At 62.7% G+C, this 112,913-nt stretch carries 107 protein-coding genes and 1 pseudogene (2 of these 108 running past the window's edge); 58 read left to right on the forward strand and 50 right to left on the reverse strand.

Features of this window, described 5'->3' with window-relative positions:
- The 9 genes from GGR30_RS04875 to GGR30_RS04915 all read right to left on the reverse strand — a co-directional run.
- Window positions 1-1,138, reverse strand: partial view of a thiourocanate hydratase gene (locus GGR30_RS04875; RefSeq protein WP_183483115.1) — the 5' portion only. The gene continues 527 nt to the left of window position 1, outside the view; only the first 1,138 of its 1,665 coding nucleotides appear in the window; the start codon lies at window positions 1,136-1,138; its stop codon lies beyond the left edge, outside the window.
- A 12-nt stretch (window positions 1,139-1,150) separates the two neighbouring features.
- Window positions 1,151-2,239 carry a thiohydantoin desulfurase gene (locus GGR30_RS04880; protein ID WP_183483117.1) on the reverse strand — a complete coding sequence of 363 codons (1,089 nt, stop codon included), beginning with the start codon at window positions 2,237-2,239 and terminating at the stop codon, window positions 1,151-1,153.
- A 1-nt stretch (window position 2,240) separates the two neighbouring features.
- Complete coding sequence (locus GGR30_RS04885; protein WP_183483119.1) at window positions 2,241-3,494, reverse strand: Zn-dependent hydrolase; 1,254 nt, start codon at window positions 3,492-3,494, stop codon at window positions 2,241-2,243.
- On the reverse strand, window positions 3,491-4,870 hold the full coding sequence (locus tag GGR30_RS04890) for a dihydroorotase (protein WP_183483121.1): 1,380 nt from the start codon (window positions 4,868-4,870) through the stop codon (window positions 3,491-3,493). The genes GGR30_RS04885 and GGR30_RS04890 overlap by 4 nt, the downstream gene beginning before the upstream one ends.
- 10 nt (window positions 4,871-4,880) lie before the next feature.
- The gene (locus tag GGR30_RS04895) at window positions 4,881-5,621 is read right to left on the reverse strand and encodes an ABC transporter permease (RefSeq protein ID WP_183483123.1); all 741 of its coding nucleotides are present in this window, start codon (window positions 5,619-5,621) and stop codon (window positions 4,881-4,883) included.
- On the reverse strand, window positions 5,618-6,556 hold the full coding sequence (locus GGR30_RS04900) for an ABC transporter ATP-binding protein (protein WP_183483126.1): 939 nt from the start codon (window positions 6,554-6,556) through the stop codon (window positions 5,618-5,620). Before GGR30_RS04900 ends, GGR30_RS04895 begins: the two co-directional genes overlap by 4 nt.
- Entirely contained in the window at window positions 6,553-7,755 is a 1,203-nt protein-coding gene (locus GGR30_RS04905; protein WP_183483128.1) for an ABC transporter permease, read from the reverse strand. Before GGR30_RS04905 ends, GGR30_RS04900 begins: the two co-directional genes overlap by 4 nt.
- Before the next feature lie 225 nt (window positions 7,756-7,980).
- Window positions 7,981-8,898, reverse strand: a complete 918-nt coding sequence (gene osmF / locus GGR30_RS04910; protein WP_183483130.1) for a glycine betaine ABC transporter substrate-binding protein OsmF — start codon at window positions 8,896-8,898, stop codon at window positions 7,981-7,983.
- A 67-nt stretch (window positions 8,899-8,965) separates the two neighbouring features.
- Window positions 8,966-10,516: an aromatic amino acid ammonia-lyase gene (locus GGR30_RS04915; RefSeq protein WP_183483132.1), complete on the reverse strand. Its 1,551-nt coding sequence runs from the start codon at window positions 10,514-10,516 to the stop codon at window positions 8,966-8,968.
- Between the two features lie 135 nt (window positions 10,517-10,651).
- Here GGR30_RS04915 and GGR30_RS04920 point away from each other — a divergent pair, with 135 nt between their 5' ends.
- The 9 genes from GGR30_RS04920 to GGR30_RS04960 all read left to right on the forward strand — a co-directional run bounded on the left by GGR30_RS04920 (window position 10,652) and on the right by GGR30_RS04960 (window position 21,450).
- Entirely contained in the window at window positions 10,652-11,833 is a 1,182-nt protein-coding gene (locus tag GGR30_RS04920; protein ID WP_183483134.1) for a LysR family transcriptional regulator, read from the forward strand.
- Window positions 11,834-11,933: 100 nt separating this feature from the next.
- Window positions 11,934-12,392, forward strand: a complete 459-nt coding sequence (locus GGR30_RS04925) for a host attachment family protein (protein ID WP_183483136.1) — start codon at window positions 11,934-11,936, stop codon at window positions 12,390-12,392.
- A 237-nt stretch (window positions 12,393-12,629) separates the two neighbouring features.
- Window positions 12,630-13,415 (forward strand): DeoR/GlpR family DNA-binding transcription regulator, encoded by a 786-nt coding sequence (locus GGR30_RS04930; RefSeq protein ID WP_183483139.1) that lies wholly within the window; start codon window positions 12,630-12,632, stop codon window positions 13,413-13,415.
- Window positions 13,412-14,941, forward strand: coding sequence for a sugar ABC transporter ATP-binding protein (locus GGR30_RS04935; RefSeq protein WP_183483141.1), 1,530 nt, complete (start codon window positions 13,412-13,414; stop codon window positions 14,939-14,941). Before GGR30_RS04930 ends, GGR30_RS04935 begins: the two co-directional genes overlap by 4 nt.
- 33 nt (window positions 14,942-14,974) lie before the next feature.
- Window positions 14,975-15,958: an ABC transporter permease subunit gene (locus GGR30_RS04940; RefSeq protein WP_183483143.1), complete on the forward strand. Its 984-nt coding sequence runs from the start codon at window positions 14,975-14,977 to the stop codon at window positions 15,956-15,958.
- A gap of 45 nt (window positions 15,959-16,003) precedes the next feature.
- Window positions 16,004-16,954 (forward strand): ABC transporter substrate-binding protein, encoded by a 951-nt coding sequence (locus GGR30_RS04945; protein ID WP_183483145.1) that lies wholly within the window; start codon window positions 16,004-16,006, stop codon window positions 16,952-16,954.
- 185 nt (window positions 16,955-17,139) lie between these two features.
- Window positions 17,140-17,883, forward strand: coding sequence for an ABC transporter ATP-binding protein (locus GGR30_RS04950; RefSeq protein ID WP_183483148.1), 744 nt, complete (start codon window positions 17,140-17,142; stop codon window positions 17,881-17,883).
- A complete protein-coding gene (locus GGR30_RS04955; RefSeq protein ID WP_183483150.1) occupies window positions 17,877-20,240 on the forward strand; it encodes an ABC transporter permease in 2,364 nt (787 codons plus the stop codon). The genes GGR30_RS04950 and GGR30_RS04955 overlap by 7 nt, the downstream gene beginning before the upstream one ends.
- A gap of 4 nt (window positions 20,241-20,244) precedes the next feature.
- Window positions 20,245-21,450: an efflux RND transporter periplasmic adaptor subunit gene (locus GGR30_RS04960; RefSeq protein WP_183483152.1), complete on the forward strand. Its 1,206-nt coding sequence runs from the start codon at window positions 20,245-20,247 to the stop codon at window positions 21,448-21,450.
- Between the two features lie 7 nt (window positions 21,451-21,457).
- Here the strand turns inward: GGR30_RS04960 and GGR30_RS04965 are convergent, their stop codons facing one another.
- Complete coding sequence (locus GGR30_RS04965; protein ID WP_183483154.1) at window positions 21,458-22,321, reverse strand: MurR/RpiR family transcriptional regulator; 864 nt, start codon at window positions 22,319-22,321, stop codon at window positions 21,458-21,460.
- Window positions 22,322-22,605: 284 nt separating this feature from the next.
- On the opposite strand from GGR30_RS04965, the gene GGR30_RS04970 reads away from it, so the two are divergent.
- From GGR30_RS04970 to GGR30_RS04985, 4 genes are read left to right on the forward strand one after another with little or no spacing between them, the layout of a single operon-like run.
- The gene (locus GGR30_RS04970) at window positions 22,606-23,571 is read left to right on the forward strand and encodes a Bug family tripartite tricarboxylate transporter substrate binding protein (RefSeq protein ID WP_183483156.1); all 966 of its coding nucleotides are present in this window, start codon (window positions 22,606-22,608) and stop codon (window positions 23,569-23,571) included.
- Window positions 23,568-24,536, forward strand: a complete 969-nt coding sequence (locus GGR30_RS04975) for a BMP family protein (protein ID WP_183483158.1) — start codon at window positions 23,568-23,570, stop codon at window positions 24,534-24,536. Before GGR30_RS04970 ends, GGR30_RS04975 begins: the two co-directional genes overlap by 4 nt.
- Window positions 24,530-24,973 carry a tripartite tricarboxylate transporter TctB family protein gene (locus tag GGR30_RS04980; RefSeq protein WP_183483160.1) on the forward strand — a complete coding sequence of 148 codons (444 nt, stop codon included), beginning with the start codon at window positions 24,530-24,532 and terminating at the stop codon, window positions 24,971-24,973. The genes GGR30_RS04975 and GGR30_RS04980 overlap by 7 nt, the downstream gene beginning before the upstream one ends.
- A gap of 3 nt (window positions 24,974-24,976) precedes the next feature.
- The gene (locus GGR30_RS04985) at window positions 24,977-26,467 is read left to right on the forward strand and encodes a tripartite tricarboxylate transporter permease (protein ID WP_183483162.1); all 1,491 of its coding nucleotides are present in this window, start codon (window positions 24,977-24,979) and stop codon (window positions 26,465-26,467) included.
- 1 nt (window position 26,468) lies between these two features.
- Here the strand turns inward: GGR30_RS04985 and GGR30_RS04990 are convergent, their stop codons facing one another.
- Entirely contained in the window at window positions 26,469-27,803 is a 1,335-nt protein-coding gene (locus GGR30_RS04990; RefSeq protein ID WP_183483164.1) for a GAF domain-containing protein, read from the reverse strand.
- Window positions 27,800-28,276 carry a hypothetical protein gene (locus tag GGR30_RS04995; protein WP_183483166.1) on the reverse strand — a complete coding sequence of 159 codons (477 nt, stop codon included), beginning with the start codon at window positions 28,274-28,276 and terminating at the stop codon, window positions 27,800-27,802. The genes GGR30_RS04990 and GGR30_RS04995 overlap by 4 nt, the downstream gene beginning before the upstream one ends.
- A 177-nt stretch (window positions 28,277-28,453) precedes the next feature.
- On the opposite strand from GGR30_RS04995, the gene GGR30_RS05000 reads away from it, so the two are divergent.
- The 4 genes from GGR30_RS05000 to GGR30_RS05015 all read left to right on the forward strand — a co-directional run bounded on the left by GGR30_RS05000 (window position 28,454) and on the right by GGR30_RS05015 (window position 32,760).
- Window positions 28,454-29,161 carry a hemerythrin domain-containing protein gene (locus tag GGR30_RS05000; RefSeq protein WP_183483168.1) on the forward strand — a complete coding sequence of 236 codons (708 nt, stop codon included), beginning with the start codon at window positions 28,454-28,456 and terminating at the stop codon, window positions 29,159-29,161.
- Window positions 29,162-29,260: 99 nt separating this feature from the next.
- Window positions 29,261-29,854 carry a YceI family protein gene (locus GGR30_RS05005; protein WP_183483169.1) on the forward strand — a complete coding sequence of 198 codons (594 nt, stop codon included), beginning with the start codon at window positions 29,261-29,263 and terminating at the stop codon, window positions 29,852-29,854.
- A 205-nt stretch (window positions 29,855-30,059) separates the two neighbouring features.
- Complete coding sequence (locus GGR30_RS05010; protein WP_183483171.1) at window positions 30,060-31,202, forward strand: fumarylacetoacetate hydrolase family protein; 1,143 nt, start codon at window positions 30,060-30,062, stop codon at window positions 31,200-31,202.
- Window positions 31,203-31,239: 37 nt separating this feature from the next.
- Window positions 31,240-32,760: an aldehyde dehydrogenase (NADP(+)) gene (locus GGR30_RS05015; RefSeq protein WP_183483173.1), complete on the forward strand. Its 1,521-nt coding sequence runs from the start codon at window positions 31,240-31,242 to the stop codon at window positions 32,758-32,760.
- A gap of 20 nt (window positions 32,761-32,780) precedes the next feature.
- On the opposite strand, the gene GGR30_RS23650 is transcribed toward GGR30_RS05015, so the two are convergent.
- Window positions 32,781-33,860, reverse strand: coding sequence for a glycosyltransferase (locus tag GGR30_RS23650; RefSeq protein ID WP_183483175.1), 1,080 nt, complete (start codon window positions 33,858-33,860; stop codon window positions 32,781-32,783).
- 250 nt (window positions 33,861-34,110) lie between these two features.
- Between GGR30_RS23650 and GGR30_RS05025 the strand changes: the two genes are divergently transcribed.
- On the forward strand, window positions 34,111-34,845 hold the full coding sequence (locus GGR30_RS05025; RefSeq protein WP_183483177.1) for a Crp/Fnr family transcriptional regulator: 735 nt from the start codon (window positions 34,111-34,113) through the stop codon (window positions 34,843-34,845).
- A 100-nt stretch (window positions 34,846-34,945) separates the two neighbouring features.
- Here GGR30_RS05025 and GGR30_RS05030 read toward each other — a convergent pair whose 3' ends face one another.
- The 5 genes from GGR30_RS05030 to GGR30_RS05050 all read right to left on the reverse strand — a co-directional run bounded on the left by GGR30_RS05030 (window position 34,946) and on the right by GGR30_RS05050 (window position 38,905).
- Entirely contained in the window at window positions 34,946-35,224 is a 279-nt protein-coding gene (locus tag GGR30_RS05030) for an HPr family phosphocarrier protein (protein ID WP_183483178.1), read from the reverse strand.
- A gap of 8 nt (window positions 35,225-35,232) precedes the next feature.
- Window positions 35,233-35,634, reverse strand: coding sequence for a PTS sugar transporter subunit IIA (locus tag GGR30_RS05035; RefSeq protein ID WP_183483179.1), 402 nt, complete (start codon window positions 35,632-35,634; stop codon window positions 35,233-35,235).
- Between the two features lie 166 nt (window positions 35,635-35,800).
- On the reverse strand, window positions 35,801-36,295 hold the full coding sequence (locus GGR30_RS05040; protein WP_183483180.1) for an HPr kinase/phosphorylase: 495 nt from the start codon (window positions 36,293-36,295) through the stop codon (window positions 35,801-35,803).
- A complete protein-coding gene (locus tag GGR30_RS05045; protein WP_183483452.1) occupies window positions 36,292-37,998 on the reverse strand; it encodes a sensor histidine kinase in 1,707 nt (568 codons plus the stop codon). Before GGR30_RS05045 ends, GGR30_RS05040 begins: the two co-directional genes overlap by 4 nt.
- A 184-nt stretch (window positions 37,999-38,182) precedes the next feature.
- Window positions 38,183-38,905 (reverse strand): response regulator transcription factor, encoded by a 723-nt coding sequence (locus GGR30_RS05050; RefSeq protein WP_183483181.1) that lies wholly within the window; start codon window positions 38,903-38,905, stop codon window positions 38,183-38,185.
- Window positions 38,906-39,241: 336 nt separating this feature from the next.
- Between GGR30_RS05050 and GGR30_RS05055 the strand changes: the two genes are divergently transcribed.
- Complete coding sequence (locus GGR30_RS05055; protein WP_183483182.1) at window positions 39,242-40,849, forward strand: phosphoenolpyruvate carboxykinase; 1,608 nt, start codon at window positions 39,242-39,244, stop codon at window positions 40,847-40,849.
- Window positions 40,850-40,927: 78 nt separating this feature from the next.
- Here GGR30_RS05055 and GGR30_RS05060 read toward each other — a convergent pair whose 3' ends face one another.
- Entirely contained in the window at window positions 40,928-41,371 is a 444-nt protein-coding gene (locus GGR30_RS05060; protein ID WP_183483184.1) for a glyoxalase superfamily protein, read from the reverse strand.
- 256 nt (window positions 41,372-41,627) lie between these two features.
- Here GGR30_RS05060 and arfB point away from each other — a divergent pair, with 256 nt between their 5' ends.
- Both arfB and GGR30_RS05070 read left to right on the forward strand, forming a co-directional pair.
- A complete protein-coding gene (arfB, locus tag GGR30_RS05065; protein ID WP_183483186.1) occupies window positions 41,628-42,065 on the forward strand; it encodes an alternative ribosome rescue aminoacyl-tRNA hydrolase ArfB in 438 nt (145 codons plus the stop codon).
- 3 nt (window positions 42,066-42,068) lie between these two features.
- Window positions 42,069-42,701: an alpha-ketoglutarate-dependent dioxygenase AlkB family protein gene (locus GGR30_RS05070; RefSeq protein WP_183483188.1), complete on the forward strand. Its 633-nt coding sequence runs from the start codon at window positions 42,069-42,071 to the stop codon at window positions 42,699-42,701.
- A 72-nt stretch (window positions 42,702-42,773) separates the two neighbouring features.
- On the opposite strand, the gene coaA is transcribed toward GGR30_RS05070, so the two are convergent.
- Genes coaA through hisB form a run of 9 tightly spaced genes read right to left on the reverse strand, consistent with a single transcriptional unit; the run spans window position 42,774 to window position 48,158 of the window.
- A complete protein-coding gene (coaA, locus tag GGR30_RS05075; protein ID WP_183483190.1) occupies window positions 42,774-43,772 on the reverse strand; it encodes a type I pantothenate kinase in 999 nt (332 codons plus the stop codon).
- Complete coding sequence (locus GGR30_RS05080) at window positions 43,769-44,092, reverse strand: phosphoribosyl-ATP diphosphatase (RefSeq protein ID WP_183483192.1); 324 nt, start codon at window positions 44,090-44,092, stop codon at window positions 43,769-43,771. The genes coaA and GGR30_RS05080 overlap by 4 nt, the downstream gene beginning before the upstream one ends.
- Window positions 44,093-44,108: 16 nt before the next feature.
- Entirely contained in the window at window positions 44,109-44,891 is a 783-nt protein-coding gene (hisF, locus tag GGR30_RS05085; protein ID WP_183483194.1) for an imidazole glycerol phosphate synthase subunit HisF, read from the reverse strand.
- Window positions 44,888-45,622 carry a 1-(5-phosphoribosyl)-5-[(5-phosphoribosylamino)methylideneamino]imidazole-4-carboxamide isomerase gene (hisA, locus tag GGR30_RS05090; RefSeq protein WP_183483196.1) on the reverse strand — a complete coding sequence of 245 codons (735 nt, stop codon included), beginning with the start codon at window positions 45,620-45,622 and terminating at the stop codon, window positions 44,888-44,890. The genes hisF and hisA overlap by 4 nt, the downstream gene beginning before the upstream one ends.
- Before the next feature lie 20 nt (window positions 45,623-45,642).
- A complete protein-coding gene (locus GGR30_RS05095) occupies window positions 45,643-46,152 on the reverse strand; it encodes a hypothetical protein (RefSeq protein ID WP_183483198.1) in 510 nt (169 codons plus the stop codon).
- A 29-nt stretch (window positions 46,153-46,181) separates the two neighbouring features.
- Entirely contained in the window at window positions 46,182-46,367 is a 186-nt protein-coding gene (locus GGR30_RS05100) for a hypothetical protein (RefSeq protein ID WP_183483200.1), read from the reverse strand.
- Window positions 46,368-46,423: 56 nt separating this feature from the next.
- Window positions 46,424-47,074, reverse strand: coding sequence for an imidazole glycerol phosphate synthase subunit HisH (gene hisH, locus GGR30_RS05105; RefSeq protein WP_183483201.1), 651 nt, complete (start codon window positions 47,072-47,074; stop codon window positions 46,424-46,426).
- A 5-nt stretch (window positions 47,075-47,079) separates the two neighbouring features.
- Complete coding sequence (locus tag GGR30_RS05110) at window positions 47,080-47,538, reverse strand: DUF2628 domain-containing protein (RefSeq protein ID WP_183483203.1); 459 nt, start codon at window positions 47,536-47,538, stop codon at window positions 47,080-47,082.
- Between the two features lie 11 nt (window positions 47,539-47,549).
- Window positions 47,550-48,158 (reverse strand): imidazoleglycerol-phosphate dehydratase HisB, encoded by a 609-nt coding sequence (hisB, locus tag GGR30_RS05115; RefSeq protein WP_183483204.1) that lies wholly within the window; start codon window positions 48,156-48,158, stop codon window positions 47,550-47,552.
- Between the two features lie 232 nt (window positions 48,159-48,390).
- Between hisB and GGR30_RS05120 the strand changes: the two genes are divergently transcribed.
- The 5 genes from GGR30_RS05120 (at window position 48,391) to hslU (ending at window position 51,790) form a co-directional block, all read left to right on the forward strand.
- Window positions 48,391-48,885 carry a DMT family transporter gene (locus tag GGR30_RS05120; RefSeq protein WP_183483205.1) on the forward strand — a complete coding sequence of 165 codons (495 nt, stop codon included), beginning with the start codon at window positions 48,391-48,393 and terminating at the stop codon, window positions 48,883-48,885.
- A complete protein-coding gene (locus GGR30_RS05125) occupies window positions 48,882-49,322 on the forward strand; it encodes a DMT family transporter (protein WP_183483206.1) in 441 nt (146 codons plus the stop codon). The genes GGR30_RS05120 and GGR30_RS05125 overlap by 4 nt, the downstream gene beginning before the upstream one ends.
- Before the next feature lie 99 nt (window positions 49,323-49,421).
- Window positions 49,422-49,979, forward strand: a complete 558-nt coding sequence (hslV, locus tag GGR30_RS05130; RefSeq protein ID WP_024709125.1) for an ATP-dependent protease subunit HslV — start codon at window positions 49,422-49,424, stop codon at window positions 49,977-49,979.
- Window positions 49,969-50,469, forward strand: coding sequence for a GNAT family N-acetyltransferase (locus GGR30_RS05135; protein ID WP_183483207.1), 501 nt, complete (start codon window positions 49,969-49,971; stop codon window positions 50,467-50,469). Before hslV ends, GGR30_RS05135 begins: the two co-directional genes overlap by 11 nt.
- A gap of 13 nt (window positions 50,470-50,482) precedes the next feature.
- The gene (gene hslU / locus GGR30_RS05140) at window positions 50,483-51,790 is read left to right on the forward strand and encodes an ATP-dependent protease ATPase subunit HslU (RefSeq protein WP_183483208.1); all 1,308 of its coding nucleotides are present in this window, start codon (window positions 50,483-50,485) and stop codon (window positions 51,788-51,790) included.
- A gap of 189 nt (window positions 51,791-51,979) precedes the next feature.
- Here the strand turns inward: hslU and GGR30_RS05145 are convergent, their stop codons facing one another.
- The 5 genes from GGR30_RS05145 to GGR30_RS05165 all read right to left on the reverse strand — a co-directional run bounded on the left by GGR30_RS05145 (window position 51,980) and on the right by GGR30_RS05165 (window position 57,427).
- Window positions 51,980-52,123, reverse strand: a complete 144-nt coding sequence (locus GGR30_RS05145) for a DUF1127 domain-containing protein (protein ID WP_183483210.1) — start codon at window positions 52,121-52,123, stop codon at window positions 51,980-51,982.
- 243 nt (window positions 52,124-52,366) lie between these two features.
- The gene (locus GGR30_RS05150) at window positions 52,367-53,893 is read right to left on the reverse strand and encodes a tripartite tricarboxylate transporter permease (RefSeq protein WP_183483212.1); all 1,527 of its coding nucleotides are present in this window, start codon (window positions 53,891-53,893) and stop codon (window positions 52,367-52,369) included.
- Complete coding sequence (locus GGR30_RS05155; RefSeq protein ID WP_183483214.1) at window positions 53,893-54,372, reverse strand: tripartite tricarboxylate transporter TctB family protein; 480 nt, start codon at window positions 54,370-54,372, stop codon at window positions 53,893-53,895. Before GGR30_RS05155 ends, GGR30_RS05150 begins: the two co-directional genes overlap by 1 nt.
- 66 nt (window positions 54,373-54,438) lie before the next feature.
- Complete coding sequence (locus GGR30_RS05160; RefSeq protein ID WP_183483216.1) at window positions 54,439-55,416, reverse strand: Bug family tripartite tricarboxylate transporter substrate binding protein; 978 nt, start codon at window positions 55,414-55,416, stop codon at window positions 54,439-54,441.
- Window positions 55,417-55,819: 403 nt separating this feature from the next.
- Window positions 55,820-57,427, reverse strand: coding sequence for an IclR family transcriptional regulator domain-containing protein (locus GGR30_RS05165; protein WP_183483218.1), 1,608 nt, complete (start codon window positions 57,425-57,427; stop codon window positions 55,820-55,822).
- A gap of 200 nt (window positions 57,428-57,627) precedes the next feature.
- On the opposite strand from GGR30_RS05165, the gene GGR30_RS23525 reads away from it, so the two are divergent.
- From GGR30_RS23525 to GGR30_RS05175, 3 genes and pseudogenes are all read left to right on the forward strand, one after another.
- Window positions 57,628-57,753, forward strand: a complete 126-nt coding sequence (locus GGR30_RS23525; protein WP_281378103.1) for a hypothetical protein — start codon at window positions 57,628-57,630, stop codon at window positions 57,751-57,753.
- A 12-nt stretch (window positions 57,754-57,765) separates the two neighbouring features.
- Window positions 57,766-58,419: pseudogene (locus GGR30_RS05170) on the forward strand (aldolase/citrate lyase family protein); the annotation flags it as partial.
- 45 nt (window positions 58,420-58,464) lie between these two features.
- Window positions 58,465-59,352, forward strand: a complete 888-nt coding sequence (locus GGR30_RS05175; protein WP_183483221.1) for a 2-hydroxy-3-oxopropionate reductase — start codon at window positions 58,465-58,467, stop codon at window positions 59,350-59,352.
- Window positions 59,353-59,634: 282 nt separating this feature from the next.
- On the opposite strand, the gene GGR30_RS05180 is transcribed toward GGR30_RS05175, so the two are convergent.
- Complete coding sequence (locus tag GGR30_RS05180; RefSeq protein ID WP_183483223.1) at window positions 59,635-60,693, reverse strand: DUF2778 domain-containing protein; 1,059 nt, start codon at window positions 60,691-60,693, stop codon at window positions 59,635-59,637.
- Window positions 60,694-61,320: 627 nt separating this feature from the next.
- Between GGR30_RS05180 and GGR30_RS05185 the strand changes: the two genes are divergently transcribed.
- Complete coding sequence (locus GGR30_RS05185) at window positions 61,321-63,147, forward strand: SLC13 family permease (RefSeq protein ID WP_183483225.1); 1,827 nt, start codon at window positions 61,321-61,323, stop codon at window positions 63,145-63,147.
- A gap of 37 nt (window positions 63,148-63,184) precedes the next feature.
- Here the strand turns inward: GGR30_RS05185 and GGR30_RS05190 are convergent, their stop codons facing one another.
- The 6 genes from GGR30_RS05190 to GGR30_RS05215 all read right to left on the reverse strand — a co-directional run bounded on the left by GGR30_RS05190 (window position 63,185) and on the right by GGR30_RS05215 (window position 68,590).
- Window positions 63,185-63,559, reverse strand: coding sequence for a DUF2147 domain-containing protein (locus GGR30_RS05190; RefSeq protein WP_343066470.1), 375 nt, complete (start codon window positions 63,557-63,559; stop codon window positions 63,185-63,187).
- Between the two features lie 55 nt (window positions 63,560-63,614).
- On the reverse strand, window positions 63,615-64,472 hold the full coding sequence (nadC, locus tag GGR30_RS05195; protein ID WP_210287940.1) for a carboxylating nicotinate-nucleotide diphosphorylase: 858 nt from the start codon (window positions 64,470-64,472) through the stop codon (window positions 63,615-63,617).
- 1 nt (window position 64,473) lies between these two features.
- A complete protein-coding gene (locus tag GGR30_RS05200) occupies window positions 64,474-65,994 on the reverse strand; it encodes an L-aspartate oxidase (RefSeq protein ID WP_183483227.1) in 1,521 nt (506 codons plus the stop codon).
- Window positions 65,991-66,962 (reverse strand): quinolinate synthase NadA, encoded by a 972-nt coding sequence (gene nadA / locus GGR30_RS05205; RefSeq protein WP_183483229.1) that lies wholly within the window; start codon window positions 66,960-66,962, stop codon window positions 65,991-65,993. The genes GGR30_RS05200 and nadA overlap by 4 nt, the downstream gene beginning before the upstream one ends.
- Before the next feature lie 145 nt (window positions 66,963-67,107).
- Window positions 67,108-68,010, reverse strand: a complete 903-nt coding sequence (locus GGR30_RS05210; RefSeq protein ID WP_183483231.1) for an NrtR DNA-binding winged helix domain-containing protein — start codon at window positions 68,008-68,010, stop codon at window positions 67,108-67,110.
- 67 nt (window positions 68,011-68,077) lie between these two features.
- Window positions 68,078-68,590, reverse strand: a complete 513-nt coding sequence (locus tag GGR30_RS05215) for an NUDIX hydrolase (RefSeq protein ID WP_183483233.1) — start codon at window positions 68,588-68,590, stop codon at window positions 68,078-68,080.
- Window positions 68,591-69,042: 452 nt separating this feature from the next.
- On the opposite strand from GGR30_RS05215, the gene GGR30_RS05220 reads away from it, so the two are divergent.
- From GGR30_RS05220 to GGR30_RS23345, 5 genes are all read left to right on the forward strand, one after another.
- On the forward strand, window positions 69,043-70,638 hold the full coding sequence (locus GGR30_RS05220; protein ID WP_183483235.1) for an ABC transporter substrate-binding protein: 1,596 nt from the start codon (window positions 69,043-69,045) through the stop codon (window positions 70,636-70,638).
- Between the two features lie 66 nt (window positions 70,639-70,704).
- A complete protein-coding gene (locus GGR30_RS05225) occupies window positions 70,705-71,712 on the forward strand; it encodes an ABC transporter permease subunit (RefSeq protein WP_183483237.1) in 1,008 nt (335 codons plus the stop codon).
- Window positions 71,713-71,722: 10 nt separating this feature from the next.
- Window positions 71,723-72,631, forward strand: coding sequence for an ABC transporter permease subunit (locus tag GGR30_RS05230; RefSeq protein WP_183483239.1), 909 nt, complete (start codon window positions 71,723-71,725; stop codon window positions 72,629-72,631).
- Window positions 72,632-72,635: 4 nt separating this feature from the next.
- Complete coding sequence (locus tag GGR30_RS23340) at window positions 72,636-73,481, forward strand: ABC transporter ATP-binding protein (RefSeq protein ID WP_183483241.1); 846 nt, start codon at window positions 72,636-72,638, stop codon at window positions 73,479-73,481.
- Window positions 73,478-74,323, forward strand: a complete 846-nt coding sequence (locus GGR30_RS23345) for a dipeptide ABC transporter ATP-binding protein (RefSeq protein ID WP_183483243.1) — start codon at window positions 73,478-73,480, stop codon at window positions 74,321-74,323. Before GGR30_RS23340 ends, GGR30_RS23345 begins: the two co-directional genes overlap by 4 nt.
- Window positions 74,324-74,338: 15 nt before the next feature.
- On the opposite strand, the gene betA is transcribed toward GGR30_RS23345, so the two are convergent.
- From betA to betI, 4 genes are all read right to left on the reverse strand, one after another.
- Window positions 74,339-75,955, reverse strand: coding sequence for a choline dehydrogenase (gene betA / locus GGR30_RS05245; RefSeq protein WP_425488338.1), 1,617 nt, complete (start codon window positions 75,953-75,955; stop codon window positions 74,339-74,341).
- Window positions 75,956-76,334: 379 nt separating this feature from the next.
- Window positions 76,335-77,792, reverse strand: coding sequence for a betaine-aldehyde dehydrogenase (gene betB, locus GGR30_RS05250; protein ID WP_183483245.1), 1,458 nt, complete (start codon window positions 77,790-77,792; stop codon window positions 76,335-76,337).
- A gap of 48 nt (window positions 77,793-77,840) precedes the next feature.
- Entirely contained in the window at window positions 77,841-79,358 is a 1,518-nt protein-coding gene (betC, locus tag GGR30_RS05255; protein WP_183483247.1) for a choline-sulfatase, read from the reverse strand.
- Entirely contained in the window at window positions 79,355-79,945 is a 591-nt protein-coding gene (gene betI / locus GGR30_RS05260; RefSeq protein ID WP_281378104.1) for a transcriptional regulator BetI, read from the reverse strand. The genes betC and betI overlap by 4 nt, the downstream gene beginning before the upstream one ends.
- Window positions 79,946-80,138: 193 nt before the next feature.
- Between betI and choX the strand changes: the two genes are divergently transcribed.
- The 3 genes from choX to choV all read left to right on the forward strand — a co-directional run bounded on the left by choX (window position 80,139) and on the right by choV (window position 83,095).
- On the forward strand, window positions 80,139-81,077 hold the full coding sequence (gene choX / locus GGR30_RS05265) for a choline ABC transporter substrate-binding protein (protein ID WP_183483251.1): 939 nt from the start codon (window positions 80,139-80,141) through the stop codon (window positions 81,075-81,077).
- Window positions 81,078-81,225: 148 nt separating this feature from the next.
- A complete protein-coding gene (gene choW / locus GGR30_RS05270) occupies window positions 81,226-82,068 on the forward strand; it encodes a choline ABC transporter permease subunit (protein ID WP_183483253.1) in 843 nt (280 codons plus the stop codon).
- Window positions 82,061-83,095 (forward strand): choline ABC transporter ATP-binding protein, encoded by a 1,035-nt coding sequence (gene choV, locus GGR30_RS05275; protein WP_183483255.1) that lies wholly within the window; start codon window positions 82,061-82,063, stop codon window positions 83,093-83,095. The genes choW and choV overlap by 8 nt, the downstream gene beginning before the upstream one ends.
- 101 nt (window positions 83,096-83,196) lie before the next feature.
- Here the strand turns inward: choV and GGR30_RS05280 are convergent, their stop codons facing one another.
- The 6 genes from GGR30_RS05280 to GGR30_RS05305 form a co-directional block, all read right to left on the reverse strand.
- Complete coding sequence (locus tag GGR30_RS05280) at window positions 83,197-84,189, reverse strand: WavE lipopolysaccharide synthesis family protein (RefSeq protein ID WP_183483257.1); 993 nt, start codon at window positions 84,187-84,189, stop codon at window positions 83,197-83,199.
- A 164-nt stretch (window positions 84,190-84,353) separates the two neighbouring features.
- On the reverse strand, window positions 84,354-84,686 hold the full coding sequence (locus tag GGR30_RS05285) for a cupin domain-containing protein (protein ID WP_183483260.1): 333 nt from the start codon (window positions 84,684-84,686) through the stop codon (window positions 84,354-84,356).
- Complete coding sequence (locus GGR30_RS05290; protein ID WP_183483261.1) at window positions 84,683-85,423, reverse strand: glycosyltransferase family protein; 741 nt, start codon at window positions 85,421-85,423, stop codon at window positions 84,683-84,685. The genes GGR30_RS05285 and GGR30_RS05290 overlap by 4 nt, the downstream gene beginning before the upstream one ends.
- Window positions 85,420-86,070 (reverse strand): HAD family hydrolase, encoded by a 651-nt coding sequence (locus tag GGR30_RS05295; protein ID WP_183483263.1) that lies wholly within the window; start codon window positions 86,068-86,070, stop codon window positions 85,420-85,422. The genes GGR30_RS05290 and GGR30_RS05295 overlap by 4 nt, the downstream gene beginning before the upstream one ends.
- Window positions 86,070-86,699 (reverse strand): PI-PLC domain-containing protein, encoded by a 630-nt coding sequence (locus GGR30_RS05300; RefSeq protein ID WP_183483265.1) that lies wholly within the window; start codon window positions 86,697-86,699, stop codon window positions 86,070-86,072. The genes GGR30_RS05295 and GGR30_RS05300 overlap by 1 nt, the downstream gene beginning before the upstream one ends.
- Window positions 86,699-87,442, reverse strand: coding sequence for a sugar phosphate nucleotidyltransferase (locus GGR30_RS05305; protein WP_183483267.1), 744 nt, complete (start codon window positions 87,440-87,442; stop codon window positions 86,699-86,701). The genes GGR30_RS05300 and GGR30_RS05305 overlap by 1 nt, the downstream gene beginning before the upstream one ends.
- A gap of 318 nt (window positions 87,443-87,760) precedes the next feature.
- Between GGR30_RS05305 and GGR30_RS05310 the strand changes: the two genes are divergently transcribed.
- The 20 genes from GGR30_RS05310 to ahcY all read left to right on the forward strand — a co-directional run.
- Complete coding sequence (locus GGR30_RS05310; protein ID WP_183483269.1) at window positions 87,761-88,762, forward strand: Gfo/Idh/MocA family protein; 1,002 nt, start codon at window positions 87,761-87,763, stop codon at window positions 88,760-88,762.
- Window positions 88,763-88,765: 3 nt separating this feature from the next.
- Window positions 88,766-90,340 (forward strand): acyl CoA:acetate/3-ketoacid CoA transferase, encoded by a 1,575-nt coding sequence (locus GGR30_RS05315; protein WP_183483271.1) that lies wholly within the window; start codon window positions 88,766-88,768, stop codon window positions 90,338-90,340.
- Window positions 90,341-90,584: 244 nt separating this feature from the next.
- Window positions 90,585-91,352: an enoyl-CoA hydratase/isomerase family protein gene (locus GGR30_RS05320; RefSeq protein ID WP_183483273.1), complete on the forward strand. Its 768-nt coding sequence runs from the start codon at window positions 90,585-90,587 to the stop codon at window positions 91,350-91,352.
- 2 nt (window positions 91,353-91,354) lie between these two features.
- On the forward strand, window positions 91,355-92,872 hold the full coding sequence (locus GGR30_RS05325; RefSeq protein ID WP_183483275.1) for an aldehyde dehydrogenase family protein: 1,518 nt from the start codon (window positions 91,355-91,357) through the stop codon (window positions 92,870-92,872).
- 96 nt (window positions 92,873-92,968) lie between these two features.
- Window positions 92,969-94,225 carry an ABC transporter substrate-binding protein gene (locus GGR30_RS05330; RefSeq protein ID WP_183483277.1) on the forward strand — a complete coding sequence of 419 codons (1,257 nt, stop codon included), beginning with the start codon at window positions 92,969-92,971 and terminating at the stop codon, window positions 94,223-94,225.
- Between the two features lie 313 nt (window positions 94,226-94,538).
- Complete coding sequence (locus GGR30_RS05335) at window positions 94,539-95,441, forward strand: carbohydrate ABC transporter permease (RefSeq protein WP_183483279.1); 903 nt, start codon at window positions 94,539-94,541, stop codon at window positions 95,439-95,441.
- Window positions 95,438-96,319: a carbohydrate ABC transporter permease gene (locus GGR30_RS05340; RefSeq protein ID WP_183483281.1), complete on the forward strand. Its 882-nt coding sequence runs from the start codon at window positions 95,438-95,440 to the stop codon at window positions 96,317-96,319. Before GGR30_RS05335 ends, GGR30_RS05340 begins: the two co-directional genes overlap by 4 nt.
- A gap of 4 nt (window positions 96,320-96,323) precedes the next feature.
- Window positions 96,324-97,433, forward strand: coding sequence for an ABC transporter ATP-binding protein (locus GGR30_RS05345; RefSeq protein WP_183483283.1), 1,110 nt, complete (start codon window positions 96,324-96,326; stop codon window positions 97,431-97,433).
- A gap of 3 nt (window positions 97,434-97,436) precedes the next feature.
- On the forward strand, window positions 97,437-98,921 hold the full coding sequence (locus tag GGR30_RS05350; protein ID WP_183483285.1) for a GMC oxidoreductase: 1,485 nt from the start codon (window positions 97,437-97,439) through the stop codon (window positions 98,919-98,921).
- Window positions 98,918-99,679 carry a 3-ketoacyl-ACP reductase gene (locus GGR30_RS05355; protein WP_183483287.1) on the forward strand — a complete coding sequence of 254 codons (762 nt, stop codon included), beginning with the start codon at window positions 98,918-98,920 and terminating at the stop codon, window positions 99,677-99,679. The genes GGR30_RS05350 and GGR30_RS05355 overlap by 4 nt, the downstream gene beginning before the upstream one ends.
- A gap of 272 nt (window positions 99,680-99,951) precedes the next feature.
- Window positions 99,952-101,532 (forward strand): GMC family oxidoreductase, encoded by a 1,581-nt coding sequence (locus GGR30_RS05360; protein ID WP_183483289.1) that lies wholly within the window; start codon window positions 99,952-99,954, stop codon window positions 101,530-101,532.
- Window positions 101,533-101,823: 291 nt separating this feature from the next.
- On the forward strand, window positions 101,824-102,831 hold the full coding sequence (locus GGR30_RS05365) for a substrate-binding domain-containing protein (protein ID WP_183483291.1): 1,008 nt from the start codon (window positions 101,824-101,826) through the stop codon (window positions 102,829-102,831).
- 413 nt (window positions 102,832-103,244) lie between these two features.
- Window positions 103,245-104,558 carry an ABC transporter substrate-binding protein gene (locus tag GGR30_RS05370; RefSeq protein WP_183483293.1) on the forward strand — a complete coding sequence of 438 codons (1,314 nt, stop codon included), beginning with the start codon at window positions 103,245-103,247 and terminating at the stop codon, window positions 104,556-104,558.
- A gap of 202 nt (window positions 104,559-104,760) precedes the next feature.
- On the forward strand, window positions 104,761-105,633 hold the full coding sequence (locus GGR30_RS05375; protein ID WP_183483295.1) for a carbohydrate ABC transporter permease: 873 nt from the start codon (window positions 104,761-104,763) through the stop codon (window positions 105,631-105,633).
- Between the two features lie 2 nt (window positions 105,634-105,635).
- Window positions 105,636-106,466 carry a carbohydrate ABC transporter permease gene (locus tag GGR30_RS05380; protein WP_183483297.1) on the forward strand — a complete coding sequence of 277 codons (831 nt, stop codon included), beginning with the start codon at window positions 105,636-105,638 and terminating at the stop codon, window positions 106,464-106,466.
- Window positions 106,467-106,477: 11 nt separating this feature from the next.
- The gene (locus GGR30_RS05385) at window positions 106,478-107,479 is read left to right on the forward strand and encodes an ABC transporter ATP-binding protein (RefSeq protein WP_183483299.1); all 1,002 of its coding nucleotides are present in this window, start codon (window positions 106,478-106,480) and stop codon (window positions 107,477-107,479) included.
- 55 nt (window positions 107,480-107,534) lie between these two features.
- Window positions 107,535-109,016, forward strand: coding sequence for a mannitol dehydrogenase family protein (locus tag GGR30_RS05390; protein ID WP_183483301.1), 1,482 nt, complete (start codon window positions 107,535-107,537; stop codon window positions 109,014-109,016).
- A 164-nt stretch (window positions 109,017-109,180) separates the two neighbouring features.
- On the forward strand, window positions 109,181-110,764 hold the full coding sequence (locus GGR30_RS05395) for an FGGY-family carbohydrate kinase (RefSeq protein WP_183483302.1): 1,584 nt from the start codon (window positions 109,181-109,183) through the stop codon (window positions 110,762-110,764).
- Window positions 110,765-110,903: 139 nt separating this feature from the next.
- Window positions 110,904-111,896, forward strand: a complete 993-nt coding sequence (locus tag GGR30_RS05400) for a transferrin-binding protein-like solute binding protein (protein ID WP_183483303.1) — start codon at window positions 110,904-110,906, stop codon at window positions 111,894-111,896.
- A gap of 146 nt (window positions 111,897-112,042) precedes the next feature.
- Window positions 112,043-112,913: the 5' portion of an adenosylhomocysteinase gene (gene ahcY / locus GGR30_RS05405; RefSeq protein ID WP_183483304.1), read on the forward strand. Its footprint extends 530 nt past the window's final position; 871 of the gene's 1,401 nt are visible here — the first part of the coding sequence; the start codon lies at window positions 112,043-112,045; its stop codon lies beyond the right edge, outside the window.

A 112,913-nucleotide genomic window follows, 5' to 3' on the forward strand; every position in this document is an offset into this window, starting at 1 on the left:
TTTCGAGCACAAGATCATCGATGCGGGCGATATCGCTCGCCTCGCCCGAAAGCGCCATCCAGCGGAACGGGCCGATGGCTTCGGAGAAGAGCGGCCTGAGATAGGCCTCGGTGAAGATCGGAATGTCGAAGGCGTTGGCGACACCACCTTCGCGCGCCTGGGTGCGGATCAGATTGCCGTTGTCGAACACCTCCGCGCCATCGCCCTGAAACTTCAGCATGGCGCGAACATGATCGACGATCGAGGCGCGGCTTGCCGCCATCAACTGCGCCGGGCCTTCCTCGCGCAGGCGCTTCACTTCGGCCAGGCTCATGCCCTTCGGCACATAGCCATAGACGAGATCGTGGGCCGAGGTCTGATCGGTGACGATGTCGGGTGTGATGCCGCGACGCGCGATCTCCGGATAGATATCGGCGGCATTGCCGACGAGGCCGATGGATGTCGCCTTTTTTGCCGCCACCGCCTCGTCGATCATCGCCAGCGCGGCATCAAGGTTCGGCGCGATTTCGTCGAGGAAGCCGATTTCGTGGCGCTTTCGCGCCCGCTCGGCATCGATATCGACCACCAGAATGGCAGCCCCCGCCATGCGCCCCGCCAGCGGCTGAGCCCCGCCCATGCCGCCGAGCCCCGCCGTCAGGATGAAGCGGCCGGCCAGCGAACCGTCGAACCGCTTTTCGGCGATCCGCATGAAGATTTCGTAGGTGCCCTGAATGACGCCCTGCGAGCCGATATACTGCCAGGCGCCGGCCGTCAGCCCACCCCAGCAGATCAGGCCCTTGCGCTCAAGCTCGTAGAAAACTTCCGCCTTCGCCCACTGGCCAACGATATTGCAGTTCGCCATGATGACGAGCGGCGCTTTCGCATGGGTCTTCAGCAGACCGACGGGCTTGCCGGACTGGATGACAAGCGTCTGGTTCTCGTCCATTTCAAGAAGCGTCTTGACGATACGGGCGTGCGACGGCCAGTTGCGGGCGGCCTTGCCAAGTGCGGCATAGACCACGAGATTGTCCGGGTCCTCGCCGACGGAAAGCACGTTTTCCATCAACCTGAGCAGCGCTTCCTGTCGCCAGCCTTTTGCACGGACTTCAGGGCCGCCGGGGATCGGGAAATTCGGATGGCGCGGATTGTCTTTCGGCATTGTCCTGTCTCCTCAGGCGAGCGCGTAATCGGCGATCGAGATGCCGAGCGCCTTTTCCACCACCGGATAAACGGCCGGATCCTTGACGCTGGAAGACAGCGGAATGACCGACTTCGGCACGTGCAACACGAAGATCGTCATGCCCTCTTCGAGCTGGCCGACGCTCAAGGGTTCGCCGTCGGGGGACAACGTGGTGATGACATCGGGGAAGGTCGCGATCCGGTTTCCGCCGGCATCCTCGACCGCCATGTATTCGTTCATCACATGCAAAACCGTGGCCTTGTCGCCAGACCCCACCGTGACCGTACCGACATCGAAAGCCTCGTTGGTGTAGACGACGGCCTTCTTCGTTACCTTGCCCTCGGTCAGGATCGCGCCGTTGGTTGTCTTCACGATGGCGTCGATGATGGCAGAACCGCCCTTGCCTTCCGCCGCGATGATCGCTTCGCCAAGCGTCAGCGCCATCGAGATACCGCCAAGTGCAGCATGGGTCTTCACATAGGACGCCCTGAGCGGATTGCGGCAGGAGGCGATGAAGCCGCCGGACTGGTCGGCGGCTGTTCTGAGTACCGGCGAGATCTTCGCCGTCGCGCCCTTCACCACCAGTTCGATATAGCGGTTTTCGGCGCGGTTGCCGCCAACGGCCGTCTGGATCATCTGTTCGGGCGAACTCGCCATGCCGATCGCGCCCATGTCGCCGGTCGGATGCGCACGGATATCGCCGACGGCATCGACCACCTTGGTGCCGAGCACGGCCGATGGCAGCCAGCCGTTCAGCGTCGAGGATTTTCCGTTCTGGCCGACGATCAGACCGGCGAGTTTCTCACCGAGCGCGTCCTGCAGCAGCTGCGCCGCCTTGATATAGTCGATGCCCTGCATCTCCCACGGCGTGGTCGAGGCTGGCGCGCCGATCGCGGCAGCCGTTGCCACCCAATCATCATCGGAAAGCTCTTCCACCGAGACCAGCTCCGGCTTGCCGACATTGACGGCGGCATAGCCGAGCATGCGGCCGTGATCGGCCCAGCCGCCGCCGCCGGCGGCATAAACCGAGCCGCCCTTGACGGCGGGTTCCACATCTTTGGTCGTCAGGATACGGCCCATCTCATTGCTCCATCAGTTGTTTGTCGAGCCGCTTCACCGCTTCGAGCAGCACTTCCGCTCCGAGCGCGATATCGGCGTTTTCCGCCCATTCCTCGGGCGCGTGACTGCGACCGGAAAGGCAGGGAATGAAAACCATGCCGGCCTTGGCGATGCGCGCCATGAAGGCGGCATCGTGGCCGGCGCCAGAGGCCATGCGACGATGCGCGGCATCTGTCGCCGCGCAGGCGTCGTCGAGCGCATCCATCACCAGCGGGTCCATCGGCATGGCGGGATTGTCGGAAACGAGCCGCGGCGGGGCGATGGTGACGCCGTTGTCGCCGGCAATGCCTTCGAGGCAGGATTCCAGATTGGTCAGGAACTGGCCAAGGTCGTCGCGCTTTTCCGAGCGGATATCGAGCAGCATCCGCACCTTCGAGGGCACGACATTGGCGGCGTTCGGCCACATCTCGAATTCGCCGGTGGTCGCGGCAAAATGGCCGGGCGTCGCGGCAAGCTCGCCGGCAAGCGTCTCGACAGCGAGCACCACATGGGCGGCCGCGCCAAGCGCATCGGCCCGGCGGTCCATCGGCGTGGTGCCGGCATGGTCGGCCCGGCCCTCGACGATGATCTCGATGCGGGTGATACCGGCTATGGCGGTGACGACGCCGATGTCCAGCTTCTCGCCCTCCAGCACCGGCCCCTGCTCGATGTGCAGTTCGAGAAAGGCACGAATATCATCGCGGGCTTTCTGTTCGGCGCCGGGATTGCCGCCGACCTTCTCGATACCCTCGGCCAACGTCATGCCATTCGCTTCCCGCCCCAGCCATTCGGCCGGGCGAACGCCCGCCATGCCGCGCGAGCCGATGCAGGAAACGCCGAAGATCGAGACTTCCTCGGCGAGAAAGTCGGTGACCTCCAGATCATGGTCGAGTTCGATGCCGGCCTCGGCCAGCGCCCGGGCAACCTCCAGCGCCACGACGACGCCGGCAATGCCGTCAAAGCGGCCGCCATCGGGCACCGTATCGGAGTGCGAACCGAGCATGATCGTGCCGGCGCCGGGCTTCTTGCCCTTGCGTCCGCCGATCAGATTGCCCGCCGCGTCAATGCGGGTTTCCAGCCCTGCGGTGCGAAAAGCGTTTTCGAGATAGGCGCGACCTTCGAGAAAGAGCGGCGAGAAGGCGCGCCGCGTCCACGGCCGGTCCGGATCGGTGATCACGGCAAGCGCATCGATATCGGCGGCAATCCGTTCCGCGCTGACTGTGAGGTTGCGGCTCATCGGATCATCTCCCGAAGCGGCAGGCTTGCCTCGGGACGGACGAAGGCGCCGGTGCCGGGTTCGGCGACGGACTTGCCATCAAAGACCTGTTTTCCACGCAGGAAGGTCGCCGCCACCCTGTAGGGCAGGCGTATGCCATTATAGGGCGACCAGCCAACGACATTGTTGCCGCTTTCCGCCGCGTCATAGACGAAGTCACCCGGTTCCAGCACCGCGATATCGGCGTGCTTGCCGATTTCGAGCGCGCCTTTTACGTGGTCGATACGAAAATGCCTGGCCGGGTTTGCCGCCATCAGCCTTGCCGCCCAGAAAAGCGGCACGCCATGCTCGGTCGCGCCCTTGATGAAGAGCGGCATCATCACCTCGAGCCCCGGCACGCCCGACGCATTCGCCAGCATGTCGGGATTGGTCTTGCGGTCTTCCGACCAGCTCACGTGATCGGTGGAAACCAGCGTGACATTGCCGCAAGCCACATGCCGCCAGAGTTTTTCAACCTCGGCGCGCGGGCGCACCGGCGGGTTGATCTTGGCCTTGCCGCCGAGGCGTTTCACATCGTTTTCCTCGTCGAGGATCAGATAGTGGATGCAGCATTCGACCGTGGCGTTGAAACCCTGAGCCCGATAGCCGGCAGCGATCTCGTAGCCGCGGCCGAGCGAGCAGTGCACCACATGGGCCGGGCAGCCAGTTTGCGCGCCCGTCTCGTAGATCTGGTGCATGGCGAGCAGTTCGGTCAGCGGCGGGCGCGACAGGCCATGGGCGCGGTAATCGGTGATGCCCGAGGCCTTCACCTTCGCAATTGCCGCATTGACGAACTCGTCATCCTCGTTGTGAACGCCGGCGGCAAGGCCGGTCGGCGCGATCGCGGCAAAGCACTCTTCCAGAAGAGCGGCGGGGATACGGGGGAAGCGGGTCGGATGCGTGCCAAACGTGGAGAACTTGAAGGCCGCGACGCCCGCTTCCACCTGCTCGGCGATGCGTGCTGCCCCTTCCGTCGGGTCGACCGTGCCGTAAAGCGCGAAATCGACGCGAGCCTGAGGCGATGCGTGGGCGATTTTCCTGCGGACGGCTTCGGCCGAATTGACCACATTGCCTTCGTCATAGGGCATGTCGACAATCGTGGTGACGCCGCCGGCAGCGGCAGAGCGCGTCGACCAGATGAAATCCTCCTGGTCCTTCTGGCTCAAGGAATGAACCTGGGCATCAATCGCTCCCGGCAGGATCAGGGCCTTGCCCAGGTCGTGGCGCTCGCGTGCCTCGGGCATCGCGCCCTGGCCGATGGCTGCGATCAGCCCGTCGCGGACCGCCACATGGCCGCGCTTGACCACCCGATCGGAAAGCACCAGCGTGCCCTTCAGAACGAGATCGAAATCCGACATTTGATGTCTCCTAGTAGAAGCGGCCCGTGCGCCGCGCAGTTGCCCGCTCGAACATCACGAAGGCATCGTGAATGAGAAGCGCCAGAACGCCGACCACGAGGCCGCCTTGCAGAACGAAAGCGGTATTGTTCGACAACAGCCCGGCGATGATCACCTCGCCAAGCGTCTTGGCGGCGACCGTCGAGCCGATCGTTGCCGTTGCCAGCGAGATGACCACCGAAAGCCGGATACCGGCAAGAATGACGGGAAAGGCCAGCGGAAACTCGACCTGCATCAGGCGTTGCGTGCCGGTCATGCCGACGCCGCGCGCGGCCTCCGAGACATTGCCCGGCAAATTGGTCAGCCCAGTCAGCGCGTTCTCGAAGATCGGCAGAAGGCCGTAGAGAAACAGCGCAATCAGCGTCGGGATCGGGCCGAAGCCGAACATCGGCACGGCAAGCGCCAGCACCGCGACCGGCGGAAAGGTCTGGCCGATATTGGCGATCGAGCGCGACAACGGCAGGAATTCAACGCCGAAGGGACGGGTGACGATGATGGCAAGGCCGACAGAGAAGAGGGTCGCCGCAACTGTCGCCACGCCGACAATGGCGAGGTGGCTCAGCGTCAGCGACAGCAGGCTGGTCTGGGTGTAGATCGCCGGCGCGCCGTTCTGGGTGAACGGACGGAACACCGGCGCGAAGGCTTCCGGAAAGCTGATGAAGGCGATCAGCAGGACGAGAAGCGCCAGACGGATGAGGACCGACGCTCTCATGATGACGGCCCCGCGGCGCGGCGGATCAGGGCATCGCGGGTAACCCGGCCGATGACCTTGTCGTCCCGCTCGACCGGCAGCGCATCGCGACCCGACCAGAGTGCTGCGGCGAGCGCATCCTTGAGGCTTGCCGAAGCCGGGATCGCCTCGCCTTCTGCCGGGCCCTGCTCGACCAGGTTTTCGCAGGCCTCGAGCGAGAGCATGCGGAAGGCCTTGTCGCCGGTGCCGAGCAGTTCGTTGACGAAGGCGCTTGCCGGATCGGCGATGATTTCTGCGGCCGGCGCATATTGTTCAAGCCGTCCCTCATGCATGACCGCGATCTTGTGACCGAGGAGGATTGCCTCGTCCATGTCATGGGTGACGAGCACGACCGTGGTTGAGAATTTGCGCTGGATATCGATCAGGTCTTCCTGCGCCTTGGCGCGGATGATCGGGTCGAGCGCGCCGAAGGGCTCGTCCATCAACAGCAATGCGGGTTCGGCGGCAAGCGCGCGGGCCACGCCGATGCGCTGCTGCTGGCCGCCGGAAAGTTCGTGCGGCATGCGGTCGCGAAAGGCTTCGGGCTCCAGGTGGAACAGTTCCAGCAGTTCATCGACGCGGGCATCGCGCCGCTTCCTGTCCCAGCCGAGCAGTTTCGGCACCGTGGCGATGTTTTCCGCCACCGAGCGATGGGGAAACAGGCCGTGGCCCTGAATGGCATAGCCGATGCCGCGGCGCAGCTCATAGTCCGGCAGCTCGCGGTTGTCGCGTCCGTCGATGCGGATTACGCCGGAGGTCGGCTCCACCAGGCGGTTGATCATCCGCATCAGCGTGGTCTTGCCGGAACCGGACGTGCCGACAATCGCCGCCAACTCTCCGCGCTCGACCGTGAGCGAGACATTGTCGACGGCATTATAGTCGCCATAGACCTTGGTAATTCCCTCAATCTCGATCATGCCCGGCTCCCCTTTTTGGCCCTGGTCTGGCTGATTTCAACAAGCGCATCGAGAATGATGGCTGCGGCAAAGGCCATGCCGACGACCGGCAGCGCGCCGAGCAGCACGAGGTCGGTGGCCGTCTGGGCGATGCCCTGGAAAACGAATGTGCCGTATCCGCCGCCGCCGATCAGGCCGGCGATCACGGCAAGTCCGATATTCTGCACCAGTACGATGCGGATGCCGGTTAGGATGACGGGAAAGGCAAGCGGCAGCTCCACCTGGAAAAGCCGCTGCCGGCCGGTCATGCCCATGCCGCGGGCGGCTTCGCGCGCATCGCGCGGCACGCTGTCGAGGCCGGCGACCGTGTTGGAGACGACCGGCAGAAGCGAATAGGCAAACAGCGCGACGATGGCCGGGGCAAAGCCGATGCCGGCGATGCCGAGTTCGGCAGCGCCCGGCACATTGCGGCCGACCCAGGCAAGCGGCGCGATCAGCAGACCGAAGAGCGCGATCGACGGAATGGTCTGCAACACATTGAGGCTGTTCAGGATGGTGGCGCGCACCTTCGGCACGCGAAAGCAGAGAATGCCGATCGGAATGCCGGCAAGACATGCGGCCGCCAGCGAACCGAAGGCGAGTTCCACATGGGTGCGGCCCTCGCGCCAGAAGGCGTCGGCGCGGTTGTTGTATTCCTTCAGGATCGACAGGTCGTTCCACGCGCCCGACCAAAGCAGAAGCCCGATCGCCAAGGCCGCGACGATCAGGAACGCGATCCGCATCATCGGCGGCAGCGCCTTGCGCACAATGGCATCGGCCATGGCGATGGAAAAGGCGAACAGCAGGATCCAGAAGCTCGCGCCGGGCGAAACGCGAGCGTAGGGGTTGTCGTCCGGCATCAGGTAATAGCCGGCGCGGCCCACCATCAGCGCCAGAACGGCAATGGCGGCGATCGAAACAGTGAGCCTCAGGTTCACCGGCGTCCTGAACAGGATGACGGCGATGGCGGCGAGCATGACGACGACAAGGGCAATGGCCTGCCACAGCGGCATGGCCGACCAGACCATGACATTGTCGGCCGCGACGATGCGGTTCGCGCGGAAAAGCGCGAAGGGCTGGAGGAAGAGCGCGAAGAGCGCAATCGCCGCGACGATGACGCCGAGCTTGTCGAGCCTTGCGGCGGCCCGGCCTTCCTTTCGGTATTCGCTGATGGCTGACATGGCATGCCCTTCGGCTTGTCGGTCGGTTATCCCGCTTGCGGCGGGGGTGCGCGCCTTCGATCTCCCCCCTTGAGGGGGAGATTTCGCGAAAGCGACAGAGGGGGTATGGGCAAGAGCCGCATACGCCGCGCTCTTTGGTGAGGATTCACCCCTCTTAGCCCCTGTCGGGGCATCTCCCCCTCAAGGGGGAAGATTGTTTTTGCTGCATTGCCGCCGATTTCGGCCTTACTTCACGAACCCGTTCTTCGTCAGATAGTCCTTGGCAACGGCATCGGCCGGTTCACCGCCGACCTGGACGCGGCCGTTGAGGTCCTGCAGGGTTTCAAGCGTCAGACCCTCGAAGATCGGCTTCAGGATATCGGCAATCTGCGGGTATTCCTCGAGGCGGACCTCGCGGATGATCGGGGTCGGCAGGTAGACCGGCTGGACGCCCTTGTCGTCCGTCATCACCTTCAGGCCGGACGGCGCGATGCCGCCGTCGGTACCGTAGACCATGGCGGCATTGGCGCCCGAGGTCTGTTTGGCCGCAGCCGCGATCGTTGCCGCCGTGTCGCCGCCGGAAAGCTGGATCAGCTGGCCGGAGGTGAGATCGAAGCCATAGGCCTTTTCGAAGGCCGGAAGCGCTGCCGGCGAGGTGACGAATTCGGAGGATGCCGCAAGCTTCACCGTGCCGCCATCGGCGACGAAGGCGCCGAACTCGCTCATGGTCGAGAGATTGTTCGGGTCGGCAACATCCATGCGCAGGGCGATTGCCCAGGTGTTGTTGGCGTCCGCCGGCGTCAGCCATACGATCTTGTTGGCGTCGTAATCGAGCTTCTTGGCCTCTTCATAGCCGGCCTCCGGCTTGTTCCAGACCGGCAGGTCGGTCTTGTTGAAGAAGAAGGCGGCATTGCCGGTATATTCCGGGTAGATGTCGATCTGGCCTTGCGTGATCGCCTGACGGACAATCGGTGTGCCGCCGAGCTGGATCTTGTTTTCCGTCGGAATGTCATTGGCCTGCAGCGCCTGAATGATGATATTGCCGAGCACGCCGCCTTCCGTGTCGATCTTGGAGGAGACGACGACCGGATCGGCCGAAGCGGTTCCTGCGAAGGCGAAGGCCGAGATGGCAAGCGCGCCTGTCAAAGTCAAAAGTCGTTTCATGATCTGTCCCTCTCTTGGTCGGTCCCTTGGTCTGTCCCTGGGGAACCGTGCTTGATCGCCTGCGGCCTCAGGCCGTCTCAGGCGGTGCGAGTGCGAAAAAGTCATCGAGCAGGGCCAGCGGCGCCTGGTCGATCAGTCGGGTCATTGTCGCGTCCGAGCCGAGCTCCTCTTCAATCTGCTCGACCTCGCTCGAAAGCGGCCTGTCTTTCAGATAGAGCGCGGAATGCGATCTGACGATAGCATAGACCAGATTTGCGACGCCGCATGGCTCATCGCCGGAAATATCCATGGCCTGCGCCGCCAGAAGCGCCTCGAGGCCTGCCATGCGCCTCAGCGCCCGAACTTGTCGCTCGAAGCGTTCAACCACGAGCGGCAGGAAGGCGGCCTCGTCCTCGATCCCGCCGGCGACCACCAGCGACTGGGCCGAAATCGGCGCGGACAGCGACTGGGTGCGGATGAAGAGATCGCCCGCGAGCTTCAGGATCGGCCCGAAACCGGTGGCCACGGTACCGTGCGGCACGAGGTTGACCGGCAGGCCGCGCCGTCCCCCGTTTGCAAGGATGACGCAGCGGTTGAAGATGTTGCGCGCCACATGGGCCATGGCGATCTGGGCGGCCTGCATGTAGATCGTCACATCGAGCGGTAGCGAGCCGCCGGAGGTCAGCACTTCATTGCCGATGACCACCGGATTGTCGTCGGTACGTCCGGTCGCTGCCAATATGGTGTTGCCGGCAATCGTCAGGCTCTCGATCGTGGTACCGAAGACCTGCGGCATCATGCGGATCGACAATGGATCCTGGACATGGCTGGCGGACGTCCAGCACCAGTCATCAAAGGCGCGGCAAAGCCAGGTGCCGATATCGGCATGCGCATGGGTGCCGACCTCGACCACCGAACGCCAGGGCGCGATCGCGGCCCCCATAGCGCCGGCCGTCGCAAGCCCCGTTGCCAGAAGCACGCGCACGGCAAGGGCGGCCTTGTGCAGGGCGGATGCGGCGGAGGCATAGCCGATGGCATTGAGCGAGAAGGAAGCGAGCGCATCGCGCGGCTCCATCCGCAAGGGCTGAAGACCGGCAGCCGAAAAGGCCTCGGTCACCGGCATGCGGCGGCCCTGATAGACGGCATCGCCAACGCCGGTGAGCGCTGCCGAGACCTGACCCATCAGGCCGATATCGGCGCAACCGATCGAACCGGTACGGCGCACGACCGGGATGACATCCTGTTCGAGAAGCGCCTGAAACGCCTCCACCAGCGCCATGGAGCAGCCGACCCGGCCGGTCAGCGCGGTATTGATGCGGATCGCGATCGCGTTGCGGACGATCTCGACCGGAAAAGGCTCGCCGGTTCCGAAATGATGGGCGCGCACGAGGCCGAGGTTGAAATCTTCCAGCGCCTCGGCGGTCCACTCGGTGTCCTTCATCGCGCCGACGCCGGTATTGGCGCCGTAGATCGAGAGCCCGTCGGCAAGCCGATCCTTCACCACCTGATGCGCGCGCTCGACACGCTCGACCCCGGCCTGCGTGACGGCGGGAAGCGCGAGGCCGGCGCCGATCCGCGACAGGATGTCGAAATCCAGCGGCTGTCCTGAAAACATGATGTTCTTGTTCTTCGGGCTCATCGCGTTCCCCATTGATTGAGGGCAAGCCTATTGGATTATCGCGAAAGGCGGGATATCCCATATGATGAACGGGAGATGCTCCCGATTTATGCAATCTTTCTTTTGCATAAAATATAAGCACCACAGAATGGGGCGATGTCCGTGGATACGCTGACGATCACAAGCGTGCATGAGGTGCTGAAATGCGGCGGCCTGCGCCCCGCAGCGCGCGCATTGCATCGTCCGCCGGCCAGCATGGCAGCCGCCGTCGGTCGGATGGAGGACGAACTCGCCACGCCGCTGGTGCAGAAGGCCGGATCGCGCCTGTCGCTGACGCTTGAGGGACGGCGGCTGATGCCGGATATCGCGCTTGCGGCAGGCACGGCCCGTGCCCTTGGGGAGCTTGCGGCTGTCGACGCCGCGCGAAGGGCGAAGCTGTCGGTGAGCTTCCTCACGCTCTCCCGCTTCTCGCAGGTGGCGCGCTCGGGCAGCATCCGACGCGCCGCGCGCGAGATCGGCATCGGCCAGCCGCAGCTTTCCCGCCAGATTTCCGCCTTCGAGACGGACATGAACCGGACGCTCTTTGCCCGAAGCGCCGAGGGCATTGACCTGACGCCCGCCGGCCAGCAGGTGCTCGCGCTTGCCGAGACGCTCGAGGAAGTGTGGAAACGCCTGACCAAGAGCGCGGCCCGCCAATTCCGGCGCACGGTCTCCACCTGCCACCTGGGCTCGGTGATCCCGCTCGGCTACGAGAGCAACACGGCGCGCTCCCTCGCCCGGCTTTCCGCCCGCTGGCTCGAGCAGCGGCCCGGCGCGCCGCTGTTCATCTCGTCCACCACGGCGGATGAACTGATGCGCGGCCTGCAGGGCGGCACCTATGACGTGGCGCTGCTGGACACCGAGGCGATCCCGGACAATTTCGAGCGCCGAGCGATCTCGCGCTCGCGCCTTACCATCGTCGGCCCGCGCCGGCTGATCGAAACTAGCGGCGGGGACGTCGCCAATCTGGTTCTGACCCGCCCGGTCGCGGTGCCGAGCCTCAAGAGCGGGCTCAGGCAAAAGGCCGACGCGCTTTTCGCCGAGAAGCTGAGCGAGGCCGAACGAGCAGCCATGCGCATCGTTGAGGTCGATTCCCTGCCGATCATCGTCAACCTCGTCATCGAGCACGACTTTGTCGCCGTGCTGCCGGAGGCCGCCTTTCTTTCCATGGCCGCCCCGATCGGCAGCATTCCGCTTGCGGATCGTTTCAGCCTCACCCTCTCCCTGGTCTGGCCGCCGACAACGGCCGCCGCCCGCCAGGCAAGCCGCATCCTGGAGGTTTTGCCGGCGATCGACTGACGGGGGCGCGGCTTCGGATACCTTTTTGAGGAACATCAGGCCTGCCCGGAGGGTTTCTGCTTAAGGCAAATCTTCCCCGTCAACCAAGAGGAGGTCCATGATGAGCCTGTTCAAAGTTCCCCACAAATCCTGGGTCGTCGTCTGCGACGGTTCGCGGGCGCTGTTTCTGGAAAATGGCGGCAATGCCGAGATCCTGAATCTCAGGGTGGAAGAGCGCTTCGCCCACGACGACGCGCCCTCGCGCGATATAGGCACCGACAAGCCCGGCCGCTCCCATTCCTCGGTCGGCAGCGGTCGCAGCGCCATGGAGGAAACCGACTGGCATGAACAGGCGGAGCAGGAATTTGTCAAACGGGTGGCCGAGCGCCTCAACGCCCTCGTCTATGACAAGACGATCGAGGACTACGTCCTGATCGCCCCGCCGGCGGCAATCGGTGCAATCCGCCCCCATCTCAAGTCCGAGACAAGCGGGGCAATGCGCGAAGAAATCCAGAAGGAACTCGCCAACCAGTCGGTCGCCGATATCGAGAAGCACCTGACCAAATTGCGGGCCGCCTGAGCCCGGATCGGTAGTTGACGCGGGGCGGCGTTCGTCGCGCCCGGCCCGCGCAACTGCCGTCAGCGACCGAAGCTTCCGCGAAGATGCCAAAACGCCAGCTCTGGGTCGAAATGATTGATATCGATCATCTTTTGATCGCATGAAAACATTTTCTGGCAAAAAGTACGCACAAAATCTTGCATTTCTGAATCCAATGGTTCATTTTTTCTGAAACGAGATTCCGTACGGGAGGACGGAATGGCGGAGTTGCACCGGCACCAGAAAATCCTGGCCCTGCTTGCTGAGCACCCCTTTCTCTCGGTCACCGAACTGACCGATGCGACAGGCGTGTCCGCGGCAACTGTCCGGCGCGATATCGACAAGCTCGAAAAGGCCGGCTTCGGCCAGCGCGTGCATGGCGGCATCGCGGCTGAAAAAGGCCACCACGCCCGCCGTGCCGTCCCTCTTCCCTTCATGGAAAACCGCGACATCGCCGTGGCGCAGAAGCGCGCGATCGCCGCCGCCGCCTCGACGCTCGTGCGCGACGGGACCTCGATCATCATCCATGGCGGCTCGACCTGTTTTCACTTCGGCATGGCGATTGCCCGGCGCAATCTCAGGGTCTTCACCCATTCCATGCCGCTTGCCGCCTATCTCGCCGAATTCGGCGAATGCCAGCTAACCATTGGCGGCGGCGACCTGCATCGCGAGCCCGGCATCGTCTACGACCGGTTTTCCGATGAGCGCGCCTTCTATGCCTCGCAATTCTTCGTCGGCGCGCTCGGCATCGAGAGGCAGGGGCTGATGGAGACAAACCCGCTGCTGGTTCAGCTAACCCGCGACATGGCCGCCTTCGCTAACGAGATCATCGTGCTCGTCGACAGCCGAAAATTTGCCGAACGGACATCGACGCTGTCCCTGCCCTTTGCGCAGATCCGCAAGCTGGTGACCGATGACGGGCTTGCCGATGCCGATGCCCGCATGCTCGAGGAGGAAGGCGTCGACTATATCGTCGCCGCGCGAAAGGGAGAGACCGACGCATGACAGAGACCTCACGCCCGGTTCTGGAAATGGAAGGGATTTCAAAGACCTTCGGGTCAGTGAAGGCCCTTGAGGATGTTGCGATCACCGCCCATGGCGGCGAGGTGCACGCGCTGATGGGCGAAAACGGCGCCGGCAAATCGACCCTGATGAAGATCCTCTCCGGCGCCTATACGCCGGACAAGGGCGGCACCATCCTGGTCGGCGGCAAGTCTGTACCGGAAGGCAACCCGAAGGCGGCCAAGGCCATGGGCGTTGCCGTGATCTACCAGGAGCTGTCGCTCGCGCCCAATCTGACGGTCGCCGAAAACGTGTTCCTCGGCAATGAGCGCGCGCGCTCCGGCATCGTCAACCGCGCGGAGATGCGTTCGCGCACCGCGCCGCTGCTGAAGCGTCTCGGCGTCGACTTCTCGCCCTCGACAGTGGTCGGCAGCCTTTCGCTCGGGGAGCGCCAGCTTGTCGAGATCGCCCGCGCCATGTCCACCAATGCCCGGATCATCGTCATGGACGAGCCGACGACGTCGCTGTCGAGCCGCGAGACCGAACGCCTGTTCGAGGTGATCGCCGCGCTCAAGGCCGACGGCATTGCCATCATCTACATCTCGCACCGCATGGAGGAGGTCTATCGCCTTGCCGACCGCTGCTCGGTGCTGCGCGACGGCAAGTATATCGGCACGCTTGACCGTGACGAGCTGAGCGCCGAACGGCTGATCTCGATGATGGTCGGTCGCGAGCTCTCGACCTTCTACAAGAAGGAGCATGTCGAGCGCGACGAAAGCGCCGAAACCGTCCTCGAGGTGCGCAATATGAGCGCCGGCCGCAAGGTGCGCGATTGCTCCTTTTCCGTCCGGCGCGGCGAGGTGCTTGGCGTCTCCGGCCTTGTCGGCTCCGGCCGCACCGAACTTGCCCGGCTGATCTACGGCGCAGACAAGGCGACATCCGGCACGGTGATGCTCGAAGGCCGGGAAGTAACCCCGCAAAGCCCGAGCGCCGCGCTTGACGCCGGCATCGTCTATCTGACGGAAGACCGAAAGCAGCTCGGCCTGTTCCTCGACATGACGATTGCCGACAACATCAACATCTGCGTCATGGGCGAGGATTCGGGACCCGCCGGCACGCGCAATTTCAAGGCGGCGCGCAAGCGGGCGCGCACCGAGTTCGAGAAACTGTCGATCCGCGCGCCATCACCCTTCGTCAATGTCGGCTCGCTGTCGGGCGGCAACCAGCAGAAGGTGCTGCTCGGCCGCCTTCTGGAAGTGAAGCCCAAGGTGATCATTCTCGACGAGCCGACCCGCGGCGTCGATGTCGGCGCGAAATCCGAAATCTACCGGCTGATCGATGAACTGGCCCGCCAGGGCCTCGCTGTGGTGATGATCTCCAGCGAACTGCCGGAAATCATCAATGTCGCCGACCGCGTCATCGTGATGCGCGAGGGCGAGATCGCCGGCGAAGTGAAATCGTCGGACGGCGCGGCGATCGAACAGGAAGCAATCATGCGGCTTTCCACGGGAACCAAAGCCGCGGCATGACAACCGGCGCTTGAGAGCCGAGGGAGGAAATTCATGAGTGAAGCGCAGAAGGGGGCGGCAAACGGCCGGTCCTATCAGGTTGGTACACTGATCAAGACGCTCGGCATGTTGCCTGTGCTGATCCTGCTGGCGATCGGATTCCAGCTTCTGACCGGCAAGTTTCTGGGCGTCAACAATCTGTCGATCGTGATGCAGCAGGCCTCGATCAACATCGTGCTGGCCGCGGGCATGACCTTCGTCATCCTGACCGGCGGCATCGACCTGTCGGTCGGCTCCATCCTTGCGGCATCCGCCATGGCGGCGGTGATGTTCTCGCTCAATCCGGCGCTCGGCTGGATCGGCGTACCGGCGGGGCTGGCGCTCGGTCTCGTCTTCGGCCTTGCCAATGGCGCGCTGGTCGCCTTCCTGCGATTACCGCCCTTCATCGTCACGCTCGGGTCGCTGACGGCGGTGCGCGGCGTGGCCCGGCTGATGGGCAATGACACGACCGTGTTCAACGCGGACCTGCCATTCGCGGTGATCGGCAACGGCGCGATCCTCGGCGTGCCGATCCTCGCCATCATCGCCCTTCTGGTCATCCTGATTTCCTGGTTCGTGCTGCGCCGCACGGTGCTCGGCACCTGGATCTATGCCGTCGGCGGCAACCAGGAGGCTGCCCGGCTGACCGGCATCAAGGTGCCGCTCGTCCTCTTGTTCGTCTACGGCGTCTCCGGCCTGATGGCCGGGCTTGGCGGCGTCATGTCGGCGGCCAGGCTTTATGCGGCCAACGGCCTGCAACTCGGACAATCCTATGAGCTCGACGCAATCGCCGCCGTCATTCTGGGCGGTACCAGTTTCGTTGGCGGCGTCGGCTCGATCTGGGGCACGCTGATCGGTGCGCTGATCATCGCAGTCCTGTCGAACGGCCTGATCCTGACGGGGACGTCGGACATCTGGCAGTTCATCATCAAGGGCCTTGTCATTATCGCTGCCGTAACCCTCGACCGCTTCCGCGGCAAGGGTTCCGACAGGACGTAAAGCCCTTCATTCACGCATGAAACGCAAAAACGCGGAGGAGCAACCATGCATATTTCGAAGAAACTTCTTCTTGGCGCGGCAGCCGCTATCGCCATGACGGCGACCGGCGCGCAGGCGCAGGACAAGGAACTGAACAGTATCGGCATTTCCGTCGGCCTGCTCGGCAACCCGTTCTTCGTCGCCACGATCAAGGGTATCGAAGACCGCGCCCGCGACATCAATCCCGATGTCGAGATCACATCGGTCTCTGCCGATTACGACCTCAACAAACAGGTCAGCCAGATCGACAACTTCATCGCCAAGGGCGTCGACATCATCATGCTGAACGCCGTTGACGACACGGCGATCGCGCCTGCCGTCAACCGCGCCAAGAATGCCGGCATCACCATTGCCGCCTTCGACGTTTCCGCGCCGGGCGCCGACGTGACGGTGATGACCGACAATATCGCCGCCGGCCAGAAGGCCTGCCAGTACATCGTCGACGCCCTGAACGGCGAAGGCAATGTCGCCATCATCAAGGGCCCGTCCTCCTCCTCGCTCAACGACCGTTTCGACGGCTGCATGGAAGTGTTCGAGGCCAATGACGGCATCAATGTCGTTTCCAACGACCAGAACGGCCTGGCCGCGCGCGAGGGCGGCATGAACGTGATGCAGGGTCTGCTGACCCGCTTCTCCGATCTCGACGCGGTCTTCGGCGCCAACGACCCGATGGCGCTCGGCGCCCAGCTTGCCGCCAAACAGCTCGGCCGCACCGACATCATCATCACCGGTGTCGACGGCGCTCCGGATACGGAAAAGTCGCTGAAGGATCCGAACTCGCTGCTGAAGGCATCCGCGTCCCAGGACCCTTACGTCATGGCCGGCGAGGCGCTTGAGCTTGGCTACAAGTTCTATCAGGGCGAGGAAATCGAGGAGACCACCGTGCTGCTCGAGCCGGAACTGATCACGGCGGACAATATCGATGAGTATCAGGGCTGGACGGCTGTTCGCGACTGATCGGAAGCGATCTTGAACAATGAGCAAGGCGCGGCGGTTTCCCGTCGCGCCTTTTCGGTGCCCGCCCATCCCTTGATGCGCGTCAAGGTGGAGATTTCGCCCTGCCCTACACTGGACTTCGGCCGGTTTGCCGGTAAAGTCGCCGCGTGCAAAAAGCCGGCGGGGGCCGCACTGCGGGAGAGACCATGCAGGGCCAGGAAGCAGTCAGGAACGACGACAGAGAACGTGCGCCGATCTTTTCCGCGCGCGGCATATCGAAGGTCTATACAAGCGGCGAAGTCGAGGTCAAAGCGCTCGCCGGCGTCGACCTCGATCTCTTCGCCGGCGAGATGGTGGTGCTGCTCGGGCCGTCCGGCAGCGGCAAATCGACGCTTCTCAACATTGTCGGCGGGCTCGACCGGGCATCGTCCGGTACGGTCCGGTTCCGCGATGAAATGATTTCCGACTATCCGGAATGGAAGCTGACGCGCTATCGCCGCGCCCATGTCGGCTTCGTCTTCCAGTTCTACAATCTGATCCCGAGCCTGACGGCGCGCGAGAACGTGGCGCTGGTCGGGGCGATCTCGAAAAACCCGATGCCGCCGGAAGAGGCGCTGGAAATGGTCGGGCTGAAACAGCGGATGGACCATTTTCCGGCCCAGATGTCGGGCGGCGAGCAGCAGCGCGTCGCCATTGCCCGCGCGATCGCCAAGCGGCCGGAGGTGCTCTTCTGCGACGAGCCGACCGGCGCGCTCGATTCGAAGACCGGCATTCTCGTGCTCGAGGTGCTCTGCCGCATCAATGAGGAGCTCGGCGCCACCGTCGCCATCATCACCCACAATGCCGATATCCGCAGGATCGCCCACCGTGTCATCACCTTCCGCGACGGCAAGATCGAGGGCACGGAGATCAACCAGGAGCGCCTGAACCCGGCGGAGATCCAATGGTAGCGATCCTCGACCGCAAGCTTCTGCGCGACGTGCGGCGTCTCTGGGCGCAGCTTCTGGCGGTGGCGCTGGTGCTGGCCTGCGGCGTGGCGGTGCTGATCATGGCGGTCGGCGTCTACCGCTCGCTGATCGAGACCCGCGACACCTTCTACGACCGCTACGGCTTTGCCGACGTGTTCGCCAGCGTCACCCGCGCGCCCGACCGGCTGGCCGACGAGATCCGCACGATCGACGGGGTTCTGCGCGCCGATTTCCGGGTGGTCAAACCGGCCATTCTCGACATTGTCGGCATGGAGGCGCCCGCCGCCGCCACGGTGATTTCGACGCCCGACAGCGGCGAGCCGCTGTTGAACCGCGCCTATATCCGCGCCGGCCGGCTGCCCGACCCGAACCGTGTGGGCGAAGTCGCTGTGTCGGAGAACTTTGCCAAGGCGCATGGCTTTCAGTCGGGCGACCATTTCGAGGCGCTGATGGACGGCAAGAAGCGCCGGCTGACGATCACTGCAATCGTGCTCTCGCCCGAATATGTCTATGCCATCGGCCCCGGCGACATGGTGCCGGACAATTCGCGCTACGGCATTCTCTACATGCCGGAAAGCGTGCTCGACGGCATTTTCGACATGGACGGCGCGTTCAACGACGTGGCGCTGAAGCTTGGACGCAATGCCAATGAGGACGCGGTGATCGAACGCCTCGACCACCTGCTTTCCCCCTATGGCGGCGTCGGCGCCTATGGCCGCGACAGGCAGATTTCGAACGCCTTCGTCGATAGCGAACTGACACAGCTGAAGGCCATGGCGGGGGTCTTGCCGCCGATCTTCCTCGGCGTTGCCGCCTTCCTCGTCAACATGGTCCTGTCGCGTATGATCGCGCTGGAGCGCGAGCAGATCGGCCTGTTGAAGGCACTCGGTTTTTCAAGCGGCGCAATCGCCGCGCACTATATCAAGCTCACTCTGGTGATCGTCGTCATCGGCACGGCCATCGGCTTCGCGCTCGGCAGTTGGTGGGGCGTGGCGATGACCAGGCTCTACGTGCGCTTCTACACCTTTCCCTTCCTGGTGTTCGCCTGGAGCCCGGATGTCTATCTGCTCGCGGGAAGCGTTGCCGCGGCCGCCGCGCTGATCGGCGCGGCACGCGTGATCTACAGCGCCGCGAGCCTGCCGGCCGCCGTTGCCATGCGCCCGCCCGAACCGGTGCGCTATCGCCAGCTTTCCCTCGGCTTTCGCCTGCCGCGCCTTCTCTCCGAACTGACGGTGATGGCGCTGCGCAACATTACCCGCTTTCCCCTGCGCGCCACCATGACCGTGATCGGCATCGCCATGCCGGTGGCGCTTCTGACGGTCGGCTGGTCCACCTCCAATTCGATGGATGCAATGATCCGGGCGATCTTCTTTGATACCCAACGCCAGGATGCAACAGTCAGCTTCACCGATGCGCTGGCGCCGGAGGCGCTTGTCTCGCTCACCCGCCTGCCCGGGGTAATGCGCGCGGAAGGATTTCGCGCCGAACCGGTGATCCTGCGTAACGGCTATCGGGAGAAACATCTGTCGATCAGCAGCGCCTCGGATCTGGACGATCTTTCGCGCGTTGTCGATGCCGACGCCGTGCAGCTCTCGATCCCGCCCGAGGGGCTGATGATCAGCGAGCGGGTGGCCGAAACGCTCGGTCTTGCCACGGGCGACATGGCGGAGGTCGAGCTCGTGACCCGCAACCATCGTCTGGTGCGCGTGCCGGTCACTTCGGTGGTCCAGAGTTTCCTTGGCCTTGCCGTCTACATGGACGGCAAGGCCCTCGACCACATGATCGGAGACGGTGACCGCGTTTCGGGCGCCAACATCGCCGTCGATGAAACCCGGCTTGCATCGTTCTACGGCGCGGTGAAGGACACGCCGCGGATTGCCGGCGTGGCGCTCAACCGGCTGTCGCTGGAGAATTTCCGCAAGACCATGCGGGAGAACATCGACATCATGTCGACCATCTATATCTCGCTCGCCGCCGTCATCACCTTCGGCGTCGTCTACAATTCAGCGCGCATCCTTCTGTCCGAACGCGGCCGTGAACTGGCAAGCCTCAGGGTGCTTGGGTTCTCCCGCGCGGAGGTCTCGCAGGTGCTGCTGGTGGAAATCGCGGCGCTGATCACGCTCGCCCAGCCGATCGGCTGGTATCTCGGCTATTTCTTCGCCAAGCTGGTGATTTCGGGGTTCTCGAGCGACCTTTTCACCATTCCGTTCGTCGTCGATCTCGACAGCTATGCGCGCGCGTCGCTGGTGGTCGTCATCGCCGGCCTTTTGTCCGCGCTGGTCGTGCGCCGGCGGATCGACCGGTTCGATCTCGTCGAAGTGCTGAAAACGAGGGAGTAACCCAATGGGAAAGTGGATCAGGAGAGGCCTTCTCGCCATCGTGGTGCTCGCCGTGATCGGCGGATTCTATCTCGCCATGCGCGAAAAGCCGGTGGCCGTCGACGTGACGACGATCGCGTCCGGGCCGATGGAAGTCTCCATCCTGCAGGAGGGCAAGACGCGGGTGAAGGACATCTACACCATCCACACGCCGATTGCCGGGCAGATGCTGCGCACCCGCTTTGACGAGGGCGATGCGGTGAAGGCGGGGACAAGCGTCGTTGCCCGCATCCTGCCATCCCAGTCAGCCCTTCTCGATCCGCGCACGCGCGACGAATTGCGCGCCGCACAGGACGCGGCAAAGGTGGCGGTCGCGATCGCGGAAGCCGAGCGGCTGAAAGCCTCTGCCAGTCTCGAACAGGCCGAAGACCAGCTCAGGCGCTACCGCAATCTCAGCCAGCGCGACACGATCTCAGAGATGGAGTTGCAGCAGGCCGTCACCGCTGTCGAAGTCGCAAAGGCACAGCTCAATGCGGCGGAGGCCACCGTTTCGCTGCGCAAGGCCGAGCTCAAGGCCGCGGAGGCGCGCCTCTCGGAACCGCGCGCGGCGCTTCTGGCGGAAGAAGAGGATTGCTGCATCGACCTCACCGCGCCCGCCGACGGCGTCATCCTCGACATCTACGCCCGCAGCGCCCAGCCGGTCGCCATCGGCGCCAAGATTGCCGATATCGGCGATCCTCATAATCTGGAGGCGGTCGTCGATCTGCTCTCGACCGACGCGGTCCACATCCATGCGGGAACAACGGCCGAAATCGTCGATTGGGGCGGGGATCCGGTCGCAGCGACGGTGCGCCGGGTTGAGCCGGCGGCCTATGAAAAGGTCTCCGCGCTCGGCATTTCCGAACAGCGGGTCGATGCGATCCTGGATTTCGAAAGCATCCCGGAAGGGCTCGGCAACGCTTTTCGCGTCTATGCCCGTCTGGTGATCTGGCAGGCGGACGATGTCAAGCAGGTGCCGATTGCCGCGCTGTTCCGCTCAGGAAACGACTGGCAGGCCTTCGTGATCGACGGCGACAGGGCCGTGATCAACACCGTGGAGATCGGGCGGATGAATGATGAGGTCGCCGAGGTGACGAGCGGGCTTGAAGTCGGCGACCAGGTGGTGCTGCACCCAAGCGACACGATCTCGGACGGCTCCCCGATCACGCTCAGGCGCGTCGAGGCTCCGTAAGAAGCGCTTACTCGTACTGCATCAGTTTCTCGTTGACGTCATCGACCCGCCGCAGCCGTTCGCGGCCCGCGCGGCCGGCCTTCAGCGTGGCACGCACCACGATCTGGTGACAGAGCGCCAGAACGGCCGCATGATTGAATTGCGGCCCCTCGGAATGGGTGCGGCAGTGAAAGTGCCAATGCGCGGCGGGATGGCGGGCCATGCCCTCGTCGGAGATCAGCGCCAGTCTGGCGCCGGATTCGACAATGGAATCGAGCAATTGCCTTGTGCCGGCAATCCGGCGCCTGAGCGTAATGGCGATCACGAGATCGCCTTCCGCGATCCGGGCCACATGCTCTCCAAGCGTTTCGCCGCCTTGCGGAAACACCACCACGTCACTGACGATCTTGGTGAGCTGCCAGTACAGATAGTGGGCGAATGACTGGCTGATGCGCTGGCCGGCGATCCACACCTTGCGGCTTTCGACCACGGCGGCAGCAAGCCGGTCGAGGTCGTTCGCGTCGAGATTGGCGAAGGTCCAGTCGAGATTGTCCTTCTCCTCGCGCATGTCGAGGGCAAGGGCCGCGGCATTGGCCTCCGGCTCCGCATGGGCGAAGAAGGCGCGCGAGCCGGTCTGGCGCTCGTCGCGCACCGCCTTCTTCGCCTGGTCATAGCTCGAAAACCCAAGCCGGCGGATGAAACGCGAAACGGTTGCCTTGGAGACATCGCAGAGCCGCGCCAGTTCCTGCGCGTCATAGCTGCCAAGCTCGCCGGGAAAATCCAGCAGAAATTCGCCAAGCTTGCGCTCCGCCGGGCTCAATTGCGGCAAAACCCGCTGCACGCGGGTCAGGAAGGGGGCATCGTCGGCCGGGCTTTGAAATTCTGATTTCATATTTTCCCATTAAGGGCGGCCGACCCGAAAAGACAAGTCGCATATTTTCGAAATTCTGATTTCAGCCTGGACTTTGTGAATGGCAGGAAAAAAATGGCGCGCCAGCGGGCTTCTTTCAGTTTCGCTTGCCCAAAGAGAATTCAATTTGCCTAAATTATAACCAATATTGTCATATGCCTATTTTTTGCTTGCACGCTATATGAAACTGTAGTTTCTTTTTCTGGAACTTGAATTTCGTCAATGCATTCGCCCCGACCCAAGACAGCAGAAACTGGAGTTCTGACATGCCGGTCCGACCGCTGAAGTCCCTGATCCTCGCCGCTACTGCCCTCGCGACCCTCGCGCCCGCCGCCCTGGCCGCCGACTATCCCGAGCGTCCCGTGCGCATTCTTGTCTCGTTTCCGCCCGGCGGCTCCAGCGATCTCGTCGCCCGCCTCCTCGCCGAACATCTCGGCAAGGAACTCGGCCAGCAATTCGTCGTCGAAAACAAGCCGGGCGCTGCCGGCACCGTGGCCGCGACAGAATTGAAAAACGCCGACAATGACGGCTACACGGTGATGCTGTCCAATCTGACGCCGTTCAATGTCGCCCCAACGAGCTTCCCCGACACGCCTTATGATCCGATCGAGGACTTCACCCATATCGGCTATATCGGCGCCGTCCATCTCGGCATGTTCGTCTCGCCCGAGCTTGGGACGCCCGACATGGCCGCCTTTGTCGCAAAGGCCAAGGCCGAACCCGGCATGCTGGACTACGGCTCTTCCGGCGTCGGCTCCTGGGGCCATGTCGTGGCTGTTGCCTATGAAAACGAAGCAGGCGTCGAACTCTCGCACATTCCCTATAAGGGCTCCGGTCCCATGCGGCTTGATTTCCGCGCCGGCGTCATTCCGGTGATCTTCGACGCCGTGCCGCAGAACCTGCCTTCGGTTGCCGAGGGGACGGCTCTTCCGCTCGCCGTTTCCGCGCCCGAACGGCTCGAAACCCTGCCCGACACCCCGACCTTCATCGAGCTTGGCTATGACATCGTTGCGGAAAACTGGCTCGGCATCTCCGGTCCTGCCGGGGTCGATCCGGAGATCGTCGCAACGCTTCAGGAGGCTCTCGACACGGCGCTTGCCTCCGATGAGGTCGTCGCACAGTTTGACACATGGGGCATTGTCGGCGGCAAGATGACGAGCGATGAATTCACCGACTATGTCGCTGAAGGCGCTGCCGAATGGGCGCCGCTCGTGAACCAGGCCAACAAATGATGCGCGTCAGCCCGCTCGCCTCGGAGGCATCCAATCTGCCGCAGATTGCCGTCGTCGTCATCGGCGAGGCGGAAGACGCGGGCTTCAACGCCAGTGGTCTTGCCGGTGCGCGCCAGGCCACGCGCGCCGGAACAGCGCGGGTCAGCATTGTCGACGGGCTGACCTATGACACGCCGGAAATCCTCGAAAACCTTGACCGCATCCTGCCGGATTTCGACGGACTGGTTTTCGTCGGCGGGCAGGGAGACCGGGTCATGCCGGTTCTCGCGCTCGACTGGCCGGAAAAGTCCTTCGCCATCGTCCAGGGCCACGCCCACGGGCCAAACCTCGCAAGCTATGATGTTGCGCAGGAACATTCGGCCTATCTTGCCGGCTGCCTCGCTGCCCTAATGACGAGGACCGGCACGGTCGGCCATCTTTCCGGCCATCGCGTCCGCCCGGGGCTGAAGGGCCGCGCGGCCTTCGTCCATGGCGTGCGCGACACCGACCCCGCCGTCAAGGTTCTGACGTCGTTCTGCGGCTCGCAGGACAACAATGTCGTCACCCGCCGCTGGGCCGATGCCCAGATCGCTGCCGGAGCGGATGTCACCTTCACCATGCTGAACGGTGCCCGGCAGGGCGCAATCGATGCCTGCCGTGCCGCCGGCACGCTGCAGATCGGCAATGCGCTCGACTGGACCGCGCTCGCGCCCGATGTGTTCATTGCCTCGGCGCTGGCGCGGATCGATCTTGGCGTCGAGCGCGCCATCGCCGATGTGGCCTCCGGCAGGCTTCCCGAAAGCCCGGTTGCGCTTGGCCTTGGCGAAGGCGACTATGCCGCGCTGACGCTGAGGCCCGATGTTCCGGACGCGGTCGCCGCGCGCATCGCCGCTTCGGCAGGAGCCATTCGCTCCGGAGAAATCATCGTCGCCGAGAAGTTCGATGACGCCGAGTTCGAGCTGGAGAGGGAGAACGGGCAATGCTGAAACGGCTTACGGCCCAGGCGGGCACGCTTCTCGTCGGCGCGATCGCCCTTATCTTCATCGCCGGCTCGTTGACGGCGCTCGATCTCGGCACGCCCCGGCGCATGGGCCCCGGCGCCTTCCCGCTGATCGCCGGCGGCATCCTTCTCATCCTGTCCGCCGTCGCCCTTGTCGGCGACATGAAGGCAGGCGCCGAACATCTGAAGATCGACTGGCGCACGGTCATCCCGATTGCGCTCGCCGTCGCAGGCTTCGCGCTGGTGACGCCGCGTTTCGGCGTTCTGCCGGGCGCGGGCGTCTGCGTGCTGATTGCAAGCTATGCCGTAGGCGCGCTCTCGCCGCTGCGGCGCGCCGGTCTCGTCATCGGCGCCGTGCTCGGCGTCTGGCTGGTCTTCATCGTCGGCCTCCGCCTGCCGCTCGAAGCCTTCCGGGGGTTCTGATCCATGCTCGACAATCTCGCCCTCGGCTTTGCCACCGCCACCACGGTTTCCAACCTTCTTTACTGTTTCCTCGGCACGTTTCTCGGCACATTCATCGGCGTGCTGCCGGGTCTCGGGCCGCTGGCGGCCGTTGCCATGCTTCTGCCGGTCTCCTTCTACCTGCCGCCGGAAACCGCGCTGGTGATGCTGGCAGGCGTCTATTACGGCGCGGAATATGGCGGCTCGATCGCCTCGATCCTGCTCAATATTCCGGGAACGCCCTCCTCCTCGATCACCTGCCTCGACGGCTATCCGATGGCCCGCGAGGGCCGCGCCGGCGTGGCGCTGCTGATGACCGCGCTCGCCTCCTTCTTCGGCGGCATTTTCGGCATTCTGGTGATCGCCGCGCTTGCGCCGGTGCTCGCGGATTTCGCGCTGCTGCTGGAACCGGCCGATTATTTTGCGGTGATGCTGCTCGGCCTTGTCGCGGCCTCCGTGGTCTCGAGCTCCGGCACGTTGCGCGGCGTGATGATGGTGACGCTCGGCGTGCTGCTCGGCACGATCGGCGTTGACGTCAACAGCGGTGCCACCCGCTTTACCGGCGGCGTCCAGGACCTGCGCGACGGCATCAATCTCGTCGTCGTCGCCATGGGCCTTTTCGGCGTGTCGGAGGCGATGTATTCGGCGCGCGGGGCATCCGCCTCCTATGCCACGGAGAAAGTCTCCTGGCAGCGCTTCCTGCCCAAGCGCGGCGAATGGCTGCGCTCGCTCGGACCCGCCATTCGCGGCAGCGTCATCGGCAGCTTCTTCGGCACCTTGCCGGGGACGGGTCAAACGGTCGCCTCCTCGATCGGCTATGCGATCGAAAAGCGCGTCTCGCCCAATCGCGCCAATTTCGGCAAGGGCGCGATCGAGGGCGTGGTGGTGCCGGAATCGGCCAATAATGCCGCCGCGCAGACCGCCTTCATCCCGACACTGACGCTCGGCATTCCCGGCTCCACCACCATGGCGCTGATGATCGGCGCGCTGATGATCCACGGCGTCACCCCCGGCCCGCGCCTGATTTCCGAACACCCCCAGCTGTTCTGGGGCTTGATCGTCTCCTTCCTCTTCGGCAATCTCTTCCTGCTGGTGCTCAACATCCCGCTGATCGGCATCTGGGTGAGGCTGCTGCGTATCCCGCATTACTTCCTCTATCCCACCATCGTCGTGCTGATCTCGATCGGCGTCTACAGCCTCGATCATTCCCTCTTCGATGTCTGGGCCATGCTCGGCTTCGGCGTGCTCGGCTATGTGCTGAGGCTCTACCGCTACGAACCCGCGCCGCTCCTGATCGGCTTCATCCTCGGGCCGATGATGGAGGAATATCTGCGCCGGGCCATGCTGCTCTCGCGCGGCGACCCGATGACCTTTGTCGAGCATCCGGGCGCGGCGGCGATGATCGCGATCTCTCTTCTGCTTCTGGTGCTGACGGCCATGCCGGGGCTGAAACGGCTGGCCGCGAAATGGTCCTGACTCAGGTCTCCTCGACCCTCTCAATCGCGTAATGGCCATCGACGATCAGGCGGATGATGCCGCGCGCTGGCCGTTCGATGCGCACCGGGCCGCCGCGCTCTTCAAGCCTGCGGCGCAGCAGGATCAACCGGGCCTCGAGATTGTCCTTGTATTCCGGCAGCAGGATCGTCCGGTCCCGGCGGATCTCGCGATTTGAGAATTCGCTGCGCCCGGTCTCGGCGCGGGTCTTCAGAAAGCAATGCAGCAGCCGGCCCGGCACGCCGCGAATGACATAGTCATTGTCGATGAAAACGCTGCCGTCGCGCTGCACATAGGTCACCCGGAAATCCGGGCCCTCGCCGCTCGTCGCATCGGCCGGCGCGGCCGTGCCCGCCTCGTTCTCCGGGCTCGTGAGTTCGGCGAGCACCAGGCCCGCCGCGATATGGCCGGCGATGATTTCCAGCGCGGTCTCGTCGGCGTGAGAGAACGAAAAGCTCGTTTCCGACTCGGAGAACAACACGCCGATCAGGCGCGAGCGGAAGAGAAGCGGCACCGCCATCTGCGTCTGCGGCTCCTCAAGCAGCGGCAGGGGAATGTCCTCGTGTTCGCGCCCGATCGCGGCGGCGACGGCGGAAACATAGCGCTGGCCGCGCCGCATGTCGCTGATGCGGATGGTGCGGCGACGCTCCGCGGCGATGCCGATAATGCCGTCGCCGAACGCGATTTCGGCGCCGATGCCGTAATGCGGATAGCCCCGGCTGGCAAGCGTCGTCAGCCGGTCGCCGTCGGCGATCATCAGCATGGTGTGGCGGAAGCCGAAGCGCCTGTCGAGCATCTCAAGGGCGCGGTCGAGCATGGTTTCGGTATCCTCGGCCGCATCGATCGCGCTGACCACGGCGGCGAGATGCGGCAGGTGGTCCTCGGGCGGGGGAATGTCCGGATCGGGCGTGTCGAGCGGAGCGACCGGATCGATGCGCACGCAGTCGAGAACGCGATAGATATCGACGGCCTTCAGCTTCAGCATGCCGGACTTTCCCTGCAGCGCCGCCATCACATCGAGATGGGCGGAGACCCGCTCGAACACGGTGCCTGCCGCCTCCGATCGATCGAAAAAGAGATCGAGCCGGTGTTGAAGCCCGGTTCGCCCGTCAATGACGATGAGGTTCGCGCGGCCGTTGGCGCGCACATTGGCGGCTGTCTTGGAAAAGAACTGGTTCGACAGGGCCACGTGACCGGCGTCGACATAGTAGACATGGGAGAGATAGGAGAGGTTCGGCGTGCCGCTGGCATCGGTCGTTGCGATCACCGACGGCATGATACCTTCAAATGCATCGCGAATGGTCTCCAGCGCGATCATCGTCCGGCGCCCGCTTCGATGGGTTGCCCCGCGCCGGGCCCCGGCGTCTGCAGAAACAGATCGGCGGGCCAGAAGCGGATGGTGATCAGGCTGTCATCGGCAAAGACGCTGGAAAGCTGCAACCGGCTGACGCCGAGTTCGGCCATGATCACCAGCATTTCCTCGATATAGCGGCGGGCCTTTGCGCATTCGGACGGGTCGGAAGGCCGGACCGCATTGATGCGGCCCTTGATCTGGTAGGCCCGATAGGTCTCCGGATCGACGAAGGTCGCGGCGATCGGCGCGCCCTTGACGGCGCAACGGGCAAAATCCGGCCACTGGGTCGAGGATGCGTAAAACACGACATCACCCGCCGCCTTGTCGAAGCGCGCGCCGCAGCCGCGCCCGACATGCGGCCGCAGCCGTTCGTCGCGCGTTGCCGCGATCATCATCACATAGCCGCCGATGAAACTGCCGACATCCCCGTCCAGCATGACGCCTGCCCCGAATGCCCCGAAAAATGCGCCAGGCTAAACCGATAGTGAAATTTTAGGATTTCAGCAAGCCGCTTAGCAAGCATTTAGGAAGCACCGCGCCACGCATGGGTCTATCCGCATCTCCCGAGCCCGGGACGCCTTTGTCCCGGTCCAGCTTTCCAGAAGGAGATGACCATGACCCATATCGAAGACATGACCCGCGTGCCCGCCCTTGCCGGCCGCTACGATCTTTACGGCCCCGTTCACAAGGGGCTTCGCCGCTCCCAGTGCAATCTGCTCGCCGCGCTCGGATCCGCCGACTTTGGAAATCCCGAAACCTGCGAGCGGATGCTTGCCGAGTTCCGCCACCTGCTGTCGATGGCGGCCTCCCACGTGGTGCACGAGGACAGCGTGATCCACGCCGCCCTCAACGCGCTTTCGCTCTCGACCGGCCTGGTCGACGAACAGCATGACGAACACCGCGCCGCCTTTGACGCGCTGGAAGCGATGGCGTCCACCGTCGAGGCGGCCGAAGGTCCGGCGCGGATTGCGGCCGGCCGCGCCCTCTACCTCGCCTTCGCCGCCTATATCGCCGACGACTTCGCCCATATGCACGAGGAGGAGACGGTGGTGATGCCGCTTCTGTGGCAGCATTTTTCCGATGACGAACTCCACGCCATGGAGATGAAGATCGTCGGATCCATGCCGCCTGAAAAGAACATGGCCTTCACCCGCGTCATGGTGCCGGCCATGTCGCCTGCCGAACGCAGCGGCATGGTCGGCGGCATGTTCCAGGCGATGCCGCGTCCGGTCTTCGACGCGGTGATCGAATTCGCCATCCGCCCGGTCCTGAGCGAGGCCGAGTTTGAAGCACTCGCCGGCGACATCGGCCTCGCCGCATGAGCGCCGGAGCCAATCCATCAAAGGCGCCGTGCTGCGCGCAATGTCCCCGCCGGCTTTCCGGCGCCTGCAATTCCATCCCGCAAACAAAGGTCTACACCCATGAAAAATCTGCTTCTCGCCCTTCTCTTCGCCCTGCCGGCTAATGCCGCCGAGGAACAGGCAGCGCCTGCCGGGCATTACCTGTCCGACCCGGCCCACACCAGCGTCACCTGGCGCGTCAGCCATTTCGGCCTGTCGAACTATACCGCACGGTTCACCGGCATTTCGGCCGACCTCGAATGGGTCCCGGACGCGCCGGAGCAATCGGCCCTTGCCGTGGCGATCGACCCGGCTTCTGTCCGGACCGATTTCCCTTTCCCCGAAGAGGAGGATTTCGACGGCAAGATCGGCACGGATCCGGCATTCCTCGCCGGCACGCCGATCAGCTTTGTCTCGGAACGCATCGAGGTCGACGGTGACAGGACTGGCAAGGTCTACGGCGTGCTGACGATGCGCGGCGAGACCCATCCGGCGGTCATCGACGTCACCTTCAACGGCTCCATGGCCGAGCATCCGATGACGAAACATGCCGCCCTCGGTTTTTCCGGCGTCATGGCGGTCAAGCGTTCCGACTGGGGCTTCGACTTCGCCGTGCCCGTCGTCAGCGATACGGTCGAGGTGCTGATCCAGTCGGAGTTCAAGCCGGCAGAATGACCCGTGCGCCGGCAGCCCTCCGCTACCGGCCACATCCCTTGTGGCGCGATCGATCGTCAAGGCTTTAAACCGGCAGCCCGTTGGCCTAAGTGTAGGTGGTCTGCACTTCACGGCGGGCGAGGCGCGCACGGCGTCTGTCCCAGGCAAGGTGTCGTGCGGGCACGGGAGGCGGCGTAGAACGCGCTGCGCATGAGGACATTTCGCCATGACAATCATTGATGACTTCAACGGCACCTGGCTCGGACGCGTTTTCCTGCCGGAGGCGAATGGCCCGGCTGTCGTGACGCTGCGCGGCGGCGCGGTCTACGACATCACCTCGGAAGTTGCCCCACTCTCCCGCGACATCTGCGAAATGGACGATCCGGCCTTTTACGTCACCGAAGCTCCCGGCTTCCGGCTTGGCACGCTGGAGGAGATTGCGGCCGCGACGCCCGGCGATGAAAGCCGCATCCATTTTCTCTGCCCCTCGGACCTTCAGCCCATCAAGGCCTGCGGCGTCACCTTCGCCCGCTCCATGGTCGAACGGGTGATCGAGGAAAAGGCGGCGGGCGATCCGAAGAAGGCGGAAGCGATCAGGAGCCGCATCGGCGCGGCGATCGGAGCGAGCCTGAAGAATATCGAGGCGGGATCGGAAGCGGCGGCCGCCGCCAAGGAGGCGCTGATCCGCGAAGGCCTGTGGAGCCAGTATCTCGAGGTTGGCATCGGCCCGGACGCTGAAGTCTTTTCCAAGGCGCAGGCGCTTTCGGCCGTCGGTCCGGGCGCCGAAGTCGGCCTTCACCCGATCTCGAAATGGAACAATCCGGAGCCCGAAGTGGTTCTCGCCGTATCCTCCGCCGGCAGGATCGTCGGCGCCACGCTCGGCAATGACGTGAACCTGCGCGACGTGGAGGGCCGCTCGGCGCTTCTGCTGGGCAAGGCGAAGGACAACAACGCCTCCGCCGCGATCGGCCCGATGATCAGGCTGTTCGACGGCAGCTTCACGCTGGACGACGTGCGCCGCGCCGAGGTTTCGCTCACGGTGAGAGGCGAGGACGGATTTGAAATGACGGGACATTCCTCGATGTCGGAAATCAGCCGCGACCCGGAAGCGCTTGTCGCCCAGACCATCGGCCGCCATCACCAGTATCCCGACGGCTTCATGCTCTATCTCGGCACGCTTTTCGCGCCGAGCGAGGATCGCGATGTTGCCGGCGAGGGCTTCACCCACAAGCCGGGCGACCGCGTTACGATTTCGGCAAACGGCCTCGGCCGCCTTGAAAACACCGTGCGCCTGTCGACAGAATGCGCGCCATGGACATTCGGCGTGCGCGCGCTGATGAGCAATCTCGCCGCGCGCGACCTTATCTGAACCAGACGAACAATCGCAAAGCCCGAGGAGAATAATGATGAGTTTCAAACCGCATGGCAGGCATCTGATCGGCGGCGAGTGGGTCGGAACCGATATCACCTTCCTCTCGAAACCCGTCAGCGGCGCGCCCCACGCCTTCTGCGAGGCGAATGAGAAGCTGATCGACCGGGCTGCGAAATCGGCCGAAGCCGCATTCTGGAACTATGGCTATTCGACGCGCAGGGATCGCGCCGCGTTCCTCAACAAGATCGCCGACGAGATCGAGAAGCGCGGCAGCGACATCACCGAGATCGCCTCGGCCGAATCGGGCCTTCCGGCCGCGCGGCTTGAGGGCGAGCGCGGGCGCACCACCGGTCAGTTGCGCCTGTTCGCGCGCCATATTCTCGACGGCGACTATCTCGACCGCCGCCATGATGCGGCCAATCCGGACGCGATCCCGCCGAGCCCCGACCTGAAGATGGCGCAAAGGCCGATCGGCCCCGTCGCCGTCTTTGGCGCCTCGAATTTCCCGCTCGCCTTCTCGACTGCCGGCGGCGATACGGCGTCGGCGCTTGCCGCCGGCTGCCCGGTCGTGGTCAAGGGCCATCCCGCCCATCCCGGCACAGGCGAGATCGTTGCCGAGGCGATCGCGGCGGCGGCGGAAAAATGCGGCATTCATCCGGGCGTCTTCTCGCTGCTGCAGGGCGCCTCGCACGAGGCCGGCGGCACGCTCGTCACCCATCCGCTAATCCGGGCCGTCGGCTTTGCCGGCTCGCTCGCCGGCGGAAAGGCGCTGTTTGACCTTTGCGCGCGGCGCGACGAGCCCATTCCCTTCTTCGGCGAATTGGGTTCGGTCAACCCGAACTTCCTCATGCCCGATGCGCTTGCCAATCGCGGCGAGGAGATCGCGAAGGGCTGGGCCGGTTCGCTGACCATGGGCGTCGGCCAGTTCTGCACCAATCCCGGCATCATGATCACGCTCGCCGGCCCGGAATCCGATCGCTTCGCCGATGCCGCGGCCAGGGCGCTCGGCGATGTCGGCCCGGCGGTGATGCTGACGGAAGGAATTGCCGAGGCCTTCCGCCGCGGTCGCACGGAGATTGCGGGCACGGACGGCGTCGAAACGCTGGTGAAGGGTGATTGCGACGGACGCGAGGGCGCGCCGGCGCTCTTTGCCGTTGCCGGCAAGGACTTTCTCGCCAATCCGAAGCTTGCCCATGAGGTGTTCGGCCCGCTCGGCATCGTGGTGATGGCGGCCAATGCGCAGGAGATGCGGGCGATCGCCGAGAGGCTTGAGGGCCAGCTCACCTGCACGCTGCACATGGACAATGACGATGTCGAATTCGCCCAGAGCTTCGTTCCGGTTCTCGAACGCAAGGCCGGACGGCTGCTTGCCAACGGCTTTGCCACCGGCGTCGCCGTTGCCGACGCCATGGTCCATGGCGGGCCGTACCCGGCTTCGACCAATTTCGGCGCCACCTCCGTCGGCACGCTGGCGATCCGCCGCTTCCTGCGCCCGGTCTGCTACCAGAGCATGCCGTCCGCGCTTCTGCCGGAGGATCTGCGCCACATCGGCTAGCGCGCTTGCCTTGACCGGGATTACTTGTCGGGGGCCGCTGCCGGCCTTGCGGCAAGGCCCGGCGGGATCACGCCCGGAGGGTGGGGCTCTCTGTCCTCCCCGACACCGAGCTTGGCCCGCCATTCACCGGCAACCGCCGTCATCCGCAGGGCCGGAGAAGCGTCGACCATCGGCGGCGCGAGGCGCCACATATCGATACGCTCGCCGAGCGCCTTGAGGTCATCGGTATCGAAGACCTGTCCGAAGGTGCCGACGATCTCGTCATTGGCGCCGAGGCCGCGCTGGGCGATGACCGGCGTGCCGACGGCATTGGCTTCGGCCAGAAGCAGGCTGGCCGTATCGTCCGTGCGGGTCTGCGGATAGAAGACGCAGAGCGAGCGGCGCATGTGGGCAATCAGCGCGCTGTGGGAGAGCCGCCCGAGAAAATTGACGCCGAGAGGCACGCTGCCGTCTGGCCAGGCCAGACTGCCCGGCTCGGCGATATCAAGGCTCAGCTCCGGCCTGTCCTTTCTGATCTCGGCAAATTTCGCCAGGACTTCGGTGATGCCCTTCATCGGCATGCCGGGAAAGAACAGCCGGTTGCTATCGCGCGGCGTGCCGTCGGCAACCAGATCGTCGTCAACAGGAGAATGGATCCAGCAGATCTTCGGCAGACGCCGGTTTTCCGGCGCGAGAAACTGCGTGACGTGGGCGGCGTGGGCCTGCGAAGTGCAGACGATCTCGATCTGCGCCTCGGCCATCGCCTCGCCCATGCGGCGGTTGTGCCGGCCCGGATGCGAGTGGGACCAAAGAAAGATCGGGCAGCCGGGATTGAGGCGTCGCGCCTTCAGCGCCGCCTTCCAGGAGTTGATGACGATGATGCCGGTGACGCCCAGGAGATTTGCGGCGCTGACGGCGTCGAGCGGGCGGTAGAGCCCGCATCTGTCGCGGTCCATGTCGAGCCGCCCATTCTGGTAGAAATGGAAACGGTATTCGTCACACAGAGCACGCGCCACCTTCAGGACAACGGCTTCCGTGCCGCCGACCTGATCGGAGTCGGAGGCAGTAATCGTTGAGGGCGTCAGGCAGAACGGATCGATGATTGCTATGGCGGAGGACACTTAGCGCGCCCCCTTCCGCCGCTTGAGGCGGGCTTCGGGCATGGATGATCTCCTCGTGTTGCCCCCTTCCTCTACTCTTTCGAACTGCCCTGCATTAAACTGGTTTGAAATCGGAAGATTTTGCAAAATAAAAACGCGACAGGCGCGAAACCGGTCACTTTGGCGTTGCGCAGTCTGGCGGGGCGGGCCATTTTCGCCGATATATTGCTCTGTTCAAGAGTTCTCATCGCAGTCGCGGAGGTTGGGGAAGATGAGCCATGATAGCTGTCTGGTGCAGAAACTGTCGCATTATGTACCGCTCAGCCAGTGTTCGCTGGATAGCATAGCCTGCCTCGAACGCGAGGAACGCGACTATGACAGGGGCACCGAGATCCATGCGGAAGGCGACAGCAACACAAATCTCTACGTGGTCAGACAGGGCTGGCTCTACAGTTATGCCGACCTGAAGGATGGACGGCGACAGATTGTCGAGATCCATCATCCAGGCGATATCATTGGCTTCCCAGACATCGCCTTCAACGAACGGACCACAGTGCTCAAGGCCGCCGAGGATGTGCGTTTGTGCCCCTTTCCGAAGAAGGATCTCGACCAGGTCTTTTCAAACGCGCCGCAGCTTGCCGCGCTCCTGTTTGCGCTTGCCGTGCGCAATCAGGTGATCCTGACCGACTTCCTGCAGGCCGTTGGCCGCATGAGCGCGCGCGAGCGGATTGCCTATTTCCTCCTCGACCTGATGGCGCGCCTCAGGATCGCCAACAAGCCCATGTCGACGACCTTCCGATTGCCCCTCAATCAGACGGAAATCTCCGACGTGTTGGGATTGACCAATGTCTATGTCAGCCGCTCCTTCACCGCCTTGCAGAAAGACGGCCTGATCCGGCGCGACAACGGCACCGTCGAGGTTCTGGAAGAGGACAAGCTGATCAGTCTTTGCGACTTCGTCGACCGGCATGCCCGCATCGATACGAGCTGGTTTCCGAAACCGTGAGGCGCTACGTCCCTTGCGGGAAGGCCGATCGCCGCGGTCATCCGCCAAGTTGACGGGAAGGGGCTGCCGGACTTTGGCTGGAAGGGCGGCGCTTCGGGTGTCAACTCTCCTCGCCGAAGCGATCGGCGACCAGCGCCTCGATGGCATCGAGCGCAGCTTCGGCTTCCGGCCCCGCAGCCGAGACAATGATCGTGCTGTTGATGCCGGCCGCCAGCATCATCAGACCCATGATCGAGGTGCCGCCCACGGTCATGCCGTCCTTGGCGACGCTGACGGAGGCGTTGAGCTTCTCGACCGTCTGGACGAATTTGGCGGAAGCGCGGGCGTGGAGCCCCCTGCGATTGACGATGGTGAGTGCGCGCGAGACCGGTTCTTCCATCAGGCCTGTTATTTCCCGCTCAGGACGCGGCTTGCGACATTGATGTAGCGCCGCCCGGCATCCTCGGCCTCGGCAAGCGCCTTGGCCATGTCATTGTCCACCCGCACCGCGACAAGCTTGATCAGCATCGGCAGGTTGACGCCGGCGATCACCTCGACCGTTCCGTTGTTCATCACCGAAATGGCGAGGTTCGAGGGCGTCCCGCCGAACATGTCGGTCAGGATGATCACGCCATTGCCGCTGTCGACCTTGCCGACGGCGGCGAGGATGTCGTCGCGCCGACGATCCATGTCGTCCTCGGGACCGATCGAAACGGTTTCGATGGCGTCCTGCGGCCCGACGACATGCTCGACCGCCAGTCGGAACTCCTCCGCAAGGCCGCCATGGGTCACAAGCACCAGTCCGATCATCTTCGCGCTACTCCTCGAAACAGCAATCGCCTTCGTCCGCGCAAAGGCCCGTTGCCGCATCTTGTCGAAGCCGGCGCGAAGTGCAAGCCAAAAGGGCGAAAATATCACATGAAATCAGGCGGGCCGCAGCCGCTGATGCATGGCGAACACAAGCCGCATGCCGGCTTCAGCCCTGATAACCAGCATGGCAGGGCCGCGCGGGAAGTCCGGTCCCAAGTCCGGGGCACAGCGCCGCAAGCTTGGAAAACGGGTCCGGCGCGGGCCAGCGCAGAAAGAGCTGCGGCAGGTCAAGCCCCTCGGCTAGTGCAAGCTTGCTGTCTTCCGGCGGCAGGCGGCTGGCCTCCTCGGAGCAAACAGGCATGAGCGCGAAATCCATGACCGCGCTTCCAAGATATGGGATCTCGGCCAGCCCCGAGCCGCGAATTTCAATAAGACCGGCAATGGCCGGGGGCGTTTCGGCAATCACCCGGCCGGCGGAAACGGAGATCAGCACCTGGTCGTCCGCAACAAGTGCGGAATAGAGCCCGTTGAGACGGCCGGCGTGGATAAGGGCAAGGGCAAGCTCGCTTTTGCCCGCGCCCGAGGCCCCGCAAATCAGGATGCCGGTCGAACCGAGCACGATCGCGGTCGCATGGCGGTTGGTTCCGGCCCGATCCGTCATTGCGCCTTGCCGGCGGCGGCCGGCAGTTTGAGCGTGAAGCGGGCGCCTGTGACATCGCCGGTTTCGGGATTGGCGACATTTTCCGCCGTCAGCGTGCCGCCATGGGCCTCGGCGATCTGGCGGGATATGGAGAGGCCAAGCCCGGAATTCTGCCCGAAGGCCTCGCCGTCCGGGCGATCGGTGTAGAAGCGCTCGAAGATACGCTCCAGCGCGTCCGGCCGGATCCCCGGACCATTATCCGCCACGCTGATGATGATCTGCCCGCGCGTGCGGGTCAGCGCGACGTCGATGCGGCCGTCCTTTTCCGGAACGAAGGATCGGGCATTCTCGATCAGATTGGTGACGATCTGGCCGATCCGCAGATCATGGCCGAACGCCTCGAAAGCGCCCTTGCCGTGATTGCCGGGATTGACGGTAAAGCCGATCTCGACATGGCGGTTGCGCTTGCGGGTCTCGCGAGAGATCGAGACCAGGTCCTTCAGAAGCGCCTCTGCGTCGAAGCGCTTCGCATCCTCGCGGGCAAGCTCCGCATCCAGACGGGAAGCATCGGAGATGTCGCTGATCAGCCGGTCGAGACGGCGGACATCATGCTGGATGATCTCGGTCAGTCGCGCTTTCGATTCTTCGGTCTTGGCAAGCGGCAGCGTCTCGACCGCGCTTCGAAGCGAGGTGAGCGGGTTCTTAAGCTCGTGGGCGACATCGGCGGCGAAACTGTCGATGGCATCGATCCGGTCGTATAGCGCCGTCGTCATCTCCCGAAGCGTCGTGGAAAGATGGCCGATCTCGTCCTGACGGGCGGAGAAGTCCGGGATTTCCTCACGTTCGCGCGGGCCGCCGCGGCGCACCCTGACGGCGGCCTCGGAGAGCCGGCGCAACGGACTTGCGATCGTCGAGGACAACATGAAGGAGAGGATCATGGTCACGAGCGCAGTGACGCCGAAGACCCGGATGATGGCGATACGCTCGGCATGGACGATCTTGTCGATGTCGCCAGCCTGAGTGGACAGCAGAAGCACGCCGAGCACGGCGCGAAAGCGCTGGATCGGCACGGCGACGGAGACGATCAGCCCGCCCCGGTCGGTGACCCGCACTACGGCCGAGCGCTGGGCGTCGAGCGCCTTCATCACTTCCGGATAGATCGAGCCATCGCCGCCGGGCGCCTCCTCATAGCGCGGCAGATTGCCCGGCTGCAGGAAGCGGTTCATCAGGCTTCCGAGCTTGTCCGATACGCTTTCCGCCGTCGATTTCTCGGTGTCCGGCAAGTCGTAGCGCAACACCTGACCGCGCGAATAGAGATAACGCGAATCGAGAATCAGATTGGCGTCGGGATCATAGATGCGCGCGCGGGTGCGGGTCGGCGAGATCAGCCGTCTCAGGATCGGCGCGACCTTCTCAGGATTGAGGGGAAAACGCAGATCCTCGTCGCTTGAGGTCGGGCGGGCGCTCTCGCCAGCCTGCAACTCCAGCAGTTCCTGCGGATCGATTGTCATCGTGTCGGTTTCGACCGAGGCGGAGGAGGCGATCGCGCCGGCGATGATCTCGCCCTGGGTCAGAAGGCTTTCCACGCGCGCGTCGATCAACCCCTCGCGGAACTGGTTGAGATAGAGGATGCCTCCGACAAGGAAGAACAGGGCCAGAAGGTTGAAGAACAGGATTCGCCAGTTGAGGCTGGAGAAAACGGTCGAAGCCAGCACCCAGCGCATCGCCGCAAAGGGTTTGCGCCAGCGCCGTCCCGGCTTCCTGCCAGGGGCCTCGTTCGAGGTCCCGCCTGAGGCTTTGTCGCTGCTGTTCGTCAATCTTCGCCCTGTTTGCGGTGGCTGTGCCCGAGCCCTCAGGAAATGCCGCGATTGCGTCTATTCCATGGTTGGGTCCGACACGCCTTCTGCCTCAGGCGGCTTCGCGGAAGCGATAGCCGACGCCGTAAAGGGTTTCGATCATATCGAAATCGGTGTCAACCAGCTTGAATTTCTTGCGCAGGCGCTTGATGTGGCTGTCGATCGTGCGGTCGTCGACATAGACCTGGTCGTCATAGGCGGCATCCATCAGCGCATCGCGGCTCTTGACCACGCCTGGACGCTGGGCAAGCGAATGCAGGATGAGAAACTCGGTGACCGTCAGGGTCACGGGGTCCCCCTTCCAGGTACAGGTATGGCGTTCGCGGTCCATGACCAGCGGGCCGCGCTCCAGCGGACGGTTCGCCTCGCCCTCGCCGGGCTTGGCGCCGCCGCCGGCAATGGCGGCCTCGCGGGCGGCAACCCGGCGCAGGACGGCGCGCACGCGCTCCACCAGCAGCCGCTGGGAGAAGGGCTTGGTGATGAAATCGTCGGCGCCCATCTTCAGCCCGAAAAGCTCGTCGATCTCCTCATCCTTCGATGTCAGGAAGATTACCGGAATGTCCGACTTCTGCCGCAGCCGCCGCAAAAGCTCCATCCCGTCCATGCGCGGCATCTTGATGTCGAAAATGGCAAGCTGCGGCGGGTTGGCCTGAAGCCCGGTCAGCGCCGTGGCGCCATCGGTATAGGTGTCAACGCGATAGCCTTCGGATTCCAGAGCAATCGACACCGAGGTCAGAATGTTCCGGTCGTCGTCCACGAGCGCGATCGTCTGCATTTGGGGCTCCCTGACTGCAGTTCTTATGGTCTTTGGACGGCATTTGGTCCGCCGTCTCGCGATTTCTAGCATTTGTTGGAAAAAAACTGGAACAAATTGTGGCAAGACCAACCAAAGCGGGCGATCAAACCCTTCAAATCACATTTTCTAAGCGCGACGTCACGCCGGTTAACAGCCTGAGAATCCTTCATAATCTGAAAATTGTTCAATCTGGCGTTTTTCTTTAATCGATTAAATGCATGATATTATTATATTTTGTCAGATTCCCTGTTGTCTGATGCGAACGAATTTAATATGTTTTTAAAAAATTAGATTTCGTTTAGAGAGGCATTTCGCATGGTGGAGCATGGAATCTACAATCGCCGTTTTCCGGTCGAAGCAGCAGGTCTGAAGGACCTTGCCGGCGTTTACTACAATCTGATGCCATCGGAACTCTGCGAGCTGGCGCTTCGCCGCAGCGAAGCGGTGCTGACGGCAGACGGCGCGCTGAGGGCGCTCACGGGCCAGCACACCGGCCGCTCCGCCAAGGACAAGTTCGTTGTCTGCGACGACAAGACCAAAGACCAGATCTGGTGGGACAACAACAAGGCGATGTCGCCGGAGCATTTCGCCCTCCTCAAGGAAGACATGCTCGCCCATGCGGCCGGCAAGGAACTGTTCGTGCAGGACCTGATCGGCGGCGCGGATGAGGAAAACCGTCTGCCGACGCGGGTCATCACCGAATATGCCTGGCACGCCCAGTTCATCCGCAACCTTCTGATCCGCCCGGAGCGCGACGCGCTGGAGGATTTCGAGGCGAAACTGACCATCATCAACCTGCCCTCCTTCGTTGCCGATCCGAAGCGCTATAATTGCCGCACGGAAACGGTGATCGCCTGCGATCTCGAGAACGGTCTTGTGCTGATCGGCGGCACATCCTATGCGGGTGAAATGAAGAAGTCGGTGTTCACCGCCCTCAACTATCTTCTGCCCTCGCGCGGCGTGATGCCGATGCACTGCTCGGCCAATGTCGGAGATGCGGGCGATGCCGCCGTGTTCTTCGGACTTTCGGGTACCGGCAAGACCACACTTTCGGCGGATCCCTCGCGCACGCTGATCGGCGATGACGAGCATGGCTGGGGCGAAAACGGCCTGTTCAATTTCGAGGGCGGCTGCTACGCCAAGACCATCCGCCTTTCGGCCGAGGCCGAGCCGGAAATCTACGCCACGACCAAACGTTTCGGCACGGTTCTGGAAAATGTCGTGCTCGACGCCAACCGCAAGCCCGATTTCGATGACGGGTCGCTGACGGAAAACACGCGCTGCGCCTATCCGCTGGACTATATTCCCAATGCCTCGCGCACCGGACTTGCGCCGCATCCGAAGACGATCATCATGCTGACGGCCGATGCCTTCGGCGTGTTGCCGCCGATCGCGAAACTGACGCCCGACCAGGCCATGTATCACTTCCTCTCCGGCTACACCGCCAAGGTGGCGGGTACGGAAAAGGGCGTGACCGAACCCGAAGCGACGTTCTCGACCTGCTTCGGCGCGCCCTTCATGCCGCGCCACCCGACCGAATACGGCAATCTGCTGAAGTCCCTGATCGCCAGGCACGGCGTGCAGTGCTGGCTGGTCAATACCGGCTGGACCGGCGGCGCCTATGGCGCGGGTTCGCGCATGCCGATCCGCCAGACCCGGGCCATGCTGGCCGAGGCGCTGGCCGGCCGGCTTGCCGGCGCGGAGTTCCGTGTGGATCCGAATTTCGGCTTCGAGGTTCCGGTCGCCGTGCCCGGCGTCGACGCGGCAATTCTCAACCCGCGCGGCACCTGGGCCGACGCAAGCGCCTACGACGCGCAGGCGGCGAAACTTGTCGACATGTTCGTCGCCAATTTCGCCAAATTCGAGGATCATGTGGATGCCGGCGTGAAGGCCGCTGCGCCGGGAATTCTGGCCGCCGCCTGAGTTATACGCAGGAGGAGCGTGGAAATGCCCGGTCGCCGTTCGGCGCCGGGCATTTCTTTTTTCAGGCGACCGGCGAGATTACCAGGCCAGTTCCACATGCGGCCTGCCGTCCGACGTCTTTGCCGGCGACCGCCCCGTCTCATCGACCGTACAGTTGACCCGTTGTCGGAAGGCCGAGAAACTCTCGAATGTGACGACATCGACCGGCTCATCGAATTTCAATGTCAGGCGATAATGCCCCGGCTTTCCGGCAAAGGCACTGGCGGACAGGATCTCGGCAGTAAACGCATGGCCGAGATAGGTTCCCGAAACGCGCGCGCCGAGCATCCACGGGTTCAGCGGCGGTCGGTTGCCGATTTTCGCATGAAGCGTGTTCCAGTCGCGAAAGCCATATTGGGCGGCAATCAGCTCCAGCGCCCGGGAATGGGTGATCGGCTCGCCGGTGCGATTCAGATGGGCACGCAGGCGTTTGGCCTGATCCTTGAGGGCCTCAAGCGATGGCAGCGGTGTATTGGTGGACATGGCGAAGTCTTTCCTTCGCATTCGCCTGTCTGGTGGTTCGGTGCCCGCATTGCCGGAACCGCGAATGCGCAAGGTTTTCAAAACATCGCTCATCGGTTCAAGGGGAACTTCACCATGGTTTTGAGAACCGCGGGCGGCCGGCGTCTCTTGCCGTTGCCGCTCATTAGGCCGCATTGCCGTCCGCGTCAAGCAAAAGCCCGGTCTCGCAGGCGATTGCGGCCTTGAAGGCCGGGCGGCGGCATGGGATAACGCGGCCATGGCCTCACGCGATCTCATCATCAATGACCGGATCACCATTTTCGGCTGGGAACTGACCGAGCAGTTCGTGCTTGCCGGCGGACCCGGCGGACAGAACGTCAACAAGGTGGCGACCGCCGTGCAGCTGTTCTTCCCTCTCGCCGCCTCCCCTTCCCTGCCTGAGCGCGTAAAACGCAATGCGATGCGCCTCGGCGGCCGCAAGGTTTCCAAGGAGGGGGTGCTGCTGATCGAGGCCAATGGCCATCGCAGCCAGGAGCGCAACCGCGAGGAGGCGCGCGAGAAGCTGAAGGAGCTGATCCTCGCCGCCGCCGCGCCGCCACCGCCGCGCCGCCGCAAAACCAGACCGACGCGCGGTTCGATCGAACGTCGGCTGAAGGCCAAGGCCGGCCGCTCGGAAATCAAGAAGAAGCGCGGCAAGCCCGCGCCCGACGAGTAAGCCATGAGCGCCGACAAACCCGTTCTCCCCGAGGGCTTTCGCTATCTGCCGGACTATCTCGACCGCGCCGCCCAGGAGGCGCTGGTCGAGGATATCCGCGCTGTGGTGGCAGAAGCCCCGCTTTACGTGCCGACCATGCCGCGCACCGGAAAACCGATGTCCGTGCGCATGACCAATTGCGGCCCGCTCGGCTGGGTCACCGACAAGGAACGCGGCTATCGCTATCAGGCAACCCATCCCGCAACGGGAAAACCCTGGCCGCAAATGCCCGAACGGCTCGCAGCGCTCTGGCGCGACCTTGCGGATTACCCCGAACCGCCGGAAGCCTGCCTGATCAATTTCTACGATGACACGGCGAAGATGGGCATGCATCAGGACAGCGACGAGGCGGATTTCTCAGCCCCCGTGCTTTCCATCTCGCTCGGCGATAGCTGCCTTTTTCGCGTGGGCGGCACGGACCGAAAGGACAAGGCCGTCTCGCTGAAACTGGCAAGCGGCGATATCGTGCTGCTTTCCGGCAAAAGCCGTCTCGCCTATCATGGCGTGACGCGGACCTATCCCGGCACCTCGACGCTTTTGAAGAACGGCGGACGGATCAATCTGACGCTTCGACGGGTAAGATCTCCACCTCAATAGCGTCACCCTCGGGCTCGGCCGACGGGCACAGCCCTCAAAGAGGCTCTGTCCCACATTCCGGTGCAGGCGCGTTCACAACTTCCTGAGCGCCACGGTCTCCACCAGATGATCCTGGCCCTTGCGCAGGATCAGGTCGGCGCGGGGGCGGGTGGGGAGGATGTTGTCCTCGAGATTTCTCAGGTTGATATTGTTCCACAGGTCCTCCGCCGTCGACAGCGCGTCCTTTTCCGAGAGCTGGGCATAGCGGTGGAAATAGGAGGCGGGGTCCTGGAAGGCGGTGTTGCGCAGCTTCTTGAAACGCTCGATATACCAGTGGTGGATGAGCGAAACATCAGCGTCGATATAGATCGAGAAGTCGAAGAAATCCGAGACCATCGGCACCATGCGCCCGCCGGCGGGCAGGCTGCGGGCCTGCAGCACATTGATGCCCTCGAAGATCAGGATATCTGGCCGGTCGACCGTGGTGAAGTGATCGGGCAGCACGTCATAGGTCAGGTGTGAATAAAGCGGCGCCTTCACATTCGGCATGCCGGCCTTGATGGCGGAGAGGAATCTCAGGATCGCCGCCGTATCGAAGCTTTCGGGAAAGCCCTTGCGGCGCATCAACCCTTCCATTTCCAGAACCGCATTGGGAAACAGGAAACCGTCGGAGGTGACGAGATCGACCTTGGGGCTCGATGGCCAGCGGGCGAGCAGTTGTTTCAGAAGACGCGCGGTGGTGGACTTGCCGACCGCGACCGGACCGGCGACGCCGATGATGAAGGGCGTCTTGCTGTCCTGCTTGCCGAAGCTCAGGAAACGGCTGCGCTGGCGAAACAGCATCTGCGAGCTTTCCACATGGGTGGAGAGGAGCCGCGACAGCGACAGATAGATGCGCCGCACTTCCTCAAGCTCGATCGGGTCGTTGAGCGAACGCAGTTTGCGGACTTCGTCGGCCGTCAATGTCAGCGGCGTGTCGGCGCGAAAGCGCGACCACTCCTCGGCGGAAAAGAAGCGATAGGGCGAGACCGGATCGGCCAGCGTCTCGCCCGCATTTTCCTGCAGAAACGTGTCCTCGAACTCCTGGATCATGAAGGCGCGCGCCCCGCCTTTTCGGCAAGGCCGGACTGGCCCGTGCGCCTTGCCAGTTCATCCAGAACGTCGGCCAGCGGAATGTCGGCGATCTTCAGCACCACGAGGAGGTGATAGAGCAGGTCGGCGCTCTCGCTCGTCAGGTTTTCCCGGTCTTCGGCAATCGCCGCAATAACGGTCTCGACCGCTTCTTCGCCAAGCTTCTTGGCCGCCTTGCGCTGGCCCTTGGAAACGAGCTTCGCCGTCCAGCTTTCTTCCGGCGAGGCCTTGGCGCGCTCGGCGACGATCGCCTCGAGATCGGCGAGTGTGAATTCCGACATATCCTTCCTCCCCGCCTCAGTCGAGACGCATGGCGATGCCGTGATCAGCCATATACTGTTTTGCTTCCCCGATGGAATAGGTACCAAAGTGGAAGATCGAGGCGGCGAGCACGGCCGTCGCGTGGCCCTCGCGAATGCCCTCGACCATGTGATCGAGATTGCCGACGCCGCCCGAGGCGATGACGGGAACCGAAACCGCATCGGCGATTGCCCGCGTCAGTTCGAGATCGAAGCCGGCCTTGGTGCCGTCACGGTCCATCGAGGTCAGCAGGATTTCGCCCGCGCCAAGCGCAACGACCTTTTTCGCAAACGCCACGGCGTCGATGCCGGTCGGCTGGCGTCCGCCATGGGTGTAGATTTCCCAGGCGCTTTCGCCCTCTTTCGGGGCTTCGGTCCGGCGCTTGGCGTCGATCGCCACCACGATGCACTGATTGCCGAACTTGTCGGCCGCTTCGGCGACGAAGTCCGGGTTCTTCACAGCGGCCGAATTGATCGACACCTTGTCGGCGCCGCAGAGCAGAAGCTTGCGGATATCGGCAACGGTCCGCACCCCGCCGCCGACGGTCAGCGGCATGAAGCAATGCTCGGCCGTCCGCGTCACCACGTCGAAGATCGTTTCGCGATTGTCGGAGGTGGCGGTGATGTCGAGAAAGCAGAGCTCGTCGGCGCCCGCCGCGTCATAGGCGCGCGCCGCCTCGACCGGATCGCCGGCATCGATCAGGTCGACAAAGTTCACTCCCTTGACGACACGGCCGTCCTTGACGTCGAGACAGGGGATGACACGGGCTTTGAGTGTCATGATTGCAGACCTTTCAGCATCTCGAGCGCCTCGGCGGGGTCGATCCGGCCATCATAAAGCGCGCGGCCGGAGATTGCACCTTCCAGGATCTGGGCGTCGGGCCTGGTCATGCGGGCGATATCGTCCATCGAGGCGAGGCCGCCTGAGGCGATGACCGGTATGTTGACGGCGGCGGCCAGCGAAAGCGTTGAGTCCCAGTTGATGCCGGTCAGCACGCCGTCGCGGTCAATATCGGTATAGATGATCGCGGCAACGCCGGCGCCCTCGAACCGTTTTGCCAGTTCGACCACCTCAAGCTCGGACGCTTCCGCCCAGCCCTCGACCGCCACCTTGCCGCCGCGCGCATCGATGCCGACGGCGATCTTGCCGGGAAAGGCCTTGCAGGCCGCCTTAACCAGTTCCGGGTCGCGCACGGCAACGGTGCCGAGAATGACGCGGGCCAAACCCTTTGTGAGCCAGTTTTCGATATGGTCGAGCGAGCGGATGCCGCCGCCGAGTTGCACCGGATTTTTCGTCGCCTTCAGGATGGCGTCAACCGCCTCGCCGTTGACGCTTTCACCGGCAAAGGCGCCATTCAGATCCACCACATGCAGATGGGTAAAGCCCTGGTCTTCAAAGGCTTTCGCCTGGGCGGCGGGATCGGGATTGTAGATCGTCGCCTGCTCCATATCGCCGAGCTTGAGGCGCACGCACTGGCCGTCTTTCAGGTCGATGGCGGGAAATAGGATCATTTAGGGTCTTTCAACGCGATTTACTGTGCAGGAAACAAGGCGTCGAGGACGGGCGAACCCGAAACCTTGGCTGCAAGAAGAACAAGGGCAATAATGCCGGCAGAAATAAAGCTTGCGACGATCCCGGTCCAGACCTGAGACCAAAAACTGCTCTTTCGCGTGATCGCGGCTTCGATTGCCTGGGCCTGGCGCAGGGTCTCGCCGCTCAGGGCGATTTCCCGGATCTGCTGTTCGCTTGCGTCGACATAAACCTGCGCATAATTGCTCAGCAGGTCCTCTGCCCTGTCCCGCAGCGTTCTGCGCATATCGGAGGTGAGATAATTTTCAGTTATGGTCGCAAGCGCTTTGTCGTCGGGGCGTTCATTGTTGTGGCGGGCACGATAGCCGATAATCCATTCTCGTTTCTGGCGCTTGTAGAGTGCGTAGGCCAAGAGGCCGACCAGATCGACATCGGCCTCATCCAGTTCGATGACATAGCTTTCAAAAACTTCGTTGTAATCTTTCGCGGAGACGCCGGAAGCGGAAGTCATCCCGTCAGCGTCTTGCGCGCCAGGCGGCATTAGCCCTGCTTTCTGAAAGCGCGCGCGGCGTTTTCCAGAGCGCGCTGGTGGACGGATTCATCGACGCGCCGGATAATCGTGCCATCCGGCAGCCGGACGTCCGAAAAAGTAGCCTGTCCCGGTTTGGAGGGACGCAGCGAGTAAACGACCTTGTCTTTCTTGCCCTGCTTCTGCAGTGTCGCCATTGTAGGAACTCCCGTTCAGGTCTCAATATAGGTGCAATTTTCACCTATGGGAATCCCTACGGCGCCCATGTCAGAAAATTGGCGATCAGCTTCAGGCCGAGCGTCTGGCTCTTTTCCGGGTGGAATTGCGAGCCGGCCTTGTTGCCGTCGGCGACGAAGGCGGTGACGGGGCCGCCGTAATCGGTGGTGGCGATCACCTGTTCCGGCCTTTTGGCGGCCAGGTAATAGGAATGGACGAAATAGGCGTGCAGCCCGTCCTCTCCGGTCGCAATGCCGTTAAACAGCGGATGCGGCGTGTTCAGCGTCAGTGTGTTCCAGCCGATCTGCGGGATCTTGAGGTCAGGATCGGCGGGCGTGATTTCGGTCACGTCGCCGGCAATCCAGCCGAAACCTTCCGAGACGGTCTTTTCCAGGCCGCGCTCGGACATGAGCTGCATGCCGACGCAAATGCCGAGGAAGGGTCGGGCCTTGTCCTCGGCCACCTCGCGGATCGCCTCGACCATGCCGGGCACGGCATCCAGCCCGGCGCGGCAATCGGCATAGGCGCCGACGCCCGGCAGCACGATGCGGTCGGCCCCTGCCACGATCTCGGCCTTGTCGGTGAGGATGATCTCGGCATCGAGGCCTTCCTCGCGCGCGGCCCGCTCGAAGGCCTTGGTAGCCGAGCGCAGATTGCCCGAGCCGTAATCGATTATCGCTACTTTCATCATCGTCATCTTGCAGAATAGGTGTCCATCAGGCCAATACCGGAGGGCATGGACCCGTGTTTGACGGCCGGGCCCGGAGCAAAGCCGGTGAAAATCGGGTGCTCGTCCCGACCGGAGAAATAGATTGCTTCCGCCGTCTCGAGATCGGGTGCCACGATCACGCCGTCGGGCGTGAAGCCGCGACGTTCCATGGCAAGCGCCTTCCATTCGCGCCCCTCGAAGCCGATCAACAGGTTGAGCGCGAGCGAGGCCGCGCTTGCGCCAAGCGAAAGGCTTTCGAAATACCCCGCCACGCCGAGCGCGATCGAAACCCCAAGCGTGATGAAACCGGCAAGCCACGCCCGGTTCGCCAGAAGCCAGAAAGGGCCGAACAGAAAGGCGAGCCAGGCGAAACGATCGCGAACGAAGCGGATCTTTTCCGGGTCGTTGTCGCCGGGCGCGATCAGGACGAGATAACTTCCCATCTGGCCTCCTCTCAGGCGAGCATGCCTTTTGTGGAGGGCACGCGGCCTTCCTGGCGCGGGTCGATCTCGGCGGCGGCGCGCAGCGCGCGGGCTACGGCCTTGAAACAGGTCTCGGCGATATGGTGGCTATTGGCGCCGTAATGGTTCATCACATGCAGCGTGATGCCGGCATTCTGGGCAAGCGCATGGAAGAACTCGCGCACCAGCTCGGTATCGAACGTGCCGATCTTCTCCGACGGGAAAGTGACGTTCCACACCAGGAACGGCCGGCCCGAAAGGTCGAGCGCGGCCTTGGTCATGGTCTCGTCCATGGCGAGATCGATCGAGGCATAGCGCGTCACCCCGGCGCGGTCTCCAAGCGCCTTCGCCAGCGCCTGGCCGATTGCAATGCCGACGTCTTCCACCGTGTGGTGATCGTCGATATGGAGATCGCCCTTCGCCTCGATCGTCATGTCGATCAGCGAATGACGGGAAAGCTGGTCGAGCATATGGTCGAAAAAGCCGATCCCGGTCGAAATCCGCGCCTCGCCGGTACCGTCGACATTGACGGCCACGGAAATGGCGGTTTCCTTGGTCTTGCGCGCGAGTTCTGCGCGGCGGGCTTCGCTTTCGGCTGCCATTTTCTGCGTCTCTCTCCATGACATGCGGTATCGCCGTTACTTAACAGGCAGTCCCGGCAAGCGCAAAAGAAAAGCGGGAGCGCCACGCCGCCTGGCTCCGGTGATTGACATTTGAAAGCCCGATTGGCGAATTCTTGTTGCGGTGCAACATTCAGTGGCGCTTCCGTCTTTCAATGCAGTGCTTTCTCGGCTACAGGCTGGAAGCCTGAATGCCTCCCGGAAAGTCCCTCCCATGCCTTCCTCCCCTCGCCCCTCATTCATCTATTTCCTCGCCGCCTTTGCCGCCGGCTGCATCATGGCCGTCATGACCCATCTGAATGCGGTCGTCGCGCTTTACGGCTCGCCCATGTATGCCTCCTGGGCCGGCCATGGCTGCGGCACGCTTGCCGCGATCGCCATTCTGGCCTTCCTCCACTTCCGGAAATCTGGAGCAGAGGGGAACGCTCCGAAGGCCGAAAAAATCCGCGTGCCCTGGTGGGGTTATCTCGGCGGGGTCTCTGGTGCTGCCACCGTGGTCGCCGCATCGCTCGCGGTCAATTCGCCGCTGGCGCTGTCGGGCGCGATCGCGCTCGGCCTTGGCGGCCAGGTTCTGTTTTCGCTCGCCGCCGACCAGTGGGGCCTGTTCGGCCTTCCCGCACGCCGCCTCGACCTCAGGGATCTGTCGGCGGTCGTCTTCATTCTGGCGGGCAGCGTTCTCGTCATCATGTCAGGGGGGGCGCAGGCATGATCCTTCCGATCCTTTTTGCCGTTGCCGCCGGCGTTCTCGTCGGCATCAGCCGTCAGGTCAACGGGCGCCTCAGCGTCTCCACCTCGCCGATGGTGTCCTCGTTCTACAATCATATTGTCGGCTTCATCACCGTCAGCGTGGTTGCCGTCATCATCGGCGGGCTGATCCCGCCAAGCGTATCCGAGGTTCCGCTCTACGGTTATCTCGCAGGCCCCATCGGCGTCATCTTCGTGGCGGCGGGCTCATGGGTCATCCCGAAGATCGGCGCCGTCAACACGGCCGTGCTGATCATCGGCGGCCAGATGTTCATGAGCGCGGTCATGGATGTGGTCGAAGGCGTCGAGGGCCAGCCGCTTCTGAGGCTTGCAGGACTGGCGCTCATTCTCGTCGGCATGATCATCGCCCAGAGCCGCAAGAAACCGCAAGTGATCGGCTGAGCAAACCTTCACGGATTGCAAATGTGGCACGGCTGCCTACATAGGAAGCCGGACAGGGCTTTGTGCGCTTTGGCGAAGCCCGCAAATGAGGTGACTATCATGAGCGAACACAATCCCTTCGGCACCATGCACGCCACCACGATCATCACCGTACGCAAGGACGGCAAGGTGGTGATGGCCGGCGACGGTCAGGTCTCGCTCGGCCAGACGGTGATGAAGGGCAATGCCCGCAAGGTGCGCCGCATCGGCAAGGGCAATGTCATTGCCGGTTTTGCCGGCGCCACGGCCGACGCCTTCACCCTGCTGGAACGGCTGGAGCGCAAGCTGGAGCAATATCCCGACCAGCTGATGCGCGCCTGCGTCGAACTCGCCAAGGACTGGCGGACGGATAAATATCTGCGCAATCTCGAAGCGATGATGCTGGTCGCCGACAAGGATATTACCCTTGCTGTCACCGGCAATGGCGATGTGCTGGAACCCGAGCACGGCGTCATGGCCATCGGCTCGGGCGGCAATTACGCCTATGCGGCGGCCTGGGCGCTGATGGACAGCGACAAGCCCGCCGATGTCGTCGCCCGCCGCGCCATGGAGATCGCCTCGGAAATCTGCGTCTACACCAACGGCAATATCATCGTGGAAACGCTGGATGCCGCATGACGGGACCATAGGTTTCAGGCCGCTTCGCGAAGGCGACCTTGAACTGATGGCCCGCTGGCTGCGGATGCCGCATGTCGCGATGTGGTGGCAAAGGGCGGAGAGACAGGTCGAGCAGATGCGTTCGCATATCGATGATCCGACCGTTTCGCCTTTCGTTGTTTTGCTGGACGATGTGCCGTTTGGCTATATCCAGCTCTGTGATCTCGAAGGGGAGCGTGAAAACGAACCCGCCCTTGCCGACCAGCCCGCCGGCACATTCGGGATCGACCAGTTTATCGGCCCGGCCGGAATGATCGGCAAGGGGCTCGGCACGAGGCTCGTTTCCGCCATGGCGGAGCGGGCACTGAACAAAGACGCCAAGCGCGTCCTCGTCGATCCGCACCCCGACAATGCGGCGGCGATCCGCGCCTATGAGAAGGCCGGCTTTGTCCGGCTCGGTACCTTCAGCATGACAAGCGGTCCGGCGCTGCTGATGGCCCGCGACCCTTGAGGAGCAATAACAGATGACCAATTTTTCCCCCCGCGAGATCGTCTCCGAGCTCGACCGTCACATCATCGGCCAGCACGACGCCAAGCGCGCCGTCGCCATCGCGCTCAGGAACCGCTGGCGCCGCCAGCAGCTTCCCGACGATCTGCGCGACGAGGTGATGCCGAAGAACATCCTGATGATCGGCCCGACCGGCGTCGGCAAGACCGAGATTTCCCGTCGCCTCGCCAAGCTCGCGGGGGCGCCCTTCATCAAGGTCGAGGCCACGAAGTTCACCGAGGTCGGCTATGTCGGCCGCGATGTCGAGCAGATCATCCGCGACCTCGTCGAGCTCGGCCTCGTTCTGGTGCGCGAGAAGAAGCGCCAGGAAGTGCAGGCCAAGGCCCACGCCAATGCCGAGGAGCGCGTGCTGGATGCGCTGGTCGGCAAGACCGCCTCGCCCGCGACCCGCGACAGCTTTCGAAAGAAACTGCGCGCCGGCGAGCTGGACGACAAGGAAATCGACATCGAGATCGCCGATACCGCTTCGGGCATGCCGGGGCTGGAAATTCCGGGCATGCCGGGCGCCAATATCGGCGTTTTGAACCTGTCGGAAATGTTCGGCAAGGGCATGGGTGGCAAGACCAAGAAGGTCCGCACCACGGTCAAGGCCTCCTATGAGGACCTGATCCGCGACGAGAGCGACAAGCTGCTCGATGACGAGGTGATCCAGCGCGAGGCGCTGCGGCTGGTTCAGGAGGACGGCATCGTCTTCCTCGACGAGATCGACAAGATCGCCGCCGGTGACGGGCGCATGGGCGCGGGCGTCTCCCGCGAGGGCGTGCAGCGCGACCTGTTGCCGCTGGTCGAAGGCACGACGGTTGCCACCAAGTATGGCCCGATCAAGACCGACCATATCCTGTTCATCGCGTCCGGCGCCTTCCATGTCTCCAAGCCGTCCGATCTTCTTCCGGAGCTTCAGGGTCGCCTGCCGATCCGCGTCGAACTGCAGGCGCTGACCAAGGAAGACTTCCGCCGTATCCTGACGGAAACCGAGGCAAGCCTCATCCGCCAGTATCGCGCGCTGATGGAAACGGAGGAACTGAAGCTCGATTTCACCGAGGACGCGATCGACGCGCTTGCCGATGTCGCGGTTCATCTCAACGCCACGGTGGAAAATATCGGCGCACGACGCCTGCAAACGGTGATGGAGAGGGTTCTGGACGAGATATCGTTCACCGCGCCCGACCAGTCCGGCCAGGAAATCATGATCGATTCCGATTATGTGCGCGAGCATGTCGGCGATCTCGCCCACGACACGGACCTGTCGCGCTATATTCTCTAGTAGCGCTTACAATCAGGCGGAAACGTCCGACATCAGCGAGAAACGCGCCGTCACGTCTTCCCGTCTGACGGCGCGGAAACCCGGCAAGGTAAGAGAAACCGCGCGACGATTTACTGCGTCCGCGTCGACCGGCATCCGTGACCCCCTTTCAGGAGGGCACACCGGCGGGCGCCGGGCGGCGGCGCAAGGTCAAAGAGCGGCCTTGACGGCGACACGGTCGATATTCCTGCGCTCGATGCCGAGATCGGCGAGTTGGCGATTGCTCAGGCCTTCCAGTTCGTTGGCGATCTGGCGGTACTTGATCCAGCTATTGAATGAACGTGCGATACCCATCTTGTTCTCACCTTTGCGAAACGGTTTTGCCCTGACCGGCGGTTCGGCCAATGCATTTCTTAAGAGAAGTATAGACAGGTTGAAGACCCCAGCTAGCTGAGTATCGCCAAGGCCGCCATGCGAAAGGCGCATGGCTGTTCGAAACGCCGGCCTGGCTTGTGCTCAGCAGACCAGGCGCGCAAAAAACCGGCCCGGGAAACCCGGACCGGCGCCTGGGGAGGCGGATGGTTCTGGCGCTTGCCGTCAGCTCAGGCTTTTCAGATCGACCGGCTTTCGCTTTCTGAACAGGATCGCGTAGGTGAACACCGCGGTCAGAGCCAGGAAAAAGAGGCTATCCGGACTGGTCAGGAAGATCATCGGATTCCCGTCGCTGAGTGACAACGACCGGCGGAAATACTGTTCCAAGTCCGGCCCCAGAATGAAGCCCAGCAGCAACGACACCGTGGAATATCCTTCCTTGCGCATGACATAGGCAAGCACGCCGAAGCCGACGGCCAGGCCCATCTGAAAGGCTGAATAGGTCGCCACATAGCTGCCGACCAGCGCCACCACGGCAATCGAGCTGTAGAGAAGCCCCTTCGGGATCGAGACGATCCTGACGAAATACGGCCCGAGCAGGAAGAGCGACAGCGGAATGAGGATGAGCGCCGAGATGAACAGCGACGCGATCATCGGCGCGATCAGATCGGCCTGCTGCTCCAGAAGGCGGGGGCCCGGCTGAAGCCCGTTGATCACCAGCACGCCAAGCACGACCGCCGTGGTCGGATCGCCGGGAATGCCGAACATCAGCATCGGCACGAAGGCCCCGCCGCACATGGCGTTGTTGCCGGTCTCCGCAGCGGCGATGCCCTGACGGGACCCATGACCGTATTCCTCCGGCTTTTTCGAGGTTCCGCGCGCCGTGGCATAGGAGACGAAGGCCGCCATCGAGCCGCCCGCGCCCGGCAGCATGCCGATCGCATAGCCGATGACCGAGCTTTTCAGATAGGTGAGGAAGCCGATCTCGCGCACTTCCGAAAGCGGGGGGATGAAATCGCGACGCCGCACCCTGAGCGACTTGGCCCTTTCCAGCGTCTTCTCCAGGGAGAGATCCCAGGTCTGCGCCTGCACCAGCACTTCGGAAACGGCGAAGGCGCCGATCACGATGGGCATTATGTCGATCCCCTCGACGAGAACTTCCGTTCCGAAGTTGAATCGCGGAATCGGCTGGATGACATCGATGCCGATGGTTGCCAGCATGATGCCGAGCACGGCAGCGACAACGCCCTTGGCAATCGCCCCCTTGTCGACAGCGATGATGACGACGAGCGCAAACAGGACGAGGGAAAACTTGCCGGGCGTGCGGATCAGAAGCGTGATCTGGGCCGCGACCGGCATGAACGCCATCAGCGCGAGCGCGCCGAGGCTGCCGCCGATCATCGAGCCGAGAGCCGCATGGCCCAGCGCATTGGCGCCCTTGCCCTGTTGCATGAGCTTGTTGCCCTCGATCGCCGTCATCATCGAGGACGGCGCGCCGGGTATGTTGATCGTGGTCGCGGTGATGCTGCCGGAATACATCCCCGCCATGAAGATCGAGGCACTCATGACCAGCGCCGGGACGATATCGATGGAATAGGTGATCGGCAGCAGGAGCGCGATCGCCAGCACCGATGTCAGGCCGGGCATCGCGCCGAAGAACGTGCCGATCAGGAAGCCCGCGACCATGAAGCCGAGGATATAGGGGTCGAGCAGCGGCAGGAAGCCGCCGGCGAAGGTCTGCAACGTGTCCATCAGATGAAGCTCCCCGTCAGGGTCGGCAGGCGGACACTGAAGACCCCGGCATAAAGGGCGTAGAAAACCGCGGTGACCAGGATGTCATAGAAAAGGAACAGGAGAGGTCTTTTCAGCTCGAACCTGAAGATGATGAACAGGGCGCCCACATAGAGGAGCGTCGAGACCGCGTATCCGAGATTCTGAAACATGAAGATATAGGCCGCCGTGGCGATCACGACGCCGGCCGGACGGATATGCGACTTGAGGCTGGCCTCGCCGCGCGGCTCCCTTTTCCTGAACTCCTGGAAGAGGACAATGAACAGCGCCACATACATCAGCACGCAGGCAACATAGGGCAGGCCGCGCGGGCCGACGGCGCCTTCGCTGCCGAACATCATCCGGATATTGAGGGTTGCCGAAAGATAGATCGTGTTCGCACACAACAACAACACCGGGAAGACAAAACCGGCGCCGGTGTAGCGCCTGAGATCAGCCATGGAAATCTCCCGTGAATGGCGCCGGGCGACAAGCGCCCGGCGCATCAGGTCGGTTGCGGATGAAGCTTACTTCGTGATCACGCCGCTTTCGACGAGGCTGTTCATCTCATCGAACAGGGCCTTCTGGGTTTCATCCACCCACTGCGTTACCGCCGCGGCGCCGAGCCAATCGGGCGTAACGCCGGTCTTGGCGACCCAGCTCTGGAACTCGTCGCTGTCATAGGCCGCCTTGTAGTCGGTCTCGAGCGTCGAGATGATGTCATCGGGCGTGCCGGCCGGAGCCGCCAGAAGGATGAAGCTACCGTTTACGAGGTCAATGCCGGCTTCTTCTGAGGTCGGGACGTCATAGGTCGGGTTCGGCGCCTTGGTGAATTCCAAAAGCCCGCGCACGGTGCCGTCGTCGATCAGGGTCGAGAAATCACCGAGACTGGTGATCACCACATCCAGTTCATCGGAAAGGATCGCCTCTTTCTGGCCGGCCGTTCCGCCCGAATAGGACACGATCTTGAAATCCGTGCCGGTCAGGGACTGGAACTGCAGAAGCGTCAGATGGATACGTCCGCCAAGGTTCTGCACCCCGACGCGGATCTCGCCCGGATTGGCCTTGGCAGCCGCGATCAGATCCTCGATCGTCTTGTAGTCCGACGTGGCATCGACGATGACCGCATCGGGCTCGCTGGTGATGCGGGCAAACAGTTTCAGCTTGTCGAGATTGTAGCTCGGCAGCAGGCCCTGCCACGGCACCGTGATGACACTGTCATAGGTGAGCGCGCCGATCGTGTAGCCATCGGGCTTCGCCTTCATGAGCTGCGAGATACCGGTAGCGCTGATGCCGCCCTCGATGTTCTCGACGTAAAACGAGCCTCCATCGACCTGTTCGTCGACGATGTTCGTGATCTTGCGCACGATGCCGTCCGTGCCCCCGCCCGCGCCCCACGGCACGATCACCCGGACGTCCCGGTCCGGATACTCCGCCAAGGCGCCAACCGGCGAAAGCAATGCCGCAAGGACAGCGACCGATCCCAGAAGTTGAAGTCTTGTCATTCGATTTCCTCCACTTGAAGCAACAGAGAAACCCTCTGTCAGGCAATCCCAGATAACCCTTTGAAGCAGCACCACAATTCCCGCCCTCCGGAACCGCGGAAGAGATGCTACAACGTAAAGGCGAACTGAAATATTACTATATGGAGCAAAGGATTTCTGACAACCTGGATAAGCGGCATAATGGCAGTGAATCCCACTTCATGGGGCGTCCTCAGTGCGCGAAATTTGCCATTTATTGTTACATAAACTATTGTTTTATTGTTATTATTTCCGATTTAGGCAACCTTGCATGGATCGCACCAGCGCCCGCTTTTCAGCCGTATTTCGTCTTACAATGCGGGAATCTTCGGTATGGCAAACGCAAAACCCGGCCGTATTGCCGGATCTGCCGGCGCCGAACGGGTCAGCGTTCCAGTTCGAGCACCAGAAGCTGGCCGGACAGCGGGGCATTGTCGAGGATGTCGCGTCCGACGCCGAGCCGTTCGGACGTTATGAACAGACGAGCGCCGTCCGGCCCGCCAAAGGCGAGGCCGCTGGGGCGCGGCACCGGCAGGGCGATCACCTGTTCGATGTCGCCTCCCTCGTCGAGCCGGATAACGCTCCAGCCATCGCGCAATCCGACCCAGATGCGACCGCGACGATCGATGCCAAGGGCCGAAGGCATCCCCGAACCGCGCGGCACCCGGCTGAGCACGAGCGGTGTCTCGCGGCCGCGCTTGAGCGCGTAAACGATGCCTTCCTCGGGGTTGAGCGCATAAAGCGTCTTGCCATCCTTGGCCCAGGCCATGGCGGCAACGGGATGGCCGACGGTCCATTCCGCGGCGAAAGCGCCGCGAGAGGACAGGCGGCCGATCCGCGAACGGCCGCCTTCGCGGCGGCAAGTCCACAAAGCGCCCGAGGCCCCGCGCACGAAAGCGGTTTCCAGCCCGGAAAGCGGCTTGTCGGTGCGCCGGCACTCCTCCTGCAGACCAATGTGGCACCAGTTTCCGTCGCAAACGAGGTCGATGCCGCCGCTGCGGGCCGGAACGACATGGTCGACGGGAGCCGGCGGCCGGCCGACAAGAACGGGCGAGCCGCCTTCCGGCAGTGCGTAGACCGCCGGCGCCAGACGGTCGACCCAGTAGAGGCAGTTCTCGCGTGACGCCCAGACCGGCCAGCCGCCATGGAAGCAGGCCTCCCCGACCGCCATGATGTCACCGCGGATCGGCGCATCCGCCTTGGCCTTGTGGGCCTGTATCAACAGGCTCAGGCGCTGGCCCGCCGCGATCAGATCCGGCGCGAGCTGTTCGACCCGTTCCGGGGTCATGCGGTAGGTCGGCCCGGAAACGCTGATGGCGGCAAGCGGCTGACCGCTGGCATCCAGAAGCGGGACGCCGATGCATCTTGTGCCGGCGATATTCTCCTGATCATCCACCGCGAAACCGCGTTGGCGGATGATGTTGAGCCTCAACTTGAGGGTTTTCGAATCAGTGATCGTGTAGGGCGTTATGGCCTCGAAACGCAGCGTGGACAGGATATGGTCCACCTGCCGGTCGGGCAGAAACGCCAGAAACGCCTTGCCCTGGCTGGTCGCATAGACCGGCTTCGCCTTGCCCATCGCCGCCGTCGAGCTGTTCTCATGCGCGCCGACGGATTTTGCGAGCGACAGCATCTGGTTGCCGGATAGAACCGCGAGATAGGCCGTTTCCCCGGTCATTTCGCGCAGCCGCCGCAGCTCGTCGGCAGCAATCGCCGCAAGATCCTGCTCCGCCCAGACATTCTGGGCGAGGTCAAGATAGTGAAAACCGAGCAGCAGTTTCTGGCCGTCGCGCGCATTGCGCAGGAAGCCGCGCGCGATCAGAGCCGACACGATGCGATAAAGAGTCGATTTGGAAAGCCCTGTCTCGTCCACGAGCTCGCTCACGGACCAGCGGCCCGGCGATGCGCCCACCAGATCGAGAATGTCGCAGGCCTTCATCAGCAAGCCTGCGCCCTGAACCGTTCTTCTCTCGTCGCCGCCCTGTTTCGTCATCCTCACCCCCAAGCATGGCCGATCCGATGATCGCCAACCCATCAATCTCACAATGTGAAACATATACACCGAAATTTAACAATCCCCTCGGCTTGTCCCAGATCGTGATTGACCGGCTGCCGAATTGGGAGAATCTTCCCGGCACGCTGGCGGCCGAAACATCTCCGCCGACGACGTCTCAGGAGGAGAAAGGATCAGCCATGTCGGATGACGCACCCTATAGGGGTATTCCGAACCAGTTCCGCCGCAATATCCTGGACCGCAAGGTGCAGATCGGCTGCTGGTCGGCGCTTGCGAGCCCGATCACCACCGAAGTTCTCGGCTGAGCGGGGTTCGACTGGCTGCTGCTGGACAGCGAGCATGCGCCCAATGACGTGCTGACCCTGATCCCGCAATTGATGGCCCTGAAGGACAGCGTGTCGGCGCCGGTCGTGCGTCCGCAATGGAACGACACGGTGATCATCAAGCGCCTGCTCGACAACGGTTTCTTCAATTTTCTGATCCCGTTCGTGCAGTCGGCGGAAGAGGCGCGAACAGCCGTTGCCGCAACCCGATACCCCCCGAAGGGCGTGCGCGGCGTTTCCGTTTCGCAACGCTCCAACCGCTACGGCCTGGTGCGCGACTACATGGAACTGGTCAACGACAATATCGCCGTTCTGGTACAGATCGAAAGCCCGCAGGCAGTTGAGGCTGCAGCCGAGATCGCCGCCGTTGACGGCGTGGACTGCCTGTTCGTGGGCCCTTCGGACCTGGCGGCCGGCTTCGGTCATCTCGGCGCTCCCTCGCATCCGGAAGTCCAGAACGCCATTGCCCATGTGTTCTCGGTTGCCGCGCAGCATGGCAAGGCATCCGGCATTCTGGCGCCGGCGGAGGCCGATGCCCGGAGATATCTGGAAATGGGCGCGAGCCTCGTCGCCGTCGGCTCCGATCTCGGCGCCTTCCGCTCGGCAACCCAGGCTCTCTTCGACCGGTTCAAGCCAGCGCGAAGCTAAGGCTCCGGTCTATTACGAAAATGACAATCTGAAGGGAAATCAGCGATGACAAAGATCGGTTTCGTCGGGCTCGGCATCATGGGCACCCAGATGGCCGGGCGGCTAGCGGATGCCGGGCACGAAGTTTTCGCCTATGACCGCAAGCCGCTTTCCGAAAGCCTTGCGGCCAAGGGCGTCACGGCTTGCGCCTCTTCAAGGGAGGCGGCAGAGAAATGCGAGGTCTTCATCTGCATCGTGCCGGATACGCCAGATGTCGGCGCGGTTCTGTTCGGCGAAAACGGCGCGGCCGAGGGCCTGAGCGCAGGCAAGACCGTTATCGACATGAGCTCGATCTCTCCGGTGGAGACGAAGGAATACGCGGCCGGGATCGCGGCCCTCGGCTGCGACTATGTCGATGCTCCCGTCTCAGGCGGCGAAGTCGGCGCACGCGAGGGCACGCTGTCGATCATGGTCGGCGCGAAAGACGAGGTGTTCGAACGGGTCCGGCCGCTTTTCGAGATCATGGGCAAGAATGTCACGCTGGTCGGCTCGATCGGCGCCGGCCAGACGGCCAAGGTCGCCAACCAGATGATCGTCGCCATGAATATCGAGGCCGTCGCCGAGGCGCTTCTATTTGCCGCGCGCGCCGGCGTTGATCCCGAACGGGTACGCCAAGCGATCTCCGGCGGCTTCGCATCGTCGAAGATCCTGGAGCTCCATGGCGCGCGCATGATCAACCGAACCTTCGACCCCGGCTTTCGCATCAATCTGCACCAGAAGGATCTCAACCTGGCGCTCAGCGCCGGTCGCCAGATGGGACTTTCGCTTCCGAACACGGCAACCTGCCAGGAACTCTTCAACGCCTGCGCCGCCCGCGGCGGCAGCGGCTGGGATCATTCCGCCATGGTCAGGGCGCTCGAACTTCTGGCGGATTTCGAAATCGGCCAGAACTGACAGGCCTTCGCAACCGAGCTGGCCGCGCAAGAACACCTGCCGAGAACCATCGGGAACCCGCCATGCGCGGTTCCCGTTTTTTTTCGCTCCGCGGCCGGGTGACCTCCCAACCGGCGACTTCGCGCCATCTCGACACGGGCCCCGTGCTGTACATCCGGGATCTTGAAGCCTGACGGGACCTACAGCATCGGCCCGAAAATCGGAATCGGTTTTCGGAAAGCACCATGCGTAGATTCAATAGGTTAGAGTGTCCTTTGTACATCCGAACGGATGCACGGCGCTCTAGCTCGCGCGGCTGGCAAGCTGGGTGCTGAGACCCTTTCTGAGACTCGGCACGGCGACGATGTAGTCGACCTCGTTCTCGCGATAGGCCTTCAGAAACTTGTAATAGTCCTTGAAGACGAGGCAGCCATGGGAATCGCCAGGCGTGCGCAGCATGTAGGTATGAGCCAGAATGCCCGTGCGCCCCAGCGGATTGGTGCCGTCGACCGAGGTCATGCGCAAAGCCGGAACGCCGTGAAACAGCGATTCCCGCATCGACAGCCTGTAGGTGGCCGCCGGCACTGCGCCGGCCATCTTCACATGGGTATGGTTCGGGTCGTCGCGGTACTTGCCGCGGCCCGAATGAGCCTCCATCACCTCACCGTCTGGCATGTAGACCTTGCCGGCGGCAATATCATAGACCGCCACCTTCGATGTGCGTTCCGGCACTTCGCCGAAAATGCCATCAAGACCGTCATGGCCGAAATCGGCATAGGCAAGTGTCAGGCCTGCCGGACGTTTCTCCGGCGTGGGAACCTCGCCGGGCGCAAGGCGCGAGTCATCGGCACCCTGCAGCACGAGCTTGAAAGCCCCGCCCGCACTGTCGTCCGCGCCGCCGCCCGGGGAAACGGCGGCAAACGCCGTGCTTGGCGCGATCGTGGCCGGGCCCGGCGTTCTTGAAAGCGCCTTCGGCATCAGTTCCGGCGGTACGCCGGCAAGAGCGATCTCGCTTCCGGCATTATCGGCAATCTGTTCGGCAACCATCTTGCGCTGCAGGACAGTGAGCGCCGTCTGGCCGCTCCGTTCAAGCTTCGGCTTGAGATAGGACAGGCGCACATCCTCGGCCTTCAGCCCCTTGGCACGGGCCTGGCCTTCGCGGGCGGCAAGAAGCCGCGATACCTTGGCGCTCTGGGCACGTTCGGGTGTCTTGAAGGCCGGGTTGAGCGTCAGGCCAAGCCCGGCTGTTGAGGAAAGCTGCGGCTTGGCGACCGTTGCCGAAATGATCGGCGAAGCTGCGATCATCGCGATCGCGCCGCCTGTCACGAGCAGGAAGGCGGCCGCCGTTGCAAGCCGGGTCATGCGGCTTTTGCCGCCGCCGCGAATGGACGAATTTCGATACTTTCTCGACGTCACGAGGCACACTTCCTACGCATTACTCAAAGACGGTGTGTCTGTTCTCAGCCGGTAAATTACTGCACTCAGGGTAAATTTTTCATTACCCGGCCCTGAACCCGTCCGCTTCGCGATCATCGCTCGGCGCCCCGCGCCTGGAACCTTTCCGCTCCCGGGCGCGTTCAGACATTGAGCTTTATTGTGTGGCAAGGAAGCCGCGAGAAAATCCGCTTTCATGCAGATGCCTTTCGTTATCCGAATGATCCCGTAAGGACGCTAACGTTCGCGTCAGTTTTCGTCCAACCTGCCGGTATTTGCAAAAAAGGGACAAAATACGGCCGCGACGGGAAAACGGCCTCCAAGCCTCATGGCCGAGGAATGGGCAGCGCGGAAAACACCGGGAATTCAATCCGCCCTAGGCATGCCGAGACTTGCGGCGGGTCCTGTTTGCGTTCAATATCCGCCCGACCGGCCTGAAGCCGGCTATTTTCAGACCGCTGATTGCATAACAAAACGCGGACCGATTTGACAAGTCTGGCCTGCCTGGAGCCGGTTGGCCGCGCATTGATCCATTTTCGGCCATGAGGCTTCGATTTGGTTGAGAACTTCCATCTCTACGCCACGCTGGCAATTATCGCCGGAACGATTCTCCTCTATGCGCTCGACCGATTTCCGATCGAGAATATATCGCTTGCGGCGATTGCGCTGCTTCTCGTCCTCTTCGGCACCTTTCCCTATCGGCCGGAAGGCGGGCAGGCGATCACGCCCGAGGCGCTCCTGTCCGGTTTTGCCTCGCCGGCTCTGATCACCGTTCTGGCACTTTTGATCGTCGGCAAGGGATTGTTCGCGACGGACGCGCTGGAAGGGGTCACCAACCGGATCGGCCGGATGTATGGCGGCAATCCGCGCCTCTCGATCGCCATCATTCTCGTTGTCGCCGGCATCACCTCCGCCTTCCTTAACAACACGCCGGTCGTGGTCATCTTCATCCCGGTGCTGACATCGCTTGCCGCCCGCTTCCGCCTGCCGGCCTACCAGATCTTCATGCCGCTTTCCTTCATCACCATTCTCGGCGGCATGACGACGATGATCGGATCGTCCACCAACCTGATCGCCGCCGGCATGGCTGCCAAGGAAGGCCTGGAGATCGGCTTTTTCGAAATCACCGGCATGGGTATGATCCTCGCCGGGATCGGCTATCTTTACGTGCTTTTCGTCCTGCCCCGCATTCTTGGCAGCGAGCGTTCGGAGCAGAAATCCGGGCTTGAAAGCTCGGGGACACAGTTTCTGGGCGAAATCGTGTTGCAGTCTTCCAGCCGTTTCGTCGGCGACAGCGCGCGCTCGGGTTTCTTTCCAAACCTGACGCCGATGGCGCTGCATGCGCTGATCCGTGAAGGCACGGTCTTGCTGCCGCCCTATGATGACGGGCTGACGCTTCGTGCCGGCGACCGGCTGCAGATGACAGGGACGCGCAAGGCCTTCATGGACATGTTGGCCAAGGGCGAGATCAGCCTGTCGGCGCCGCCGGACGGAACCATTCCGGCAACGGAAAGAAAGGTGGGGCCGCATTACCATCTGGCCGAGGCCGTCATTGCGCCGGGATCGCTTTTCGAGGGACGTTCAGTCCGTTTCAGCGGCGTCCAGCAGCGCTTCAACGTCACCGTCTTCGGCGTCCGGCGCAAGAGTCGCATGGCGCGCGCGCCGCTGGCGCAGCTGAGGTTCGAGGCCGGCGACACGCTTCTGATCGGCGGCCATGAAGACGACATCATGTCGATGCGCGGCAATCACGACCTGCTGCTCCTTGAACATTCGGCCGAAAGCGTGCCGCCGAGAGACAAGGCGCTGATCGCGAGTTCTCTGTTTGCGGCCATCGTCATCTTCTCGGCCACCGGGCTTTCGCCCATGGTGGTCAACGCCGTGGCGGGCGCGCTGCTGATGATCGTGTTCGGCTGCCTCACCTTCCAGCAGGCGGCGCGCGCCTTCGACCGCCAGATTTTCCTGCTCGTGGGGGCATCGATCGCCATGGCCACAGCGCTCGAGGCAACCGGCGGTGCGCGGCTGATCGCCGAAAGCATCGTCGGGCTGGGCGGCGGAACGTCCGCGCCAATCATTCTGGCCTGTCTGTTCGTCGGCGTCGCATTGTTGACGAATGTGCTGTCGAACAATGCCGCGTCCGCGCTGTTCATTCCAATCGCCCTCGACATGGCGCGGCGCATCGGGGCGCCGCCGGAAGTCTTCGCGGCCGCCGTCATCTATGCGGCAAACTGTTCGTTCGCCACGCCGATCGCCTATCAGACCAACCTCATGGTCATGGGTCCGGGCCACTACGGTTTCGGCGACTTCCTGCGCGCCGGCCTGCCGCTGATCGCCATCATCACCATCGCCTTCTCGCTTCTGGCCCCATGGTATTACGGGCTCTGAGGCGGCTTCGACTTGCCTTCGGCACTGTTTGACAGCCTCAGTTCATGCTCGTCCAGTCGGCGGATTTGCAGATCAGCTTGCCGAGCACGCAGCCGCGCGTGCGCATTGCCGCGCCGTCAAGCGAGATTTCCATGGAATAGGTCAGTCCGCGCCGGACATCGCGGGCCTTGCCCTCATAGCGCGATTGCGAAACCGGCTCGACATCCATGACAAGCTTGTCTCCGACCTTCTCGTGGCGCGTTCCGGGCTTGACCCAGATATTGGTGGCGCAGAGATCATCGCCGCAGCGGTCAACGCGCACCTGCGCTTTGCCGTCGCCGCGCGCCCACACGCCCGTGAGCTCGGACGCTTCGGCAAGACAGGGCAAAGCCGCCAATGGCAGGGCAAACAATAGTCCGGTTCTGCTGGTCACTTTCGTTCTCCTCACATAACGCTACGAAGAGATACGCAAGAGCGGACGGACTGGTTCAGTCGCCCGCGTTTTTATAGTCGAGGCCGATATCGAGAACCGGCGCTGAATGGGTGAGCCAGCCGATGGAAATGAGGTCGACGCCGGCTTCGGCGACAGCGCCCGCCGTTTCCGGCGTAATGCCGCCGGAGGCTTCGGTCACCGCCCGGTCGCCGACGATTGCGACTGCCCGCCTGAGCGTTTCAGGCGTCATGTTGTCGAGCAGCACGGCATCGGCGCCCACCGCCATCGCCTGTTCCAGCTGGTCGAGCGTATCGACCTCCACCTCGATCTTCACCATATGCCCGGCGTTCTCCTTGGCGCGGAGAATGGCGGTCTTGATATCGCCGGCAATGGCGATGTGATTGTCCTTGATCAGCACGGCATCGGCCAGCGAGAAACGGTGATTGCCGCCGCCGCCTGCCTTGACCGCGTATTTCTCCAGCGCCCTCAGCCCCGGCGTCGTCTTGCGGGTGCAGACAATGCTGGCGCCGGTGCCGGCGACGGCATCGACAATGGTGCGCGTGACGGTGGCGATGCCGGAAAGATGGCCGAGAAAATTGAGCGCCGTGCGTTCGCCGGTCAAAAGCGCGCGCGACGGCCCGGTGACGGTGGCGATCGTGGCGCCCGCCGCAACCGTCTCTCCGTCTTCCACGTGGCGCGCCATGCGGATGTCCGGGTCGACAAGGGCGAAGGCGAGCGCTGCGGCATCGAGCCCGGCAATCACGCCCTCCTTGCGCGCGGCCATCACCACCGTTGAGCGATGGCCGGCAGGAATGACGGCATTCGCGGTGACATCGCCGGCAAGACCGAGGTCTTCCTCAAGCGCACGGCGCACGGCGGGTTCGATGATCAGGCGGGGAAGCGGTGCCGGCATGTCAGGCGCTCCTTCGGTATGGGGTATGGCAAAGCGCGTGCGCCGCGCCGAGGATTTCCTGCAGCGTCATGACCTGCCGTTCGGGCTGCGGCCGCTTCAGCGGGAAATCGCTGCGGGCATGGCCGCCGCGCGACTCCTCCCGCCGATGGGCGAAGACGGCGACCGAAAGCGCGACCAGCGCCGGATCGGCTGCAGCCTCTTCCCCCTCGACCAGCGGCAGCAGGGCTTCGATGGCCCGGGCGAGCCCCTCTCCCGAGCGCAGCACGCCGAGCGTTTGCGAAACGACATCCCGCACGACGCCGATTTCGGCCGGCACGGGAAGGCGGGCCGAAGGCAACGGCCGGCCCGATGCCTCCGGCAGACGCGAGATATCGCGGGCGGCGGCAAGGCCGCACACGGCAGCTTCCAACAGCGAGTTGCTGGCAAGCCGGTTGGCCCCGTGAAGCCCGGTGGCAGCGCATTCGCCGACGGCCCAGAGGCCGGCCACGCTCGAGCGTGCGCGGTGATCGACGGCGATGCCGCCCATGGCATAGTGCTCGGCCGGACGCACGGGGATGGGCTCTTCGGCCGGATTGATGCCGGCTTTGGCACAGATTGCCGAAATCGCCGGAAAACGGGCGGCAAAGCCGCGCCCGAGCGCCTGCCTGGCGTCAAGATACACCCCGCCGCCGCGCCCGATCTCCGCGGCGATCGCGCGGGCGACCACGTCGCGCGGCGCAAGCTCGGCGCCAGGCGTCGCCGCGAGAAAGCGTTCGCCCTTCTCGTTGACGAGTATGGCGCCCTCGCCGCGCACCGCCTCGCTGATCAGCGGCAGCGGGCGCAGGTCGGTGGCAAGCGCAGTCGGGTGGAACTGGACGAATTCCATATCGGCAAGGAGAGCGCCGACGCGGGCGGCCAGCATCACGCCCTGGCCGAAATTGCCGGGCGGATTGGTGGAGATGTCGTAGAGCCCGCCAATGCCGCCGGTCGCGATCACCACGCGGCTGGTCGGGATGGTCAGCGGTTCGCCGTTGCGGGTCGCGACAATGCCGCAGACCGCGCCGTCGGCAACCAGCAGCCGCCTCACCTCGGTATCGGCCATGACGGTGATGGAAGGCGTTTCCGCAACAGCCTTGGTCAGCGCGGCGATGACCGCAGCGCCCGTCGCATCGCCGCCGGCATGCAGGATGCGCCGACGCGCATGGGCCGCTTCCAGGCCGAAGGCGAGCCGGCCATCGGCATCACGGTCGAAGACAACGCCATGGCGCTCGAGAAAACCGATCGCTTCCGGCGCAGAGGCGAGGATCGCCTCGGCTGCCTGCCGGTCGCAAAGCCCGTCGCCTGCGGCAAGCGTGTCCTCAAGATGAAGCGCGGCGCTGTCATCATCGCCAAGGGCTGCGGCAATGCCGCCCTGGGCCCTGCCGGTGGAGGTTTCGCCGCCGGCCGCCGCCTTCGTCACCAGCATCACCAGACGCGGTGCCAGGGCCAGCGCCGTCACCAGCCCGCCAATGCCCGAACCGATGACGACGACGGGCGCGCTCATACCGCGAGCATCCGTTCGACCGCGCGCCGCGCATCGGCGGCGATCTCCGGGTCGACGGTGACTTCGTGGCGGTTTTCTTCCAGGGCAGCGCGGATATTGGCAAGCGAGATGCGCTTCATGTGCGGACAGAGATTGCAGGGCCGGACGAAATCGACATCGGGGTGCTGAACCGAGACATTGTCACTCATCGAGCATTCCGTCAGAAGCACGACGCGGCCGGGCTTTGCCGAGCCGACATAATCGGACATGCCGGCGGTCGAACCGGAGAAATCGGCCTCGGCAACGACATCCGGCGGGCATTCGGGATGGGCGATGATGGTGACCCCCGGCCACGCGGCCCGCATCTCGCGCACATCCTCGGCGGTGAAAAGCTCATGTACCTCGCAGTGGCCATGCCAGGCGATCAGCTCGATATCGGTCTCGCGGGCGATGTTTTTTGCGAGATACTCATCCGGCAGCATCAGCACCTTGGGCACGCCGAGGGATTCAACGACGCGTTTCGCATTGCCCGAGGTGCAGCAGATGTCGGACGCGGCTTTGACGGCGGCGGACGTGTTGACATAGGTGACCACCGGCACGCCGGGATGGGCCTGACGCAGAAGCGCGATGTCCTCCGGTGTGATGGAGTCGGCCAGCGAGCAGCCGGCGCCCATGTCGGGGATCAGCACCGTCTTTTCCGGGTTCAGGAGTTTCGCGGTCTCGGCCATGAAATGAACGCCGGCCAGCACGATCACATCCGCCTCGACCTTGGTTGCCTCGCGCGCCAGCGCCAGGCTGTCGCCGACGATATCGGCGACGCCATGGAAGATCTCCGGCGTCTGGTAGTTATGCGCCAGGATCACGGCGTTCCTTTCCCGCTTCAGGCGCAGGATGGCGTCGATATCATCCTCGAAGGAAAGCCATTCGGCCTTGGGCACCACATGGGCAACGCGGTCATAGAGCGCGGCGGCAGAGAGGGGGGCATTCATCGGCACGTCCTCCTTAAGGCGGCGCGGTTCCCCACGCCAGTTAATACTCAATTAGAGTATATCTTGGGCGCGAGTCATAAACCCATGTCTGTGCGGTGTCAATTGTGGGCTTTGATCGGGGTCAGAGCGGCGGCTTGCACCCCTGTCACATCCGCGCGACGGGCAGCCTCGAGCCGGAAAGGGCGCGTTCCTCGCGCACCGCATGGCGGTAGCGGAAGAGCTTGGCCGGGCGGCCGCCGGTCCCGCTCGTCGTCTCGCCGGTTTCCTCGATCAGCTGCTGCTGGTCGATCTGGCGGCGGAAGTTCGGCTTGTGCAGCGTCAGCCCCGCAAGCGCCTCGACGCCCTTTTGCAACTGAAGCAGCGTGAAGCATTCGGGCATGAGCTCGAAGATCACCGGCCGGTATTTGATCTTGGCGCGCAGCCGGGCAATGCCGGTGGCAAGGATGCGGCGATGATCAGCGGCCATCGGCCTTCCGAACCAGAAGGCCGGGGCAAGGCCTGCCTCGGCGATCAGTCCGGCCTCATACATCAGCTCGTAACGCTGCAGCACCAGTTCCTCGTTCCAGGCCATGCCGTTGAGGCCGAAGGCGAATTCGAGGCGATGGCGGCGCGCGGCGCGGCCGGGCCGTTCGCTCGCGGCCCACTGGCTGAGCATGTCCGTGACCTGTTCCAGGATTTCGGGCCGGCCGGCGCGCAGGTCCTCCCAGGGGAAATAGCTGTACCAGTCCTTCCACAACGGCCCGCCGCTTCCCGGCGGCGGCTGCTCGCGCACAAGCCCCAGATAGCTGATCGAGATCGTCCTGTGGTCGCCGGGATCAAAGCCTCGATCGCGATCGGCAAAGGTGTAGAGCTGCTCGAGATAACCGACCGGATGGCCCGTCTGGCTTTCCACCCAGGCCCGAAGCCCGGCCTGCAGGCTGCTATGCGCGCTCTCGAACGGGCCCGATGGCAACGCCTTTCCCATCGCAACGGTCATCACCCGCGGCGCGTCATCCGTCAGCGCTGTCAGGACGGCAATCAGTTCGGGATGGGCAAGGGCCTCGGTCACGGGCACTCCGTCGGTTGGGCTTGATCATTGGCCGTAACACCAAATGAAGGTGCCGCCAAGCCAGGCCTCAGGCGAGCACCGCGACAAGGCGTGGGCGCACCCGTTCGTCGACGGCGTCGAGTTCTTCGATCGCAAACCATTTCGCGTCATGCACTTCCAGGAGGTCCGGGTTCAGCGCGCCCGAGACCCTTGAGGCAAAGCGGATATCGAGATGGTAATGCTCGGGCTCGCCTTTCCTGGGGTTTTCCGGAATGCGATGCAGGTCGATGCTGACGGGTCTCGCGTCACCGGCCAGTGCGGCGATAAGTCCCGTTTCCTCCAGGCATTCGCGCGTCGCCGCCTGCTGTGCGGTTTCACCCGCATCCACGTGTCCACCCGGCTGGAACCATTTTCCTGACGCGCGGTGATGGATGAATGCGGTCCGGGCAAGATCATGCGAAAGCGCAAACAGCGACGCTGTCACATGCACTGGATAGGTATTGCGGCTGGTAAAATCATTCTCGCCTTCAATGAAATGGCAGTATTGCGTCGCATGACGGGTATCGTAGGCGGCGATCAACTGATAAAATCGTTGCTGCAATGTCACGTAAAACGCTCCGTCCGGTTGACCCTTGGCAGTTCGGCGCCTGGCACGGCGGCTTCGCGCAGGACTGTGGAAAGCAATCATCTTAAAGAGCGGGCCGCAACTTCAGAAACAGAATTGCGCCGAAGCGGCCTTATTTTTACGAAAACGTGAATTAAGCGGATTCGAGAGCTATTTCAGCAGCTTGCCGTTTGATCAAATCGTCGGCGCATGAGCTTTTTGATTGCATGGTCAAAAAAAAACGATAGTCTCGCCATTAGTGTGGCAGCCGTGGTTGGGAACGGCGCCATGCGCATGACTTTCGTGTGCGCCAGGTACCTGTAACGATGCCGGCTGGCGCCGATGCGGCATTGATCCGTTGCGGCTGACATATTCTTTATGGTCGTGCGGGTTTCATGGAGGATCGGTCTCGTTGAAAAGCCGGTCCGATGACCAACAAGGGGAAAATGATGAAAAAACTGAAGGCTTTGGCGCTCGCCACGAGCTTCTTCGTAGCGCTTGGCGGTGCGGCCAGCGCGAAGACTCTTGTCTATTGCTCGGAAGGCTCGCCGGAAGGTTTCGATCCGGCGCCCTATACGTCCGGCACGACCTTCGACGCTGCGTCGCGCACCGTCTATAACCGTCTTGCGGAATTCAAGCACGGCTCCACCGAAGTCGAGCCCGGTCTTGCCGAAAGCTGGGACGTGTCCGATGACGGTCTGGAATACACCTTCCACCTGCGTCCGGGCGTCAAATTCCAGACGACCGACTATTTCACGCCCTCGCGCGAGATGAATGCCGACGACGTCATCTTCTCCTTCATGCGCCAGATGGATGAGACCAGCCCCTGGTACCAGTATGCGCCGGGCATCTCCTGGGAATATTTCAACGGCATGTCGATGCCGGACCTGATCAAGAGCATCGACAAGGTCGACGACATGACGGTCAAGTTCGTGCTCAACCGTCCTGAAGCGCCTATGATCGCGAACCTTGCCATGGACTTCGCCTCGATCGTTTCCAAGGAATATGCCGATCAGCTCGCAGAAGCCGGCACGATGGAGCAGTTCAACCAGAAGCCGGTCGGCACGGGTCCGTTCACCTTCGTCAACTACCAGCAGGATGCCGTCATCCGCTACAAGGCCAATCCGGACTACTTCAAGGGTCAGCAGGCAATCGACAACCTGATCTTCGCGATCACCACCGATGCCGCCGTGCGTCGCCAGAAGCTTGAAGCCGGCGAATGCCACATCATGCCCTATCCGTCGCCCGCCGATCTGGAAGCGCTGGAAGCCAATGACGACCTGACGGTGATGGAGAAGGAAGGCCTGAACGTCGGCTACCTCGCCTACAACACCAAGGTTGCGCCCTTCGACAATCCGAAGGTCCGCAAGGCGCTGAACATGGCGATCGACAAGGAAGCCATTCTGGAATCGGTCTTCCAGGGCGCCGGCGAAGTGGCCAAGAACCCGATCCCGCCGACCATGTGGTCCTATAACGATGCTGTCGAAGACGACCCCTACGATCCGGAAGGCGCAAAGGCCATGCTGGAAGAGGAAGGCGTCACCGATCTTTCGATGAAGATCTGGGCAATGCCGGTGCAGCGTCCCTATAACCCGAACGCCCGCCGCATGGCCGAGCTGATGCAGGCCGACCTGGCGGAAGTCGGCGTCGACGCCGAAGTCGTCTCCTATGAATGGGGCGAATATCTGGCCCGTTCCTCGGCTGAAGACCGTGACGGCGCCGTGCTTCTCGGCTGGACCGGCGACAATGGCGACCCGGACAACTTCCTCGCCGTTCTGCTCGGCTGCGACGCTGTCGGCGGTTCCAACCGCGCGCAGTGGTGCTACCAGCCCTTCGAGGACCTGATCCAGAAGGCCAAGATCACCTCCGACACCGAAGAGCGCACCGCGCTTTACGAAGAGGCACAGGTCGTCTTCAAGGAACAGGCGCCGTGGAACACGATCGCCCATTCCAAGGTGTTCATGCCGATGTCGACCGCGGTTGAAGGCTTCGTCATGGATCCGCTCGGTTACCACCGCTTCGACGATGTGACCATCAACGAATAAGAATAAACGTTCACGCTTTGGGGCCGGGAAAACCGGCCCCTTCGCAATCAAGGCGTAAGACGCATTATGCTCAGATTTCTCTTCAGCAAGCTGCTGCTGATCGTCCCGACCTTTATCGGGATCACCATTGTTGCCTTCGGTTTTGTGCGTGTCCTGCCCGGCGATCCCGTCCTGCTTCTGGCCGGCGAACGCGGCATGGACCCCGACCGTTACCAGGCGCTTCTCCATCAGTTCGGCTATGATCGCCCGATCGTCGTCCAGTATCTGGACTATGTCTGGGGCCTGCTGCACGGCGATTTCGGCATCTCGATCTCCACCAAGCAACCGGTGTTCCAGGAATTCCTGAACCTGTTTCCGGCGACCGCGGAACTCGCCATCTGCGCCATGCTGCTGGCAATCATCATCGGCATTCCCGCCGGCATCCTCTCTGCCGTCAAGCGCGGTTCGGTGTTCGATCAGGCGACCATGGGCATTGCGCTCACCGGCTATTCCATGCCGATCTTCTGGTGGGGCCTGCTGCTGATCATCCTGTTCTCCGGCATTCTGGGCTGGACGCCGGTCTCGGGCCGGATCTCGCTGCTCTACTATTTCCCCTCGGTCACCGGCTTCATGACGATCGACTCGCTGCTGTCGGGTGAAAAGGGCGCCTTCACCTCGGCGGTCTCGCACCTGATCCTGCCGTCCATCGTGCTGGCCACCATTCCGCTCGCCGTGATCGCGCGACAGACGCGTTCGGCCATGCTGGAAGTGCTCGGCGAGGATTATGTGCGCACGGCCCGCGCCAAGGGGCTTTCGGCAAAGCGCGTCATCGGCGTTCACGCGCTCAGAAACGCGATGATCCCGGTCATCACCACGATCGGTCTGCAGATCGGCATGCTGATGGCCGGCGCGATCCTGACGGAGACGATCTTCTCCTGGCCCGGCATCGGCAAGTGGATGATCGATTCCATTTCCAGACGCGACTATCCGGTCGTCCAGGGCGGGTTGGTTCTGATTGCCGCCCTCGTCATGTTCGTCAATCTGGTGGTCGACCTGCTTTACGGTCTGATCAACCCCCGTATCCGTCACCAGTAGGAGCTCAGCCATGTCAGACAGCACGCTGGGCCAGCCGGTCCAAAAACGAAATGTCCGCCTGCAGATGCTTTCCGAATTCTGGCACTATTTCAGCCAGAACAAGGGCGCTGTCGTCGGCCTTGTCATCATCATCCTTCTGGTGCTGGTGGCGATCTTCGCCCCGCTGCTCGCGCCGCATAACCCGATCGAGCAGTATCGCGACATGTTCCTGACGCCGCCCTTCTGGCAGGAGGGCGGCACGCTCACCTTCCCGCTTGGCACCGATGCGGTCGGCCGCGATATCCTCTCTCGCCTCATCTACGGTTCGCGCTATTCGCTGGCGATCGGCATGATCGTCGTCTCGATCGCGCTTCTGCTCGGCATCACGCTCGGCCTTGTCGCCGGTTTCTTTAGGGGCTGGGTCGACGTCGCGATCATGCGCGTCATGGACGTCATCCTTGCCTTCCCGCCGCTGCTTCTGGCGCTGGTGCTGGTGGCCGTTCTTGGTCCCGGCCTGTTCAACGCCATGATCGCGATCGCGCTCGTGCTGCAGCCGCATTTTGCCCGCCTTACCCGTGCAGCGGTGATGGCGGAAGCGAAACGCGAATATGTGGTTTCCGCCCGCGTTGCCGGCGCCCGCAATCTCCGGCTGATGTTCAAGACCATCCTGCCGAACTGCCTGGCGCCGCTGATCGTGCAGGCGACGCTCTCCTTCTCCAACGCCATTCTTGAAGCCGCAGCCCTTGGCTTTCTCGGCATGGGCGCCCAGCCGCCAACACCGGAATGGGGCACGATGCTGGCCGAAGCGCGCGAATTCATCCTGCGCGCCTGGTGGGTCGTCACCTTCCCCGGCCTTGCCATCCTGATCACCGTGCTGGCGATCAACCTCGTCGGCGACGGGTTGCGCGATGCGCTCGATCCCAAGCTGAAGCGGAGCTAGAGACATGGAACCGCTACTCGACGTCCAGAACCTTTCCGTCAGCTTCCCGACCGCAAACGGCGAGACCACGGTGCTGCACAATGCCTCCTACCGCATCGATCGCGGCGAGGTGCTCGCCATTGTCGGCGAGAGCGGCTCCGGCAAGTCGGTGGCCATGCTTGCCGTCATGGGGCTTTTGCCGATCACGGCGCGGGTGACGGCCGATCGCATTGCCTTTGAAGGCCGCGACATCGTCAACATGCCGGCCAAGGAACGGCGCAAGATCATCGGGCGGGACATCTCGATGATCTTCCAGGAGCCGATCGCCAGCCTCAATCCGTGCTTCACCGCCGGTTTCCAGATCGAGGAAGTGCTGAAACAGCACACCGATCTCGACAAGAGGGCCCGCCACAGGCGCGCCGTGGAACTGCTGGAGGCCGTCGGCCTGCCGAACCCGGAAGACCGGCTGAAAGCCTATCCGCACCAGATGTCCGGCGGCCAGTGCCAGCGCATCATGATCGCGATTGCCATGGCCTGCTCGCCGAAACTGCTGATCGCCGACGAGCCGACCACGGCGCTCGATGTCACCATCCAGAAGCAGATCCTCGAGCTGCTTGCCCGCCTGCAGGCGGAAACCGGTATGGCGATGATCATGATCACCCACGACATGGGCGTCGTCGCCGAGACCGCAGACCGGGTGGTGGTACAGTACAAGGGCCGCAAGATGGAAGAGGCCGACGTGCTGTCGCTGTTTGAAAACCCGAAGCATGCCTATACCCGGGCGCTGCTGTCCGCCCTGCCGGAAAACGCCACCGGCGACCGGTTGCCGACCATCGACTATTCGGCCGACTTTACGGGAGAAACGCTGTGAGCGAGATCGTCGCAGAGGGAAAGAACATCGTCCGCGACTACATCGTGCCGGGCGGCATGTTCCACAAGGCGCGCACGGTTCGGGCGCTGAAGGGCGTCGATTTCTCCGTCGAGCGCGGCAAGACGCTGGCGCTTGTCGGTGAATCAGGCTGCGGCAAGTCCACCCTTGCCCGCATCATCACCATGATCGACGCGCAGACGGATGGCGATCTCACCATCGAGGGCCAGAAGGTCGACATTTCCGGCACCCGCCCGACGCCCGAGCAGCGCCGCAAGGTGCAGATCGTGTTCCAAAACCCCTATGGCTCGCTCAATCCGCGCCAGAAGGTGGGCGACGTGCTGATGGAGCCGCTTCTGCTCAACACCGATTATTCGGCAACGGACCGGCGCGACAGGGCGCAGGACCTCTTGAAGAAGGTTGGCCTCGGCCCCGAGCATTTCGACCGCTATCCGCACATGTTTTCCGGCGGTCAGCGCCAGCGCATCGCCATTGCCCGCGCGCTGATCCTGAACCCGTCCCTGCTGGTGCTGGACGAACCGGTTTCCGCGCTCGACCTGTCGGTGCAGGCCCAGATCCTGAACTTGCTTGCTGACCTGCAGGACGAGTTCAACCTCACCTATATCTTCGTCAGCCACGACCTTTCCGTGGTGCGCTATATCTGCGACGAGATCATGGTGATGTATTTCGGCGAAGTCGTGGAACGCGGCTCGCGCGATCAGGTGTTCACCGATCCCCAGCATGCCTATACCCAGACGCTGTTCAAGGCGACGCCGCGCGCCGATGTCGAAAGCATCCGCGCGCGCCTTGCCGCCAAACAGGCGAAAATGGCTGCCGGCAACTGAACTTGCCGGCCGGCTTCAACGGTCTGACGTCTCCCAGCGCGGATTGAGCCAGGGACCGGCATTTTTTTCAGGCGCGAGCGGCTGGCGGCCCAGGATATGGTCGCTCGCCTTTTCGCCGACCATGATCGACGGCGCGTTGAGATTGCCGTTGGTGATGCGCGGGAAGACCGAACTGTCGGCGACGCGCAAGCCGTCGACGCCGATCACCCGGCATTCGGGATCGACCACCGCCATCTTGTCATCGGCGCGGCCCATCTTCGCCGTGCCGCAGGGGTGGTAGGCGCTTTCGGCGTGTTCGCGGATGAAGCCGTCGATCTCGTCATCGCTTTGAACATCGCTGCCCGGCTGGATTTCCTTGCCGCGATAGGGATCGAAAGCGGCTTGCGCGAAGATTTCGCGGGTGAGGCGCACGCAGCGGCGGAAATCGGCCCAATCCTGTTCGTGGCTCATGTAGTTGAACACGATCTTCGGCGCCTCTTTCGGATCGTCGCTCTTCAGCGTGATCGCCCCGCGCGAGGGCGAGCGCATCGGCCCGACATGGGCCTGAAAGCCGTGGCCTTCGGCAGGTGCGGTGCCATCATAGCGCACCGCCATCGGCAGGAAATGATACTGGATATCGGGATAGTCGACGCCGGGACGCGAGCGGACGAAGGCGGCGCTTTCGAACTGGTTGGAGGCGCCGATGCCGTTCTTGAAGAACAGCCATTGCGCGCCGGCAAGCCCTTTGCCGAAGATGTTCCAGTGCTTGTAGAGCGTGATCGGCTGGGTGCTGGCCTGCTGGATATAGACCTCCAGATGGTCCTGCAGGTTCTTGCCGACGCCGGGTCGGTCGGCGACGAGCGGAATGCCGTGCTCGGCAAGCTCGCCTGCCGGGCCGATGCCGGAAAGAAGCAGCATTTTCGGCGTGTTGATCGAGGACGCCGCCAGAATGACCTCGCGGCGCGCGCGGATTGTCTCGATCCGGCCGCCGCGCTCCACCTCGACGCCGACGGCGCGGCCATCCTCGATGATCACCTTGCGGGCGAAGCAGCGGATGAGGTCGAGGTTCTGTCGCTTGAGCGCCGGCTTCAGATAGGCATTGGCCGCCGACCAACGCCTGCCCTTCCACACCGTCTGCTCCATCGGCCCGAAGCCTTCCTGTTTCTCGCCGTTGTAATCCCCGGTCGCCTCGAAGCCCGCCTGTCTGCCCGCCTCGACAAAGGCATGAAACAGCGGGTTCTTGCGCGGGCCGCGCGTCACATGCAGCGGACCGTCCTTGCCCCGCCAGGACGGATCGCCGCCATGGCCGCCCTCATGCCAGTGCTCCATGCGCTTGAAATAGGGCAGCACATCCGCGTAAGCCCAACCACTCGCCCCCGATTCCGCCCAGTGGTCATAGTCGCGCGCGTGGCCGCGCACATAGACCATGCCGTTGATCGAGGACGAGCCGCCGATCACCTTGCCGCGCGGGGTCACCAGACGGCGATTGCCGAGATGCGGCTCCGGCTCGGAGACAAAACCCCAGTCATAGCGCTTCATGTTCATCGGGTAGGAGAGCGCCGCCGGCATCTGGATGAAGGGACCGATATCGGTCCCGCCGAACTCCAGCACCAGAACGGAGTGCTTGCCGTCTTCCGACAGCCGTGCGGCCATGGCCGAACCTGCCGAACCGGAACCAACGATGACAAAATCTGCTTCAGTCAATTTCGAACCTTTCATTGCCACGGTGGGCAAATGTTTCACGAGGCGTTGCTTGTCGCGTTTGACCGCCCCGCGCTACCCGACACCCTTTCCCCCCTCTCTGCGTCATCCTCGGGCTTGACCCGAGGATCTAATCACCTTTCCACACGACACGCGTACCGGCTGTCCCGCCAGGGTATTTCACTGCAAGACCCGCCTACTCCGCTCGCGACCGACGTGGTTGGAACCTCGGGTCAAGCCCGAGGATGACGCCGAAGGAGAAGGAAGGCCTATCGTGAAAAAGCAGCCTCTCCCCCTCAAGGGGGGAGATCAGTATCGTGCAGATGCCCCCTCAATACGGACTGTCGACCTTGCCGAGCGCCACCTGCACCGTCTTCAGCTGCGAATAGAATTCCATCGCCGCGCGCCCGTTTTCGCGGCCGAAACCCGATTGCTTGACGCCGCCGAAGGGAATTTCGACCGGCGTCAGATTATAAGTGTTGATCCAGCAGATGCCGGCCTCAAGCGCGTCCGCCACGCGGTGGCCACGGGCGAGATCGCGGGTGAAGACGCCGGCGGCGAGGCCGAAGGGCGTGTCATTGGCGCGGGCGATCACTTCCTCCTCGGTGTCAAACGCCAGCACGCTCATCACCGGCCCGAAAATCTCCTCGCGCGCGATCGTCATGTCGTCGGTGACGTCGGCAAAGACGGTGGGCTCGATATAGGCGCCCTTGGCAAAGGCCTCGCCCTCGGGAACGCCGCCGCCGGTCACAAGCCGTGCGCCCTCGCTCTTTCCCGCCTCGACATAGAACAGCACCTTGCGCCGCTGCTCTTCAGAGATCAGCGGGCCGAGATGGGTTTCCGGATCCAGCGGATCGCCGAGGCGGATCGTCTTCGTTCGTTCTGCAAGGCGGGTCAGAAAGGCCTCCAGAATGGATTTCTGCACGAAGACGCGGGTGCCGTTGGAGCAGATTTGGCCGGTCGAATAGAAATTGCCGAGCATGGCGCCGCCGATGGCGTCTTCCAGATCAGCATCCTCGAACACGACCATCGGCGATTTGCCGCCAAGCTCCATCGTCGCGTGACGCATGCCGGAGGCCGCGGCCGCATAGACCTTGCCGCCGGTCGGAACCGAACCGGTGAGCGATACCTTTGCGGTCTTTGCGTGGGTGGAAAGGGCCGCTCCCACATCGCCGAAGCCCTGCACGACATTGAAAAGCCCCTTCGGCGCACCGGCCTCCATCAGGATTTCGGCAAGCTTCAGGGCTGAAAGCGGCGTCATTTCCGAGGGCTTGAACACCATGGCATTGCCGCAGGCAAGCGCGGGCGCGGCCTTCCACGAGGCGATCTGGATGGGATAATTCCATGCGCCGATGCCGACGCAGACGCCAAGCGGCTCGCGCTTTGTATAGGCAAAGCCTTCCGCAAGCGGCACGCTTTCACCGGAAAGGCCGGCGGCCTGGGCGGAAAACCATTCGAGCGCATCCGCGCCGGAGGCCGGATCGGCGACCAGCGTTTCCTGAATGGCCTTGCCGGTGTCGAGCGTCTCGAGCTTCGCCAGTGCGTCATTGCGCTCGCGCATCAGGTCGGACGCCCTTCGCAGCACGCGGGCGCGTTCGACCGGCAGCCATGAAGCCCATTCGCGCTGGGCGCGTTCGGCCGCCGCCATGGCGCGCTCGATGATCGCCGGCGTTGCCGCATGCAGCGTCGCGATCACCTCGCCGGTTGCCGGGTTGATGCTGTCAAAGGCCCGGCCGTCGGTATCCTCGGCATAGTCGCCGTCGATGAAATGGCTGGCTTGTACATGCATTGTTGGTCTCCGCTTTTCGCGTTCGCTGGTTTTGAGGACGACGACGTCCTATTCGCCGCGCGGCCAGCGTTGGCTGGCCTCCAGAATGTTGAGGTCCATGTGGTTGCGCATGAAACGCTCGGAGGCGTCCTTCATCGGCTGATGGTCCCAGGGGTGATAATCGCCCTGCCGCAGCGCCTCATAGACGATGTGTCGGCGCGCCTGGCTCTCGCGGATCTCGGCGTCATAGGCCGCCATGTCCCAGTATTCGCGCACCTTCGCCGCGAAGGCGGCCGCCGTTTCGGCATGGGCGGGATCATCGGCCAGGTTGGTCAGTTCGTGCGGATCGGCCTCAAGATCGAAGAGTTGCGGCGCGTCGAGCTCGCAATGATTATACTTGAACCGGCCCTCACGGATCGAAACCAGCGGCGCTTCCGAGGCTTCGGCCGCATATTCCATGCGCACCGGCATTTTTCGTTTCTGCCCGGCTGCAACAGGAACAAGGCTTTCTCCGTCGGTCCACGGCGCAACGCTTGCCATGTCGACCCCCGCGAGATCGGCGAGTGTTGCGGCGATATCGACGGTCGAGGCCGGCGTCCTGACAAGGCCCGGTTCCATGCCCGGCGCGGCAATCATCAGCGGCACGCGCGACGAGCCCTCGTAAAAGCTCATCTTGAACCACAGGCCGCGCTCGCCCAGCATGTCGCCATGGTCGGAGAGGAAGACGATGACGGTGTCTTCGGAAAGCCCGACGCCGTCCAGCGCCTCGAGGATCTCGCCGATCTTGTCGTCGATATAGGAGACATTGGCGAAATAGGCGCGCCGCGCCCTGCGGATGTCCTCATTGGTGATATCGAAACTGCGAAAATCATTGGCATCGAAGATCCGCTTCGAATGGCCGTCCTGCGCCTCGTAGTCGATCGGGCCGACGTCCGGCTCCAGATGGTCGCAATCCTCGTAGAGGTCCCAGTACTTCCTCCGCGCCACGTAAGGATCGTGCGGATGGGTGAAGGAGACGGTCAGCATGAAGGGCCGGTCATCCTTGCGGCGGCCGAGATCATAGACCTTGCGCACCGCCTCATAGGCGACCTCGTCGTCATATTCGAGCTGGTTGGTGATCTCGCCAACCCCTGCGCCGGTGACCGAGCCCATATTGTGATACCACCAGTCGATGCGCTCGCCCGGCTTGCCGTAATCCGGCGTCCAGCCGTAATCGGCCGGGTACACATCGGTGGTCAGCCGCTCCTCGAAACCGTGAAGCTGGTCGGGGCCGACAAAGTGCATCTTGCCGGCAAGCGACGTCTGGTAGCCGGCGCGGCGCAGATGATGGGCATAGGTGACGATATCGGGCGAGAACTCCGCCGCGTTGTCATAGACGCGGGTGCGGCGCGGCAACTGCCCGCTCATGAAGGAGGCGCGCGCCGGCGCGCAGAGAGGCGAGCCGGTATAGGCGTTCTGAAACCGCGTCGAGCGTTCCGCCAGTTTCCTCAGGTTCGGCGTGTGCAGGAAATCGGCCGGGCCATCGGGAAACAGGGTCCCGGCAAGCTGATCGACCATGAGAACGAGAATGTTCGGCCGCGCGGTCATGAAGACATCTCCTTGGCAAGGGTGAGTTCGAGATATTCCCTGGTCATTTCAATGGCGCCCTGGCGGGTGCTGCCGAAGTCCTTCAGTGCCGCGCGCAGGTAGAAGCCGTCGATCATCGAGCCGAGACCGGTGGCAATCCGGTTTGCCGCATCACGGCTGACGCGCATTCTGAGCGCGAAGACCAGATTGGAGCGCAGCCGCGCCTCGTAGATCGACAGAAGCCGGCTGGCATCGCCCTTGCGCTGGGCCTGGACATAGAAGGCGAGCCAGGCGGCAACGACGGCGGGATCGAACTGGTCGGGGCCAAAACTTGCCTCGATGATGGCGGCAAGCCGCTCCTCCGGCGTGCGCGCGCTTTTGTAGCGGGCCTTGACCGAGGCCCCGAACTCATCAAGGATGCGCCGCATGGCCGCGAACAATATCTTGTCCTTGGAGCCGAAATAATGATGCGCGAGCGCAGGCGAGACGCCCGCCCGCTTCGCGATCTTCGCGACCGTGACTTCCACCATGCCGACCTTGCCGACTTCCTCGATCGCGGCCCGGACAAGGGCATCGCGACGGATCGTTTCCATTCCGGTTTTCGGCATCGGCTCAACCCGCTGAAAAAATGCTCAGAGACGTTTAGTGGCGAAGAAATATGCAACTTTGCCTGCTTCGCCGTTTACAGGAATTAACATATGTTATATTGATTGACTGATCAATCAAAGAAGCCAACAGTTTTTCGCCGCGCCGGTCAAGGCGCAACGGCAATCTTGCAACGGACCCGAAAGGAACGCTGACATGTCTGACAACTTCCGAATGATCCTCGCAGCTCTTACCGCCGCGACAACCCTTTCCGCCGGCGCTGCGGCAGCCCAGGAAACGGCCTGTGACAGCGTAAGCTTCTCCGACGTCGGCTGGACGGACATCACCACCACCACCGCAACGGCGAAGCACCTGCTGGAAGGCCTCGGCTACAAGGTTGACGTCAAGGTTCTCTCCGTTCCGGTCACCTTCGCATCGCTGAAGAGCGATGATGTCGATATCTTCCTCGGCAACTGGATGCCGGCGCAGACCGGCGCGATCACCCCTTATGTCGACGAGGGTGAGATCGACGTTGTCGCCACCAATCTCGAAGGCACCAAATATACGCTGGCCGTGCCGACCTACACCTATGAAAAGGGCCTGAAGACCTATGCCGACATCGCCAAGTTCGGCGATGAGCTCGACGACAAGATCTACGGCATCGAGCCGGGCAATGAGGGCAATGCCTATCTCGTCTCGCTGATCGACGAGAACAAGTTCGGCCTGAAGGATTTCGAGGTTGTCGAAAGCTCCGAACAGGGCATGCTGGCCATGGTTGGCCGCAAATACCGCCAGGAACAGCCGATTGTCTTCCTCGGCTGGGAACCGCATCCGATGAACGCCACCTATTCGCTGAAATACCTCACCGGCGGCGAGGATTTCTTCGGCGGCGAAGGCATTGTCCGCACGGTGACCCGCAAGGGCTATGCGGAAGAATGCCCGAATGTCGGCAAGCTTCTTGAAAACCTGAAGTTCTCGCTCGCCATGGAAAACGAGATCATGGGCAAGATCCTGAACGACGGTGAGAATGAGGGCGATGCCACGGCCGAATGGATCAAGGCCAATCCGGATGCGCTTGATGCCTGGCTGGACGGCGTGACCACCACGTCCGGCGAGCCGGGCCTGCCGGCGGTCAAGGCCTCGCTCGGCCTTTGAGGATATGATGGCCCGGAACGGCGAGAGGCTTTTCCGGGCCTTTCCTTATCGCCATCATCACGGGATGCAAATCCGCCGCCTGGCATACCGGCGGCGGCTCGGTGACGGTGAAAACCGTGACCGCGGGGGACAATGAAGGAGCAAAATCTTGCACTGGCTGACAGACTACAAGATCCCGCTCGGGCAGTGGGCCCAGGATATTTTCGACTGGCTGCAGATCCATGGCGGCTGGTTTTTCGACGGTCTCGCCGACATCATGGGCTGGCTCATCGACAAGCTTCTGTGGCTCCTGCAGGCGCCGGGACCGATTGTCGTTGCCCTCGTCGTCACCGCCTTTGCCTACTGGATGCAGCGCAACTGGAAGGTTTCGCTCTTCGTCTTTCTCGGCTTTTTGTTCATCATCAACCAAGGCTATTGGGAAGAAACCACCGAAAGCCTGGCGTTGGTGATCTCGGCCTGCATCATCTGCATGGCCATCGGCGTTCCGATCGGCATCTTTACCGCCCACCGGCCGCGTTTTTATCAGGTGCTGCAACCGGTTCTCGACCTGATGCAGACACTGCCGCCCTTCGTCTATCTCATTCCGGCAATCATCTTCTTCGGCATCGGCATGGTGCCGGGTCTGCTGGCAACCGTCATCTTCGTCATCCCCGCTTCCATCCGGCTGACTCATCTGGGCGTTTCCTCTGTGCCGAAGCCCCTGCTGGAAGCCGCTGACGCCTTCGGCGGCACGCCCTGGCAGAAGCTCACCAAGGTCGAGCTCTACCATGCGATGCCGCAGATCATGGCCGGTCTCAACCAGACCATCATGCTGTCGCTGTCCATGGTCGTGGTTGCCGCCCTTGTCGGCGCCGACGGTCTCGGCGTGCCGGTGGTGCGGGCGCTCAACCAGGTCAATCCCGCGCTCGGTTTCGAAAGCGGCTTCGTCATCGTCGTCGTCGCCATCATTCTGGATCGGGTTTTGAAGATCGGAGGACGCAACAATGGCTGATGCGGTCGTCTTTGAAGATGTGAATATCGTGTTCGGCGACAAGCCGGAAAGCGCCCTACCCCTGATGGATGCCGGCAAGGACCGTGCTGAAGTGCAGGATGAAACCGGCCAGGTGCTCGGCGTGCACAATTGCTCGCTGACAGTTGGCGAGGGCGAGCTTCTGGTGCTGATGGGCCTCTCAGGCTCGGGAAAATCGACCCTGCTCAGGGCCGTCAACCGGCTCAACCCGGTCTGCCGCGGCCGCGTTCTCGTCAATGACGGCACGCAGATGACCGACGTGACCTCGGCCGACAACAAGACCCTGCGCCATATCCGGCTGCAACGGGTCTCCATGGTGTTCCAGCAGTTCGGCCTCCTGCCCTGGCGCAATGTCCGCGACAATGTCGCTCTCGGCCTCGAATTTGCCGGCCTGAGCAAGAAGGAGCGGCTGGAAAAGGCGGAAGCCCAGCTCGAGCTCGTCGGGCTGAAGGACTGGGGCGACCAGCTTGTCGGCGAACTCTCCGGCGGCATGCAGCAGCGCGTCGGCCTTGCCCGCGCCTTTGCCACCGAAGCGCCGATCCTGCTGATGGACGAGCCGTTTTCCGCGCTTGACCCGTTGATCCGCACCCGGCTTCAGGACGAGTTGATCGAGCTTCAGCGCAATCTGAAGCGCACGATCATCTTCGTCAGCCATGATCTGGATGAGGCCTTCAAGATCGGCGACCGGATCGCGATCATGGAAGGCGGCCGGATCGTCCAATGCGGCACGCCGTCGGAGATCGTGCGCCAGCCGGCCGATGCCTATGTCGCCGACTTCGTTGCCAATGTGAACCCGCTCGGCGTCCTGCGCGCCGCCGATGTGATGAGCGATGACGATGCGCCCGACGGCGCGCATCCGATCGACATCAACACCAAGCTGGCCGACATGATGGACGCGCTCGGCAAGGGCGCGACATTGAGCGTCGTCGATGGCAGCGGCAAGACTGTAGGCAGCGTCCGCCCGTCCAATGTGGTCACAGCCCTCAACCCGGCGATTCCGCTCGGATAGGGCTTGAGGCGCGGCCCCGTTTGAACGCGGCAGCGGCTGTATCAAGACAATAAAAAGGCGCTCCATCGGGGCGCCTTTTCAATGCTCGAAGAAGAAATTCCTCAACGCGGCATCAGGAAGAATTCCAGAACGCCGGTGCGGATCGCCCGCCGCTTCGCCTTGCTCTTGAAAGGCAGCGAAATCATGTTGCCAATCAGCCTGCAGACTTTGTAGGGGCGATAATATCGGTCGATCATCTCCCGCTCGCCATCATGGGCCGGCACGACCGCCCGGGGGTCGACATGGTCGCGATAGAGCTCGATCCATTCATTGTGCGTATAGCAGGTCATGAATGAATTGGGATGGACCTTCATGAAGAAGGTCGGTTTCGACGGCTTGATGTTGAACTGGTCGAAGGACAGGAACACGAAGTTGGAAGCGAAGTATCGCTCCGTCGCACTCGCCGCCGCCTCATTTCCGTCATTGTAGCAGGTGCACGGCACCACATGTCCGCTCCGCCGAAGGGCGTTGACGAAGATGTGCTGTTCGGGCGTGTAGCGATTGTAGCGACGGCTGCCCGTGTCCCAGAGCGCCTCCTCTTCCGTCATCAGCGGCACGTCGTAAAGCCTGCGGATATCGTCGGTCAGGCCGAAAAAGGCGAGATCGGAGGGATGGAACGGAAAATGCAGGCGCGAGCGCGGATTGCGCGAGAAATAGCTGCAGGCCAGCAGCTTGTGCGAAAACAGCGCATAGGCCTCGTCGCGCTTGGGAAAGGCATCGAAAAACGAGAGGAAGTCATTGCCGGTCAGCATGAAGTCCGTGCGCATGCGGAAGCAGAAGGGGGTTTCGACCCGCTCCAGCCCGGCGCGGTTGCCGACAATCTGGCGATTGACATTATTGGCTTTTTCGCCCGGCTGGTCGGAATAATAGAAGAACCCGGGATCCTCGCAAAGCACGAGCTCGTCATAGTCGAGGCCTTCTACGTCGGCGGTGGTCCAGGTGGACAGGATGATCCTCGAAGCCGGGAAATAACGCCTTACGGCGGCAAAGCTGTCGCGAACAAGCGGCTTGTCCACGACACCCTGAAACAGAAATGTGATTTCTTTCGTATCCATCACCGAATGACCTATCTGCCCCTTTAAACGCGAGCGCCCCCGCACTCGTTCCGCAGCTTACATTGCATGAGGTCAAACTGCCCTGTCAGCATGTAATATGCGCCCCCCAAATGGGGAATGTCGAGCCGATTTTTTGCCCGTCAAGCGTTCAACCTGTAAAACGCTCAACGCATGCTTCCGGGATATTTGTCATCACTGGCGCCGGGAAGCTTCACCACCACATTGACGGTTCCGTCCTCCAGGCATTCGAAGTCGGTCGCCTCGCCGGGTTCCATCACGACAATATCGCCTGCGCCATATTCGACGCCGTTCATGCTGACGCGTCCGGCGATGATGACGGTATATTCCGTTGCGACCCTGTGATGGTGCAGCCCCTCGGCATCACCGCGCCGATAGCGCTTGACGGCAACCTCGACGTCTTCGGTGCGACACAGGCTCGGCTCGAAATTGCCGATGAACCAGCCCTTGACCATGTCTTCCAGTTTCGCCGTCCTCAATGCAGAAAGGCCTCCCTGTGCTCGTGAAGCTGGGAGATGTACTGCGCCAGCTGCATTTCCGTCTTGACCGGATGAAACTGGTCATTCTCGATGAATTCGATCGCGACCCGCTTGTGGCGCAGGATCATTTCGTTAATGGTCTGGCTGATGAAGAACGCGTCCTTGATCTTCCGATCCTTGCGTACAACACTCTGCGCACAAAGCACGAAATCGCTTCCCTTGCGGAAATAGTAGAAGCTAGCGAGCGCATGCTTGCTGATCGGCCGTTTTTCAGCGACCTCGCAGACGAGGCCATCCTCATCGAGGAGCGCGAAGGAATACCGCGGGTGGACGGAGCGGAACGAAAGCACGCCGGCATCGGCCTCCCCGTCGCGGAACGCCTTCACGATCGCACCAAGATCCGCATCGATCAGTTCGTCGACGGCGACCAGAATGATCTCCTCATCCTTGTCGATCTGTTCGGCGGCCAGAAGCGCGGTGCAGACCGAGCCGGCCGTCGGCCCGGACACCTCGACGCATGCTGCGTTGTCCGCGCTCTGCGCGATCACGTCATCGACGTTGAAGTCGTGAATGTCGGAACTCCTCACGCAGAAGATGATCGCGCTCGGCTCCAGCGTCTGCAGCGCGGCGATCTGGCGTTCGAGAATGAGTTCCTCGTTGAATTCCGTCATGTAGAGCGGGTAGCGCTCGCCCTTGATATCCAGGTTTTCGCCGCCCATCAGAACCAGTATCTTCATGCCGCCGACCCCACGGAACTTCCCGCCGCCTCGATTTCCGCGATACGCCGCTTCAGCCCCTTGTAATTGACCTCGTCGACATCCTTGACCGCGAGGATGTGGGCACCGGAGGCTTCCGCGGCCTTCAACCCGTTGGGATTGTCCTCGACGATCAGGCACTCCTTCGGATGGAGCTTCAGCATTTCTATTGCCTTCAGATAGATCTCCGGATCGGGCTTCGCCCGTTTCACGTCCTGGTTGGACAGCATGAAATCGAGATAGGGCGTCAGGCTCGCCTTCATCATCATCTGCTGAACCGTGTCGCGCGTCGAATTGGAGGCGACGGCCAGCCGGTAGCCCTCCATCTTCAGCCGCGACAGCGCATATTCATGGTCGAAACGCGGCCGGCAGCGCTCGACGATGATCTCGAGCGTGTAGCGCTGCTTCATCTCGTTGATGAAGCCGTGAAGATAGGTGGGCAGGTTCTTGTCGATGGAAAGGCGCTGCAACTTCACCTTGGTCGGCAGCCCGTCATAGACGGTGGCGTGCTCATGCCGCTCGATCGTGTAGCCGAACAGGCCGAGCGCCCGGTTGAGCGCGTCGTAATGCCATTCCTTGGCTTCGATCAGCACCCCGTCCATGTCGAAAATGACGGCCTTTATTGCCATTATCGTGCCTCCTCGAACGCGTCTTTCGCCTTTTCCGGCATGTCGGTGCACAAAAGGAGCGCGTCACTACCGAGTGATTGGGCCGATTTTATGATCGGCCACTGAATGCCGACGTCACGCCGGTGAAGGTCGGCGGATACCACGCAGACGCGCTTTTCCTGCCCGATCAGTCCGTCGATCAGCCCCGGACCGTACCAGTCCGAGCGGAAACAGTCGAGCCAGACCCCGTTTGCGGCCTCCAGAAGCGGCGGATGCGGCTGAAGGTCTGAGAGGCCGGTAAAGGCCGTCAGCCCATCCTCAAGCTGGCGCACCAGATCCGGCAGCGACATGTCGAAGACGAAGTAGTTGCTGTGGCCGAAATCCTCGAGAATCGCCTTGATCTCTCGGCTCAGCCCGTCGGCCTTGATGTTGAGCGCCAGCGTCAGATTGCGCCCGTCCATGATCTCGAGAAAGGCGGAAAACGGCATCTCGCCGCCCTTGGCCATGTCATGGGCGATGACGATTTCGCCGTTGTGGTCCCTAAGGTCGGTTTCCGTGCCGAAGCCGCGATCAAAGGAGCGGCGAAAGGCCGCCTCGGTGTTCTTTTCCGCGGCCGTCTCCCAAAGACCGCGATGTGAAAGGATCTCCACTATTTCACCCTTTCGGAAACCGGATGTTCCAGGAAGAAATCCAGATCGCCCGGTATGCCCAGCCCGTACATGCCGTCATACTCCTTCCCGATGGAATAGTGCCCGATCTTCAGGCCGTCGCGAATCAAGTAATTGTAGACCGGACAGACATAAAACTCTCCGTTGATCCGCACATTGTCCTTTATCATTTCCTCCGACGCGCGGACCAGATCACGGCCTTTTCGGAAATTGAAGATGCCAACGGCGGCATTGTCCGAAATCACCTTCTTCTCGGCCGTCTCGACGACTTCACCGTCCTCCTCGCGCACGAAGGACCATTTGGGATCATCGGCTTTCATTGTCATGATCAGACCGTCATAGCCACCCTTTTCCATGAAGCCGAGATAAGCATCGATATCGGCATCGATATACTGGTCGGAATTCACCGTCATCACCGGCTCGTCATTGTCGATCAGCGCTTTTGCCAGAAGCACGGTCGAAGCCTGCCCCTCGGTAACGTGATCGATGCCGATGATCTCGACATTTTCCGCCATCCCCTTCAACCTGTCCTCAAGCCCATAGTCGCGGATATGGCCGTTCTGACAGATGAAGATGAAGCGATGCGGCACGGAGGGCGTGAGATTTTCGACCACGACCTGGATCATCGGCTTGCCATGCACCGGTATCAACGGCTTGGGATCCGTGTAACCGGCATCGGCAAACCGGCTTCCCCTGCCGGCCATCGGAACAACAATATTCAGCACGTCAACTCACTTCCCGTCACATTGCCTCGGTTCATCCGCTTCAGGCCGTGCCATCATAGCAGACTAATCCGCCCTGCATTTTCAACATTGTTTACAAGACATATCATGCGCCAAGCCCCCTCTGGCCCGCCATATCCCGCCACATCTTGCACTTTCTCGTGGTAGCCGAAGCGCTCGTCGCCGACAACATGACACCGCGGCAGGAGCGGACTTTTTCCGCTATGATCGGAAATTATCTGCATGCCGATTGACGAATGGGAGATCATCCCCTAAACATCATCTCAGAATTTGGAACGTACCAAATCGGGAGGAGACGGTATGAAGTGGGGTCTTGTCGGGGCCAGCACGATCGCGTCCGAGCACATGATCGGGGCAATCAGGGCGCAGGCCGGCCACACGGTCGAGGCGGTTCTGTCATCGAGCGCGGAGCGCGGCCAGGCCTTTGCGACTCGCAACGGCATTCCGCACGCCTTCACCGATCTCGAGACGCTTCTGGCGCGCCCCGAGATCGGCGCCGTCTACATCTCCACCACCAACGAGAAGCATTTCTCTCAAGCCATGGCCGCCTTTGCCGCCGGCAAGCATGTTCTGTGCGAAAAACCGCTGGCGCTCAGCGTCGACGACGCGGCGCAAATGGTCGAAGCGGCCAGAAACGCCGGCCTCGTCTTCGCCACCAACCATCACCTGCGTTGCGCCGGCGCGCATCTTGCCATTCGCCAGATCATCGCCGAGGGCCGGCTCGGCCACGTCCTGTCGGTGCGGGTATTCCATGCCGTCAGCCTGCCGGAGCATCTGCGCGGCTGGCGCATCGACAACCGCGACGCCGGCGGCGGCGTGATCGCCGACATCACCGTCCATGACGCCGACACGGTGCGTTTTCATCTTGGCGAGGATCCGAAGACGGTTGTCGCGCAGGCCGTCTCCTCCGGGCTCGGCGAAGGCGTGGAAGACAGCGTCATGTCTGTCTGGACCATGCCGTCCGGCATCATGGTGCAGAGCCATGAGAGCTTCACCCATCCCTATGCCGGTTCCGGCATCGAGGTTCACGGCACGGAGGGTTCGCTTTTTGCCCAGGGCGTCATGACCCAGAGACCGACCGGCACGATCACAATGACGGACAAGGATGGCACCGTACAACTCAACTATGACCGCCACGACCTCTACGGCTACGGGCTGAAGGCCTTCAACCGGGCGGTTGCCGGCCACGGCCGCCCCGCTGCGGACGGCGTCGACGGACTGAAATCGCTGGCGGTTGCGATGGCCGTTGCCCGGTCGGCGCGCGAAGGCCGGGCCGTCGATGTGGACTACAAAGGATATTGAGAAATGAAGAGCAAGGTCGTCAGCGCGGAAGCCGCCGTCAGCCGGATTGCAGACAATGCCGTGGTTTCGGTGTCGTCCTCTTCCGGTCTCGGCTGCCCGGACAAGGTGCTGGAAGCGCTCGGCGCGCGGTTTGAGGCCACCGGCCATCCCCGGCGGCTGACCACGCTGCATCCCATTGCCGCCGGCGATATGTACGGCATCAAGGGCATTGACCATATCGCTCGCGACGGGCTCCTCGACCGGGTGATCGCCGGTTCCTATCCGAGCGGCGCCTCGTCGCTGCCCATGCCGGAAATCTGGAAGATGATCGTCGAAAATCGGATCGCGGCCTACAACGTGCCCTCCGGTATCATGTTCGACATGCACCGCGACGTGGCGGCCAAGCGCCCGGGCGTCCTCACCCAGGTCGGCATTGATACATTCGTCGACCCTGAACTTCAGGGCTGCGCCATGAACGACAAGGCCGCGGACGCGCCGATCGTCAAACGCGTCGACTTTGCCGGCGACACCTGGCTGCATTTCGACAATTTCGCCCCCGATGTGACGATCCTGCGCGCAACGACGGCCGATGAACACGGCAATCTCACCTATGAGCACGAGGGCGCCTATCTCGGCGGCCTCGACCAGGCGATTGCCGCGCGCAACAATCGCGGCCTCGTGATTGCCCAGGTCAAGCGGGTGACGGCGGCCGGTTCGCTGCGTCCGCACGATGTGCGCGTTCCCGGCCATCTGGTGGACTGCATCGTGGTCGATCCCGACCAGTACCAGACCACCGAAACGCTTTACGATCCGGCGATTTCCGGGGAGATCATCCACCCGCTGGCGGATTTCGAGCTCGCCGAATACGGCGTGGAAAAAGTGATCGCGCGGCGCGCGGCGATGGAGCTCGCATCCGGCCAGGCCGCCAATCTCGGCTTCGGCATCTGCGCGCTGGTGCCGCGCATCCTGCTGGAAGAGGGCCATGCCGGCGACGTCACATGGGCGATCGAGCAGGGCGCCGTCGGCGGCATGCCGCTGACCGGCTTTGCCTTCGGCTGCGCGTCGAACGCCGATGCCTTCATGCCCTCGCCCAACCAGTTCACCTATTTTCAGGGCGGCGGCTTCGATGTCACCTTCCTCTCCTTCCTCGAGGTGGACCGCAAGGGCAATGTCAACGTCTCCAAGCTCGACAAGAAGCCTTATCTGACGGCCGGCTGCGGCGGTTTCGTCGACATTACGGCCAATGCCCGCAAGATCGTGTTTGCAGGGCTTTTCGAGGCGGCGGCCGGCCTCAACCTGACGAGCGAGGGCCTGTTCGTCGAAAAGCCGGGCAAGTTCTCAAAGATGGTCGAGGCCGTCGAGCACGTCACCTTTTCAGGGAGCCGCGCCAGGGAGAATGGCCAGGACGTGCTCTATGTCACCGAACGCTGCGTTATGCGCATCGGCGACAACGGGCTTGTCGCCACCGAGATCATGCCGGGCATCGATCCCGAGCGCGACATCATCGCCGCGTCCGGCGGACGGGTCTCCGTCGCAGAAAACGCGACCAGCATGCCGCTGTCGCTGCTGTCCGAACGGAAGATGGGGCTCAAGATATGATTGCCGGCCACGCCGCATATTCTGCCGTCACGGCGAACCCAACAATCTCCCCCCTTGAGGGGGAGATGCCCCGACAGGGGCAGAGGGGGGTGAACTCCCTCCGTCCTTTCGGAGCAAGCGGTTCTGCCCCATACCCCTCTCTGTCGCTTTCGCGACATCTCCCCCTCAAGGGAGGAGATCGGCGGAAGGACTTCGCAAGGCTCGTAGCCAAGACTCTGTCTTCAAGGACAATGGAGCCCGTGCAATGAGCGCCATTCATCTGATCCCGCACGGCCCCATCGCCGAGCTGCACCTCGACAATCCGGCCAAGCTCAATGCCTTCACGCCGGAGATGCTCGACAGCCTGGAGGCTCATCTTGCCGCAATCGAGGCCGATCCCGCCATCCGTTTCGTCATTCTGACGGCCGAGGGCGACCGGGCCTTTTGCGCCGGCGCTGACATCAATGCCTGGGGCGATCTGTCGCCCGGCGATTTCGCCCGTTTCTGGGTGCGCGACGGTCATCGCCGCTTCGACCGGCTGGCGCGGCTTTCCAAGCCGACGATCGCGGCCCTTTCTGCGCATACGTTCGGCGGCGGGCTCGAGCTTGCGATTGCCTGCGATATCCGGGTGATGGCGCCGAAGGCGACGATCGCGCTTCCCGAGCCCAAGGTGGGCATCGTGCCCGGCTGGTCCGGCACGCAGCGCATGACGCGGCTTCTGCCGGAGCCCGTGGTCAAGGAAATGGCGCTCTTCGGCAGGCGCATCGGGGCGGAACGGGCAACCGCGCTCGGCTTTGCCGCGGAGATTGCGGAAGACTGCCGCGCCCGCGCCTTCGAGATCGCCGAAGCCGGACTGGAGACCTCCGCCTATTCCACCGAAATCGTCAAATACATGATCCACGCGGGCGTGGGCGAAGACCGCTCCGCCATGGTCGAAACGCTGGGCAGCGGCATGATCGCCGCCTCCTTCGACAAGGCCGAGGGCGTTTCGGCCTTTCGCGAAAAACGCAAACCGTCATTCAAGGGCTGTTAGACATGACCGACCTCACCATCATCCCCGCTGTCAATCACACGCCGGAACCGGTTTTCGTCGCCCGCCACCTGATCAACGGCGTGTGGCAGGCGTCCGTGAACGGCGAAACCTTTGAGCGCGCATCGCCCGCTCACGGTCAGACGGTGACGGAGGCCGCCCTTGGCGGCGTCGCAGAGACGGAAGCGGCAATCGCTGCCGCCCGGACCGCCTTTGATGACGGGCGCTGGTCGCGCATCTCCGGCAAGGAGCGCGCCGAGATCCTGCTGAAGGTTGCCGCTTTCATCGAACGCGACCTTGATCGCATCGCCATGCGCGACACGCTGGAGAGCGGCAAGCCGATTGCGCAGGCCCGTGACGAGATCGCGGGGGCGGTCGACATCTGGCGCTTTGCCGCCTCGCTTGCCCGCACGGTTTCCGGCGACAGCCACAATTCGCTCGGCGACGACATGCTCGGCCTGGTGCTGAAGGAGCCGGTCGGTGTCGCGGCCCTGATCGCGCCATGGAATTTCCCTTTCCTGATCGTCTCGCAGAAACTGCCCTTTGCCCTCGCCGCCGGCTGCACCGCCGTCGTCAAGCCATCGGAACTGACCCCGTCCTCGGCCGTCATCCTCGGCGAATTGCTGATGGAGGCGGGCATTCCCGACGGCGTCGTCAACATCGTGCTCGGCTATGGCGATCCGGTGGGCACGACCATGTGCCAGAGCGAAAGCGTCGACATGGTGTCGTTCACGGGCTCGACCGCCGTCGGCAAGGCGATCGTGCGAGCGAGCGCCGGAACGCTGAAGAAGGTTTCGCTGGAACTCGGCGGCAAGAACCCGCAGGTGGTCTTCCCCGATTGCGATCTCGACGAGGCGGCCGATGCCATCGTCTTCGGCGTCTATTTCAACGCCGGCGAGTGCTGCAATTCCGGCTCGCGCATCATCGTGCATGAAGACATCGCCGAGGCGCTGACCGAAAAGGTGGTGGCGCTGTCGAAAAAGGTACCCTTCGGCGATCCGCTCGATCCGCGCACCAAGGTCGGGGCGATCATTTCGGATGCGCATTTCGACAAGATCGATGGCTATGTTTCCGGCGCCAGAAGCGACGGCGCGGCCATACCCCTTGGCGGCGGAGCGCTTGCCGTGCCGGGGTTGTCAGGCCGGTTCTACACGCCTACAGTCGTGACAAATGTCAATTCCACCATGGCTGTCGCACGGGAGGAGGTCTTCGGACCGGTGCTATCGGTCTTGACGTTTAAAACGATTGAGGAGGCAATCGAGCTCGCCAACGGCGCCGCCTACGGGCTGTCTGCAGGGGTCTGGAGCAACGATGTCAGCACCTGCCTTGCCTTTGCCCGCCGCGTTCAGGCCGGCACCGTGTGGACCAATACCTGGATGGATGGATTTTCCGAACTGCCTTTCGGCGGCGTCAAGCAATCGGGCCTCGGCCGCGAGCTTGGCCGCTACGGGCTGGAAGAATACCTGGAGGTGAAGACCGTGACGATGCGCATCGGGCGCACGCGCGCATCCTGGGTCGACTGAGATCGCCGGCCGCGCCGATTGCGGCCTGCGGGAGAGGAAATGACCATCATGGCCGAAACCGGCCATGGGGTTTCAAAACGCAAAGAGGAGGAGACTATGCGTTTGAATTTTGCAAGAAGTGCAGCAATGCTCGCCATCGTGGCGGCTTCCGCGTCCGCGACATCGGTCAAGGCCGAGGATGTCGAGGTCCTGCACTGGTGGACGGCGGGCGGTGAAGCCGCGGCGCTGAACGTCCTGAAGGAGAACCTGCAGGATCAGGGCATCGGCTGGCAGGACATGCCGGTTGCAGGCGGCGGCGGCGAACAGGCCATGACCGTGCTGCGCGCCCGCGTCACCGGCGGCAACCCTCCGGCGGCCGTGCAGATGCTCGGCTTCGACATCACCGACTGGGCCAAGGAAGGCGCGCTCGCCAATCTGAACGACATCGCCGCCGAGGAAGGCTGGGACGAGGTTGTTCCGTCGGCACTGCAGAAATTCTCTAAATATGACGGAGAATGGGTCGCGGCCCCGGTGAACGTGCATTCCACCAACTGGGTCTGGGCCAACAAGTCGATCCTCGACGAACTCGGCATCGAGCAGCCCGAGACCTGGGACGAACTCGTTGCCGCGATGGACAAGGTCAAGGCCTCCGGCAAGACCGCCGTCGCCCATGGCGGCCAGGCCTGGCAGGACGCCACGATCTTTGACGCCGTGGTGATGGCAACCGGCGGCCCGGAATTCTACCAGGCCTCGATGGTCGACCTTGATCCGGAAGCGCTCGGCTCCGACACGATGAAGGAAGTCTTCGACCGCATGACCGTGATCCGCGGCTATGTGGACGACAACTTCTCCGGCCGCGACTGGAACCTGGCTTCCGCCATGGTCATCAATGACGAGGCCGCCTTCCAGTTCATGGGCGACTGGGCCAAGGGCGAATTCCTCAAGGCCGGCCTGACGCCGGGCGAGGACTTCCTGTGCTTCCGCTTCCCCGGCACGCAGGACCAGGTGACCTTCAACTCCGACCAGTTCGCCTTCTTCCAGCAGGGCGACGAGCCGACGCCGGAACAGGCGGCGCTGGCCAAGGCGATCATGTCGCCGGAATTCCAGTCGGCCTTCAACGTCGTCAAGGGGTCCGTGCCGGCGCGCACCGACGTCTCGGACGAGGCGTTTGACGCCTGCGGCAAGAAGGGCATGGCCGATCTGGCCGCAGCCTCGGAAAGCGGCAACCTGTTCGGATCCATGGCGCACGGTCACGCCAACCCGGCCTCCGTCAAGAACGCCATGTATGACGTGATCACCGCTCAGTTCAACGGTGAGTACGACAGCGAAACCGCGACCGAGGAACTGGTCACGGCGGTACAGATCGCGCAGTAAACACGCCGCACTTCGGAGAGGGTCAAGGCCCTCTCCGCTCGCAGACCATGAGGCGGGTTTGAAGGGCACTTCGCTCCAATACCGGCTTGGCTTGCCAGCTGAACTTGCCGCTTGTCGATCTCCCCCCTTGAGGGGGAGATGCCCGGCAGGGCAGAGGGGGGTGAACCGCCCGCAGCACGTTCGGTGCTTGAGGCAAGCCCCATACCCCCCTCTGTCGCTTTCGCGACATCTCCCCCTCAAGGGGGGAGATTGATTGGCGGTAATCCGCTTCAGAATAACACCGGCGGCAGGGCCGCCAACCCGGAGGATAGGAATGGCTTCGTCTGCAGCAAGACGAGGGAGCGCGGGAGATTTCCTGCGTGACGCCCTGCCGAAAATCGTGCTCAGTCCATCGCTGGCGATGGTTCTGATCTTCGTCTACGGCTTCATCGCCTTTACCGTCTATCTGTCGTTTACCGACAGCCGCATCCTGCCGAGCTATGATCTCGTCGGCTGGAAGAACTACATGAACCTCTTCCGGCTGAGAGCCTGGACGATCGCGGTCAAGAACGTCGTCATCTTCGGCGGGCTCTATATCACCTTCTGCTGCGCGATCGGGCTGATGCTGGCGATCTTTCTCGACCAGAAGATCCGCGCCGAGGGCTTCATCCGGTCCATCTACCTCTATCCGATGGCGCTGTCCTTCATCGTCACCGGCACGGCTTGGAAATGGTTTCTCGATCCCGGCATCGGCCTTGAGGCGGTGATGCATTCCTGGGGCTGGACGAGCTTCCAGTTCAACTGGATCAAGTCGAACCAGATGGCGATCTACACCATCGTGATCGCCGCCGTCTGGCAGACCTCCGGCTTCGTCATGGCGATGTTCCTCGCAGGCCTTCGCGGCATCGACAATGAGGTGCTGAAGGCCGCCCAGATCGACGGCGCCTCCAATTTCGCGCTCTACCGGCGCATCGTCATTCCGCAGCTTCGCCCCGCCTTCATGTCGGCGATCGTGGTGCTCGCCCATATGGCGATCAAATCCTATGACCTCGTCATCGCCCTGACCGGCGGCGGGCCGGGCCGTTCCACCGAGTTGCCCGCGACCTTCATGTATTCCTACACATTCACCCGCAACCAGATGGGCATCGGCGCCGCATCCGCCGTGATCATGCTGATGTCGATCGCCGCGATCATGGTGCCATATCTCTGGTCGGAACTGAGGGAGAAGCACCAATGAGTTCGAATGCTTCCACCCAGGTCGTCTCGACGGGCCGCGGCGCGCGCTTCGTCATCTACACGATCCTCCTGATCTTCTGCCTCTATTACCTTCTGCCGCTTTACGTGATGGTGGTGAACTCGCTCAAGCCGCTTCGCGAGATTCAGGCGGGCGGGATGATGAACCTGCCGGATGCCTGGACGCTCGAACCGTGGAAAAGCGCCTGGTCGACGGCGCAGATCGGCGTGCAGGCGACCGGCCTCAAGCCCTATTTCATGAACTCGATCCAGATGGTGGTGCCGGCTGTCGCGATCTCCACCGTGCTCGGCGCCCTCAACGGCTATGTGCTGACCAAATGGCAGTTCCGCGGCCACAAGATCATCTTCGGCCTTTTGCTGTTTGCCTGCTTCATCCCCTTCCAGATCGTGCTGATCCCGATGGCGCGCATTCTGGGCATCATGGGCATTGCCGGTTCCGTGCCGGGGCTGATCTTCGTGCATCTGGTCTACGGCATCGGTTTCTCGACGCTTTATTTCCGCAATTACTACGCCCAGTTCCCCGATGAACTGGTGCGCGCGGCGCAGATCGACGGGGCGGGATTCTTTACGATCTTCCGCCGCATCATGCTGCCCTCATCCGGGCCGATCGCGGTGGTCTGCATCATCTGGCAGTTCACCAATATCTGGAACGACTTCCTGTTCGGTGCGTCGTTTTCCGATTTCAACAGCCAGCCGATGACGGTGGCGCTCAACAATCTCGTCCAGTCCTCCACCGGCGTGAAGGAATACAATGTCCACTTCGCCGGCGCGATCATGGCGGCACTGCCGACGCTGCTCGTCTACATCGTCGCCGGACGCTACTTCGTGCGCGGCCTGATGGCCGGCAGCGTGAAAGGGTAAAAGCATGGGTTTTCTCAAGATCGATCATGTCACCAAGAGCTTCGGCGCGCTGACGGTGCTGCATGAGACGGATATCGCCGTCGAAGAAGGCGAGTTCCTGGTGCTTGTCGGCCCGTCCGGCTGCGGCAAGTCGACCCTTCTCAACATGATTGCCGGCCTCGAGCCGACCTCCAGCGGCGACATTTCCATCAATGGCCGGTCGATGAACGGCGTCAGGCCTGCGGACCGCAACATCGCCATGGTGTTCCAGTCCTATGCGCTCTATCCGAACATGAATGTCGGCGAGAACATCTCCTTCGGTCTGGAAATGCACGGCGTGCCGAAGGCCGAACGCGACAAGGCGATCGACCAGGTGGCCGATCTGCTGCAGATCAGGCATCTTTTGAAGCGCAAGCCCGGCCAGCTTTCCGGCGGCCAGCGCCAGCGCGTCGCCATGGGCCGGGCGCTGGTGCGCGACCCGGATGTGTTTCTGTTCGACGAGCCGCTTTCCAACCTTGATGCCAAGCTCCGCGTCGACATGCGCACGGAGATCAAGAAGCTGCATCAGAAGCTCGGCACCACAATCGTCTATGTTACCCATGACCAGATCGAGGCGCTGACGCTCTCGACCCGCATCGCGGTGATGTTCGGCGGCCATGTGCAACAGCTCGGCACGCCGAAGGAGATCTACGACAATCCGGCCAACATGTTCGTCGCCGGCTTCATGGGCTCGCCCTCGATGAACCTGTTTCCGGCGAAGATCGTCGACAGGGACGGCAAGGCGGCGGCGGAATTCGCGCTCGCCGATGGCGGCACGGCGCATCTGCCCTTCCCCGGCGACGCCATGGCCGCGCATGAGGGCCGCGACATCATTCTGGGCGTGCGTCCGGAAGCGGTCACCGATGAGCTCGGCGCCGACCGTTCGTCCAATGCCGTCCACACGATCAACGCCAAGGTCGAAGTGATCGAGCCCGCCGGGTCCGACCTTTTCGTCGTTACCCAGCTTGGCGGCAAGGAGGTGACGGCTCGTTTCCGCGCCGATGTCGAGGTGAAGCCCGGTGACAGCTTCCCCTTCGCCGTCAACATGGAAAAGGCGGTCGCCTTCGATCCCGAAACAGAACAGCGCATCGGGTAAGCCATGAACCGGTCACCCGACGTGGTCATCATCGGCTCCGGTATGGGGGGCGCGACGCTTGCCGCCGCGCTTGCCCCGACCGGGGCCGAGATCGTCATCCTGGAACGCGGCGAACAGATCCCTGACGATGCGCCGGTGCGCGATCCCGACCGCATCTATAAGAACAGCGCTTTCCGCTCCGACGAGACCTGGCTGGATGCGGAGGGAAAGCGGTTTTCGCCCGGCAATTACTACAATGTCGGCGGCAACTCGAAATTCTACGGCGCGGTGCTGCTGCGCTATCGCAGCGAAGATTTCCAGGCGATGGAGCATGAGGGCGGCATCTCGCCCGCATGGCCGTTTCCCTACGAGACGCTGGCGCCTTACTACGAAGCAGCGGAAAAGCTCTACCGTGTGCGCGGCGATGTGACGAGCGACGCCACCGAGCCCGCCCATGACGGCCCCTACCCCTTTCCCCCGGTTCCCGATGAACCGGCGGTCGCCGCCGTGCGAAAAAGGCTGGAGAAAACGGGTGTCCATCCCTTCACCCTGCCCCTCGGCGTCGATATCGACACCTGGCTTTCCCATGGGGCCGATGGCTGGGATGGCTATCCCGATATCCGCTCGGGCAAGATGGACGCGGAGACCTGCGGGCTTGCGGCGGCATTGTCTCATGACAATGTGACGCTCGTCACCGGCGCGCGCGCCACCGGGCTCGAAGCCGAACCCGGCGGGCGTCGCATTGTCCGCGTCAGCTACGACAAGGGCGGCGAAACCGTGACGCTCACCCCGCGCTTCGTTGCCCTTGCCGCCGGCGCGGTGCAGAGCGCGGCCCTGCTGCTGAAGAACGGGCTCGCCAGTTCCTCCGATCAGGTCGGCCGCAACTTCATGAACCACAATGCCTCGGCGCTGATCGCCTATGATCCGCGCTTTGTGAATGACAGCACCTACCAGAAGACCTTCGGCATCAATGACTGGTACTTGAGCGACGGGCATAACGGGCCGCCGCTCGGCAATGTCCAGCTCCTGGGCCGGGTGGTGCCAAAGATCCTGAAGGCCAGCGTGCCGTCCCTGCCGATGGCGGCCTGCCGCCATATCTCGCGCCATGCCGTCGATCTCTATGCCATATCGGAGGATCTGCCGGACCCGGAAAGCCGGATTGTCGTCAAGGGCGATGACATCCAGCTTATCTGGCGTCGTTCCAATATGGCCGCGCACCACAAGCTTGTCGAAAAGACGAAGAAGACGCTGAAGGCCGCCGGCTTCCCGATTGTGCTGTCGCGGCTTTTCGATGGCCGCGTGCCCTCGCATCAATGCGGCACGGCGCGCATCGGCAGCGATGCGAAAACGGCGGTGCTCGACCCCGATTGCCGCAGCTTCGACCATGATAATCTGTTCGTCACCGATGCCTCGGCCCTGCCGACCTCTGCCGCCGTCAATCCGGCGCTGACGGTCGCGGCGCTTTCGATGAAGGCGGCGGACGCGATGAAGAAGGAGTTCGGCGCATGAGCGGCAGTCTGGCACTGATCACCGGCGGCCAGCAGGGAATCGGGCTTGGCATCGCATCGGCTCTGGCTGAAGCGGGGTTCGATATCGCGATCGCCGCCGAGGCGGCGCCGGATGCGCCGGCCGTGACGGCGGCGCTGGAAAAGCTCGGCGGCAAGGCCCGCTATTTTTGCCATGACATGCGTGATCTCGATCGCATCCCGGCGCTTCTTGATGACGTCGAGGCGAGGATGGGGCCGGTGACGACGCTTGTCTCCAACGCCGGCGTCGGCGCGCCGGTCAGGGGCGACATGCTCGACCTCAAGCCGGAAAACTTCGATTTCGTCATGTCGGTCAATCTGCGCGGCGCCTTCTTTCTGGCGCAGGAGGCGGCCCGTCGCATGGTGGCGCGGGAGGCGGAAACGCCCCGGTCGATCATCTTCATCACCTCCGTGAGCGCCGACATGGTGTCGGTGGAACGCGCCGAATATTGCATCTCCAAGGCGGGTGCGGCGATGATGGCGCAGCTTTTCGCCGCGCGTCTGGCGGCAGACGGCATTTCCGTCTTCGACGTCCGCCCCGGCATCATCGAGACCGGCATGACGGCAGGCGTGAAGGACAAATACACCGCCCGCATCAAGGACGGCCTTGTGCCCGCCGCCCGCTGGGGCACGCCGGAGGATATCGGCAGGGCCGTGCTGCCGCTCGCCGAAGGCCGCTTCACCTTCGCCACCGGCACGGTGATTGCCGCCGACGGTGGATTGTCGATTGCGCGGCTTTGAGGGAGGCTCAGCGACCACCGATCTCCCCCCTTGAGGGGGAGATGCCCCGACAGGGGCAGAGGGGGGTGAACCTTTTCCCGGAGCACGGCGCCCGCGGCTCATGCCCATTACCCCTCTCTGTCGCTTTCGCGACATCTCCCCCTCAAGGGGGGAGATTGTTTGGGGGCTTCGGTGGCCTACCGTTCAGCCGGGGAGACAATACGGGTTGCGCGACAAAATTCTATTTGGAACGTTCCTAATCTCATGCTAGAAGGCCCTCGGGAGGAAAGTGCATGGCCTATGATTTCATCATTGTCGGCGGCGGTTCGGCCGGTTGCGTTCTGGCAGCAAGGCTGTCGGAAAACCCTGAGGTCAACGTTCTGCTGCTGGAAGCCGGCTCGCGCGACAGCCACCCGTTCTATACGCTGCCCGCTGGCTTTGCGAAGATGACCAAGGGTATCGGTAGCTGGGGCTGGCACACCGTGCCGCAAAAACACATGGACGGCATGTCGATCCGCTTCACCCAGGCCAAGGTGATCGGCGGCGGTTCCTCGATCAATGCGCAGATCTACACGCGCGGCAACCGCCTCGATTACGACGAATGGCGGCAGATGGGCTGCACCGGCTGGGGTTATGACGATGTCCTGCCCTTCTTTAAAAAAGCCGAGGACAACGACACCTACGACAATGAATACCATGGCAAGGGCGGCCCGCTCGGCGTTTCCAAACCGGCGGCCCCGCTGCCGATCTGCGAGGCCTATTTCAAGGCGGCCGGCGATCTTGGCATTCCCTTCAACGCGGACATGACCGGCGAGAAACAGGAGGGCGTCGGTTATTACCAGTTGACCCAGAAGCACGCCCGCCGCTCCTCCACGTCCAAGGCCTATCTGGCGGAGGCTCGCACCCGCAAGAACCTCACCATTCGCACCGGCGTCGAAACGCGGCGCCTGCGTGTTGAGAACGGAAGGGTCACCGGCGTGGAAACGGCGAGTGGCGACGTGATCACGGCCGCGCGCGAGGTGCTGCTGTCCTCCGGCGCCATCGGCTCTCCGCGCCTGCTGATGCTCTCCGGCATCGGCCCGAAGGCGCATCTCGGCGATGTCGGCATCGAGGCGGTGTTCGATCATCCGGGCGTCGGCGCCAACCTGCAGGATCATCTCGACCTCTTCACCATTCTCGAATGCGCCGGCGACTTCACCTATGACAAATATGCCGAGCCCTTGTGGTCGGCGGTCGCAGGCCTGCAATATCTCCTGACGCGCAAGGGACCGGTGGCCTCCAGCCTGTTTGAGACCGGCGGCTTCTGGTATGCTGAAGAGGGCGCCCGCTCGCCCGATATCCAGTTTCATCTCGGCCTCGGCTCCGGCATCGAGGCGGGCGTGGACAAGATGAAGAACCCCGGCGTGACGCTGAATTCGGCCTATCTCCGACCGCGCTCGCGCGGCAGCGTCCGGCTGAAATCGGCCAATCCTTCCGATGCGCCGCTGATCGACCCCAATTACTGGGCCGACCCGCATGACCGCGAAATGTCGATCCGCGGGCTGAAGCTTGCGCAGGAGATCATGCATCAGAAGGCGCTTGCCCCCTTCATCAAGCGCGAGATGATCCCCGGCCCTAAGGTGAAAACGGACCAGGACTATTTCAACTATGCCTGCCGCCATGCCAAGACCGACCATCACCCCGCCGGCACCTGCCGCATGGGCAATGACGATCGCGCTGTTGTCGACCCGGAGCTGAAATTCAACGGTCTTGACGGCCTGCGCGTGGTCGATGCCTCGATCATGCCGACGCTGATTTCGTCGAACACCAATGCGGCGGCGATCATGATCGGGGAAAAGGCCGCCGACATGATTGCCCGCGAATACGGGTTTTGAGGACTTGCGGAGCATGAGCGGAGGAGGCAAGAACGATCCAGCAGGAAATTATATGGGCTTGCCGTTTGGCATGGAAGCGTTTCTGTTCCGGGAGGCTTGCCACCCACAATCTCCCCCCTTGAGGGGGAGATGTCGCGAACGCGACAGAGGGGGGTATCGGGCATGAGCCGCAGACGCCGCGCTCTCGGAAACGGTTCACCCCTCTCTGCCCCTTTCGGGGCATCTCTCCCTCAAGGGGAGAGATCGTCGGGTGCCTGGGGCGGAAGCCGAACACAACAAAGGGAATAGTAAGTGGCGAAACGACCGACGATCATTGATGTGGCCCGCCATGCGGGGCTTTCCAAGTCGACGGTTTCGCTCGTCCTGCAGAATTCGCCGCTGGTCAAGCAGGAGACCCGCAAGCGCGTCGAGCAATCGATGCAGGCGCTGAACTATGTCTACAATCGCGCGGCGGCAAACCTGCGCGGGGCCGAGGCCGGGCTGATCGGACTTGTGATCAACGATCTCAGAAACCCCTTCTTCGCCGAATTCGCGGCGAGCGCCCAGATGACCTTCGCCGAACACGGCTTCGCCACCGTGATTGCCAATACCGACGAGGACATCGCCATCCAGGATCAGGTGATCGCCTCGATGGTCGAGCATGGCGTTTCGGCGCTGATCATGTCGCCCGCCTATGGCGATGACGGCGCGGTGTTCGAGCGGATCGCGCGCGCCGGCATTCCCGCGCTGCAGGTGCTGCGCATGGCCAATGCCGATACGGCCCGTTTTCCCTTCGCCTCGCTTGACTACGAGGCCGGCAGCATCGCCGCCGCCCGTCACCTGGTTGAGATCGGCGCGAAGGATATCGCCTTCGTCGGCGGCCTGCCGGACAGGGCGGTCACCCATGAGCGCATGGCCGGCTACCGGGCCGTGATCGCCGAGACCGGCGCCGAGCCCTTTACCCTGCTCGGCCGGCCGACGCGAGCCTTCGGACGCGATGCCGCGCTGAAGCTTTCCCGAGATCATCGAAAGCTTGATGCGGTGCTCTGTTTCAACGATCTGGTGGCTCTCGGCATGCTTTCGGGCTTTGCCGAAACGGGCGTCGCCGTCGGCCGCGATATCGCGCTGATCGGCTTCGATGATATCGAGGAATGCGCGCTGGCCTTTCCCAAGCTTTCCTCCGTCCATTGCGATATCGGCGCCTTCGGCCGCAATGCGGCGGCCACCATGCTGGCATGGCTCGAGACGGGCGCGCGGCCGCCGGAAAAGGCCTATTCCCCCGTCACGCTCACCGTCCGCGACACCAGTGGCGCAGGCTAGAGCGCCGTGCGTCCATCCGGACGCACTAACTAACCTATTGAAACTATGCATCGTGCGACTGACCGGTATCGCCGGACGCGTCGGGCTCTTCCTTCGTGCGCATCGAAGGACCAAAACCGGCCTGCGCAACGTCGCAAAAGGCGGAGCCGCCCCAGGTCTTCCCCTCTCGACAGCTCCCTCACATTCGCCCGGCCTGTGCCACAGATCGCGATGTCGCGATTTCGGCGACATCGTTATGAGCGCCGGCACGCGGTCCTGCGGCACGGAAGAGGCCCTCAGAATTTGCTCTTTTAGAACAATGGATTGCATCATTCGCCCAAAGTATGAGCATTCGCCCACTTGACACTTTGCAGCAAATAATGGGTAATTGCCCACATCGTAAGCTATTGCTCAATTCTGAGGGAGGAACGAGTATGAGACTGCACACGATACTTCTGGGCGCATGCTCGCTTGCGGCGCTCACCGGCGTCGCTTCGGCCGAAACGCTGACCATTGCCACCGTCAATAACGGCGACATGATCCGCATGCAGAAGCTCACCGACGATTTCACCGCGCAGCATCCCGATATCGACCTTGAGTGGGTCACGCTCGAGGAAAACGTGCTGCGTCAGCGGGTGACCACCGACATCGCCACCAACAGCGGCCAGTACGACGTTCTGACCATCGGCAATTACGAGGTGCCGATCTGGGCCAAGCAGGATTGGCTGCTGGCGCTCAATGACCTGCCGGCCGATTATGACGCGGGCGATCTTCTCCCGGCGATCGCCGGCGGCCTCTCCGTCAACGACACGCTTTATGCAGCGCCTTTCTATGGCGAAAGCGCCATGGTCATGTACCGCACGGATCTGGCCGAAAAGGCCGGCGTGACCATTCCGGCCGAGCCCAAATGGGACGACATCAAGAAGGCGGCCGCCGCCATGACCGACAAGGATGCCGGCATCTACGGCATCTGCCTGCGCGGCAAGGCCGGCTGGGGCGAGAACATGGCCTTCCTCGGCGCAATGTCCAATTCCTACGGCGCACGCTGGTTCGACATGGACTGGAAGCCGCAGTTCGACACGCCGGAATGGAAGGCGACGCTGACGGATTATCTGGACCTGATGAACAATTACGGTCCGCCCGGCGCCTCCTCCAACGGCTTCAACGAGAACCTGGCGCTGTTCCAGCAGGGCAAGTGCGGCATGTGGATCGATGCAACGGTCGCCGCCTCCTTTGTCACCGATCCGGATGAATCCAAGGTCGCGGATTCGGTCGGCTTTGCGCTTTTCCCGGAAAAGGGCGATCTCGGCAATCGCGGCAACTGGCTGTGGTCGTGGAACCTCGCCATCCCGGCATCCACGCAGAAGGCGGATGCGGCCAAGGCCTTCGTCGCCTGGGCAACCTCCAAGCACTACACCGATCTCGTTGCTGAACAGGACGGCTGGCGCGCGGCCCCTCCCGGCACCCGCACCTCGCTTTACGAGAATGCCGACTACAAGAAGGCTGCTCCCTTTGCAGAGATGACGCTGGAATCGATCAACGCCGTCGACACCAAAAAGCCGTCGGTTCAGGACATTCCCTATACCGGCGCGCAGTTTGTCTCGATCCCGGAATTCCAGGGCATCGGCACGGCGGTCGGCCAGCAGTTCTCGGCAGCTCTTGCCGGCAACACCACGGCCGAGCAGGCGCTCTCGAACGCTCAGCAGCTGACATCGCGCGAGATGATGAAGGCCGGTTACCCGAAATAAGACTTCCTCCTGAGGGCGGTCGGAACCCGTTGTCCGACCGCCCGCCTTTTTTCTTCTTGCTGAACTGATTTTGAAGAGCCGCCGCGCGATTTGCCGACGGCGGCTCTTTTGATTTCCTGTGCCGGCCAAAGACCGGCACGGAACCTTGAAGATGTGACGCGGCCGCCAATCCGGCCTGCCTCACCGAGCGGGGAACACCGAAATGGCGACGACCCATACCCAAAACGCGGCGCGGCTGATGATGGCGCCCTCGGTCATTCTGCTTCTGTTATGGATGATCGTTCCGCTGTCGATGACAGTCTACTTCTCCTTCCTCAGGTACAATCTCCTGATGCCGGGAACGGAGAGTTTCGCCGGCTTCATGAACTACCGCTTCTTCCTGACAGATCCCGCCTTCTTTCAGGCGATCGGCAATACGCTGATCCTGGTCGGCGGCGTGCTGTTTGCCACCGTTGTCGGCGGCATCGCGCTGGCGCTTTTGCTTGACCAGCCGATCTTCGGCCAGGGCATTGTCCGCATTCTGGTGATCGCCCCCTTCTTCGTCATGCCGACGGTTTCGGCGCTTGTCTGGAAGAACATGCTGATGAACCCGGTCAACGGGTTGTTTGCCTCTCTCGCGCGCTTCATCGGCATACAGCCGATCGACTTTCTGTCGTCGATCCCGCTTACCTCGATCAGCCTGATCGTCGCCTGGCAATGGCTGCCTTTCGCCACGCTCATTCTGCTGACCGCGCTTCAGTCTCTGTCGGAAGAGCAGAAGGAAGCCGCCGAAATGGACGGCGCGAACGCCTGGAACCGGCTGGTCTACATCATCCTGCCGCATATGGCCCGCGCCATCACCGTCGTGGTGCTGATCGAGACGATCTTCCTGCTTTCGGTTTTTGCCGAAATCCTGGTCACCACCAATGGCGGCCCCGGAACGGAAAGCACCAACCTGACCTATCTCGTCTACATGCAGGCGCTTCTGCAGTTCGCCGTGGGCGGCGCTTCGGCCGGCGGCATCATCGCCGTCATTCTCGCCAATATCGTTGCGATCTTCCTGGTGCGGATGATCGGCAAGAACCTGGAGGACTGACAATGGCACGCCAGGTCACGACACAGAAAAAGCTGGCCTTCACGCTTCTCGCGTGGGTCGTCGCGCTGCTCATCTTCTTCCCGATCCTGTGGACGGTGCTGACGAGCTTCAAGACGGAAAGCGAGGCCGTTTCCTCGCCGCCCTCCTTCCTGTTCTTCCAGTGGACGCTGGAAAACTATGTGGAGGTTCAAGCGCGCTCAAATTACTTCCATCACTTCTGGAATTCGGTGGCGATCTCGCTCGGCTCCACGGTGATCGGCCTGTTGATCTCCGTGCCGGCCGCCTGGGCGATGGCGTTCTCGCCGACGAAACGCACCAAGGATGTGCTCCTGTGGATGCTCTCCACCAAGATGCTGCCCGCCGTCGGCGTGCTGGTGCCGATCTACATCATCTTCCGCGATCTCGGCCTCCTCGACACCCGCATCGGCCTGATCGTGGTGATGATGCTGATCAACCTGCCGATCATGGTGTGGATGCTCTACACCTACTTCAAGGAAATCCCCGGCGAGATCCTCGAGGCCGCCCGCATGGACGGCGCGACGCTCGGCAAGGAGCTGATCTACGTGCTCACCCCGATGGCTGTGCCGGGCATCGCTTCGACCCTTCTTCTCAACATCATCCTTGCCTGGAACGAAGCCTTCTGGACGCTCAATCTGACGGCCTCCAAGGCAGCACCCCTGACAGCCTTCATCGCCTCCTATTCGAGCCCGGAAGGTCTGTTCTACGCGAAACTCTCCGCCGCCTCGACCATGGCCATCGCGCCGATCGTCATCCTCGGCTGGTTTTCGCAGAAGCAGCTCGTACGCGGGCTCACCTTCGGCGCGGTTAAATAAGGACAAGACCAATGGGCAGCATCAGACTCGAAAACGTCTCCAAGCATTTTGGCGAACATGCGGTCATCCCGTCGATCGACCTTGAAATCAATGACGGCGAGTTCGTCGTCTTTGTCGGTCCCTCGGGTTGCGGAAAATCCACGCTTCTGCGCCTGATCGCAGGATTGGAGGATGTCTCCGGCGGCCGCATCCTGATCGATGGCGACGACGCCACCGCCAAACCGCCGGCAAAGCGGGGACTGGCCATGGTGTTCCAGTCATACGCGCTTTATCCGCATATGAGCGTTCGCTCCAATATCGGATTCCCGCTGAAGATGGCGAATATGGACAAGGCCGAGATCGACCGCAAGGTCAACGAGGCGGCGAAGATCCTCAACCTCACCGACTATCTGGAGCGCAAGCCCCGCGCGCTTTCCGGCGGCCAGCGCCAGCGCGTCGCCATCGGCCGGGCGATCGTCCGCTCGCCGGAATGCTTCCTCTTCGACGAGCCGCTCTCGAACCTCGATGCGGCGCTTCGCGTCAATATGCGGTTGGAAATTTCCGAACTGCATCAGCAGCTTGGCGCAACCTCCATCTATGTGACCCACGATCAGGTGGAAGCAATGACCATGGCCGACAAGATCGTGGTCCTGCGCGCCGGCAACATCGAACAGGTCGGCTCGCCGCTTGAACTCTACCGCAGCCCCGCCAACCTGTTTGTTGCAGGCTTCATCGGCTCGCCAAAGATGAATTTCATCGACGGCAAGACGGCCGAGGAATTCGGCGCCCACACGATCGGCATCCGCCCGGAACATGTCGCCCTTTCCACCGAAAGCGGCAGGTGGAAGGGCAAGGTCGCGGTCTCCGAACATCTGGGCTCCGACACCTTCCTGCATGTCGATGTGCCGGAACTCGGCCATATCACCACCCGTACCGATGGCGAGTTTCCGGTCCGTCACGGCGATACGGTCTTCATCTCGCCGGATCCGGAGCGGCTTTACCGTTTCGACGCAAACGGCCTGGCGGCCCAGTAGATCCTCGTGTCGCCTTCAACGGAATACCGACAATGCCAAAAGCGGAACACAGAAAATGACCAAGCCTCTTAACCTCGCAAGCCTTGAGCAGCACGCGGACAAGGCAGCTATTCCGGCCTATGACCGCGACAGCCTTTCCGCCGGCATCCTCCATTTCGGCGTCGGCAATTTCCACCGGGCGCATCAGGCGGTCTATCTGCATCAGCTCTTCAACAAGGGCCGCGATCTCGACTGGGCGATCGTCGGCGCCGGCGTCATGCCCTCTGATGCGAAAATGCGCGAGGTGCTCGCAGCGCAGGATTTCCTGACGACGGTGGTGGACCAGGAGGCGGACGCCAGCGAGGCAACGATCACCGGGGCAATGATCGACATGATCGCGCCGCCCGACTATGCGGCGATGATCGAAAAGCTCGCCGACCCGGCAATCCGCATTGTTTCGCTGACGGTGACCGAAGGCGGCTATTTCATCGATCCGGCGACCGGCAAATTTGACCCGACCCACCCGGCAATCGTTGCCGACGGCGAAAATCCGGACACGCCGAAGACGGCCTTCGGCCTGATCATCGCCGGCCTTCGAAAGCGCCGGGCGGACGGCGTTCCGCCCTTTACCGTGATGTGCTGCGACAACATCCCCCATAACGGCGCGGTGACGAAAGCCACGGTCTCGGGCCTTGCCGAACTCTCCGACCCCGATTTCGCTAGCTGGATTCGCGAGAACGTCGCCTTCCCCAATGCCATGGTTGACCGGATCACGCCGGCCACCGGCAAGCGCGAACGCGACATCACGCGCGAGGAATACGGCATCGAGGACAACTGGCCTGTCTTCTGCGAAGGCTTCAAGCAATGGGTGCTGGAGGATGACTTTCCGCTCGGCCGCCCAGCGCTGGAAGAGGTCGGCGTCACCTTTGTCGAAGATGTCAGCCCCTATGAGCTGATGAAGCTCCGGATCCTGAACGGCGGCCATGCTGCGATCGCCTATCCGGGCGAACTGCTCGACATTCATTTCGTCCATGAGGCGATGGAAAACGAACTGATCGCCGCCTTCCTCGAAAAGCTTGAGAACGACGAAATCATTCCGATCGTTCCGCCCGTGCCCAATACAGATCTCACCGGTTATTACGAGCTGATCGCCCGCCGTTTCGCCAATCCGAAGATCGGCGACACGATCGAGCGGCTGGCGCTGGACGGCTCAAACCGTCAACCGAAATTCATCCTGCCCTCCACCGCCGCCCGCCTTGAGAAGGGCCTCGATGTCGTCGGCCTCGCCCTGGTTTCGGCGCTCTGGTGCCGTTACTTCGAAGGCACCTCCGACAGTGGCCGCGAAATCCGCTTCAACGACGAAAGCGCGGACCGCCTGCACAAGGCGGCGCTTGAAAGCAGGCAGGACCCGATGATCTTCCTTCAGGAACGCGCCATCTTTGGTTCGATCGCCGACAATGAGGTCTTCCGCGGGCGCTTTTCGGCGGCGCTTGAAAGCCTGAGGACCGCCGGAACCGCTGAAACGCTGAAACGCTATATCGCCGGCGACCTGGCATAGGCCATCCGGCTGAAACAGATACGCGCCTGAAGCGCCCGGCACCTCTCCTTCTCCTCACGCGCGCGGCTTCGCGGGGCGCGGCCCTGCGCTGCCGGAAGGTTTGACGAAACGAATAATCTCGTCCACTTTGTGCGAAAATACTGACAGGTGGGGGAGCGTGCAGGATGCGCGATCATGTGATTGCGGTCGATGTCGGCACGGCAAGCGTCAGGGCAGGCGTTTTCGATAAATCCGGGATCATGCTCGCCCGCAAAGTGGAGCCGCTCAGGCTGCGCCGCCCGGGCGCGCGGCGCGGAGAGTATGTTTCCGAAGACATCTGGCAGACGACGGCAACAGCCGTGCGGGCCGCGCGACTTGCGGCCGGTCTCGGGCCCGAGCAGGTCGCGGGACTGGCCTTCGGCGCGACCTGTTCGCTGGTGCTGCTTGACGAATCCGGTCGGCCGCTGCCGCTCTTTGAGGACGAGGCCGGAACCTACGACACGCTCGCCTGGTTCGATCACCGCGCCGAGGCCGAAGCGGAAGAGCTGAGCGCCACCGATGATCCGGCGGTGCGGCATTCGGGCGGATCGATCTCGCCGGAAATGCAGGTCCCGAAGCTCTTGTGGCTGAAGCGCAATCGCCCCGATCTCTGGCAGAGGGCGGGCGGCTTCTTCGACCTCGCCGACTATCTGGGCTATCGCGCCACCGGCAATCCGGCGCGCTCGGTCTCCACGCTTGTGACAAAATGGTTCTACAGGGCCGGCAGTGACGCGCCGTGGCCGCGCGCGCTTCTCGGAACTTTCGGCCTTGATGACCTTCCCGAAAAGGCGGGCGCCGCCCATGCGCCCTGCCCGCCTGGCGCCTCCGTCGGCAGACTGACGAGCCAGGCGGCCGAGGCTCTGGGGCTTGATCGCGATGTCGCGGTTGCGGCCGGCATGGTCGATGCCTATGCCGGAGCCCTTGGCGCGCTCCCTGTGCATGGGGCCAAGGCCGCCGGCGAATTCGCGCTGATTGGCGGGACCTCGAGCTGTCTTATCGGCGAGAGCTGCGACCCGGTCTTCGCGAAAAGCCTCTGGGGGCCTTATTTCTCGGCAATTCATGAGGACCAATGGGCGTTCGAGGCCGGCCAGTCTGCAACCGGCGGTCTGCTGAACCATCTGCTCGAGATCCATGCAGAGGGAGGGCCGGCAACGGAAAGCCGCCATCAACAGGTGATCGCCCGGATCACCGACATGCTTGCCGAGAACGGACCCGGCTTTGCCGACGGACTGGACATCCTGCCGGATTTTCACGGCAGCCGCTCACCCTTTGCCGATCCGACCATGACCGGGATGATCGCCGGCCTGACCCTCGACAAATCCTTCGACGGGCTCTGTAAGCTCTACTGGCGCGCCTCGATCGCCATTGCCCTTTCGCTGAGACAGATCCTCGAACATCTGGACGAAAACGGCATTCCCGCCACCCGGCTTCATCTGGCCGGCGGGCATCGGAGAAACCCACTTCTTTCAAGGCTATACGCCGACGTGACCGGTCTTCCCGTACATATCTCGCCAACCGAGGATGTCGTGCTCCTGGGCTCCGCCATCAACGCCGCCGCCGCTTCGGGTCTTTATCCGGGCCTTGGCCAGACGGCGGCACAGATGCAGGCCGCCGCCAGTATCCTCGAACCCGATCCGGCCTTTGGTGATTACTACCAACACCAATATGCCCGCCTCAAAATCCTGCAGGCCTGCCGGGATCAACTCGCTCGGCATAACGTGTTCCCGTGAGCAACCCTATCCGTCGCTGCCCGCCCTTGCCTTTCGTCAGGCTCAAGTCACATTCTTGCCACTTTTCGCTTGACCGCACGCGCTGTGGTTGCGACACATGGTTTACGGGTAGTTAACAGTTACCGTGGGGGCCGGAGACATGACGAAAACCTATCTCAAGCTGGTGAGTGCGGTGGCGCTGACAGCGCTTGTAGGCTGCAGCGGAGGCGGCAGCAGTGGCGGGGGCATCGACATGGGGCCGGTTGGCGGCGGTGATATCCCGACCGGGCCCAGCGGCCCTGCACACAATGCGATTGGGTACTCTGCAGTCGTCGATGAAAGTGGCGAGACTATCGGCTGGCAGTCGGGTGACGCCAGTGCCATGGTCACGCCTAACGACGACGGGACGGTGACGGTACGAATTACCGAAGGAGCCTATGCCGGCGAAGAGCGAACTTTTACACCCAGCAGCGATAGTGGCGGGGCAGGCGGTCAGGCAACCGCCTATATGACCACCTACGATTTTGACGGTGATCCGATCTCCGCATTCATTGCCGCTCGCACTGACGCTGATGACAAGTTCGCATTCTATGCTTTCCGTTCGACAGAGGGTCTTACCCGCAACATGCCGACGAGCGGCAAGGCACAATACCAAGGGGAGCACACCGGTCTCGCTACTAACTCCGACGGCACTTCCGCTGCAATTAATGACCTCTTTGTCGCCAGTGTCGATTTCTCCGATGCGACACTTACGGGCGACATCTATCCAGCGTATCCGTCTGGACCGAATCGTGAACATGTATATAAAGTGGTATCTTTCGATGGCACAATCAACGGCGCCGAATTCCAGTCTGACAGAGGTACGATTGCGTTCAGCGAATTCGTCACGACACCAGGGAGTCCCACAAAGAACATTTACGGTCGGGACACAAGTGTGATCGATCAAAATACGTCTGCTGTGGAAGGCGCCTTTTATGGTGATGCGGCAGCGGCCATGGGGGGAACCTTCGTCATCGATGGTCAGGGTGCGCTGGAAGGAAACCACCTTATCGGCGCCTTCAAAGCCGAGCGTGGTGAGATTAGTCAACCATACTCCCCACCTTCACTGCCGCCACTACCGGAAATTCCGCCGACCTTTCCTACGGGAGGTTAATAGACATGCAGATACAGAAAGACATAAAGATTTCTTTATGTCTTTCTTGTCAGTTTCCTCCCAGGCTGATACTAACGGTGCAAACCGTGCGTTGCCCGCATGACCGGGCGTGACGCCGCACCGTCCTTTTGCCTCGGGAGTTATCAATGAGCGCCACAGAAGATTTCATCGTTGCCGATATCGCGCTGGCCGATTACGGCCGCAAGGAACTGGATATCGCGGAAACCGAAATGCCGGGCCTGATGGCCGCGCGCGAGGAGTTTGGCGAAAGCCAGCCGCTGAAAGGCGCGCGCATTTCCGGTTCGCTGCACATGACAATCCAGACCGGCGTGCTGATCGAGACGCTGAAGGCGCTCGGCGCCGATGTGCGCTGGGCGTCGTGCAACATCTTCTCCACCCAGGACCATGCCGCCGCCGCGATCGCCGCCACCGGCACGCCGGTCTTCGCCGTCAAGGGCGAGAGCCTTGAGGAATACTGGTCCTACACTGACAGGATTTTCCAATGGACAGACGGCGGCCAGTCGAACCTGATCCTCGATGATGGCGGCGATGCCACCATGTATATCCTGATCGGCGCGCGCGCCGAAGCCGGCGAGGACGTGCTCTCCAAGCCGGGTTCGGAAGAAGAAGAAGTGCTGTTCGCCCAGATCAAGAAGCGCATGGCAGAAACGCCCGGCTTCTTCACCAAACAGCGCACCGCACTTCTGGGCGTAACCGAGGAAACGACGACGGGCGTCAACCGACTTTACCAGCTTGCGCGCGCCGGCCAGCTCCCCTTCCCGGCGATCAATGTCAACGACTCGGTCACCAAGTCGAAATTCGACAACAAATATGGCTGCAAGGAATCCCTCGTCGATGGTATCCGCCGCGCCACCGACGTGATGATGGCGGGCAAGGTCGCCGTCGTCTGCGGCTATGGCGATGTCGGCAAGGGCTCTGCCGCCTCGCTCTCGGGCGCGGGCGCTCGGGTCAAGGTGACGGAAGCCGATCCGATCTGTGCCCTTCAGGCCGCGATGG

Origin of the sequence: Martelella radicis (assembly GCF_014196625.1) — a bacterium.
In the GTDB taxonomy this organism is placed as follows: domain Bacteria; phylum Pseudomonadota; class Alphaproteobacteria; order Rhizobiales; family Rhizobiaceae; genus Martelella; species Martelella radicis.

Bases quoted from the DNA above. Each gene is read 5' to 3' on its own strand.
- GGR30_RS04880 (WP_183483117.1), bottom strand. From the start codon at position 2,239: ATGGGCCGTATCCTGACGACCAAAGATGTGGAACCCGCCGTCAAGGGC.
- GGR30_RS04885 (WP_183483119.1), bottom strand. From the start codon at position 3,494: ATGAGCCGCAACCTCACAGTCAGCGCGGAACGGATTGCCGCCGATATC.
- GGR30_RS04890 (WP_183483121.1), bottom strand. From the start codon at position 4,870: ATGTCGGATTTCGATCTCGTTCTGAAGGGCACGCTGGTGCTTTCCGAT.
- GGR30_RS04895 (WP_183483123.1), bottom strand. From the start codon at position 5,621: ATGAGAGCGTCGGTCCTCATCCGTCTGGCGCTTCTCGTCCTGCTGATC.
- GGR30_RS04900 (WP_183483126.1), bottom strand. From the start codon at position 6,556: ATGATCGAGATTGAGGGAATTACCAAGGTCTATGGCGACTATAATGCC.
- GGR30_RS04905 (WP_183483128.1), bottom strand. From the start codon at position 7,755: ATGTCAGCCATCAGCGAATACCGAAAGGAAGGCCGGGCCGCCGCAAGG.
- osmF (WP_183483130.1), bottom strand. From the start codon at position 8,898: ATGAAACGACTTTTGACTTTGACAGGCGCGCTTGCCATCTCGGCCTTC.
- GGR30_RS04915 (WP_183483132.1), bottom strand. From the start codon at position 10,516: ATGAGCCCGAAGAACAAGAACATCATGTTTTCAGGACAGCCGCTGGAT.
- GGR30_RS04920 (WP_183483134.1), top strand. From the start codon at position 10,652: ATGTCCGTGGATACGCTGACGATCACAAGCGTGCATGAGGTGCTGAAA.
- GGR30_RS04925 (WP_183483136.1), top strand. From the start codon at position 11,934: ATGAGCCTGTTCAAAGTTCCCCACAAATCCTGGGTCGTCGTCTGCGAC.
- GGR30_RS04930 (WP_183483139.1), top strand. From the start codon at position 12,630: ATGGCGGAGTTGCACCGGCACCAGAAAATCCTGGCCCTGCTTGCTGAG.
- GGR30_RS04935 (WP_183483141.1), top strand. From the start codon at position 13,412: ATGACAGAGACCTCACGCCCGGTTCTGGAAATGGAAGGGATTTCAAAG.
- GGR30_RS04940 (WP_183483143.1), top strand. From the start codon at position 14,975: ATGAGTGAAGCGCAGAAGGGGGCGGCAAACGGCCGGTCCTATCAGGTT.
- GGR30_RS04945 (WP_183483145.1), top strand. From the start codon at position 16,004: ATGCATATTTCGAAGAAACTTCTTCTTGGCGCGGCAGCCGCTATCGCC.
- GGR30_RS04950 (WP_183483148.1), top strand. From the start codon at position 17,140: ATGCAGGGCCAGGAAGCAGTCAGGAACGACGACAGAGAACGTGCGCCG.
- GGR30_RS04955 (WP_183483150.1), top strand. From the start codon at position 17,877: ATGGTAGCGATCCTCGACCGCAAGCTTCTGCGCGACGTGCGGCGTCTC.
- GGR30_RS04960 (WP_183483152.1), top strand. From the start codon at position 20,245: ATGGGAAAGTGGATCAGGAGAGGCCTTCTCGCCATCGTGGTGCTCGCC.
- GGR30_RS04965 (WP_183483154.1), bottom strand. From the start codon at position 22,321: ATGAAATCAGAATTTCAAAGCCCGGCCGACGATGCCCCCTTCCTGACC.
- GGR30_RS04970 (WP_183483156.1), top strand. From the start codon at position 22,606: ATGCCGGTCCGACCGCTGAAGTCCCTGATCCTCGCCGCTACTGCCCTC.
- GGR30_RS04975 (WP_183483158.1), top strand. From the start codon at position 23,568: ATGATGCGCGTCAGCCCGCTCGCCTCGGAGGCATCCAATCTGCCGCAG.
- GGR30_RS04980 (WP_183483160.1), top strand. From the start codon at position 24,530: ATGCTGAAACGGCTTACGGCCCAGGCGGGCACGCTTCTCGTCGGCGCG.
- GGR30_RS04985 (WP_183483162.1), top strand. From the start codon at position 24,977: ATGCTCGACAATCTCGCCCTCGGCTTTGCCACCGCCACCACGGTTTCC.
- GGR30_RS04990 (WP_183483164.1), bottom strand. From the start codon at position 27,803: ATGATCGCGCTGGAGACCATTCGCGATGCATTTGAAGGTATCATGCCG.
- GGR30_RS04995 (WP_183483166.1), bottom strand. From the start codon at position 28,276: ATGCTGGACGGGGATGTCGGCAGTTTCATCGGCGGCTATGTGATGATG.
- GGR30_RS05000 (WP_183483168.1), top strand. From the start codon at position 28,454: ATGACCCATATCGAAGACATGACCCGCGTGCCCGCCCTTGCCGGCCGC.
- GGR30_RS05005 (WP_183483169.1), top strand. From the start codon at position 29,261: ATGAAAAATCTGCTTCTCGCCCTTCTCTTCGCCCTGCCGGCTAATGCC.
- GGR30_RS05010 (WP_183483171.1), top strand. From the start codon at position 30,060: ATGACAATCATTGATGACTTCAACGGCACCTGGCTCGGACGCGTTTTC.
- GGR30_RS05015 (WP_183483173.1), top strand. From the start codon at position 31,240: ATGAGTTTCAAACCGCATGGCAGGCATCTGATCGGCGGCGAGTGGGTC.
- GGR30_RS05025 (WP_183483177.1), top strand. From the start codon at position 34,111: ATGAGCCATGATAGCTGTCTGGTGCAGAAACTGTCGCATTATGTACCG.
- GGR30_RS05030 (WP_183483178.1), bottom strand. From the start codon at position 35,224: ATGGAAGAACCGGTCTCGCGCGCACTCACCATCGTCAATCGCAGGGGG.
- GGR30_RS05035 (WP_183483179.1), bottom strand. From the start codon at position 35,634: ATGATCGGACTGGTGCTTGTGACCCATGGCGGCCTTGCGGAGGAGTTC.
- GGR30_RS05040 (WP_183483180.1), bottom strand. From the start codon at position 36,295: ATGACGGATCGGGCCGGAACCAACCGCCATGCGACCGCGATCGTGCTC.
- GGR30_RS05045 (WP_183483452.1), bottom strand. From the start codon at position 37,998: ATGCGCTGGGTGCTGGCTTCGACCGTTTTCTCCAGCCTCAACTGGCGA.
- GGR30_RS05050 (WP_183483181.1), bottom strand. From the start codon at position 38,905: ATGCAGACGATCGCGCTCGTGGACGACGACCGGAACATTCTGACCTCG.
- GGR30_RS05055 (WP_183483182.1), top strand. From the start codon at position 39,242: ATGGTGGAGCATGGAATCTACAATCGCCGTTTTCCGGTCGAAGCAGCA.
- GGR30_RS05060 (WP_183483184.1), bottom strand. From the start codon at position 41,371: ATGTCCACCAATACACCGCTGCCATCGCTTGAGGCCCTCAAGGATCAG.
- arfB (WP_183483186.1), top strand. From the start codon at position 41,628: ATGGCCTCACGCGATCTCATCATCAATGACCGGATCACCATTTTCGGC.
- GGR30_RS05070 (WP_183483188.1), top strand. From the start codon at position 42,069: ATGAGCGCCGACAAACCCGTTCTCCCCGAGGGCTTTCGCTATCTGCCG.
- coaA (WP_183483190.1), bottom strand. From the start codon at position 43,772: ATGATCCAGGAGTTCGAGGACACGTTTCTGCAGGAAAATGCGGGCGAG.
- GGR30_RS05080 (WP_183483192.1), bottom strand. From the start codon at position 44,092: ATGTCGGAATTCACACTCGCCGATCTCGAGGCGATCGTCGCCGAGCGC.
- hisF (WP_183483194.1), bottom strand. From the start codon at position 44,891: ATGACACTCAAAGCCCGTGTCATCCCCTGTCTCGACGTCAAGGACGGC.
- hisA (WP_183483196.1), bottom strand. From the start codon at position 45,622: ATGATCCTATTTCCCGCCATCGACCTGAAAGACGGCCAGTGCGTGCGC.
- GGR30_RS05095 (WP_183483198.1), bottom strand. From the start codon at position 46,152: ATGACTTCCGCTTCCGGCGTCTCCGCGAAAGATTACAACGAAGTTTTT.
- GGR30_RS05100 (WP_183483200.1), bottom strand. From the start codon at position 46,367: ATGGCGACACTGCAGAAGCAGGGCAAGAAAGACAAGGTCGTTTACTCG.
- hisH (WP_183483201.1), bottom strand. From the start codon at position 47,074: ATGAAAGTAGCGATAATCGATTACGGCTCGGGCAATCTGCGCTCGGCT.
- GGR30_RS05110 (WP_183483203.1), bottom strand. From the start codon at position 47,538: ATGGGAAGTTATCTCGTCCTGATCGCGCCCGGCGACAACGACCCGGAA.
- hisB (WP_183483204.1), bottom strand. From the start codon at position 48,158: ATGGCAGCCGAAAGCGAAGCCCGCCGCGCAGAACTCGCGCGCAAGACC.
- GGR30_RS05120 (WP_183483205.1), top strand. From the start codon at position 48,391: ATGCCTTCCTCCCCTCGCCCCTCATTCATCTATTTCCTCGCCGCCTTT.
- GGR30_RS05125 (WP_183483206.1), top strand. From the start codon at position 48,882: ATGATCCTTCCGATCCTTTTTGCCGTTGCCGCCGGCGTTCTCGTCGGC.
- hslV (WP_024709125.1), top strand. From the start codon at position 49,422: ATGAGCGAACACAATCCCTTCGGCACCATGCACGCCACCACGATCATC.
- GGR30_RS05135 (WP_183483207.1), top strand. From the start codon at position 49,969: ATGCCGCATGACGGGACCATAGGTTTCAGGCCGCTTCGCGAAGGCGAC.
- hslU (WP_183483208.1), top strand. From the start codon at position 50,483: ATGACCAATTTTTCCCCCCGCGAGATCGTCTCCGAGCTCGACCGTCAC.
- GGR30_RS05145 (WP_183483210.1), bottom strand. From the start codon at position 52,123: ATGGGTATCGCACGTTCATTCAATAGCTGGATCAAGTACCGCCAGATC.
- GGR30_RS05150 (WP_183483212.1), bottom strand. From the start codon at position 53,893: ATGGACACGTTGCAGACCTTCGCCGGCGGCTTCCTGCCGCTGCTCGAC.
- GGR30_RS05155 (WP_183483214.1), bottom strand. From the start codon at position 54,372: ATGGCTGATCTCAGGCGCTACACCGGCGCCGGTTTTGTCTTCCCGGTG.
- GGR30_RS05160 (WP_183483216.1), bottom strand. From the start codon at position 55,416: ATGACAAGACTTCAACTTCTGGGATCGGTCGCTGTCCTTGCGGCATTG.
- GGR30_RS05165 (WP_183483218.1), bottom strand. From the start codon at position 57,427: ATGACGAAACAGGGCGGCGACGAGAGAAGAACGGTTCAGGGCGCAGGC.
- GGR30_RS23525 (WP_281378103.1), top strand. From the start codon at position 57,628: ATGTCGGATGACGCACCCTATAGGGGTATTCCGAACCAGTTCCGCCGC.
- GGR30_RS05175 (WP_183483221.1), top strand. From the start codon at position 58,465: ATGACAAAGATCGGTTTCGTCGGGCTCGGCATCATGGGCACCCAGATG.
- GGR30_RS05180 (WP_183483223.1), bottom strand. From the start codon at position 60,693: ATGACCCGGCTTGCAACGGCGGCCGCCTTCCTGCTCGTGACAGGCGGC.
- nadC (WP_210287940.1), bottom strand. From the start codon at position 64,472: ATGCCGGCACCGCTTCCCCGCCTGATCATCGAACCCGCCGTGCGCCGT.
- GGR30_RS05200 (WP_183483227.1), bottom strand. From the start codon at position 65,994: ATGAGCGCGCCCGTCGTCGTCATCGGTTCGGGCATTGGCGGGCTGGTG.
- nadA (WP_183483229.1), bottom strand. From the start codon at position 66,962: ATGAATGCCCCCCTCTCTGCCGCCGCGCTCTATGACCGCGTTGCCCAT.
- GGR30_RS05220 (WP_183483235.1), top strand. From the start codon at position 69,043: ATGAAAAAACTGAAGGCTTTGGCGCTCGCCACGAGCTTCTTCGTAGCG.
- GGR30_RS05225 (WP_183483237.1), top strand. From the start codon at position 70,705: ATGCTCAGATTTCTCTTCAGCAAGCTGCTGCTGATCGTCCCGACCTTT.
- GGR30_RS05230 (WP_183483239.1), top strand. From the start codon at position 71,723: ATGTCAGACAGCACGCTGGGCCAGCCGGTCCAAAAACGAAATGTCCGC.
- GGR30_RS23340 (WP_183483241.1), top strand. From the start codon at position 72,636: ATGGAACCGCTACTCGACGTCCAGAACCTTTCCGTCAGCTTCCCGACC.
- betA (WP_425488338.1), bottom strand. From the start codon at position 75,955: ATGGCCGCACGGCTGTCGGAAGACGGCAAGCACTCCGTTCTGGTGCTG.
- betB (WP_183483245.1), bottom strand. From the start codon at position 77,792: ATGCATGTACAAGCCAGCCATTTCATCGACGGCGACTATGCCGAGGAT.
- betC (WP_183483247.1), bottom strand. From the start codon at position 79,358: ATGACCGCGCGGCCGAACATTCTCGTTCTCATGGTCGATCAGCTTGCC.
- betI (WP_281378104.1), bottom strand. From the start codon at position 79,945: ATGCCGAAAACCGGAATGGAAACGATCCGTCGCGATGCCCTTGTCCGG.
- choX (WP_183483251.1), top strand. From the start codon at position 80,139: ATGTCTGACAACTTCCGAATGATCCTCGCAGCTCTTACCGCCGCGACA.
- choV (WP_183483255.1), top strand. From the start codon at position 82,061: ATGGCTGATGCGGTCGTCTTTGAAGATGTGAATATCGTGTTCGGCGAC.
- GGR30_RS05280 (WP_183483257.1), bottom strand. From the start codon at position 84,189: ATGGATACGAAAGAAATCACATTTCTGTTTCAGGGTGTCGTGGACAAG.
- GGR30_RS05290 (WP_183483261.1), bottom strand. From the start codon at position 85,423: ATGAAGATACTGGTTCTGATGGGCGGCGAAAACCTGGATATCAAGGGC.
- GGR30_RS05295 (WP_183483263.1), bottom strand. From the start codon at position 86,070: ATGGCAATAAAGGCCGTCATTTTCGACATGGACGGGGTGCTGATCGAA.
- GGR30_RS05310 (WP_183483269.1), top strand. From the start codon at position 87,761: ATGAAGTGGGGTCTTGTCGGGGCCAGCACGATCGCGTCCGAGCACATG.
- GGR30_RS05315 (WP_183483271.1), top strand. From the start codon at position 88,766: ATGAAGAGCAAGGTCGTCAGCGCGGAAGCCGCCGTCAGCCGGATTGCA.
- GGR30_RS05320 (WP_183483273.1), top strand. From the start codon at position 90,585: ATGAGCGCCATTCATCTGATCCCGCACGGCCCCATCGCCGAGCTGCAC.
- GGR30_RS05325 (WP_183483275.1), top strand. From the start codon at position 91,355: ATGACCGACCTCACCATCATCCCCGCTGTCAATCACACGCCGGAACCG.
- GGR30_RS05330 (WP_183483277.1), top strand. From the start codon at position 92,969: ATGCGTTTGAATTTTGCAAGAAGTGCAGCAATGCTCGCCATCGTGGCG.
- GGR30_RS05335 (WP_183483279.1), top strand. From the start codon at position 94,539: ATGGCTTCGTCTGCAGCAAGACGAGGGAGCGCGGGAGATTTCCTGCGT.
- GGR30_RS05340 (WP_183483281.1), top strand. From the start codon at position 95,438: ATGAGTTCGAATGCTTCCACCCAGGTCGTCTCGACGGGCCGCGGCGCG.
- GGR30_RS05345 (WP_183483283.1), top strand. From the start codon at position 96,324: ATGGGTTTTCTCAAGATCGATCATGTCACCAAGAGCTTCGGCGCGCTG.
- GGR30_RS05350 (WP_183483285.1), top strand. From the start codon at position 97,437: ATGAACCGGTCACCCGACGTGGTCATCATCGGCTCCGGTATGGGGGGC.
- GGR30_RS05355 (WP_183483287.1), top strand. From the start codon at position 98,918: ATGAGCGGCAGTCTGGCACTGATCACCGGCGGCCAGCAGGGAATCGGG.
- GGR30_RS05360 (WP_183483289.1), top strand. From the start codon at position 99,952: ATGGCCTATGATTTCATCATTGTCGGCGGCGGTTCGGCCGGTTGCGTT.
- GGR30_RS05370 (WP_183483293.1), top strand. From the start codon at position 103,245: ATGAGACTGCACACGATACTTCTGGGCGCATGCTCGCTTGCGGCGCTC.
- GGR30_RS05375 (WP_183483295.1), top strand. From the start codon at position 104,761: ATGGCGACGACCCATACCCAAAACGCGGCGCGGCTGATGATGGCGCCC.
- GGR30_RS05380 (WP_183483297.1), top strand. From the start codon at position 105,636: ATGGCACGCCAGGTCACGACACAGAAAAAGCTGGCCTTCACGCTTCTC.
- GGR30_RS05385 (WP_183483299.1), top strand. From the start codon at position 106,478: ATGGGCAGCATCAGACTCGAAAACGTCTCCAAGCATTTTGGCGAACAT.
- GGR30_RS05390 (WP_183483301.1), top strand. From the start codon at position 107,535: ATGACCAAGCCTCTTAACCTCGCAAGCCTTGAGCAGCACGCGGACAAG.
- GGR30_RS05395 (WP_183483302.1), top strand. From the start codon at position 109,181: ATGCGCGATCATGTGATTGCGGTCGATGTCGGCACGGCAAGCGTCAGG.
- GGR30_RS05400 (WP_183483303.1), top strand. From the start codon at position 110,904: ATGACGAAAACCTATCTCAAGCTGGTGAGTGCGGTGGCGCTGACAGCG.